98 protein-coding genes (2 of these 98 cut by a window edge) are annotated in these 113816 nt (G+C 72.4%); 52 read left to right on the top strand and 46 right to left on the bottom strand.

The genetic code is table 11. The features are described 5' to 3' along the window. On the top strand, positions 1-573 hold the 3' end of the coding sequence (locus tag ACF1CT_RS17140; RefSeq protein WP_391784759.1) for an exopolysaccharide biosynthesis polyprenyl glycosylphosphotransferase. 975 nt of this gene lie to the left of the window's left edge; the window shows 573 of its 1548 coding nt (coding positions 976-1548); its start codon lies off the left edge, out of view; its stop codon occupies positions 571-573. Between the two features lie 90 nt (positions 574-663). Here ACF1CT_RS17140 and ACF1CT_RS17145 read toward each other — a convergent pair whose 3' ends face one another. Next, a complete protein-coding gene (locus ACF1CT_RS17145; RefSeq protein WP_391784653.1) occupies positions 664-1650 on the bottom strand; it encodes a GDP-L-fucose synthase family protein in 987 nt (328 codons plus the stop codon). Between the two features lie 118 nt (positions 1651-1768). On the opposite strand from ACF1CT_RS17145, the gene gmd reads away from it, so the two are divergent. The 4 genes from gmd (at position 1769) to ACF1CT_RS17165 (ending at position 6774) form a co-directional block, all read left to right on the top strand. Continuing rightward, a complete protein-coding gene (gene gmd / locus ACF1CT_RS17150; RefSeq protein WP_391784654.1) occupies positions 1769-2782 on the top strand; it encodes a GDP-mannose 4,6-dehydratase in 1014 nt (337 codons plus the stop codon). Between the two features lie 199 nt (positions 2783-2981). Further along, positions 2982-5237: a LamG-like jellyroll fold domain-containing protein gene (locus ACF1CT_RS17155; protein WP_391784655.1), complete on the top strand. Its 2256-nt coding sequence runs from the start codon at positions 2982-2984 to the stop codon at positions 5235-5237. Then, positions 5237-5950, top strand: a complete 714-nt coding sequence (locus ACF1CT_RS17160) for a hypothetical protein (protein ID WP_391784656.1) — start codon at positions 5237-5239, stop codon at positions 5948-5950. The genes ACF1CT_RS17155 and ACF1CT_RS17160 overlap by 1 nt, the downstream gene beginning before the upstream one ends. Then, positions 5947-6774: a glycosyltransferase family 2 protein gene (locus ACF1CT_RS17165; RefSeq protein WP_391784657.1), complete on the top strand. Its 828-nt coding sequence runs from the start codon at positions 5947-5949 to the stop codon at positions 6772-6774. Before ACF1CT_RS17160 ends, ACF1CT_RS17165 begins: the two co-directional genes overlap by 4 nt. Here ACF1CT_RS17165 and ACF1CT_RS17170 read toward each other — a convergent pair. Then, positions 6746-7936, bottom strand: coding sequence for a glycosyltransferase (locus ACF1CT_RS17170; protein ID WP_391784658.1), 1191 nt, complete (start codon positions 7934-7936; stop codon positions 6746-6748). The genes ACF1CT_RS17165 and ACF1CT_RS17170 overlap by 29 nt on opposite strands. Positions 7937-8039: 103 nt before the next feature. On the opposite strand from ACF1CT_RS17170, the gene ACF1CT_RS17175 reads away from it, so the two are divergent. Further along, the gene (locus tag ACF1CT_RS17175; RefSeq protein WP_391784659.1) at positions 8040-9554 is read left to right on the top strand and encodes a hypothetical protein; all 1515 of its coding nucleotides are present in this window, start codon (positions 8040-8042) and stop codon (positions 9552-9554) included. Here ACF1CT_RS17175 and ACF1CT_RS17180 read toward each other — a convergent pair. The 3 genes from ACF1CT_RS17180 to ACF1CT_RS17190 are packed head-to-tail and all read right to left on the bottom strand — an operon-like array spanning position 9523 to position 13702. After that, positions 9523-10764 (bottom strand): hypothetical protein, encoded by a 1242-nt coding sequence (locus ACF1CT_RS17180; protein WP_391784660.1) that lies wholly within the window; start codon positions 10762-10764, stop codon positions 9523-9525. The genes ACF1CT_RS17175 and ACF1CT_RS17180 overlap by 32 nt on opposite strands. Continuing rightward, positions 10761-12440 (bottom strand): lipopolysaccharide biosynthesis protein, encoded by a 1680-nt coding sequence (locus ACF1CT_RS17185; RefSeq protein ID WP_391784661.1) that lies wholly within the window; start codon positions 12438-12440, stop codon positions 10761-10763. Before ACF1CT_RS17185 ends, ACF1CT_RS17180 begins: the two co-directional genes overlap by 4 nt. Beyond that, complete coding sequence (locus ACF1CT_RS17190) at positions 12437-13702, bottom strand: glycosyltransferase (protein ID WP_391784662.1); 1266 nt, start codon at positions 13700-13702, stop codon at positions 12437-12439. The genes ACF1CT_RS17185 and ACF1CT_RS17190 overlap by 4 nt, the downstream gene beginning before the upstream one ends. Before the next feature lie 187 nt (positions 13703-13889). On the opposite strand from ACF1CT_RS17190, the gene ACF1CT_RS17195 reads away from it, so the two are divergent. Next, positions 13890-14339 (top strand): adenylyltransferase/cytidyltransferase family protein, encoded by a 450-nt coding sequence (locus ACF1CT_RS17195; RefSeq protein ID WP_391784663.1) that lies wholly within the window; start codon positions 13890-13892, stop codon positions 14337-14339. On the opposite strand, the gene ACF1CT_RS17200 is transcribed toward ACF1CT_RS17195, so the two are convergent. Next, entirely contained in the window at positions 14305-15039 is a 735-nt protein-coding gene (locus tag ACF1CT_RS17200) for a CDP-alcohol phosphatidyltransferase family protein (protein WP_391784664.1), read from the bottom strand. The two genes, ACF1CT_RS17195 and ACF1CT_RS17200, sit on opposite strands and share 35 nt — an antisense overlap. Before the next feature lie 224 nt (positions 15040-15263). Then, positions 15264-15956, bottom strand: a complete 693-nt coding sequence (locus ACF1CT_RS17205) for a ribonuclease H (RefSeq protein WP_391784665.1) — start codon at positions 15954-15956, stop codon at positions 15264-15266. A 132-nt stretch (positions 15957-16088) separates the two neighbouring features. Between ACF1CT_RS17205 and ACF1CT_RS17210 the strand changes: the two genes are divergently transcribed. The 11 genes from ACF1CT_RS17210 (at position 16089) to ACF1CT_RS17260 (ending at position 30772) form a co-directional block, all read left to right on the top strand. Further along, positions 16089-16280, top strand: coding sequence for a DUF6381 family protein (locus ACF1CT_RS17210; RefSeq protein WP_391784666.1), 192 nt, complete (start codon positions 16089-16091; stop codon positions 16278-16280). A 269-nt stretch (positions 16281-16549) separates the two neighbouring features. After that, positions 16550-17506 carry a PmoA family protein gene (locus ACF1CT_RS17215; protein WP_391784667.1) on the top strand — a complete coding sequence of 319 codons (957 nt, stop codon included), beginning with the start codon at positions 16550-16552 and terminating at the stop codon, positions 17504-17506. Next, a complete protein-coding gene (locus ACF1CT_RS17220; RefSeq protein ID WP_391784668.1) occupies positions 17503-18465 on the top strand; it encodes a D-2-hydroxyacid dehydrogenase in 963 nt (320 codons plus the stop codon). Before ACF1CT_RS17215 ends, ACF1CT_RS17220 begins: the two co-directional genes overlap by 4 nt. 12 nt (positions 18466-18477) lie before the next feature. Then, a complete protein-coding gene (locus ACF1CT_RS17225) occupies positions 18478-19713 on the top strand; it encodes a mandelate racemase/muconate lactonizing enzyme family protein (RefSeq protein WP_391784669.1) in 1236 nt (411 codons plus the stop codon). A gap of 121 nt (positions 19714-19834) precedes the next feature. Continuing rightward, entirely contained in the window at positions 19835-20842 is a 1008-nt protein-coding gene (locus ACF1CT_RS17230; RefSeq protein WP_391784670.1) for a LacI family DNA-binding transcriptional regulator, read from the top strand. A 263-nt stretch (positions 20843-21105) separates the two neighbouring features. After that, positions 21106-22278, top strand: a complete 1173-nt coding sequence (locus ACF1CT_RS17235) for a LacI family DNA-binding transcriptional regulator (RefSeq protein ID WP_391784671.1) — start codon at positions 21106-21108, stop codon at positions 22276-22278. Between the two features lie 14 nt (positions 22279-22292). Further along, entirely contained in the window at positions 22293-23927 is a 1635-nt protein-coding gene (locus tag ACF1CT_RS17240; protein ID WP_391784672.1) for an FAD-dependent oxidoreductase, read from the top strand. Between the two features lie 97 nt (positions 23928-24024). Beyond that, a complete protein-coding gene (locus tag ACF1CT_RS17245; RefSeq protein WP_391784673.1) occupies positions 24025-25134 on the top strand; it encodes a Gfo/Idh/MocA family protein in 1110 nt (369 codons plus the stop codon). Next, on the top strand, positions 25131-25856 hold the full coding sequence (locus ACF1CT_RS17250; protein WP_391784674.1) for a polysaccharide deacetylase family protein: 726 nt from the start codon (positions 25131-25133) through the stop codon (positions 25854-25856). The genes ACF1CT_RS17245 and ACF1CT_RS17250 overlap by 4 nt, the downstream gene beginning before the upstream one ends. Before the next feature lie 100 nt (positions 25857-25956). Then, positions 25957-28965: an alpha-mannosidase gene (locus ACF1CT_RS17255; RefSeq protein WP_391784675.1), complete on the top strand. Its 3009-nt coding sequence runs from the start codon at positions 25957-25959 to the stop codon at positions 28963-28965. A 52-nt stretch (positions 28966-29017) separates the two neighbouring features. After that, positions 29018-30772 (top strand): protein kinase, encoded by a 1755-nt coding sequence (locus ACF1CT_RS17260; RefSeq protein WP_391784676.1) that lies wholly within the window; start codon positions 29018-29020, stop codon positions 30770-30772. Between the two features lie 52 nt (positions 30773-30824). Here the strand turns inward: ACF1CT_RS17260 and ACF1CT_RS17265 are convergent, their stop codons facing one another. The 7 genes from ACF1CT_RS17265 to ACF1CT_RS17295 form a co-directional block, all read right to left on the bottom strand. Then, entirely contained in the window at positions 30825-31454 is a 630-nt protein-coding gene (locus ACF1CT_RS17265; RefSeq protein WP_391784677.1) for a hypothetical protein, read from the bottom strand. Beyond that, a complete protein-coding gene (locus tag ACF1CT_RS17270; RefSeq protein WP_391784678.1) occupies positions 31451-32185 on the bottom strand; it encodes a hypothetical protein in 735 nt (244 codons plus the stop codon). Before ACF1CT_RS17270 ends, ACF1CT_RS17265 begins: the two co-directional genes overlap by 4 nt. Before the next feature lie 224 nt (positions 32186-32409). Continuing rightward, positions 32410-33384: an acetylxylan esterase gene (locus tag ACF1CT_RS17275; protein WP_391784760.1), complete on the bottom strand. Its 975-nt coding sequence runs from the start codon at positions 33382-33384 to the stop codon at positions 32410-32412. A 138-nt stretch (positions 33385-33522) separates the two neighbouring features. After that, complete coding sequence (locus ACF1CT_RS17280; protein WP_391784679.1) at positions 33523-36318, bottom strand: hypothetical protein; 2796 nt, start codon at positions 36316-36318, stop codon at positions 33523-33525. Positions 36319-36487: 169 nt separating this feature from the next. Next, positions 36488-37414, bottom strand: a complete 927-nt coding sequence (locus ACF1CT_RS17285; RefSeq protein WP_391784680.1) for a carbohydrate ABC transporter permease — start codon at positions 37412-37414, stop codon at positions 36488-36490. After that, positions 37414-38442 carry a carbohydrate ABC transporter permease gene (locus tag ACF1CT_RS17290; RefSeq protein ID WP_391784681.1) on the bottom strand — a complete coding sequence of 343 codons (1029 nt, stop codon included), beginning with the start codon at positions 38440-38442 and terminating at the stop codon, positions 37414-37416. The genes ACF1CT_RS17285 and ACF1CT_RS17290 overlap by 1 nt, the downstream gene beginning before the upstream one ends. A 220-nt stretch (positions 38443-38662) precedes the next feature. Next, positions 38663-40042: an ABC transporter substrate-binding protein gene (locus ACF1CT_RS17295; RefSeq protein ID WP_391784682.1), complete on the bottom strand. Its 1380-nt coding sequence runs from the start codon at positions 40040-40042 to the stop codon at positions 38663-38665. Between the two features lie 228 nt (positions 40043-40270). Here ACF1CT_RS17295 and ACF1CT_RS17300 point away from each other — a divergent pair, with 228 nt between their 5' ends. Then, a complete protein-coding gene (locus ACF1CT_RS17300) occupies positions 40271-42076 on the top strand; it encodes a hypothetical protein (protein ID WP_391784683.1) in 1806 nt (601 codons plus the stop codon). A 138-nt stretch (positions 42077-42214) separates the two neighbouring features. Next, entirely contained in the window at positions 42215-44452 is a 2238-nt protein-coding gene (locus ACF1CT_RS17305) for an FAD-dependent oxidoreductase (RefSeq protein WP_391784684.1), read from the top strand. Positions 44453-44554: 102 nt separating this feature from the next. On the opposite strand, the gene ACF1CT_RS17310 is transcribed toward ACF1CT_RS17305, so the two are convergent. The 4 genes from ACF1CT_RS17310 to ACF1CT_RS17325 all read right to left on the bottom strand — a co-directional run bounded on the left by ACF1CT_RS17310 (position 44555) and on the right by ACF1CT_RS17325 (position 49392). Further along, the gene (locus ACF1CT_RS17310; RefSeq protein WP_391784685.1) at positions 44555-45565 is read right to left on the bottom strand and encodes an alpha/beta fold hydrolase; all 1011 of its coding nucleotides are present in this window, start codon (positions 45563-45565) and stop codon (positions 44555-44557) included. A 237-nt stretch (positions 45566-45802) separates the two neighbouring features. Then, positions 45803-47008 carry an aromatic acid exporter family protein gene (locus ACF1CT_RS17315; RefSeq protein WP_391784686.1) on the bottom strand — a complete coding sequence of 402 codons (1206 nt, stop codon included), beginning with the start codon at positions 47006-47008 and terminating at the stop codon, positions 45803-45805. Between the two features lie 104 nt (positions 47009-47112). Further along, the gene (locus ACF1CT_RS17320) at positions 47113-48264 is read right to left on the bottom strand and encodes a glycosyltransferase (protein WP_391784687.1); all 1152 of its coding nucleotides are present in this window, start codon (positions 48262-48264) and stop codon (positions 47113-47115) included. Between the two features lie 156 nt (positions 48265-48420). Then, entirely contained in the window at positions 48421-49392 is a 972-nt protein-coding gene (locus ACF1CT_RS17325; protein WP_391784688.1) for a hypothetical protein, read from the bottom strand. A 150-nt stretch (positions 49393-49542) separates the two neighbouring features. Between ACF1CT_RS17325 and ACF1CT_RS17330 the strand changes: the two genes are divergently transcribed. From ACF1CT_RS17330 to ACF1CT_RS17350, 5 genes are read left to right on the top strand one after another with little or no spacing between them, the layout of a single operon-like run. Next, entirely contained in the window at positions 49543-50430 is an 888-nt protein-coding gene (locus tag ACF1CT_RS17330; RefSeq protein WP_391784689.1) for an ABC transporter substrate-binding protein, read from the top strand. Beyond that, positions 50427-51395 carry an amino acid ABC transporter permease gene (locus ACF1CT_RS17335; protein WP_391784690.1) on the top strand — a complete coding sequence of 323 codons (969 nt, stop codon included), beginning with the start codon at positions 50427-50429 and terminating at the stop codon, positions 51393-51395. The genes ACF1CT_RS17330 and ACF1CT_RS17335 overlap by 4 nt, the downstream gene beginning before the upstream one ends. After that, positions 51392-52162, top strand: coding sequence for an amino acid ABC transporter ATP-binding protein (locus tag ACF1CT_RS17340; protein WP_391784691.1), 771 nt, complete (start codon positions 51392-51394; stop codon positions 52160-52162). The genes ACF1CT_RS17335 and ACF1CT_RS17340 overlap by 4 nt, the downstream gene beginning before the upstream one ends. Next, positions 52162-53775, top strand: coding sequence for an amidohydrolase family protein (locus ACF1CT_RS17345; protein WP_391784692.1), 1614 nt, complete (start codon positions 52162-52164; stop codon positions 53773-53775). Before ACF1CT_RS17340 ends, ACF1CT_RS17345 begins: the two co-directional genes overlap by 1 nt. Then, positions 53772-54647 (top strand): serine hydrolase, encoded by an 876-nt coding sequence (locus tag ACF1CT_RS17350; protein WP_391784693.1) that lies wholly within the window; start codon positions 53772-53774, stop codon positions 54645-54647. The genes ACF1CT_RS17345 and ACF1CT_RS17350 overlap by 4 nt, the downstream gene beginning before the upstream one ends. Before the next feature lie 6 nt (positions 54648-54653). Here the strand turns inward: ACF1CT_RS17350 and ACF1CT_RS17355 are convergent, their stop codons facing one another. The 4 genes from ACF1CT_RS17355 to ACF1CT_RS17370 all read right to left on the bottom strand — a co-directional run bounded on the left by ACF1CT_RS17355 (position 54654) and on the right by ACF1CT_RS17370 (position 59951). Continuing rightward, positions 54654-55577: a LysR family transcriptional regulator gene (locus ACF1CT_RS17355; protein WP_391784694.1), complete on the bottom strand. Its 924-nt coding sequence runs from the start codon at positions 55575-55577 to the stop codon at positions 54654-54656. A gap of 38 nt (positions 55578-55615) precedes the next feature. Further along, complete coding sequence (lysA, locus tag ACF1CT_RS17360) at positions 55616-56956, bottom strand: diaminopimelate decarboxylase (protein ID WP_391784695.1); 1341 nt, start codon at positions 56954-56956, stop codon at positions 55616-55618. Positions 56957-57155: 199 nt separating this feature from the next. Then, positions 57156-58688 carry a glutamate synthase subunit beta gene (locus ACF1CT_RS17365; protein ID WP_391784696.1) on the bottom strand — a complete coding sequence of 511 codons (1533 nt, stop codon included), beginning with the start codon at positions 58686-58688 and terminating at the stop codon, positions 57156-57158. 123 nt (positions 58689-58811) lie between these two features. Next, entirely contained in the window at positions 58812-59951 is a 1140-nt protein-coding gene (locus ACF1CT_RS17370) for a PP2C family protein-serine/threonine phosphatase (protein WP_391784761.1), read from the bottom strand. 272 nt (positions 59952-60223) lie between these two features. Here ACF1CT_RS17370 and ACF1CT_RS17375 point away from each other — a divergent pair, with 272 nt between their 5' ends. Next, entirely contained in the window at positions 60224-60379 is a 156-nt protein-coding gene (locus tag ACF1CT_RS17375; protein ID WP_391784697.1) for a hypothetical protein, read from the top strand. 45 nt (positions 60380-60424) lie between these two features. Here the strand turns inward: ACF1CT_RS17375 and ACF1CT_RS17380 are convergent, their stop codons facing one another. Further along, entirely contained in the window at positions 60425-60934 is a 510-nt protein-coding gene (locus ACF1CT_RS17380) for a transglycosylase SLT domain-containing protein (protein ID WP_391784698.1), read from the bottom strand. A gap of 522 nt (positions 60935-61456) precedes the next feature. On the opposite strand from ACF1CT_RS17380, the gene ACF1CT_RS17385 reads away from it, so the two are divergent. After that, positions 61457-63169: a SpoIIE family protein phosphatase gene (locus ACF1CT_RS17385; protein ID WP_391784762.1), complete on the top strand. Its 1713-nt coding sequence runs from the start codon at positions 61457-61459 to the stop codon at positions 63167-63169. A 7-nt stretch (positions 63170-63176) separates the two neighbouring features. On the opposite strand, the gene ACF1CT_RS17390 is transcribed toward ACF1CT_RS17385, so the two are convergent. Beyond that, complete coding sequence (locus ACF1CT_RS17390; RefSeq protein WP_391784699.1) at positions 63177-63821, bottom strand: GntR family transcriptional regulator; 645 nt, start codon at positions 63819-63821, stop codon at positions 63177-63179. A gap of 4 nt (positions 63822-63825) precedes the next feature. After that, complete coding sequence (gene cynR / locus ACF1CT_RS17395) at positions 63826-64764, bottom strand: transcriptional regulator CynR (protein ID WP_391784700.1); 939 nt, start codon at positions 64762-64764, stop codon at positions 63826-63828. A 212-nt stretch (positions 64765-64976) separates the two neighbouring features. On the opposite strand from cynR, the gene ACF1CT_RS17400 reads away from it, so the two are divergent. From ACF1CT_RS17400 to ACF1CT_RS17410, 3 genes are all read left to right on the top strand, one after another. Next, positions 64977-65576, top strand: coding sequence for a carbonic anhydrase (locus ACF1CT_RS17400; RefSeq protein WP_391784701.1), 600 nt, complete (start codon positions 64977-64979; stop codon positions 65574-65576). A 58-nt stretch (positions 65577-65634) separates the two neighbouring features. After that, on the top strand, positions 65635-66105 hold the full coding sequence (gene cynS, locus ACF1CT_RS17405) for a cyanase (protein ID WP_391784702.1): 471 nt from the start codon (positions 65635-65637) through the stop codon (positions 66103-66105). A 144-nt stretch (positions 66106-66249) separates the two neighbouring features. After that, on the top strand, positions 66250-66756 hold the full coding sequence (locus ACF1CT_RS17410; protein WP_391784703.1) for a nucleoside deaminase: 507 nt from the start codon (positions 66250-66252) through the stop codon (positions 66754-66756). 116 nt (positions 66757-66872) lie between these two features. Here ACF1CT_RS17410 and ACF1CT_RS17415 read toward each other — a convergent pair whose 3' ends face one another. Next, positions 66873-67499 carry a ScbR family autoregulator-binding transcription factor gene (locus ACF1CT_RS17415; RefSeq protein ID WP_391784704.1) on the bottom strand — a complete coding sequence of 209 codons (627 nt, stop codon included), beginning with the start codon at positions 67497-67499 and terminating at the stop codon, positions 66873-66875. A gap of 572 nt (positions 67500-68071) precedes the next feature. On the opposite strand from ACF1CT_RS17415, the gene ACF1CT_RS17420 reads away from it, so the two are divergent. The 7 genes from ACF1CT_RS17420 (at position 68072) to ACF1CT_RS17450 (ending at position 74746) form a co-directional block, all read left to right on the top strand. Then, positions 68072-68770, top strand: coding sequence for an HAD family hydrolase (locus tag ACF1CT_RS17420; protein WP_391784705.1), 699 nt, complete (start codon positions 68072-68074; stop codon positions 68768-68770). Between the two features lie 229 nt (positions 68771-68999). Beyond that, positions 69000-69740 (top strand): DUF1684 domain-containing protein, encoded by a 741-nt coding sequence (locus ACF1CT_RS17425; RefSeq protein ID WP_391784706.1) that lies wholly within the window; start codon positions 69000-69002, stop codon positions 69738-69740. A 63-nt stretch (positions 69741-69803) separates the two neighbouring features. Beyond that, positions 69804-71321 (top strand): ABC transporter substrate-binding protein, encoded by a 1518-nt coding sequence (locus tag ACF1CT_RS17430; RefSeq protein WP_391784707.1) that lies wholly within the window; start codon positions 69804-69806, stop codon positions 71319-71321. Continuing rightward, complete coding sequence (locus tag ACF1CT_RS17435; protein ID WP_391784708.1) at positions 71321-72286, top strand: ABC transporter permease; 966 nt, start codon at positions 71321-71323, stop codon at positions 72284-72286. The genes ACF1CT_RS17430 and ACF1CT_RS17435 overlap by 1 nt, the downstream gene beginning before the upstream one ends. Positions 72287-72327: 41 nt before the next feature. Then, positions 72328-73188 (top strand): ABC transporter permease, encoded by an 861-nt coding sequence (locus ACF1CT_RS17440; protein ID WP_391784709.1) that lies wholly within the window; start codon positions 72328-72330, stop codon positions 73186-73188. Further along, positions 73185-73982 carry an ATP-binding cassette domain-containing protein gene (locus ACF1CT_RS17445; protein WP_391784710.1) on the top strand — a complete coding sequence of 266 codons (798 nt, stop codon included), beginning with the start codon at positions 73185-73187 and terminating at the stop codon, positions 73980-73982. The genes ACF1CT_RS17440 and ACF1CT_RS17445 overlap by 4 nt, the downstream gene beginning before the upstream one ends. Then, a complete protein-coding gene (locus ACF1CT_RS17450; RefSeq protein WP_391784711.1) occupies positions 73982-74746 on the top strand; it encodes an ABC transporter ATP-binding protein in 765 nt (254 codons plus the stop codon). The genes ACF1CT_RS17445 and ACF1CT_RS17450 overlap by 1 nt, the downstream gene beginning before the upstream one ends. A 96-nt stretch (positions 74747-74842) precedes the next feature. On the opposite strand, the gene ACF1CT_RS17455 is transcribed toward ACF1CT_RS17450, so the two are convergent. The 4 genes from ACF1CT_RS17455 to ACF1CT_RS17470 form a co-directional block, all read right to left on the bottom strand. Continuing rightward, positions 74843-75880, bottom strand: a complete 1038-nt coding sequence (locus ACF1CT_RS17455; RefSeq protein WP_391784712.1) for a carbon-nitrogen hydrolase family protein — start codon at positions 75878-75880, stop codon at positions 74843-74845. 175 nt (positions 75881-76055) lie between these two features. Then, positions 76056-77354, bottom strand: coding sequence for an MFS transporter (locus ACF1CT_RS17460; RefSeq protein ID WP_391784713.1), 1299 nt, complete (start codon positions 77352-77354; stop codon positions 76056-76058). A gap of 1 nt (position 77355) precedes the next feature. Beyond that, positions 77356-78162 (bottom strand): GntR family transcriptional regulator, encoded by an 807-nt coding sequence (locus ACF1CT_RS17465; protein ID WP_391784714.1) that lies wholly within the window; start codon positions 78160-78162, stop codon positions 77356-77358. A 332-nt stretch (positions 78163-78494) separates the two neighbouring features. After that, on the bottom strand, positions 78495-79955 hold the full coding sequence (locus ACF1CT_RS17470) for a ricin-type beta-trefoil lectin domain protein (protein WP_391784715.1): 1461 nt from the start codon (positions 79953-79955) through the stop codon (positions 78495-78497). Positions 79956-80232: 277 nt separating this feature from the next. Between ACF1CT_RS17470 and ACF1CT_RS17475 the strand changes: the two genes are divergently transcribed. Beyond that, complete coding sequence (locus tag ACF1CT_RS17475) at positions 80233-80847, top strand: fasciclin domain-containing protein (RefSeq protein ID WP_391784716.1); 615 nt, start codon at positions 80233-80235, stop codon at positions 80845-80847. Between the two features lie 69 nt (positions 80848-80916). On the opposite strand, the gene ACF1CT_RS17480 is transcribed toward ACF1CT_RS17475, so the two are convergent. The 4 genes from ACF1CT_RS17480 to ACF1CT_RS17495 all read right to left on the bottom strand — a co-directional run bounded on the left by ACF1CT_RS17480 (position 80917) and on the right by ACF1CT_RS17495 (position 84588). Then, positions 80917-81396, bottom strand: coding sequence for an NUDIX domain-containing protein (locus ACF1CT_RS17480; protein ID WP_391784717.1), 480 nt, complete (start codon positions 81394-81396; stop codon positions 80917-80919). Positions 81397-81436: 40 nt separating this feature from the next. Beyond that, a complete protein-coding gene (gene lnt / locus ACF1CT_RS17485) occupies positions 81437-83038 on the bottom strand; it encodes an apolipoprotein N-acyltransferase (RefSeq protein ID WP_391784718.1) in 1602 nt (533 codons plus the stop codon). Positions 83039-83178: 140 nt separating this feature from the next. Next, positions 83179-83742, bottom strand: a complete 564-nt coding sequence (locus tag ACF1CT_RS17490; protein ID WP_391784719.1) for a hypothetical protein — start codon at positions 83740-83742, stop codon at positions 83179-83181. A gap of 60 nt (positions 83743-83802) precedes the next feature. Then, entirely contained in the window at positions 83803-84588 is a 786-nt protein-coding gene (locus ACF1CT_RS17495; protein ID WP_391784720.1) for a glutamate racemase, read from the bottom strand. 58 nt (positions 84589-84646) lie between these two features. Between ACF1CT_RS17495 and ACF1CT_RS17500 the strand changes: the two genes are divergently transcribed. After that, positions 84647-85819, top strand: coding sequence for a glycosyltransferase (locus ACF1CT_RS17500; protein ID WP_391784721.1), 1173 nt, complete (start codon positions 84647-84649; stop codon positions 85817-85819). A 51-nt stretch (positions 85820-85870) separates the two neighbouring features. Here the strand turns inward: ACF1CT_RS17500 and ACF1CT_RS17505 are convergent, their stop codons facing one another. Then, a complete protein-coding gene (locus ACF1CT_RS17505) occupies positions 85871-87196 on the bottom strand; it encodes a TerD family protein (protein ID WP_391784722.1) in 1326 nt (441 codons plus the stop codon). 249 nt (positions 87197-87445) lie between these two features. On the opposite strand from ACF1CT_RS17505, the gene ACF1CT_RS17510 reads away from it, so the two are divergent. From ACF1CT_RS17510 to ACF1CT_RS17520, 3 genes are all read left to right on the top strand, one after another. Further along, a complete protein-coding gene (locus tag ACF1CT_RS17510) occupies positions 87446-87919 on the top strand; it encodes a DUF6643 family protein (protein ID WP_391784723.1) in 474 nt (157 codons plus the stop codon). Positions 87920-88107: 188 nt separating this feature from the next. Next, positions 88108-88767 (top strand): hypothetical protein, encoded by a 660-nt coding sequence (locus tag ACF1CT_RS17515; RefSeq protein WP_391784724.1) that lies wholly within the window; start codon positions 88108-88110, stop codon positions 88765-88767. 154 nt (positions 88768-88921) lie between these two features. Further along, positions 88922-91366, top strand: a complete 2445-nt coding sequence (locus ACF1CT_RS17520; protein ID WP_391784725.1) for a right-handed parallel beta-helix repeat-containing protein — start codon at positions 88922-88924, stop codon at positions 91364-91366. Positions 91367-91406: 40 nt separating this feature from the next. Here ACF1CT_RS17520 and ACF1CT_RS17525 read toward each other — a convergent pair whose 3' ends face one another. Continuing rightward, a complete protein-coding gene (locus tag ACF1CT_RS17525; RefSeq protein WP_391784726.1) occupies positions 91407-93791 on the bottom strand; it encodes a hypothetical protein in 2385 nt (794 codons plus the stop codon). 181 nt (positions 93792-93972) lie between these two features. Between ACF1CT_RS17525 and ACF1CT_RS17530 the strand changes: the two genes are divergently transcribed. From ACF1CT_RS17530 to ACF1CT_RS17545, 4 genes are all read left to right on the top strand, one after another. After that, positions 93973-94809, top strand: coding sequence for a DeoR/GlpR family DNA-binding transcription regulator (locus ACF1CT_RS17530; protein WP_391784727.1), 837 nt, complete (start codon positions 93973-93975; stop codon positions 94807-94809). A gap of 114 nt (positions 94810-94923) precedes the next feature. After that, complete coding sequence (locus ACF1CT_RS17535; protein ID WP_391784728.1) at positions 94924-95376, top strand: SRPBCC family protein; 453 nt, start codon at positions 94924-94926, stop codon at positions 95374-95376. A 135-nt stretch (positions 95377-95511) separates the two neighbouring features. Continuing rightward, entirely contained in the window at positions 95512-97023 is a 1512-nt protein-coding gene (locus tag ACF1CT_RS17540) for an SDR family oxidoreductase (RefSeq protein WP_391784729.1), read from the top strand. A gap of 85 nt (positions 97024-97108) precedes the next feature. Next, entirely contained in the window at positions 97109-97588 is a 480-nt protein-coding gene (locus ACF1CT_RS17545; RefSeq protein ID WP_391784730.1) for an SRPBCC family protein, read from the top strand. 56 nt (positions 97589-97644) lie between these two features. On the opposite strand, the gene ACF1CT_RS17550 is transcribed toward ACF1CT_RS17545, so the two are convergent. After that, a complete protein-coding gene (locus tag ACF1CT_RS17550; protein WP_391784731.1) occupies positions 97645-98778 on the bottom strand; it encodes a PLP-dependent cysteine synthase family protein in 1134 nt (377 codons plus the stop codon). 205 nt (positions 98779-98983) lie between these two features. On the opposite strand from ACF1CT_RS17550, the gene ACF1CT_RS17555 reads away from it, so the two are divergent. Further along, a complete protein-coding gene (locus ACF1CT_RS17555) occupies positions 98984-99301 on the top strand; it encodes a hypothetical protein (protein WP_391784732.1) in 318 nt (105 codons plus the stop codon). A gap of 353 nt (positions 99302-99654) precedes the next feature. Continuing rightward, on the top strand, positions 99655-100176 hold the full coding sequence (locus ACF1CT_RS17560) for an ATP-binding protein (protein WP_391784733.1): 522 nt from the start codon (positions 99655-99657) through the stop codon (positions 100174-100176). Positions 100177-100241: 65 nt separating this feature from the next. On the opposite strand, the gene ACF1CT_RS17565 is transcribed toward ACF1CT_RS17560, so the two are convergent. Both ACF1CT_RS17565 and ACF1CT_RS17570 read right to left on the bottom strand, forming a co-directional pair. Beyond that, positions 100242-100532 (bottom strand): SHOCT domain-containing protein, encoded by a 291-nt coding sequence (locus ACF1CT_RS17565; protein ID WP_391784734.1) that lies wholly within the window; start codon positions 100530-100532, stop codon positions 100242-100244. Positions 100533-100781: 249 nt separating this feature from the next. Beyond that, the gene (locus ACF1CT_RS17570) at positions 100782-102002 is read right to left on the bottom strand and encodes an ROK family protein (protein ID WP_391784735.1); all 1221 of its coding nucleotides are present in this window, start codon (positions 102000-102002) and stop codon (positions 100782-100784) included. A 121-nt stretch (positions 102003-102123) separates the two neighbouring features. Between ACF1CT_RS17570 and ACF1CT_RS17575 the strand changes: the two genes are divergently transcribed. Then, positions 102124-103338 carry an MFS transporter gene (locus tag ACF1CT_RS17575; protein WP_391784736.1) on the top strand — a complete coding sequence of 405 codons (1215 nt, stop codon included), beginning with the start codon at positions 102124-102126 and terminating at the stop codon, positions 103336-103338. A 145-nt stretch (positions 103339-103483) separates the two neighbouring features. Here ACF1CT_RS17575 and ACF1CT_RS17580 read toward each other — a convergent pair whose 3' ends face one another. The 3 genes from ACF1CT_RS17580 to ACF1CT_RS17590 form a co-directional block, all read right to left on the bottom strand. Continuing rightward, complete coding sequence (locus tag ACF1CT_RS17580) at positions 103484-104146, bottom strand: response regulator (RefSeq protein WP_391784737.1); 663 nt, start codon at positions 104144-104146, stop codon at positions 103484-103486. Beyond that, positions 104143-105384, bottom strand: coding sequence for a sensor histidine kinase (locus ACF1CT_RS17585; protein WP_391784738.1), 1242 nt, complete (start codon positions 105382-105384; stop codon positions 104143-104145). Before ACF1CT_RS17585 ends, ACF1CT_RS17580 begins: the two co-directional genes overlap by 4 nt. A gap of 275 nt (positions 105385-105659) precedes the next feature. Continuing rightward, positions 105660-106370 (bottom strand): TetR/AcrR family transcriptional regulator, encoded by a 711-nt coding sequence (locus tag ACF1CT_RS17590; RefSeq protein WP_391784739.1) that lies wholly within the window; start codon positions 106368-106370, stop codon positions 105660-105662. Positions 106371-106497: 127 nt separating this feature from the next. Between ACF1CT_RS17590 and ACF1CT_RS17595 the strand changes: the two genes are divergently transcribed. After that, positions 106498-106959, top strand: a complete 462-nt coding sequence (locus ACF1CT_RS17595) for a nitroreductase family deazaflavin-dependent oxidoreductase (protein WP_391784740.1) — start codon at positions 106498-106500, stop codon at positions 106957-106959. Between the two features lie 291 nt (positions 106960-107250). Here ACF1CT_RS17595 and ACF1CT_RS17600 read toward each other — a convergent pair whose 3' ends face one another. After that, positions 107251-108465, bottom strand: a complete 1215-nt coding sequence (locus ACF1CT_RS17600) for a geranylgeranyl reductase family protein (RefSeq protein WP_391784741.1) — start codon at positions 108463-108465, stop codon at positions 107251-107253. Positions 108466-108646: 181 nt separating this feature from the next. On the opposite strand from ACF1CT_RS17600, the gene ACF1CT_RS17605 reads away from it, so the two are divergent. Beyond that, positions 108647-110011: a dipeptidase gene (locus tag ACF1CT_RS17605; protein ID WP_391784742.1), complete on the top strand. Its 1365-nt coding sequence runs from the start codon at positions 108647-108649 to the stop codon at positions 110009-110011. A 118-nt stretch (positions 110012-110129) separates the two neighbouring features. Here the strand turns inward: ACF1CT_RS17605 and ACF1CT_RS17610 are convergent, their stop codons facing one another. Then, positions 110130-111167, bottom strand: a complete 1038-nt coding sequence (locus tag ACF1CT_RS17610; protein ID WP_391784743.1) for an NUDIX domain-containing protein — start codon at positions 111165-111167, stop codon at positions 110130-110132. A gap of 397 nt (positions 111168-111564) precedes the next feature. Here ACF1CT_RS17610 and ACF1CT_RS17615 point away from each other — a divergent pair, with 397 nt between their 5' ends. After that, positions 111565-112092 carry an excalibur calcium-binding domain-containing protein gene (locus tag ACF1CT_RS17615; RefSeq protein WP_391784744.1) on the top strand — a complete coding sequence of 176 codons (528 nt, stop codon included), beginning with the start codon at positions 111565-111567 and terminating at the stop codon, positions 112090-112092. 90 nt (positions 112093-112182) lie between these two features. On the opposite strand, the gene ACF1CT_RS17620 is transcribed toward ACF1CT_RS17615, so the two are convergent. Both ACF1CT_RS17620 and ACF1CT_RS17625 read right to left on the bottom strand, forming a co-directional pair. Next, positions 112183-113100, bottom strand: coding sequence for a carbohydrate ABC transporter permease (locus ACF1CT_RS17620; protein WP_391784745.1), 918 nt, complete (start codon positions 113098-113100; stop codon positions 112183-112185). Then, a protein-coding gene (locus ACF1CT_RS17625) for a carbohydrate ABC transporter permease (protein ID WP_391784746.1) crosses the window boundary here: on the bottom strand, positions 113097-113816 show its 3' portion. The gene runs 198 nt beyond the window's last position; only the last 720 of its 918 coding nucleotides appear in the window; its start codon lies beyond the right edge, outside the window; it ends in the stop codon at positions 113097-113099. Before ACF1CT_RS17625 ends, ACF1CT_RS17620 begins: the two co-directional genes overlap by 4 nt.

The raw sequence follows: 113816 nt of genomic DNA on the forward strand, positions 1-113816 counted from the left end.
GACCGCGTCGGCGCGGCGCTCGGACTGCTGGTCCTCGCGCCGCTGCTGCTCCTGATAGCGACGGCGGTGCGGGTCGGCTCCGACGGGCCGGCCTTCCACCGCCAGATCCGCCAGGGGTTGCACAACCGCCCGTTCACCATGTGGAAGTTCCGCACGATGGTGGTGGACGCCGAGCGCCTGCGGCACCGGCTGACCGCGGCGAACGAGAGCGACGGCCCGATGTTCAAGATGCGCCGCGATCCGCGGGTGACCGCGGTGGGCCGCCTGTTGCGCCGCACCTCCCTCGACGAACTGCCACAACTCGTCAATGTGCTGCGCGGCGACATGTCGTTGGTCGGCCCCCGGCCCCCGTTGCCGGACGAGGTGTCGCGGTACGACGAACGCGAGCTGAGACGCCTCGCGGTCCGGCCCGGCCTGACCGGTCTGTGGCAGGTCAGCGGGCGCTCGGACCTGTCGTGGCAGGAGACCGTCTCGCTCGATCTGTGGTACGTCGACAACTGGTCCGTCGCCACCGACCTCGGACTCATGGCCCGTACGCTGCGCGCCGTCGCCGACGGTCGCGGGGCGTACTGAGAACGGCGGCCGGCGATGTACGACGGCCCGGTCCGCCGGACGGCCGGGGACACCGGCCGGACACTCGGCCGCCGGACACGTCGGCTCAGGTCACGTCCGGGCGGTGGGCGTCCGCTCCAGCCACCACGCGTACGTGGCGGCGATGCCGTCGCGCAGGGAGATCCGCGGGGTGAAGCCCAGGGCGGCGAGCCGGGTGGTGTCGAGCAGTTTGCGCGGAGCGCCGTCGGGCTTCGACGCGTCCCACTCGACCCGGCCCCGATAGCCGGTCACCTCTCCCACCGTCGCGGCGAGTTCGCTGATCGACAGGTCGTGTCCGCACCCGACGTTCACGGGGTCCTCGCCGTCGTAGCGCTCCAGCAGCAGCAGGCAGGCGGCGGCCAGATCGTCGACGTGCAGGAACTCGCGACGCGGCCGGCCGGTGCCCCAGAGCGTGACCGAGGGCGCCCCGTCCCGCCGCGCCTCGTGGAAGCGGCGGATCAGCGCGGGCAGGACGTGCGAGGTCTCCAGATCGAAGTTGTCGCCGGGCCCGTAGAGGTTGGTGGGCATGGCGCTGATGTACGAGGCACCGTACTGGCGGCGGTAGGACCGGATCTGCACGAGCCCGGCGATCTTGGCAAGCGCGTACGCCTCGTTGGTGGGCTCCAACGGGCCGGTGAGCAGGGCGCTCTCGGGAATCGGCTGCGGGGCGCGGCGGGGGTAGATGCAGGACGAGCCGAGGAAGAGGAGCCGCTCGGCCCCCGCGGCGTGCGCCCCCGCGACGACGCTCAGCTGGATGCGCAGATTGTCCTCCAGGAACTGCACCGGTTGGGTGTCGTTGGCCATGATTCCGCCGACCCTGGCGGCGGCCAGCACCACGGCGTCCGGGCGGACCTCCCGGAGGAAGGCCACGGTCCGCCCGGCGTCGCGCAGGTCGAGGCGGTCACGGCCCCGGGTGATCACCTCGTGCCCGGCGGCGGTGAGGGCGCGCGCCACCGCGGATCCGACCAGACCGCGGTGGCCGGCGACGAACACGCGCGCTCCGGCACGCAGCAGGGGGCGGACGGCTTCCCGGGAAGGACCGGTGAGGTCAGGCGTCATGGCTCGGATTGTGCCAGCAGCGGCGGGACGCCGTGCCGCGGACCGGCCGGTTCCGGAATCGGCGGGAGACATCGGTGTGGACCAACAGCCCTTCGGGCGGAAGACAGTGGGGGGAAGCATGGCGAAGACCGCGCTCATCACCGGCGTGACCGGTCAGGACGGCTCGTACCTGTCCGAGTTGCTGCTGGACAAGGGGTACACGGTCCATGGACTGATACGCCGGTCGTCGAGCTTCAACACGGAGCGGATCGATCACATCTACCAGGGCCCCGAGGAGGAGAACAGGTCGTTCGTGCTGCACCACGCGGATCTGGCCGACGGCGTCGCGCTGGTCAATCTGCTGCGCGACATCCGGCCGGACGAGGTGTACAACCTCGGCGCGCAGTCGCATGTGCGCGTCTCCTTCGAGGCCCCGCTGTACACCGGTGACATCACCGGCCTGGGCACCATGCGGCTGCTGGAGGCCGTCCGCGCGAGCGGTGTCGACACCCGGATCTACCAGGCGTCGTCGTCCGAGATGTTCGGCGCCAGTCCGCCGCCGCAGAACGAGCACACGCCGTTCCACCCGCGCAGCCCGTACAGCGTCGCGAAGGTCTATTCGTACTGGGCTACCGTCAACTACCGTGAGGCCTATGGCATGTTCGCCGTCAACGGGATCCTCTTCAACCACGAGTCCCCCCGTCGCGGCGAGACTTTCGTGACCCGGAAGATCACGCGCGCGGTGGCCAGGATCAGGGCGGGCCTGCAGACCCGGCTGCATCTGGGCAATCTCGACGCCGTGCGCGACTGGGGCTACGCGCCCGAGTACGTGGACGCGATGTGGCGGATGCTTCAGCGCGACACCCCGGACGACTACGTGGTGGCGACCGGGGAGGGGGTCAGTGTCCGGCAGTTCCTGGAACACGCCTTCGCGCACGCGGGCCTGGACTGGCGCGAGCATGTGCGGTACGACGCCAAGTACGAGCGCCCCAGCGAGGTGGACGCCCTGATCGGCGACGCCGCCAAGGCCGGGGAACTCCTCGGCTGGAAACCCGCCGTGCGGGCGCGGGAGCTCGCCGCGATCATGGTCGACGCCGACATCCGCGGGCTCGCCGCCCAACTCGCCGGTACTGCCGTGCGGGTGGACCGATGAGCCGCCCCGGGCCCTCCACCGGACCGCTCGGGACGCCGGTGGGTCCACGTACGCCCGGGCGGGCCGGGCCCGCGGCCCGCCGACACCACCCGTCCGCCCGCACCCGTGCGCCGGAACGACGCCCGGTCGTCGCCCCGGCGCACGGCACAGGAACCGCGGTCTCCCGGCCGCGGCTCGTCCTCACCCACGGAGCTGAACGATGAACACACCCAGGGGGCGCAGGCCCGCCGGACGCGGCAGGTTCCGTGCCGCGGCGGCGGCGTTGTGCCTGTTCGCGGGGACACTCGCCACGACGGTGTCCGGGGCGTCCCCGGCCTCGGCGCTGACCCCGCCGGTCTCCCTGACCGCGGACGACCTCACCACCTGGCAGACCAACGGCATCGTCTGGTCGATGGCGGCGTCGGACGACGGCGTCGTGTACGCCGGAGGCACGTTCTCCACCCTCCGGCCGCCGGGCGCGGCCGCCGGGACCTCGGAGCAACCGGCCCTGAACTTTGCCGCGTTCGACGCCGCGACCGGCTCGCCGACCGACTGCGCGCTGTCGTTCACGATGTCCTCGGGCACGGCGACCGTCCGGGCGCTCGCGCTCTCCCCGGACGGGAAGACCCTTTACGCCGGGGGCCAGTTCGGGTCCGTGAACGGGGTCGGGGTCAGCAATATCGCGGCGATCGACACGGCGAGCTGCACGCCGCGCCAGGACTTCAAGGTGTCCGTCTCCGCGACGGTACGGGCCCTGGCCGTGACGGCGGACACCGTCTATCTGGGCGGCGACTTCAACACGGTCGCCGGGCAGACCAGGAACAAGTTCGCCGCGGTCACCACCGGTGCCGTGCTCAAGCCGTGGACGGCCAACGCCGACGAGGTGGGCCGGGCACTGGAACTCACCCCGGACGGCGGGCGCGTGCTGCTCGGCGGCGACTTCTTCAAGGTCAACGGCACCGCCTCGCACGCGCTGGCCGTGGTGGACGCCACCTCCGGCGCCCTCGTCAAGGCCTACCCCGCCGGTTTCATCCCCAACACCTCCACGGTCCAGGACCTGACCACCGACGCGACGGGCTTCTACACCGCCAACGAGGGCACCGGAGCGGGTGTCTTCGACGGCCGGATCGCGCTGAACCTCAGCAACTTCGAGCAGCGCTGGCGCGACACCTGCCTGGGCGCCACCCAGGCCGTCCTGGTCCACGACGGCGTGCTGTACAGCGGGAGCCACGCGCACGACTGCTCCAGCATGGGCGAGTTCGCGGACCAGCCGCGCAAGCATCTGCTGGCCCAGTCCGTGAACGATCCGAAGCTGCTCCCCTGGTTCCCGGACACGAACGACGGCATCGGCGAGCCGGTCGGGCCGCGAGTGATGGCGCAGACCGACAGCGGCGGGCACCACTACCTGTGGGTGGGAGGAGAGTTCACCACCGTCAACGGCGTCCGGCAGCAGGGGCTGACCCGCTTCGCCGACGGCCCCGACACCGGGGCGCCGTGGGTGCCCAACGTCAGCCTGTCCACGATCGCCCCCGGGAAGATCGAGGTGAACTGGCAGGCGAGTTTCGACACCGACGACGGACGGCTCACCTACCGGATCTACAAGGACGGGGCCACCACCCCGGTGTTCACGGGCGCGGCGACCTCGGTGTTCTGGGACCGTCCGCAACTGAGGTGGACGGACACCGCCGTCGCCCCGGGCGAGACCCACTCGTACCGGATCGACGCGAGCGACGGCACCAACACCAGCGCCAAGTCGCCCGCCGTGTCGGCGACCGTGGCGTCCGCCGCGGAGAAGTACCCGGCCAGGGTGCTGGCCGACGGCGCCTCGCAGTACTGGCGGTACGACGAGGGGACGTCGACGTTCGCCGCGGACAGCGGCGGCAAGCAGCACGGCGGCTTCCTGCGCAACTCCCCCGCCTACCGCCAGAAGCCCGCGGCGGTCGCCGGGCCGTCGACCGCGATCGGTTTCGACGGGACGGACCAGTACGCGTACACCAACGACCGCCAGGCGCGGCCGGCCAGGTTCTCGGTGGAGACCTGGTTCAAGACCACGACGACGCGCGGCGGGAAGATCATCGGCTTCGGCAACGCGACCATGCAGAACAGCAGCCAGTTCGACAAGCACGTGTACATGCGCAACGACGGCAAGCTGGTCTTCGGCGTCTACAACAGCGGTGCCAAGACCATCGCCACACCCGCCGCCTACAACAACGGCGCCTGGCACCATGTCGTCGCCACCCAGGGCACCGGTGGCATGGCCCTGTACGTGGACGGGCAGCTCCGCGCGTCCAACAGCTCGTTCACGGTGAACCAGGACTACACCGGCTACTGGCGGGTGGGCGGGGACGCCCTGACCAACTGGCCGGGCCAGCCGACGAGCAACTTCTTCGCCGGACAGATCGACGAGACAGCCGTCTACCCGAGCGCCCTGAGCAGTGCGCAGGTCGCCGCCCACTACGCCCTGAGGACGGGCTGATGACACATCCGCTCCGTGCCGGTGCCGTCGCCGTCGTGCTGACGGCGGCACTGGCGGCCTGCGGCTCGTCGGCCGACGGTCGTGCGACGGCCGACGGGCCCCGGACGTCGGCGCCCGCGTCGGTCCCGGTGTCCGCGCCCCCCGCCGTCGCCCCGTCGGCCGGCCCGGGCACCGCACCGGCCCGCCCTCCGACGGCCGCGGCCTCCGACGAGCAGCCGAAGCTGCCCGTCGGCGAACTCACCCCGGCCGCCGGCTCGTTCACCGAGAAGGAGAAGGAGTACCTGGTCGACCGGGTGCCCCGCGGCATGGATCCGGCGGCCGTGCTCCAGACCGGTCAGGAGACCTGTGACCGGCTCACGTTCCTGGTGAAGGCGGACCGGGACACCGCGGTCGGCGCCATCGTGACGGGCGAGATCGCCGACGCGGAAGCGGCGGTCGAGCACCTGTGCGTCCGCCACCGCGACCTGCTGCGCGAAGCGGCACAGGGGTATCCGGACGGCACGTACGAGGGCGCCCGGGTCCGGCCCGGCCGCTACCGCGCCGCCACCCCCACCGACTCCTGCGCCTGGCGGATCACCGGGTCCAACGGCCAGGTGTCGGCATCGGGGTCCACCACCGCCGGGAAGCGGGCCGTGATCACCGTCCCGGGGGCGGCCCGCGCCTTCACCTCCACGGGCTGCTACGCCTGGCTTCCCGAAGGAGGGACCGGATGAGGAAGCTGCCGATAGCCGTGGCGATCCCCACGAAGAACGAGGCACTCAACATCGCGGAGGCGGTGGGGTCGGTCCTCGACCACTTCGAGGCGGTCGTCGTCGTCGACTCGCACAGCACCGACGACACGGCGAAGATCGCCGAAAGGTGCGGGGCCGAGGTGGTCACGTACACGTGGGACGGCGGCCATCCGCGCAAGAAGCAGTGGTGCCTGGACCACGTCCGCACCGACCTGGACTGGATCCTGCTGCTGGACGGCGACGAGCGGATCGGCCCCGGTCTGCTGGCCGAACTGCGGGCGGAGTTCGCCGATCCCGGTGCGCCGAGACCGGCGGCCTACGACATACCGCTGGGCTACTGGTTCTCCGGGAAGCGGCTGCGGCACGGCTACACCATCCGCAAGCGGTCGCTGACCGATCGCACCCGCTGCCGGTACCCGGAGGTGGGGGATCTCGACGCGCCGGGCATCGGCGAGGTGGAGGGCCACTACCAGCCGGTCGCCGCATCGGTGGGGGCGCTCCGCAACCCGATCGAGCACCAGGACCTCGACCCGGTCACCGCCTGGTTCGAGCGGCACAACCGGTACTCCGACTGGGAGGCGTGGCTGGAGCACCACCCCGACGTCAAGGAGCAGGTGCGCAGGGTGAAGTCCCGTCAGGGGCAGCTGTTCCACAAGGCACCGTTCAAGCCGCTGGTGTCGTTCGCCTACATGTACGTGTACCGGCGGGGGTTCCTCGACGGACGGGCAGGTTTCGACTTCGCGCTGGCGATGAGCTTCTACCGCTGGCAGATCGGGCTCAAGTCCCGGGAGGGCAGGACCCACTGACCCGGCGCGCCCTGCGGCGGATCACGTCCTGGTAGGTCCGCCGCAGGGCACGGTTCACGCTCTCGATCGTGAAGTGCTCGTCCACCAGCTCCCAGGCCGCCCGGCCCGCCTTCTCCGCGGCCTCGGGTTCGAGGAGTTCCAGGACGGCGCGGGCGACCCTGCGGGCGTTCTCGCCGTCCTCGCCGACCCGGCTGTCGATCACCCTCCCGGCACCGGCCCGCGCCACGTCGGGGCCCAGCCCGCAGGTGCGGGTGATGACCACGGGCGTGCCCACGGACATCGCTTCGAGCACGGAGACGCCCAGCGGTTCCTCGATCGACGGCAGCACGTACACGTCGGCCCGCCTGCCCGCCGCGAGGACCTCGTCGTGGTCGAGGGGACCGACATGGTCCAGGGAGCCCGTCACGCCCAGGGAACGGGCGAGCGCCAGTGTCGGGCCCAGCGCCCCGGTGTCGGGGCCGGCCAGGACGAACCGGGCGTCGGGATGCTCGGCCAGGACCGTCGGCATCGCGGCCACGAAGTCCTCCGGTCGCTTGCGCCGCTGGATCCGGGCCAGGAAGAGGACCGTCGGCGGCCTGCCCGGCTCCCGGGCGGGCTTGCGCTCCTGCGGCCGCACCCCGTTGACCAGTCGCACCGTGCGGGTCAGCGGCACGGGTGCGGCGACCGCGTTCACGTCGACGCGTTCCGTCTCGGTGAGGTGGAGCACCGCGTCGGCGCCGCGCAGCACCCTGCGCACCCCGAGCAGATCGGTCAGCTGCGCGAACCGGTTCCCGGTCGGGTCGACCATGCCGTGCGTCTGGACGACCAGCGGGGTGCCGGAGGCCAGCGCGAGCAGGGCGGCGGGAAGGGTCACCAGGTCGCGCATCAGGTGCACATGGACGAGATCGGCACCGCGCATCATGCGACGGGCGGCGTGCAGCAGCGCACCGGAGGTGATGCCACTGACCTCGAACACCGGAAGCACGTGGCGGGCTCGGAAGAGGTGCGCCGGCACGCCCTCCACCATGCGCGGCGGCTCGCCCGCGAAGCCGTCTGCCAGGGCCATGACCCGGGCGTCGTCGCCCTCGGCCCGCTGGGCCTTCGACAGATTGAGCGCCACCCTGGTCGGGCCGCCGAACGCGTGGTCCGGCGTGTGCAGTGTGACGACGTGCAGGATCTTCACCAGGACTCCCCCACCTCGGCCGGCTCCCCACAGGCTAGCCGCACGGAATTCCCAAGTGCCTTGATTCGTTAGAGTGTTCACAGATCCGTGGAACGGGGAGCCCATGACGTCCGTGCACGAGGCGGAGCCGTCCGCCCCCGTACCGGAGCGCGGTCCGCGGGACCGGGACCTGCCGCCGACGAAGCCCATGTCATGGGCCATGCTCTCGCGTGCCCTGGCCGTCCCCCTCACCCTCGCCCTCGTCTGCTTCCTGCCCGCGGTGATCGCCGCGCAGCCCGGCTCCGGCGTGCGGGACACCGCGTACTGGTTGCAGCTCGTCCTCACCTGCTATGCGGGGGCCCGGCTCGCGACCATGATCCTGTCCACCCGGCGGCGCCTTCTGCAGGGCGTGTTCTGGATGTTCGTGTACATCGCGATGGGTGTGGCGCCGTTCGCGCAGGCGGTCATCGGACAGACGCCCACGCCGCTGGTCGGACCGCGCTCCGATCTGATGACGGCCGTGGCCCTGGTGCTGGTGGGCTGCGCCGCGTTCGACCTCGGTGCGCTGCTGGCGTCCCGGCGCCCGCTGCGCGACCGCGCCACCGCCCGCTCCGCGAACGGCCCGGCCACCGCGCACCGGGTGCGGCTCAGGCTGCTGGTCCTGCTCGCCCTCGTGGCGAGCGGCTACTACGTGCTGAAGCTCGGCGGACCGGCGATCTTCTTCACCAGCAGGCAGGAGATCAGCGACTCGGTCGCCGTCAGCGGGGTCGCGTCCGGCCAGTCGAACGTGGGGTCGGCGTTCCTGAAGGGGTTCGGCACCGTGCCTGCGCTGCTCGCCCTGCTCTTCTACACCCGTCGTCTGGTGACCTCGCGCCGGGCCCGGCGCTCCCCCTCGACGGTGCTGGTGTGGTGTGTGCTGGCGGCCCTCAACGTGATCGTCAACAACCCCGTTTCCAATGCCCGTTACTGGTTCCTGACGGTGCTGGTGTCGTTGTTGTTCACCGCGTTCCCGAGCAGCGCCGCGATGTACCGGTCGGTGCTGGCCCTGGGGGTGGTCGGGGCGCTGGTGCTGTTCCCGTACGCGGACCGGTTCCGCTACGACGGCGCGGGGTACCGGCCGGTCGATTCGTCGTCGGTCTTCGAGCCGCTGGCCACCAAGGACTACGACCAGACGGTGATGTTCGCCAACACCCTCGCCTGGGTCGACACCCGCGGCCACACCTACGGGCGTCAGCTGGCGGGGTCCGCGCTCTTCTTCGTGCCCCGGTCGGTATGGAGCGGCAAACCCGAGGACACGGGGGTGCGGGTCGGCCAGTGGATGGGGATGAACATGACCAACCTGTCGGCACCGCTGTGGACCGAACTCTGGGTGGACTTCGGCGCGGTGGGCATGACCGGGGCGTTCGCGCTGGTCGGGTACCTCGCCGCGCGCGCCGACCGGCGCTACGCGCGGGCGGTCTCGCGGGCCGGGCCCGGCCCGGGCAGCGTCACGGCCGTCGTCGTGCCGTTGATCGCGGGCTACACCTTCATCCTGTTGCGCGGTCCGTTGCTCCAGGCCATGGGCAAACCGGCGATCGCCCTGCTCTGTCTGCTGCTGGTCACCAGCTTCAGGAGGCGGGACGGACGGAATCCGTACTGACCGGCGCCGGTGCCCCGGCACCGCCGCGGCGCAGCCGCGCCACCCGGATCCAGGTGGCGACGGCCTTGCAGACCGACCCCAGGCACAGGCCCCAGGCCGCTCCCGGCACCCCGGCGAGCGCGTGGCCCCCGACGAGGAACGCGACGGCGGCGAGCGAGAAGACCACCTGGATGGGGAGGGTGGTGCGGGGGTCGAGCATCCGCAGGGCCAGCAGTCCGCTGGTCCCGACGGCCATCGCCGCGTACTGACTTCCGGTCGCCGGGAGCAGTGCCGCCGCCGTGGGCCAGGTGTCGCCGAGCAGGTGACGGCCGATCCGGTCGGGCAACAGGGCGAGTGCGGTGGCCCAGAGCACGGCCGCGGCGGCCAGGACGGCGGCGAGCATCGCCGTGGCACGTACCCGCCGCCGCGGGGGGAGCCGTCCGAGCAGTGGCGGGCCGAAGCCGGTGGCGGAGGTGAACAGCACGTTCAGCGGTCCGAAGAGGGTGGTCGCACCGCGCAGGGCCCCGACGACCAGCGAGTTTCCCACCGTGCCGAGTGCGAGCACGGACAGTTGGCTCGTGGCGTTGCCCACCCCGAACTCCACGACGAAGCGCCGCCCGAGGTGGCCCCGGCGCAGCGGTGCCCCGGGCCGCAGCGGTGCCCCGGCCGTCCGGCGGTGCAGCAGGACGGCGGAGAGGAGCAGCGCGGGCAGTGCGGACAGGCCCCAGAGCATGACGAGCCGGGCGGCCGTCGTGCCGTGTTGCTGTGTGCCCAGCGCTCCCAGCGCGCAGGCCAGCCGGAGGCTGTCGCCCGCGAGCGCGAGGTGTGGCAGGTGCAGGGCGGAGAAGGCGTAACGCACGACGTCCTGCCCGAGGACGACCGGCAGGACGAGACCCAGCGCCGTCAGGGCGTCGGCCGTGGCCCCGGGTAGGGGCAGGCCGGCGGCGGCGAGCAGGGCGCCGAGCGCGGCGGCGGCGAGCAGGGTGAAGGCGACCGCCGACCGGCATGCGCCGCGCACCTCGTCGTCCGCGCCGCGCCGCAGCACGAGCGGCTGCCCGGTGTGGGCGCCGGACACCCCCAGCAGCACGGTGAAGACGAGGTAGACCGTCGAGAACCGGGCGAAGTCGGCCACGGTGGAGAGCCGGGCGGCCACCACCAGCACCAGGATGTTGGTGAGCGCCGCCACGCCCTGGTCCGCGACCGAGCAGGCGATGGCGGTGCGTGCTCTCATCCGTGTCGCGCGGTGGGGTCGAAGGCACGCAGGCCGAGTGTCTCGGCCGGGTCACCGGTGTGTTCCGGGCCGCCGCCGTGTCGGCCGCCCCGGCCGGGCACGGCGTGTTCGGGGGCCGCGCGGCGCCGGGCGGCCCGGGTACGGGCGCGGCGTTCGTGGCGGCTGGGGGCGGGGTGCAGCAGGGCTCCGAGGACACTGCCGCCCGCCGCTTCGACGATTTCGTGGATCCGTTCCAGGTCGCTGCGGTGCACCTCGCGCGGTTCGCAGACCACCATGACGCCTTCCACCCGGTCGATCAGCGCGACGGCGTCGGCGTACGACAGCACGGGTGGGGCCAGCACGATGACGACGGTGTCCGGCCGGTCGGCCTCGTCGGCGATCCGGCTCACCGGCGCGGAGGTCAGGGCGCGCGCCACGTTGTCCGTGCGTCGCCCCACGATCAGGGTGAAGGCGCCCGCACCCGGCACGTCCACGTTCATCCGGCTGTCCGACGGCCAGACGCGTCGGCCCTGCGCCGGTGGGCCGAGGACGGCGTACCCGGCCGGTACGAGGTCCGCGGCCAGCGCGGGGGTGCGCAGGTCGGCTTCGAGCAGGACGACGTCCCGCCCCATCTCGGCGAAGGCCGCGGCCAGGTTGGCCGCGGCGGCGCCCGCGGCGGCGTTGTCCCCGCGCGGCGCCGTGACCAGGAGCCTGCGGCGGCTCGCGAACGACGGGTCGTAGGCGAGCCGGAAGGCGACGGCCCGGTACTCCTCGGCGAGCCGGCTGCCGCCGCGTCCGATGGCGAGCAGGCGGCCGGCGGACGCCCGTTCCCTGGGCAGCGTGCCGAGGACGGGGGCGCCGAGCGAGCGGACCAGTTCCCGGGTGGAACGCACGGCCGGGTCGAAGACCAGGCGCACCCAGGACAGCAGCAGTCCGAGCGCGAGCCCGACGACGGAGCCGAGCCCCAGCAGCAGGAGCAGCCCCGGACCGGTGGGCTCGGTCGGAGCGGCGGGCTTCTTGGTCAAGTAGCCCGGGGTGGTGTCCAGGGCGCGCAACTCGGAGATCTTGCGGTTGAGTTCGGAGATCGCGACCACGAGGTTGGCCCGGGCGCCCGCCGCGTCGTTGCTCCCCGTGGCCTGCTCCGCCAGTTGGTCGCGCTGCTCGGTGAGCGGCTCCAGCTGGGCCCGGTAGCCGTCGACCATGTTGGCGATGCTGTTCTCGCTGCGCTGTCTGCGGATCTCCAGATAGGCGTCGGCGAGCGCCTGGGCCCGTGCACGTGCCAGGGCCGGTGTCCGGCCGGTGTAGGCGAAGCGGAGCACCAGGGTGTTCGGCGGGCTGGTGACCTGGAGGCCGGAGAGCAGGGGGCCGACCTCCACCGGGTCGCCGTTCCGGGCGAGGACACCGGCGGCGAGCGTGCCCACGGTGTCGCTGACGGCGGTCTGCCGCTCGGAACCGATGTTGATCCCCTTGTCGGCGGAGGCGCCCGCGGCGAAGGGGTCCGAGACGGCGGAGCGCACGACCACCTCGCCGGTCGACGTGTAGCTCTTCTCGCCGCTGAGGGCGAGCCAGCCTCCGCCGAGCAGCCCGAGGGCCACGCCTGCGGCGAGCAGGGCCCGGTACCGCAGCAGCTGACGGAACTGGTCCCGCAGCAGGGCCGGTTCGTCCTGGTCGTCAAGCGCCCGGATCGGGTGGGTCATCGGTGTGGTCTCCCTTGTGCGTCCGCGAGGGCCTCGGTGAGCAGGGCGTCGAAGCGGGCCAGGGCCGCTTCCCGGCCGAGATGTCGTGCGACGTAGCGCGGGCCGTTGGCGCCGAGCGCGTCGGCCGCCTCCGGTGCCTCGACGAGCGTGCGTACCGCCGACAGCAGTGCGGCGGGGTCCTCGGGGCCGACGAGCACCCCGGCCGCGGAGCGGTGGATCTCCTGGGCGGTGCCCCCCGCCTCGGCGACGGAGGCGACGACCGGGCGGCCGGTGACGAAGTAGGAGGTGAGTTTCGACGGGACGCTCATGTCGAGCACGGACGCGCGTTGGGTCACGGCGAGGACGTCGGCGGCGGCGAGGACGTCGGTGAACGTGCGGGCGTCGGCCGGCGGCAGGAAGTCGAGGTTGTGCAGGCCGGCCGCGCGCCCGCGCAGCACGTCGCGCTGGTTGCCGTCGCCCATGAGCACGACGCGCACGTCCGGGGCGAGCCGGGCGGCGTCGACGAGGACCTCCAGGCCCTGTTTGAGCCCCATGTTCCCGGAGTGCAGGACGACGGGGGTGCCCTCGTCCCATCCGAGGCGTGCCCGGGTGGCGGCGCGGTCGGCCGAAGGTGCTCGTACGTGCGACCAGTTGGGGACGACACGGATGCGACCGGGGTCCACTCCGTACGCGGCGACGTGTGGCACGAAGCTCTCGTGGATGACACCGACGAGCGCCGCGCTGCGCAACGCGTGGCGCTCCGCCGCCGAGGCGAGCGCCGCGGCCCGGCCCCCGCCCCTGATCCCGCTCTGCGCGGCGGCGGCACCCATCAGGTCCTGCACGACCGGCAGGTACGGGACGCGGTGACGGCGGGCGAGCCGGGCCCCGAGAACCCCGCCCGCGAGGCTGGGGATCTGGGAGACCACCGCGTCGGGCGGCCTCGCCCCGGGCGGCGACACCACGCCGTGGGCGAGCACCGTCGCCTCGAACGCGGCTCTGCGCAGAGCCGTCTGACGGGTCGGTACGTAGTGCCTCCGCCGATGGACGAGGACCCCGGCCCGCCGCTCGGTGATCCGCCACGCACCGCGGTAGTCGTCCTCGGTCCGCCACGACGGGTAGTGCGGCATCCCGGCCAGTACGTGGGTCTCGGCCCCGGACGCCGCCCAGTGTTCGGCGAGCTGCGCGGCGTACGGGCCGATGCCGGTCAGTTCCGGTGCGTAGTTCGTCGAGACGACGAGCAGCGCACGGCCCTCGAACGGACGGTGACGGCCGGTTTCGGACATGGGCACCCGCCTTCCCCCACGGAACAGTCCCAAAGTGAGCTTATCCGTTCACGGGATGCGCAACTGGACCTCGCAGTAAGGTCGTTGCACCACCAACACCGATACCGGTGCCCCGTTTCGCCGGACGGCGCGTCCGGACGGCGCCGCGGGACACGGGCGTCGCGTTCACCGTGGGGGGAGAGTACGGATGGTGTACAGGGTCGGCTACGCCCCGGGGGTCTACGACCTCTTTCACATCGGGCACCTCAACATCCTGCGGCACGCCCGCAGCCGGTGCGACTACCTCGTCGCGGGCGTCGTCTCGGACGAGATGGCCGCGCTCGCCAAGGGGCACGCCCCGGTGATCCCGCTGCCGGAGCGGCTGGAGATCGTGCGCAGTGTCCGTTACGTGGACGCGGCGTTCGTCGAGACCGTGCCCGACAAGGTCGAGACCTGGCAGCAGGTCAGGTTCGACGTCATCTTCAAGGGGGACGACTGGCGGGACACCGAGAGGGGCAGGCGGCTGGAGCGCGACTTCGCCGAGGTCGGCGTCGAGGTGGTCTACTTCCCGTACACCGTGCACACGTCCAGCACCCAGTTGCGCCGGGTGCTGGACGCGCTGGTCAGCCGGGATTCCGGATCGCTCTCAGCTCCCTGAACCACTTGCCGAGGAACACGACGAGGAACAGCGCGTGCACGACGCCGAGCGCCGCGTAGCCGACTCGGAACGCGGCCTCGTCGCCGAGCAGCAGGAACACCAGGCAGAACACGCCGTAGTCGGCGGGCAGCAGGGCCGCGGCCCGCAGCCGCGAGGCCCGGGCCGGTCCACCGCCGTCCGGGGCGGTCCCGGCCGCCGCCGCGCGGCCGAGCTGTTCGCGCAGCAGCCCGGCGCAGAAGGTCAGCACGGCGGCGAACAGGAACCCCAGGGGCAGGAGCAGCCAGCCCTCGGAGGGCAGGTCGAAGAACCTGCGGAACGAGATGAGCACCGCGCCATGGACCAGGATCAGCTTGGCGCAGTCCACCACGTGGTCCAGCCACTCGCCGTCCGGCCCTCCCCGCCCGGTCAGCCGGGCCAGCTGTCCGTCGGCCGAATCCAGGGCGAAGCCGATCGCGAGGCCCGCGTACACCATGACCGCGAGCCCCCAGGACGGCCGGAGGAGCGCCACCGAGGCGATCGCTGCGAAGGTGAACAGGGCGCTGATGGAGGTGACCTGATTGGGTGTCATCCCCATCCGGTGCGCGCCCGCCGCGAACAGCCGGCCGACCGGGCGGTTCACGTGGCGCGAGTACAGGGACACCCCCTTGGCCGTCTTCTGCGCACCGCGCAGCTCCCGCAGCACCGTGGTCGTGCTCCCCATTCGCCCCCCAGCGTGTCGCCGTCCCCGGCGGGGGGGGCGGGGGCCCCCCCGCCCCCCCCCCCGCCCCCCCGCCCCCCCCCCGGGGCCCCCCCCCCGGGGGGGGGCCCGGGGGCGGGCGGCCACCCCGCCGCCGGAGCCGCATCATGGCACGCGGGGCACCTCCCGCGCGGGCGGTCGCCCGGCTTCGGCCGGTGGCCGTGCCCGGCGGCCGTCGCACCGGCGGGTCAGGACCCGGCGCGGCACTCCGGGTGGCCCCAGCCGGTCGGGGACTTGGCGATCATCTCCTGTGCCGCGTAGGGCCTCCCGCAGTGGCAACGGCCCGCGTACCGGGCCCGGATGGTGCCCCCGGACCGCGTGGAACGGGCCGCGCCGCCCGCCTTCTTCGCCGGTGCGCGCCCGCTCCGGCCCTCGGTCGCCCGCGCGGGAGCGGGGGTCGGCAGCCGGGTCGTCCCGTGCGCCGTCCCGGCCGGCCGCTGCGTCGTCGCGGCCTCGCTGGCCGCCTGGTCGGCGAGGGCGTTCAGCGGATCCCCGTCCACCTGGTGCGCGGGAACGTACACGAACGTCACGGACCGCCCGGTGAGCAGGTCGTCGATGCCCATGACCAGCTCGCGGTTGGCTACCGGCTTGCCCGCGGACGTCTTCCAGCCGTTGCGCTTCCATCCCGGCAGCCACTTCGTCACCGCGTTCATCGCGTACTGCGAGTCCATCCGCACCTCGACCGGCGCGGCCGGGTCGGTGGACTCCAACAGCTCCCGCAGTGCGGTGAGTTCGGCGACGTTGTTGGTGGCGGTCCCCAACGGTCCGGCCTCCCAGCGCCGCGGCCGGCCCTGCGCATCCGCCACGACCCACGCCCAGGCCGCGGGTCCCGGATTGCCCTTCGATGCGCCGTCACACGCGGCGATGATGCTCTCGTCCATGCTCTCGATCATGCCAGCGCCGGACCGGCCCTCCGGCACGCCGTCACGCTGAGTGATCCTTCGAGGTGCGGTGGCCGGGTACCGCTGGTTCTCTGAGGGGGCCCGCTCTTCCCGATCACACAAGGAGTGATGATGAGCGTTGCACGTGAATCCGGTGACCGTGCGCAGCAGCTGCGTGAGAAGGCCCGGCACATGACCGAGGCCGCGGAGCGCACCACCGACCCCGATCAGCGGCGGCGGCTCCAGGACAAGGCCCAGAAACTCCGGGAGCAGAGCGAGCAGCAGGGCACCACGGGCGCCGGCGGCATGCGCCCGCCGAAGTAACGACCTGCCGAAGCAACAACCTGGGGAGCAACACGTCTCCCCCCTGTCTCAGGGCCCTCGCCTGTCTCGGGGCCCGTGCGAACGGCCGACCGCCCCGCCGCTCCTCCGAGCGAGCGCCCGGCGTCGGCCGCTTCGCCGTCCCCCGACGGCCGGCCCCGCCCTCGTTCGATGCCCGTTCCCCGTCGGCGCGCCTGCCCGGTTGACGTGCGTCCGCAACAGGCCCTAGGTTGCGGTAAGCGCTTTCCAGACGCACTCGGGAGACTCGGGACATGAGCGGTCCACTGCGCATCACACACACCCCCGGAGACCGGATCACGGTGACGGAGGAGTCCGGCGGCATCGACCTGATCAGTTACGTCTACCGCCCGGAAGCGGCCTGGGAGGCCCCGAAGCCCTACATCCACCCCATGCGCACACTGGCAGACAACGTTGTCACCGACTACCGGCCCCACGACCACCGGTGGCACAAGGGCCTCCAGATGACGGCCTCCCACCTGTCCGGCCAGAACCTGTGGGGCGGCAACACCTACGTGCACGGGCAGGACTACCTGCGGCTGCCCGAACGTGTGGGGTCGATGGCGCACCTGGGGTTCGACGAGGTGACCGCGGAGGGGGGCCGCGCGGTCGTGGTGGAGCGGCTGAGCTGGCGCCACCACGACGGCACCCACTGGGCGGACGAGCTGCGCCGGGTGGAGATCCACGACGTGGAGCGCTCCGGGCGCGGCGGGGTGGCCGCGAACGGCGCGGGCAGCTGGACGCTGACCTGGTCGAGTGCGATCACCAACCGGCGCTCCGAGCCGCTGCGGTTCGGCAGTCCCACCACGCACGGCCGCGAGGCGGCCGGCTACACCGGCCTCTTCTGGCGCGGACCGCGCGCCTTCCGGGGCGGCCGGATCCTCGGGCCGGACGGGGAGGGCCCGGGGCTGATGGGGACGCAGGCACCCTGGCTCGCCTACGGGGGTGAACTCGACGGCGTCGACGGACACGCCACACTTGTCTTCCGGCACGCCCCGGAGAACGACCACACGGGGGCGGGCGGTGCCCATCCGGCGCACTGGTTCGTCCGCGACGAGCCGTTCGCTGCCGTCGCCCCCTCCTTCGCGTTCCACGAGGAACTCGTGCTGGCCCCGGGCGACACCCTGTCCCGCCGTTATCGGGTCACCGTCGCGGACGGCGCCTGGGACCGGGACCGGATCACCGCCCACCTCGCCGAGCACCCGTGGTGAACACCGGCCACCGCCGCACCGACCTGTACGTGGAACTCCCGCTCGACGAGGACGGCCGGGCCCGTCTGCGCGCACTCGCGTGCGGGCCCGTGTGGTTCGCCGAGCCGGGAGCGGCCTCCCCGGCCGACGCCCGCGCCCTCGCCGAGGCCCGCATCGCGCTCGGCAACCCCGGGGCGGCCCGGGTGGCCGAGTCGCCCCGGCTCCGGTGGCTCCAGCTCGCCTCGGTCGGGATCGACGCCTATCTCGGTCTGGACTGGCCGGTCCTCGGCCGCCGGCTGACCGTGACCAACCTGGGGGGTGCCTTCGCCGACCCGGTGGCCGAGTCCTGTCTGGCGGGCGTACTCGCGCTGTACCGCGGCATCGACGAACTGTCCGGGCTGCGTTCCCGCGGCACCTGGGCCAAGTCCGCCGTCCGGCCGCGGCTGCGGCTGCTGGCCGGGGCCCGGGTCCTGGTCCTGGGCCGGGGGGCCGTCGCCCGGCGGTTCGCCGAACTCCTCGGGCCGTTCGGCTGCCGGGTCTCGTACTTCGCGCGGGCCTCGGGCGACCTCCGCACCCCCGCCGACCTCGATGCGCGGCTGCCGGACTTCGACGTGGTGGTGGGGCTGCTGCCCGGCACCCCCGGGACGAGCGGGTTGCTCGACGCGCGGCGGCTGGCCCGGATGCGGCCCGGGGCCGTCCTGGTGAACGCGGGGCGCGGGTCGCTGGTGGACGAGCGGGCGCTGGTGTCCGAGCTGTCCTCCGGGCGGCTCGGCGGTGCGGTGCTGGACGTCACCGAGGAGGAACCCCTGCCCGCCGGACATCCCTTGTGGACCTGCCCGAACGTCCTCCTCACCCAGCACACCGCGGGGGGCTCGACGGACGAGAGCGCGCGGGTGATCGACCTGTTCGCCGACAACCTGCGCCGGTTCGCGGCGGGCGCCCCGCTGCGCAACCCCGTGCAGTGGGCCCGAGGATACTGAGGACGCGACGACATGCACGACGACACGGACACGCGCTTCGGCGCGCTCGTCGACGACGGAGCACGGATCGCGGCGATCCGTCCGGTGCTGCTCAGCGCCCCGTACGCCGACCCGGAGAATCTGGAGGTGCGCGTGGCGCTGCCCACGGGGTGGCGCACGACGGGACTCGTCGAGGTGACCCTCGACGACGGCACGACCGGTCTGGGCGAGGCGTACCTCGCCGTGTTCGCACCGCACGTCTTCGTGTCGACGGTCGAGCTGCTGGCCCCGTACCTGATCGGGCACCCGGCCGGTGAACTGGCGGAGAGATACCGGGACATGGTGCGCGTCACGGGGTACTGGAGCCTCCAGGGGGCGGCCCGGCACGTCGTCTCCGCGGTGGAGGCGGCCCTGCTCGACGCCCTGGGGAAGCGGGCCGGTGTGCCCGCGTACGAGTTGCTGGGCGGCCTCCGCACGGACAGCGTCCCGCTCTACGCCAGCGGGGGCGACTCGACCTCCCCGTCGGCGATGGGCGCCGAGATCGCCGCCGTCGCCGCGCTCGGGATCGGCACCTTCAAGATCAGGGCACGGGGCAACGAGGCGGAGAAGGCGGTGTGGACCCTGGAGCATGCCGCCCCGCACGGGATCGGCGTGGCCGTCGACATGGCGCAGAACCTCGACGACCCCGGCCAGTCGGTGCAGGAGGCGCTCGTGTTCCTCGACGCGGTCAGGGCGGGTACCCGGCATCCGGTGCGCTTCCTCGAAGAACCGCTGGGGCCCGCTCGTGCCCACGAGTACCCCGCCCTGCGGCGGGCGGCGGACTGCGCGGTGGCGGGCGGGGAGACCGTGACCACCGCGCGGGAACTGCTGGACCGCGTGGCCGCGGGGTACTACGACCTCGTCCAGCCGGACGCCACGGTCGTCGGCGGGCCGCGGCAGACCCTCGCCGTCTTCGCCGGGGCCGCGGAACACGGCGTCGCCGCGGTGGTCCACTGCTGGGGCAGTGCGGTGTGCCAGGCGGCCAACTACCACGCCGCGTTCGCCGGCGGCGGGCGGCTGGCCGAGTGGCCGCTGCCCGCCTACGCCCTGCGCTCCGAACTGCTGGTCGAGCCGTTCCGCATCGAGTCGGGCCGCCTGCTCGCTCCCCGGGCACCGGGACTCGGCGTCCGGCTCACCGCGGAGACCGAACGGCGGTTCGCCTTCCGTGGTGATGCCGTCTACCGCTGCCTGGCCACGATGCCACCCGCCGAACCGGGCCGGTGGAGGTAGGCTCCGCCGAGCGCCGCATCCGCTTGCGCACGCAATGGGAAAACGCTTTCAGTGCGGCTATCGTAGCCCTATGCCGAGCCAGGTCAATCGACGTTCAGCCCGTCCCCGCCCACCGTCCGCCGTGACGCTCCAGCAGGTCGCGCAGGACGCGGGGGTGTCTCTCGCCACGGCTTCGCGCGTCCTCGGCGACAGCGACCGCAACGTCACCCAGGAGCTCCAGGAGCGCGTCCTGGAGGCGGCCGCCCGGCTCCGTTACGTGTCCAACGCACCGGCCCGCGCACTGGTGCAGTCCACGACGTCGCTCGTCGGCCTGGTCGTGCACGACGTGAACGACGCCTACTACGCGGCGATCGCGGCCGGTGTCATGGAGGTGGCCCGGGACCACAAGCTCCTGGTGATGCTGGCGGGCACCTTCCACGAACCCGCCCTGCAGACGGAATACGTGGCGCGGCTGCGCGCGCAGCGGGCCCGTGCGGTGGTCCTGGCCGGTTCGGGCTTCACCGACGCGAGCCCCGCACTCGCGCAGGAGCTGGAGGCGTTCGCGGCGCAGGGCGGCCGGGTGACCGCCGTCGCGCACCGGGACCTGCCGGTGGACACGATCGTGCCGGGGAACCGCGAGGGGGGCCGGGCGGTCGCCGAACACCTCGCCCGGCTGGGGCACACGGAGATCGGTGTCATCTGCGGACCGCTGGGGCTGGTCTCGGTGCAGGAACGGCTGCACGGCTTCCTGGAGCGGGCGGCCGAGCTGGGCATCGCGGTGCGGGAGCGCCACCGCGTCGAGGCGGACTTCACCCGGGACGGCGGGCGGGCCGCCGCCGCCCTGCTGTTCCGCAGGTCCCCCGGGATCACCGCGCTGTTCGCGCTCAACGACGCCATGGCGCTCGGAGCGCTCGTGGCGCTCCGCGACGATCTCGGCCGGAGCGTGCCCGCCGACGTGTCGGTGGTCGGCTTCGACGACCTGCCGGTGGCCTGCGACGTCACACCCGCGCTGACCACCGTCCGGCTGCCGTTGGAGGAGATCGGCCGGCGGGCGCTGCTGCTGGCCCTCGGGGACGCGACGCCGTCGCCGCGCACGCTCGCCGTGCCCTCGCGCCTGGTGGTGCGGGCCAGCACGGCACCGCCGCCCTGACCCGCTTGACCCGCCACCGCCGTCGGCCCGTCCGCCACCGCCGTCGGCCCGTCCGCCACCGCCGTCGGCCCGGCGGTACCGCGCTCACCGGCCGACGGCCCGTTCCCCGCCTCCGATTTGACGCGTAGAACGACCAGGTCACGCGCTTGACGCACTAAGTCGCCCATTATTTCGCGGTAACCCTCTTGAAATAACGCGTTAACCACGACCACACTGCTCTCAACGCAGATTGACGCGTCAAATTTCGGGAGGGTGGTGTCTGGATGAGTGCGTCCGGACCCAAGTACCAGCGCATCAAGGACCAGTTGCGGGCCGAGGTGGCACGCGACGAGTACGAGGCGGGCGCTCCGTTCATCACGCAGAACCAGCTGCGTGAGCGCTTCGGGGTGAGTTCCACGACCGCGGTCAGGGCGCTCAACGACCTCGTCGCGGAGGGTCTGCTGGTGCGCCGCCGCGGCCGCGGCACCTTCGTCGCCGATCCGGCGGAGCGGGCCGCGGAGCCTCTCGCCGCCCACCGGTCCGGGGTGATCGCGTGCGTGATCAGCGGCCAGGGCCCGTACCAGTCCGAGGTGTTGCGCGGGATCGAGTCGGGGTGTTCGGAGCGCGGGCTGCGGCTCTTCTTCGCCGACTCGGCGGTCCAGATGACGGACACCGGCCACGCCGACCACGCCGCGTCGCTGGCCCGCCAGGAGCAGGCACTGCGGCAGGCCGTGGAGGACAGGGTCGACGGGATCATCCTGTACCCCGTCCAGGGCCTGCCCGCGATGGATGTGCTGGACGAGATCAGGGCGCTGCGCATCCCCATGGTGCTGGTCGACCGGTACTTCCCCGGCCTCGCCATCGACGCGGTCACCGCCGACAACTACGACGTCGGCTACCGGCTCACCGAGCATCTGCTCGCCGACGGCCACGAGCGCATCGCGACGCTGTGGGGCGAGACCCAGTGCACCAGCGTCCACGACCGGATGACCGGGCACAAGCAGGCGTTGCGCGCCCACGGACAGCCCCTGCTCCCCCAGTTGACGGCGCTGCGCTCCTACACGGCGCTGTCCGAGGACGACCGCCGGCGGGTGCTCTCCGAACTGCTCGGCGCCCCCGAACCACCGACCGCGCTGCTGTGCGCCCACGGTTTCGCCGTCGCCACCGCCGCCTCCGACCTGGCCGCGCTCGGCATCGCTGTGCCCGACGAGATCGTGCTGGCCGGGATGGACGACGAGGGCCCCTACGACCTGCTGCCGCTCACCAGTTTCGCCGCCCGGCTGCCCGCCCGGGAGATCGGCGGCCGCGCGGTCGAGCAACTGGTCACCCGGATCGCGGAGCGCACGGAGGGCGAGGACCCGTACCGCAGCGCCGAGCAGATCGTGCTCCCCGTCCGGATCAGGACGAGCGAGTCCGTGCCGGTCCGGCTCCGTACCGTCGCCGCCCGCCGGCCCTGAGGGAGGAGACTCCTGTGTCCGCCGCCCCCGCACCCCATACCCGCGAGCTCCGAACCGACGTCCTGGTGGCCGGTTCCGGGCCCGGTGGCCTCGCCGCCGCCCTGACGGCCGTCCGGTTCGGCCACCGCGTCGTGCTCACCGAGGCGGCCGACTGGCCCGGCGGGCTGCTCACCGCGCAGGCGGTACCACTCGCCGACGGCCACCGCGTCGAACTCGACCCGGTCTCCCCCGGCTACCGCGACCTGCGGGAACGCATACGGGACTTCTACCGCCGCAACTACCCCCTGTGCCCGGAGCCCTACGCGGACCCGCTGCTGGACCCGGGCCTCAGCACCACCGGCCACCTCAGCCACGAGCCGCGCGCCGCGCTCGCCGTGGTCCGCGAACTCCTCGCCCCGCACCTCGCGTCGGGGCGGCTCACCGTGCTCCTCGGGCACCGGCCGGTCGCGGCCGGGACGGACGGGGACCGGGTGAGCGCGGTCACCCTGGAGGCGGCGGACGGCTCCCGGCTGACGGTGGGCGCCGCGTACGTGGTCGACGCCACCGACCTGGGCGACCTGCTCGACCTGGCAGGGGTCGAGCACGTCACGGGCGCGGAGTCCCGCGAGGAGACCGGCGAGCCGCACGCCGCCGACGCCGCCGACCCGCTCGACCAGCAGCCGTTCTCCTGGGTCTTCGCCCTCGACCACCGGCCCGGCGAGGACCACACCGTCGACCGGCCCGCGGGATACGGGCGTTGGGCCGACGCCTTCTCCTGGGAGACCGCGGAGCCCGGTGGCGGCCCGGCCCGCCCGGTGCCCCTCTTCCTGCACAAGCCCGACGAGGTCCCACCGTGGGGCGCGCCGCCCAACGACCGCTGGCACCAGCGCCGGGTGCTGGCCCGCAGCCGTCATCTGCCCGGCACCTTCGACAGCGACATCACCCTGGTCGACTGGGAGCAGACCGCCTACGCGCGGCTGCCGCTCGTCGGGGGCGGGGACGGCGCGCGGGCGCGGGCCGAACGGGAGGCACGCGAGCAGGCCCTGTCCTTCCTGTACTGGATGCAGACGAGAGCTCCCCGGCACGACGGCGGCCGGGGCTACCCCGAACTGCGCCTGCGGCCCGATGTGACGGGGACGGCCGACGGGTTCGCCATGGTCCCGCACATCCGCGAATCCCGGCGCATCCGGGCCGAGTTCACGCTGCTGGAACAGCATCTGACCGCGGAGGCGCGGGCCGGGGCGCGGGGCGCGGAGACCTTCGCGGACAGCGTGGGCACCCTGCGTTCGCGGATCACCCTGCACCCCGGGACCGGCGGCGGGCCAGGACTCGACCTGGAGTGCCTGCCGTTCCAGCTGCCGCTGGGCGCGTTGCTGCCGGTGCGAGTGGAGAACCTGCTCCCGGCCGGGCGCAACGCGGGCGCCACGCATGTCAGCGCGCCCGCGCTCGGCGGGCACGCCGGGCAGTGGGGCATCGGCGAGGCCGTCGGCGCCCTCGTCTCGTACTGCCTGGAGCACCGGCTGCCGCCCCGGGCGGTCCGCGGATCCGAACGGCGGCTCACCTCGTTCCAGAACAGGCTGAGCGACTCGCTCGGCCTCGCCCTCGACTGGCCGGACCGGCTCCGTACGGGGCCCGTCACCAGCGCCGGGCCGCTGTACGCCACGCTCTGACCACCCTCTGCCCTTCCCCCGGAAGGGCACTCCCCCGCGCTGCCGGAAAGCGCTATCCGCTTCCGGTGGCCACCGCACTCAGCCTGGACGGCCCTCTGTGACTGCGACTCCCTACCGTGTCCTGCTCGTCGGCGCGGGCAACATCGCCCGTGCCGTCCACATGCCGGCGTTCCTCGAACTCGCCTCGGACTTCCACGTGGTCGGCGCGGTCGACGCCGATCCGGCCGCGGCCCGCTCGTTCGCCGCCGACTTCTCGCTCCCGCACCACTCCACCGACCTCGCGGCCTCGCTCGACGGGACCGGGCCCGACCTCGTCGTCGTCGCCTCGCCGCCCGTCGCCCACCGGGAGCAGGTCGTCGCCGCCCTGCGGGCCGGTGCCTGGGTCTGGTGCGAGAAGCCGCCCGCGCTCAGCCTCGCCGAGTACGACGCCATGACCGCGGCGGAGGGCGAACAGGGGCCGTTCGCGCCGATCGTCTTCCAGCACCGGTTCGGATCGGGCGCCGAGCACGCGAAGGCGCTGATCGCCTCCGGCGAGCTGGGGCCCCCGCTGGTCGCGCACTGCCAGACGACGTGGTATCGCGACGACGCCTACTACGCGGTGCCGTGGCGGGGGAAGTGGGCGACGGAGGGCGCGGGTCCCGCCATGGGTCTCGGCATCCACCAGATCGACCTGCTCCTGGAACTGCTCGGGGACTGGGCAGAGATCCGGGCCATGGCGGGGAGGCTGGCCCGCGACGTGGAGACCGACGACGTCACCACCGCCACCGTCCGGTTCGCCTCGGGCGCCCTGGCCACCGTGGTCAACAGCGCCCTCTCGCCGCGCCAGCTGAGCCATCTGCGAATCGATCTGCGGGACGCGACCATCGAGTTGAACCATCTGTACGGGTACGGGAACGGCGACTGGACCTACACCCCGGCACCGGGTGTCGAGCCCGCCCGGGCCGCCGGCTGGACCGCTCCCACCGAGGACGTCCCCAGTTCGCACGCCGCCCAGCTCCGCTCGCTGCTCGCCGACATGCGGGCCGGGCGCCGCCCCCGGGCGAGCGCCGGGGACGGCCGCCGCTCCCTGGAGCTGATCACCTCCATGTACAAGGCGGCGCTGACCGGACGTACCGTCCTGGCCGGGGAGATCGGCCCCGGCGATCCCTTCTACACGGCCCTGCACGGCTCCGTGCCCGGCTGGGCACCCGAGGGGTCCGCGCGATGAACGAGGGGAGCTACCGGCGGGTCGACCGCGCCCTGCTGCTCACCTTCGACGACCGGCACGTGCGCGAGTGGGCCGCGGTCGCCCCGCTGTTCGCACGATACGGAGCACGTGTCACCTTCTTCGTCTGCGAGCCGGACCGGCTCGACGGGGACGAGGCGCGCATGTTGCGCCGACTCGCGGACGACGGCCACACCATCGGCTGCCACGGTATGCGGCACGAGCGGGCGACCGACTTCGTCGCCGCGCACGGCGCGGGTGCCTATCTCGACCGGGAGGTGGTGCCCGCCCTGGAGTCGCTGCGCCGCCTCGGCTTCCCGGCGCGCGGTTTCGCCTATCCGTGCAGTGCCCGCGACGAGAGCACCGACCGGCTGCTGCTCACGCTCTTCGAGCGGCTGCGCGGCGGCGTGCCTGCCGAGCGCCGCGCCGATCCCTCGCTCGCCGACGAACTGCGCGTCCCCGCCGCCGAGCTTCCCTCCCGGCGGGTCCTGCCCGGCTGCTCGGTGGACTCCGGACGTGGCGCCGTCGTCTTCGACGACGACCTGACCGGTGTCGAGGCGGCGTTGCGCCGGACCTCGGACGAGGGCGGCGTCACCACGCTCTACGCCCACGGCGTCGCCGACGCCCAGGAGACCAACCACATCACGCCGGCCCGGCTGGAGAAGCTCCTCGCCCTCGCCGACGACCTGTCACTGCCCTGCGTGGGCTTCGACGAACTCCCCTGACCGCCCCTCTCCTCCCGTCACCCGTCCCGTGCCGCTCCCGGCCGGATCGGCACCGCCCCGCCTGCCCACCGCCTCCCTCCACCAGAGAGACCCCGCACCCATGCATGACGACCGCACACTGACCGAGGAACGTCTCGACCGCGCCCTGCGCGAACGCATCCGCCCCGCCGTCCACCCCCGCAGCGTCCCCCTGGAGTTCGAGGTCTGGCACGCCCCCGGCGAGCCGGTGCCGTTCGACGAGGCGATGGCGGCCTCCTTCGAGCCCGGGGCGGTCGGCGACGCCTGGGGACCTGCCTGGGGCACCAGCTGGTTCCGGGTGACCGGCCGCGTCCCGGAGGAATGGGCGGGTGAGACCGTCGAGGCCGTCATCGACCTCGGCTTCGCCCGGGACCGGCCGGGCTTCTCCGCCGAGGCACTGGCCCACCGGCCGGACGGCAGCGTCGTCAAGGCCCTCAACCCGCTCAACACCTGGCTGCGGGTCGGCGACCCGGTGGCGGGGGGCGAGCAGTGCGCGTACTACCTGGAGGCAGCCGCCAACCCGGAGATCCTGGACGGGGTCAGTGCCCTCGGCGACCAGGAGACCGCGGGCGACGAGCCGCTGTACCGGGTCGAGCGGATGGATCTCGCGGTCTTCGACCGGCAGGTCTGGGAACTGGTCCAGGACCTGGAGGTGCTCGACCAGCTGATGCGTCAGCTGCCGGTCGGTTCGGCGCGCCGCTGGGAGATCCTGCGCGCGGTGGAGAGCGCCCTGGACGCGCTCGACCTCGACGACGTGGGCGCGAGCGCGACCGCCGCCCGGGAGGCGCTGCGTCCGGCGCTCTCCTCCCCCGCGCACGCCTCGGCGCACCGGTTGTCCGCGGTGGGTCACGCCCACATCGACTCGGCGTGGCTGTGGCCGCTGCGCGAGACGGTCCGCAAGGTGGCCCGCACCACGTCCAACGTGCTGGCGCTGATGGACGACCGGCCGGAGTTCGTCTTCGCGATGTCGCAGGCGCAGCAGCTGGACTGGCTGCGGGAGCACCGTCCGGAGCTGTACGCACGGGTGAAGGAGAAGGTCGCGGCCGGGCAGTTCGTCCCGGTGGGCGGGATGTGGGTGGAGTCGGACACCAACATGCCGGGGTCGGAGGCGCTGGCCCGGCAGTTCGTGTACGGCAAGCGGTTCTTCCTGGAGGAGTTCGGGGTCGAGACGGAGGAGGTGTGGCTGCCGGACTCGTTCGGCTACTCGGCGGCGCTGCCGCAGTTGGTGGCGCTCTCGGGTTCGCGCTGGTTCCTCACGCAGAAGATCTCGTGGAACACCACGAACCCGTTCCCCCATCACTCGTTCCTGTGGGAGGGGCTGGACGGCACCCGGGTGTTCACGCACTTCCCGCCGGTGGACACGTATGTGGCGGAGCTGTCCGGCCAGGAGCTGGCGCACGCCGAGCGCAATTTCCGGGACAAGGGGCACGCGACGCGCTCGCTGGTGCCGTTCGGCTGGGGCGACGGGGGCGGCGGGCCCACCCGGGAGATGCTGGCGCGGGCGGAGCGGCTCGCGGACCTGGAGGGGTCGCCCCGGGTGGCGATCGAGCGGCCCGCGGACTTCTTCGCCGCCGCCGAGGCCGAGTACGAGCGGCCGCCGGTGTGGCTGGGTGAGCTGTACCTGGAGCTGCACCGGGGCACGTACACCTCGCAGGCGCGGACCAAGCAGGGCAACCGGCGCAGCGAGCACCTGTTGCGGGAGGCGGAGCTGTGGGCCGCGACGGCGGCGGTCCGGGCCGGGTTCGCCTACCCGTACGAGGTGCTGGACCGGGTCTGGAAGACCGTGCTGCTGCACCAGTTCCACGACATCCTGCCGGGTTCGTCGATCGCCTGGGTGCACCGTGAGGCGGAGGCCACGTACGCCCGGGTCGCCGAGGAGCTGGAGGCGGTCATCGGGGCGGCGCAGCGGGCGCTGGCGGGCGACGCCGACGGCGGGGTCGTCGTCTTCAACGCGGCCCCGCACGCCTGGGCCGGGGTTCCCGCGGGAGGCGCCTCCCACGCCGCCGGGCGGCCGGAGCGGCCGGTGGCGGCCGAGGCGGTCGGCGACGGTTTCCGGCTGGACAACGGACTGCTCCGGGTGACGGTGGACGCGCGGGGCCTGGTGGTCTCGGTGGTCGACCTGGTGGCGGGGCGGGAGACGGTCGCGTCGGGCCGCGCGGCGAACCTGCTCCAGGTCCACCCCGATCTGCCCAACCACTGGGACGCGTGGGACGTCGACGCGTTCTACCGCAACACCGTGACCGACCTGACCGAGGTGGACGCGGTGCGCCCGCACGACGACGGGGTCGAGGTGGTCCGCACCTTCGGTTCGTCGCGCATCACCCAGGTGCTGTCGCTGCTGCCGGGGGCCCGGCGGCTGGACATCGCCACCGAGGTCGACTGGCACGAGCGGGAGAAGTTCCTCAAGGCGGCGTTCCCGATCGACGTGCGCGCCGACCACTCCACGGCGGAGACCCAGTTCGGGCACGTTCAGCGGCCGACGCACACCAACACCAGTTGGGAGGCGGCGAAGTTCGAGATCTGCGCCCACCGGTTCCTGCACGTCGGCGAGCCCGGCTGGGGTGCGGCGCTGATCAACGACTCGACGTACGGGCACGATGTGACGCGCACCGTCGGCGAGGACGGTTCCACCACGACGACGGTGCGGTTGTCGCTGCTGCGGGCTCCTCGCTACCCCGACCCGGAGACCGACCAGGGCGTGCACCGCCTGCGGTACGCGCTGCTGCCGGGGGCGACGGTCGGGGACGCGGTGCGGGAGGGCTGGCGGCTCGGCCTGCCCGAGCGCCGGGTGCCGGGGAGCGCCGAGGTCGCGCCGCTGATCTCGGTCGACGACGACGCGGTGGTCGTGACGGCGGTCAAGCTGGCGGACGACGGGAGCGGGGACGTGGTGGTACGGCTCCACGAGGCACACGGCGGACGTGCCTCGGCGCGGTTGACGGCGGGCTTCGCGCCGGCCGGTGCGAGCGTCGTGGATCTGCTGGAGCGTCCCCTCGCCGCCGCGTCCGTCGAGTGGGAGGGGGATGTGGTGCGGTTGCGGCTGCGCCCGTTCCAGATCGTGACGCTGCGGCTCGCGCGGGGGGACGGCGCGTGAGTGTACGGGGTGGGTGCGCACCGGCGCGGATCTGCCCCGTACCCTCTTTTCCATGAATGCTGGGGGGCCTGTGCGCCGTGTGATCGACGACCGTTTCGAGCTGGTGAACAGGCTCGGCAGCGGCGGTATGGGCATGGTGTGGCGGGCCCGCGACCTCGCGCTGCACCGCGATGTGGCGCTCAAGGAGGTCCGGCCGCCGGACCCGGCGCTCGCGGAGAACGACCCTGAGTCGGCGCGGGTGCTGCGCGAGCGGGTGCTGCGCGAGGCCCGGGCGCTGGCCCGGCTCGACCATCCGGGCGTCGTCACGGTGCACCACATCGTCGACGGCGGCGAGCACGCGTACCCGTGGATCGTGATGGAGCTGGTGCCCGGCGTGTCGCTCGCGGAGCGTCTCGCCGAGGGCACCCTGACCCCGGTGGAGGCGGCCGAGCTGGGCCGCGGGGTGCTGTCCGCGCTGCGTGCCGCCCATGCCGCCGGTATCCACCACCGCGACGTCAAGCCGGCCAACGTCCTGCTGCGGCCCGACGGCAGTCCGGTGCTCACGGACTTCGGCATCGCCGCGATCCGTGAGTCCACCAGTCTGACGGCGACCGGCTCGATCATCGGTTCGCCCGACTACATGGCGCCGGAGCGCATCCGCGGCGCGGAGGGCGAGCCGTCGTCGGACCTGTGGTCGCTCGGCATGATGCTGTACGTGGCCGTGGAGGGCCGGCATCCGCTGCGCAGGGCGACGACGCTGGCCACGCTGGCGGCCGTGCTCGACGACGAGGTCCCCCCGCCGGTGCAGGCCGGTCCGCTGGCCCCGGTCCTTACCGCGTTGCTGACCCGGGACACGGCCGCCCGGCCCGGTCCGGAGGAGCTGGACCGGATGCTGGCGGCGGTCGTCGCGGCGCCGAACGCCGCCGCGCCCGGGCCCCGTGCCTCCGCGACGCCTCAGGACGCCGTGCCGCCGCGCCCCGGACCGGCGGCTCCGCGGGACTCGGTGTCGCCCGGTCACGCGCCGGTCGGTCCGACGACGGTGCTGCCGACCGGCCCGGTCCGCCCGCGCGTCGTGATACCCGAGCCCCCGCGGCCCGCGCCGCTGACCGATCAGGAGATCCGCCGACGGGTGCGCCGCGGCCGGGCCGTCGCGATCTCGTCGGCTCTCGCGGGGACCGCTCTCACCGGCGCCCTGGTGTGGGCGCTGCTGCCCACCCCGGACACGAAGGCGTCCGGGACGGCACCGTCGGCCTCGGGTCCGCCCACCGGCGGCCCGTCGTCCGCCGCGACGCCGAAGGCCCGGGACGCGGGGGACCCGAAGGAATCGGCCGGGGCGACAGCGACGGACGGGACGACGGAGACGGACGGGGCCGCGAAGGGGAATCTGCTGACGCCGGACGGGGCGCGGACCGTCATCGCCGCGCTCAAGCCGGTGACGGGCGGCAGCCGGGTCACCTCGTTCACGCTGTACGAGGATTTCGCGCGGATCGAGGCCCCGGTCAAGAACGACAAGAACCTGTACGACGTGTACACGTACCAGGACGGCGGGGTCACCCGCGACCGTGCGGGCGGCACGCTCACGTCGAACGACAAGGCGGTGGACCTGGAGAAGTTCGACTGGGACGTCCTGCCCGCCCTGATCCGCCGGGCGGACAAGGAGCTGGGGGTGTCCAAGCCCACCACCCACTACGTGGACATCGATCCGGCCTCCCCGTTCGAGGGATACCGGCCGACGCTCAGCGTGTACGTCTCCGACGAGTACGGCGGGGCCTATCTGCGGGCCGATGTCAAGGGCAAGGTGCTCAAGCAGTACCCGCGCGGCGACTGACCGGCGCCGGTCCCGGCCCACGGGCCGCACGACGGTCCGCGCGGCGACGGCCTCAGGCGAGCACGCGCACCAGCACCAGCAGGACGGCGGCGAACACCGCGCTCGCCGCGAAGATGCGCAGGCCGGCCGGTGCCCTGCCGACTTCCCCCTTCACCACGGCGGGCGGGGTGACGCCGTTCGCGCGGGCCAGCCACTCGCGCGGCGGGTTGTCGGGAATGACGACCCGCCAGGGCTGCTCGGGGTCGTACTCGACGACTCCCCTGGTCCGTTGCAGCAGCCCCTGCACGTCGAGCGGGTGACGGACCTGCACCCGGTACGCGGGCAGCCCCTCGGGCACCACGGTCAGGTCGAAGGCGAACACCGAGTCCAGCGAACGCCCGTCGGTCATCGGGCGACCGGTCTCCTTGTTCACCGCCCTCACCCGGTGGACCACGGCGGGGGCGAAGGCACGCGGGCCGCCGGAACGCAGGCCGCGGGCGGCGACGTCCGACTGCGAGGACTCATCCACCTTGCCGAACACCACCAGGGCCAGGACACTCGTGGGCAGGCCGGTCATCAGGAGCCAACGGGGGCCGAAGACGGCTCCGTACACGAGCGCGGTGAACGCGAGCCCCGCGGCGGCGACGGACAGCAGCCCGAGCGCGGTGAAGTACCTGCGCAGGGAGGAGAGCTGCCGGTTCATACGAGGCTCAGCCCCTTTCGGCGGACGGCGACCCGGGTGCGGGCGGGGTCGTCGGGGCGGTCGGGGTCGTACACGGCGCGGACGTCACGCCGCAGCGCGAGGCGTTCCACCACGGCCGGGACCCGGTGGCGCACCCCGGCGGCGTCGTCGAACACCACCGTGACCTCTCCGTACGTGCCGCCCACCGACCGCCAGCCCTCCAGCGTCGCGTCGGCGGTGGTGTAGCGGCGGGAGAGGCGGCGCAGCCCCGCGGTGCGGCGCAGGCTCACGGCGGCGCCCCACCAGGCGGCGAGGCAACCGGCACCGGCGACCGACCAGAGGAAGGTCAGCCACGTGGAGACGGTGAACTCGCCGAACGGGAAGATGAGGAAGAAGCTGGTGGTGGACTCGCGGCCGAGCTGTCCCTCGGCCAGCGCGTCGTACCAGCCCGCGATGGTGCCGAGGGCGCTGAGCGTGATCATCGCGCCGGGTGTGGCGCGGTGCAGATAGCGGGCGGAGAGCAGACCGAGGACGATGGCCGATCCGATGCCGGCGAACGGGGCCATGGAGGCGAACTGGTCACTGGCGCAGGAGCCGGTCCCGTCGCAGGTCCACTCCACACCCGAGGCCTCGTGACTGGAGATGTACCACACCATCCACACCTGCCATGCCATCAGCAGGCAGGCGGTGGCCCGCATCACCTGCCCGTAGGCGCTCCGCCACACTGTCCGCCCCTGATCCTCGCCGGTCACGGGCCACGACGGGCCCCGGTGGACGATACACGCGCGGTCCCCCGCCTGTCCGTGATCCGTACCACCCCGACGGCACCGCGCGGGGACGGAGAAATCCCTGGTCGGCGCCTGTCGGGGTGGTGTGCCGTCCTCGTCGGGGCCGCCGTCGACCGCGGCGGCGGGCCTCCCGCCCCGGTGACGGCGCAGGACCTTCCCGTCGGGGTGTCCCGCCGGGTGGTCCGCCCTCAGCGGACCCTTCGGAGCGTCTGCGGCACCCACCGCAGCTGGGCGGCCTCCTGGAACATGGCACCGCCCTCGTGTCCGTTGAACGGGTAGACCTCGATCTCCTTCTCGCCGCCGTACGCGTTGTGCGCGGCGAAGACCGTGGAGGGCGGGCAGGTCTGGTCCTGGAGTGCCACCGAGAACAGCGCGGGCGCGGTGCCGCGGGCGGCGAAGGACACGCCGTCGAAGTAGGACAGGGTACGGAAGACGGTGTCCTCCTTGCCGCGGTGCATCTTGAGGTAACCGGCTATCTCCGCGTACGGGTTGGCGTCGGTGAAGGTGACGGCCCGGCCGAAGTGGCAGAGGAACGGCACGTCGACGGCGACGGCCGCCACGTCCGGGACCAGCGCCGCCATCGCCAGGCCGATGCCGCCGCCCTGGCTGCCGCCGAGCACGACCGTGCGGGCCGGGTCGGCGAGCGGGTGGCTGCGGGCCGTCTCCACGGCACGCACCGCGTCGGCGTGGACCCTGCGGTAGTAGTACTGCTCCGGGTCCTCGATGCCGCGGGTCATGAAGCCGGCGTGGGAGGGTCCGGAGCCGACCGGGTCGGGGGTGTCGCCGACGTTGCCGCCGCTGCCCTGGCCGCGCACGTCCATGATGAAGTGGGCGAACCCGGCCAGCGGCCACAGGCCCCAGCAGTGCGGGAGGCTGCGCCCGCCGTTGTAGCCGTGGAACTGGACGATCAGCGGCAGCGGGCCCTCGGCGTGCGCGGGCGCGCTGAACCAGCCCCTGACCGGGTGACCGCCGAAGCCCGCGAAGGTGGTGTCCCAGGTGCGCATCCCGGGCAGTCCGGTCTCGACCGGCTCGAAGGAGACCGCCGGATCGTGTGCGCGGGTCTCGGCCAGGGTCGTCGACCAGAAGGTGTCGAAGTCGTCCGGTTCGTCGATCGTCGGCCGGTAGTCGCGCAGTTCGGACAGCGGCAGGTCGAACAGGGCCATGGGGCGGTTCTCCTCGCGGTGCGTGGTGGAGCCGTGGCCGTCACCGGTGACGGCCGGGGAACGTGGAGCGGCGGGGCCGGGTGCTGTCAGGTGCACCCGGCCCCGCCCGTTCACGGGTGGGATCGTACGGTCAGTCGGTCAGTCGGTCAGTTGGACGGCGCGCAGGCCGCCCGCGCTCTTGGAGTTGTTGGCGATGGACCCGCCCCACTCGGTCCAGCCGCGGGCCCGGCCGTCGTTGTCGCTGTCGTTGACGACGAAGCCGAGCCCGATGGACGCGGTCGGCTTGCCCGCGAGGCCGAGCGAGGCCCACGGCACCGTCACCGTGTAGCGGGTGGTGGTGCCGTCACGGGTGATCCGGGCCGTGGCCCCCGGGGTCGGGCCGGCGGACTGCCCGGCCGGTGCGCGCCAGGTGTACACCTTCGGCTCGCCGCCGACGAGCGAGGCGCCGATCTCGACATACTGCTTGCTGCGGCCCGGTGCCTCGGGGGTGACGGCGAACTGGATGCTGTCGCCCTGCCACATGTTCTCGGCGGTGGTGGCGGGCTGGGCGAGGACGTTGTCGGTGATCGCGCCCTCGATCACGAGTCCGGCGTCGGTGTACTGCGGCCGGACGGTGCCCGACAGGTCGTCGGCGCCCTTGTAGCCGCCGCTGTAGTTCACCGAGCCGTCGGCGATGATGTCGATCGGGGTGGTGGTGCCGGTGCCGGACGGCTGCACGGCGCCCCATCCGTTCCAGGCGCCCACGGCGTTCCTCGCGCCGTCGGGGGTGTTGACGTAGGCGGCCGTCCAGTAGCGCTTCCACTGCTTGATGTTGCGCGCGTCCACCGTGTAGGAGGCGCTGTCCTCGGCGCCGACGCGGATCGGGCCGTCGATGGTGCCGCGGTCCAGGAAGGCGGTGCCCTCGTTGACCTGCCACTCCAGTTTGGTGAGGTCGAGCGGGCCGCGGACGCGGTTGTTGGTGACGGTGACCTTCAGGGCGGCGGCGAACGGGGCCGCCTGCTTCACCACCGGGTCGAAGAGGACCTGGGTCGGCGGCACCACTTCGGTGTCGGTGGTGATCCGGCCGAGGTTGAGCGGTCCGAGTCCGACCGTGCCGCTGACCGAGCGGGTGCCGGTCAGGTCCGAGGTGGGCAGTTCGACCGTCCGGCGGGTCACCTCGCCGGGCTTCGCGGTCACCCGGTACGTCTTCCCGGCGATCCGGAAGTCGTAGCCCACCGGCAGCAGTGTCCGGCTCCTGGTGCCGTCGACCTGGAGCACCGCGTCGACGGTCTCCTCCGTGTTGGTGCGCTGCGGCAGCCGGAGGGAGAAGACGGGGCCGGTCACGGCCTTGACCCCGCTCACCGCGCCCTTGACGTACAGGACCTTGTCGTCGATGCCGAGCTGCACCTTGCCGCCGACCGGCAGGTACGTCCTGGCGTGGCCCATCTGGTCGGTGACGGTGACCGGCCCGGAGGCGATCAGCTCCGCGGTTCCCGGGGTGGAGGCCGTCGTGTACAGGGTCCGGACGGTGTCGTTGCCGGTGCCGAAGCGGTACGAGCGGACGGCCTCGGACCCGGCGTCGTCACGGCCCGTGTAGGCGCGGCCGGCGAGCTGGCGGATCAGGACGCCCTCGGTGACGACGGACGGCTTGGGCTGCCAGGCCTTGACGTCGGCGGTGGGCCGCTTGAAGGCGCCGAAGTTGTGTTCCTTGTTGTTGGCGTCGGTGCCGTCGTTGGTGAGGTCGTACCAGTAGTAGCGGTTGACGCCCGAGGCGAACGAGAAGATCTGGGCGCGCGGCAGGTAGGCGGCCTGCGTCGCGAGGGAGACGCCGTCGTTGTGGGTGGGGTAGCCGTTCTCGGTGATCCAGAGCGGGAAGTCCTTGCCGCCGGCCGCGTCCAGGTCGGCGCGTACCTGCGGCAGTGTCGCCAGTGCCGTCTCCGGCGGGTTCGGGTAGCCGTAGTGGTGGACGCTCAGCGCGTCCATGTAGTCCAGGCCGCCGATCGCGTACAGGCGCTTGAGCCAGTCGGTCTGGAGTCCGGCCAGGCCGCCGCCGACGACGGTGGCGTCCGGGACCTTGGCGTGCACCTTGCCGAAGCTCGCCTTGAGCAGCTTGAGGTAGCAGTCTGCGGTGATGCCGCAGGTGCCGTTGTTGAAGCCGGTCGAATTGTACTCGTTGTAGATCTCGATCTCTTTGCTGGACTGCTGGTACTTCTCCACCACGGCCGCGGTGTACTTGCCGTAGGCCTCCAGCGCGGTGTCGGAGGCCGGGGTCCGGTTGCTGTCGTAGTTGGGGTTGCGGTAGCCGGAGATGGGCAGGGCGGTCAGCCCCTGCGACTTGGCGTACGGGATGTGCTGGTCGGTGGAGTAGCTGCTCCAGGCGTACTCGCCGGGGGTCTTCTCGATGGCGCTCCAGTTGATGTCGGAGCGGATGCCGTGCATGCCCATCGTCCTGACCGAGCGCAGCAGCTTCTGGTCGTCGCCGTCGTTCCACCCGTAGTGGATGCCGGTGCCGAAGCGCTCGTCCTGCTGTTCCTTGCCGGTCAGCGCGGTGAGCACACCGAAGTTGGCGGTGCGGGTGGTGGTTCCGGCGGTGGCCTGAAGTGTGTAGTAGCCGCTGCCGAGTTCCGTGGCGTCGACGGTGGCGGTGCCGCCCGAGACCGGTACGGTGCCCGAGGCGACGGTCAGGCCCTGGTCGTCGAGTGCCTTCCAGGCCACCGACGTCTGGTCGGAGGTGAGGGTGATCTTCGCCTGTCCCTGGATGAACAGCAGGTCGGGCGAGGTGACGGTGAGGGTGCCGGCCGCCTGGGCGGCCGGGGCCGTGCCGGGCAGGGGTGAGGCCGCCAGGAGGCAGCCGAGCAGGGCCGCCGCGGCGCCCCGTGCGACGAGGCGCCGGGAGCGACCCCTTACTCTGGCCGGTGCCAGGGGGCCTGGCCGGATCGTGCCGTTCTGTTCCATCGAGGCGTCCTCTCGATCGGATCGGCGCGGTGCCTTCTCGGTGGTCCCGGGCGGTGGTGTGCTCCGTCGGCTGTACCCCGGCGGAGCACACCGGTCCTGTGCCGTCGGCGTGCACCGCTGCCGCCGCCGGCCCGCGCGGACCGGGTCCGCGTCCGTGCCCGGGTGGTACTCATCCCTTGAGGCCGGTGAAGCCTCCCCCGCCGCGTACGATCTGCCGCTGGAAGATCAGGAACAGCGCGACCGGGGGCAGGATGGCGAGCAGCATCCCGGCGATGAGCAGCGACTGTTCCGCCGTTTCCGCGAGGCGCGGCAGGGCGGCGGAGATCGGCTGCTTCTCGGTGTCCGAGATGACGATCATCGGCCAGAGGAAGTCCTTCCAGGAGTTCATGACCGTCAGCAGGGTCACCACCGCGAGGATCGGGCGCGACATGGGCAGCACGATCCGGCGGAAGATGACGAACGGGCCCGCGCCGTCGACCTTGGCGGCCTCGAAGAGTTCGCGCGGGATGCCGTCGAAGAACTTCATCACGATCAGCACGGTGAAGGCGCTGGCGGCGTGCGGCAGCCAGACCCCCCATGGGCTGTTGGCGAGCGAGATACCGAGGCCCGGCAGGTCGAGCACGGTGAGGTAGAGCGCGACCAGGGAGATGGATCCGGGGATGAAGAGGGTGGCGAGCACCATCCAGCGCACGGGCGCCGCCCATCCGGGGCGCAGCACGGACAGCACGTAGCCGCCGGTGGTGGCGACGAGGAGGTGCGCGAGGACGGAGCCGGTCACCAGGACCACGGTGTTCCACAGGTACTGGCCGACCTGGAGTTCGTTCCAGGCGCGGGAGAGGTTCTCCCACTGCGCGTGGTCGGGCCACAGCGCCAGGGGGTCGCGCAGCAGTTCCTGGGTCGGTGAGACGGCTCCCTTGAAGGTCCAGTACAGCGGTGCCGCGCCGAAGGCGAGCAGCAGCAGGAGTGTGAGGCCCTGGACGGAGCGGAGCGAGACCCGTACGGAGGTCCGCCGCCGGTCGGCGGGGGAGATGAGTCCGCGCCCGCTCGCCTCGGGGCGGTTGCGGCGACGGATGCGCGGGGGTGTCGTTGCGGCCATCAGTTGCTCCAGCTCCTCGTCGCCCGCAGATAGATCGCCGAGAGCGCGCCGAGCACGAGGGCCAGCATCACGCTGAGCGCGGTCGCGGCCCCGAAGTCGCCGTTCTGGAAGGCGTAGTTGTAGATGAGCATCAGGATGGTGACGGTGGAGTCCTCCGGGCCGCCGTCCGTCATCACGAAGGGTTCGGTGAAGACCTGGAGGGTGCCGATGATCTGGAGCAGCAGCATGATCAGGACGACACCGCGCAGTGAGGGCAGGGTGATGTGCCAGACCCGGCGCCAGATGCCCGCTCCGTCGATCTCGGCGGCCTCGTAGAGTTCGGTCGGTACGGAGCCGAGCGCGGCCAGGTAGATGATCACCGTGGAGCCGAAGCCCGCCCAGGTGGCTTCCAGGACGATCGACAGCATCGCGGTGTCGGTGGACTGGAGCCAGGGGTACGGGCCGAGCCCCACCTGGGCCAGCAACTGGTTGAACAGGCCGCCGTCCGGGTCGTAGAACACCTTCCAGAGCAGGACGGAGACCACCGGCGGGATCGCCACCGGAAGGTAGGCGAGGATGCGGAACAGCGTTCCGCCGCGCCGCAGTTCGGCGATGAGCACGGCGAGGAAGAGCGGCAGCGGGAAGCCGATCACGAGGGCGAGCACCGCGAACAGCGCGGTGTTCTCGACGGCCGTCCACAGCAGCGGGTCCTCCAGCACGTGCCGGAAGTTGTCAAGGCCCACCCAGGTGGCCGGTCCGACCAGGTTGGTCTGCTCGAAGCTGAGCCGGACGCTCTGGACGATCGGCCACCAGGAGAAGTAGGCGAAGCACAACACCATGGGCAGGCCGAACAGGATGGTGGTGATCCCGCCCTGCCTGACCCAGCGGACGAGGCGTTCCGCCGGACCGCCGCGCCGCGGGGAGGCGTTGCGCGGCGGCCCCTGCGGCGTCCGGGGCGCCTCGGGTTCGTCGTCCGGACGGTGTTCGCGCGTCCGGTCCTTGCGGGTGCGGTTCCCGGCGGGCGCCGCAGGCGCGTGCGACCTGCTCATGACGTCTCCTCGCCTCTCCTCGTGCTGTGCTCGGTTCCGACGTGCCGGGCACGTCTCGGAGCCTGTCGGGTGGGCTTCGACCGGAAGGCGGACGCGGCGTGGCGCGTGCGACTCCGGTACGCCGGGACGGCCCGGTGGCGGAGCTGCCCCTCATCCCGGCAACACCGGGAACGTGCGTGCCGGGACGTGGCCGCCCGGTCGCAGGCCGCCCGACGGGCGCTCAGTGCTGCGACCGTTCCACCTGGGACTTGACCTGTGCGGCGGCCTTCCTCAGCTGCTCGGCCGGGTCCGCGTCCTTGCGGGTCAGCACCGCCTGCACGGCGCTGTCGAGGGCCTTGTACACGTTCTGTGCCTCCACCGACGGCTCGACGACGAGTTCCGACGCGTCGAGGGCCTCGCTGTACACGGCGAAGTGCTCGACCGGGACGTTGGCCTGTCCGGCGACCGCTTCCCTGACCGGACCGGCGACGGCGGGCTCGTAGAACGGCACGGTCGGCACCCCGATCACGGCGCCGTCCTTCTTCTTGGCCGCGGCGTCCTTCTCGGCGAGGGCGGGGTCGTACTTGGTGGAGAGGTAGTAGAAGTCGATGAACTTCGCGGCGGCCTCGCGCTGCTCCGGGGTGGCTCGGGGGCTGATGACGGCGATGGTGCCGCCGGCCAGGGTCCGCCTGGCGCCGCCGCCGGTGGGCATGGCGGCGAGTCCGACGGTCTTCGGGTCGCCCTTGTACTGCTGGACGTAGTGGTTGACGGTGCTCGGTCCGGCGATCGTCATGCCGATCTTCCCGGCGGAGAAGTCCTTCTCCACGTCGGTCATGTTGCGCAGTTGGTTCCTGCCCATCGAGTCGTCGGCCCAGCGCATCAGCTTGAGCGCGTCGAGGGACTTCTCGGCGCCGCTGCCGGAACGGTCGAAGGTGTTGACCCACTTTCCGCCGGACTCCTCCTGCATGGAGTCGCCGAAGGAGTAGGCCATGGCCGTGAGCATCCAGCCGCCGGTGTTCTCCTTGGTCATCTGGGCGTAGCCGGTGGCGCCGGTCTTCCCGGAGATCGCCCTGGCAGCGGCGCGGACCTCGGTCCAGGTGGTCGGCGGCCTGTCGGGGTCGAGCCCGGCCTTCTGGAACAGGTCCCGGTTGTAGAGCAGTCCGAGGGCGTACTCCTCGGTGGGGATTCCGTAGATCTTGCCGTCCAGGCCCTTCGCGGCGCCGAGTGCCACCTGGTTGAAGGCCTCACTGTGCTTCAGCTTCTTGAAGTCCTCGGTGAGATCGGCGATCTGCCGGCGCTTGATCAGGCCCGACATCTCGGTCAGCGGCACCCGGACGATCGTCTCCAGGCTGCCGCCGCCGACCTTGGTCTGGAAGCTCTGCTGGTCGTACTGGTACTCGTTCGTCCTGATCTTGATCTTGGGGTTGGCCTTCTCGAACTCCGCCACCCGCGCTTCGAACGTCTTGACGGAGGCCGCGTCGGTGGCCGGCGGGCGCCCGGAGACGGTGATGGTCACCGTGCCGTCGGCGGTATCGCTTCCGGAGCCGGAACACGAGGCGAGCGCACAGACGAGCGCACCCGCGGTGACGCCCGTCATTCCGATGCGCAGGGAGGGTCTCATCGGGGACTCCATTCAGGACAGACCGGAACTGGCCGGAAAGCGTTTTCCAGCCGGGGTCACCTTGCACCGCGCGATATCGCCGCGTCAATGGGTGAGAGGAGGACTTCTCGCCGAGTGTTCAGCGCTTGCCCCTTGCCGGGCGGTGGACCTCGGCTTAGCCTCTGGAAAACGTTTCCCAAGCGTTTCCGGAGATCGTCGAACGGACGATCGCGAGCTGGAGGACATCCCGTGCACCCTGCCTGGTCGGCCGCCGAGTACGACCGCGCCCTGCTGCGAGCGACCCTTTCCGAGGGTGATCGCCGCTGGGACCCCGAGGCGAACCTGTTGCAGGTCGAAGCCCCCTACAACCCCATCCACACCCACATCAAGGGCGGTCTCGCGCACCCCACCCGCAACTCCCTTCAGTACGCGCTGCTCCTGCTGGAGCGGGACGCGGAGGGCGACGCCGAGCGCGCCCACGCCGCGATCCTGCGGGTCGCGGAGCTCCAGGACCGGTCCGAGGAGAGCCCGACCTACGGCATCTGGGGCTACTACGCCGAGGAGCCCGCCTCGCGGATGGATCCGCCGGACTGGAACTGGGCCGACTTCCTCGGCATCCACATGCTGCTGATCCACGCCCGCCACGGCGACCGGCTGCCGCCGCCCGTGCTGGACGAACTGCGCGCGTCGGTGCGGCACGCGGCGGCGTCGATCGTCCGCCGGAACGTCCCCATGTCGTACACCAACGTCGCCGTGATGGGCACGTTCGTCGCGCTCGCCGCCGGAAGGCTCCTTGACGACGAGGCGCTGTTCGCGTACGGCAGGGACCGCATGACGCGGCTGTGCGAGGCGATCGACGTCACCGGAAGCTTCACCGAGTTCAACAGCCCGTCCTACTGGGGTGTCGTGCTCCAGACCCTGACGCTGATCCGGGAGCACGTGTCCGACGCGCGGGTGCTGGAACTCAACGACCGGCTGCACGACCGGCTCTGGCTGCACTTCCTGGCCCGCTGGCACCCGCCCACCCGCCAGCTCTCCGGCCCGATGGCCCGCTGCTACAGCAACGACCTGGGGGTGCCGCCGTTCCTGGTGAAGGCGGTGCGCGGGGCGCTGGGCACGCCGGAGATCGGCCCGGTCGGCGGGGAGATGTCGGTCGGGGTGCACGCCTGTGTCGACTACCGCATGCCCCCGTGGGCGGCGGCACGGCTGGCGGCCCTGGAGGGCGAGCACGAGCACCGGGAGCTCTTCGCCGAGTCGCCCCACCCGGAGACCGGGACGACCTGGCTGGACGCGGTCACCACGCTGGGCAGCGTCAATCACCAGGACACCTGGCTGCAGCGGCGGGCCCTGTTCGGTCACTGGGTCAGGCCCGACGGCTCCCCCGGGCATCTGCACGTCCATCTGGTGAAGGACGACGGCGCGGAGGACTTCGACTTCGCTTCGGGTGTCCTGTCGACCGTGCAGAGCGGTCCGCATGTGGCCTGGCTGGCGGGGTTCGCCTGCCCGGCGGGCGACCGGCACCACCACCTGGACATGATCGAGCCGGGCGACCGGTTCCGGGCCCGGTCGCTGCGACTCGTGGTGGACGTGATCGGCGCGCCGTCGGTGCCGAAGGCGATCGAGCTGGAGGGCGGCGTCGAACTCGACCTGGGAACGGTGCGGTTGGACCTCCGACTGGCCGGGGGCACCTTCGGCGGTCGCGCCCCCTCGGTCCGGCTGGTGCCGCACGAGGGCGGGGCCCGGCTCGAAATCGTCCTCTTCGAGAGCCCGGTCCCGGCCGAACTGGACTGGGCGGCGGTGGGCGACGCCTTCGCCGCGGGTTCGCTGTCCCTGGTGCCGTCCGGCACGGAACACGGCCGGGAGCCGGGCCCCGAGGTGGTCACGGCAGGCGATCACGCCGAGGTGCGCTGGACGACTCCGCGCGGGAACCGGCTCACGGTGCGCGGCGGCCGGTCGGTGGTGTCCCGCGAGGAGCACGCCGCGCTGTACTCGGCGACGCTGGACGGGGCGGCGCCGCCCTCGCCGCGTCTGTCGGATTCGAGGCTGGTGCCGTGAGCGAGCTCGTTCCCCAAGACCGGTTCCGCGCCGGAGCCCCGTGCCCGTCCGCGGATCCGTGTCCGGTCGCAGATCCGTGCCCGTCCGGCCGCGCGACGGTCCGCGGGCGCGCCCGTCCGGGAGGGGGCCCGACACGTCATGCGTGAGGAAACCGTCACGAGCGACGTCACCGTCATCGGCGGGGGGCTCGCCGGCGTCTGTGCCGCCATCGCCGCCGCCCGGCTGGGCCGACGGGTCTCCCTCGTCCACAACCGTCCGGTGCCGGGCGGGAATTCGAGCAGCGAGGTACGGGTGTGGGTGTGCGGGGCGACCGCGCACGGCACCCAGCGATGGGCCCGGGAGACGGGCATCATGGGCGAGCTGTACCTGGAGAACCAGTACCGCAATCCGGAAGGCAACCCATACTACTGGGACCAGGTGGTGCTGGACGCGCTGCTCGCCGAACCGAACCTGACGCTGTTCCTCAACACGGACGTGCGCGAGGTGGCCGCCGAAGGACCCGCCGAGGAGCGCACGATCACCTCGGTCACCGGCTGGACGATGGGGTCGGAACGGCTGATCACCTTCACCGGCCCGGTCTTCCTGGACTGCACGGGCGACGGCCTGGTCGGCCATCTCGCGGGCGCCGACCACCGGATCGGCCGGGAGTCCCGCGCCGAATTCGGCGAGACCTGGGCGCCGAAGACGCCCGACCGGGAACTCCTCGGTTCCACGATCCTCTTCTACACGAAGGACGCCGGGCACCCGGTGAAGTACGTGGCGCCGTCGTTCGCCAGGAACGTCCTCGACACCCCGATCCCCGAACACCGGCTGATCCGCACCGGTGACAACGGCTGCGACTACTGGTGGATCGAGTGGGGCGGCGAACTCGACGTCGTCCACGACAACGAACGCATCCGCGACGAGCTGTGGGCCGTGATCCACGGCATCTGGGACCACATCAAGAACTCGGGGAAGTTCGACGCCGACCGGCTGACCCTGGAGTGGGTCGGGTCCGTGCCCGGCAAGCGCGAGTACCGGCGCTTTCTCGGTGACCACGTGCTGACCCAGACCGACATCATGGGGCAGGAGCCCTTCGGCGACCGGGTCGCGTTCGGCGGCTGGTCGATCGACCTGCACCCCGTGGAGGGCATGTACGCGACCCGTCCGGGCGCCCACCAGACGTACTCCGACGGCGTGTACCACATTCCGTTCCGCAGCCTCTACTCACGCAATGTCCGCAATCTCCTCTTCGCGGGCCGCAACATCTCCGCGACCCACATCGCCTTCGGCACGACCCGGGTAATGGCGACCTGCGCGACGATCGGCGAGGCGGCGGGCACCGGTGCCGCGCTGTGCGTGCGGGACGGGGTCACCCCGCGTGAACTGGCGGCGGACCGGCGTCTGCAGCAGACCCTGATCCTCCAGGACGCCTCGCTGATCGGGGTGCGCAACACCGACCCCGACGACCTGGCGCGAGCCGCCCGGGTGAGCGCGTCGAGCACCCTGGCCGAGCTGGCCGTCGAACCGGGCCCCGGTACCGAGAGCGTTCCGCTCGACAGCGATCTGGGGGTCGTCCTGCCGGTGGATCCGTGCCTGGACGGCTTCGAGCTGCTCGTCGACGCCGAGACGGCGACGGCGCTGCGGGTGGAGCTGTGGGACACGGTGCGGGGCGAGAACGCCGTGCCGGTACGCCTGCTGGACACCCGCACGGTCGACGTCACGGCCGGGAAGCTGCAGTGGATCGAGGTGCCCCTCGCCTGGCGCCCCGAGGAGCCGCGGAACGCCGTCGTCGTGGTGCGGGCGGCCGAGGGGGTCGCTCTGCACCTCGCCGACGAGCGGCGCACGGGCGTGCTCGCCCTGGCCCGCGACCCGCGCGAAGAAAGCGAGTCCGACGACGGCCTCCCCGGTATCGAAAGGCAGTTGGTGACCGAATGGGCGGCGCGCGGGCTGCGGCGGCGCAGCTTCTGCTTCCGGGCGGGCGCCACCGACGCGTACCGGCCGGGGAAGGCCGTCGGCGGTTTCCAACGCCCTTACGGCGGCCCCCAGCTGTGGCAGGCCGAACACGAGGGGCCCGGCTGGCTGCGGCTCGACTGGGACTCCCCCGTCGAGATCGGCACCGTGCGGCTGGTGTTCGACGACGACGTCGACGAGTACCTCAACAACCTGCACCTGCACCGCACCCCGTTCGAGATCATGCCGGAGCTGGTGCGCGACTACCACGTCGAGGTACTGGAGGACGGCCGCTGGCACCGGGTCGCCGAGGAGACGGGCAATCGCCGGCGCCACCGCGTCCATCGTTTCGGGCCGCGGACCGTCTCCGCCCTGCGGGTGGGGGTGGACGCGACGAACGGCGCGCGGCATCCGCGGATCGTGGCGGTGCGCGCCCATTCCTGAGCCGGGCGGCCACCCTGCGACGTCCGTTCCACGGATACGGCCCGGTCCCGGTCCCGGGGCCGGGCCGTGTCCGGCCGGGTGCGTGAACCGGGCCGGTGCGGGTCAGAGCAGCCGGCCGGTTCCGCTTCCGGTGATGCGCCGTCGCTGGGCCGCGGCGAGGATTCCCGCGCCGGTCAGGACGGTGAGCACCGCGAGGCCTCCGAGGCCTGCCAGGATGAGGGTGCTGATGCCGGTCGAGGCCATCGACGACGTGTCGGACGTCCCGCCCCCGGCGGCCTGCCGGACGAGGTCGGCGACCGCGTCGGGGTGCGCTGCCGGTACGGCGTGCGAGGAGTCGATCTCGACGGTGTGCGACTTGGCGCGCTTCGCCTCGAAGCGTTCCAGGTCCGGGGCTATCGCCTTGTCCCGGGTGGCGACCAGCGCCCAGGACGGGATGGTCCGCCAGGCCGCCGCGGTCGCCCGGTCCATGAACGCGGCGCCTCCGAGGGGCCGTTGGGCTGCTGCCGTCGGTGCGTCGGCACCCGCCGGAAGGTCTGCCGCGAAGACCTCGCGGAACCGTTCGGGACGGATGTACAGGTCGGTTCCCTCGGTGCCGTCGGCGTTCTTGACCGGCATCGGCTTCAGGGCCGCGTTCAGTTCGGCACCGGTGAACCGCGTCCCCAGGTCGCTGAGCGACTCCCCCTTGTCGGGCATGAACGCCGACACGAACGCCAGGGCCTTCACCCGGGGGTTCGCCGCGGCGGCGTTGCTGATCACCGCGCCGCCGTAGGAGTGGCCGGCCAGCACGATCGGCCCCTTGACGCCCTTCAGCACCGCGGCCAGGTGCGCGGAGTCCGCGGCGAGCCCGCGCAACGGGTTGTCCGGGGTCATGACCTCGTAGCCGTCGCCCCGGAGACGTTCCGCCACCGCCTTCCAGCCGGAGGCGTCGGCGAACGCGCCGTGCACCAGCACCACGGTGGGCCGGGTGACGGCCGGATCGGCGTCGGCGTCGGTGTCGGCCGCGGCGGGGGCAGCGGCCGCGGCGAGCGCGGCGGCGGTGACCGCGGCGGCGACGGTCCGCGCGCGGCGCCCGGCTATCCGTGTCCGCGGGGCGGGGAGGGGTGAGGAGGGCATGCTGGTCTCTCTTCGTCGGGGGCGGTGGATGGGCCCGGGCCGTGTCGTCGAACCGCCGGCTGCCGTTCGACGGCACGGCCCCCAGCGTTCCCGGGCACCGGCCGGGTCGGCGCGGCACGGGGAGCAGCGGAGTGAAAGGGGACGACCGTCCGGGTGAGCGCTGGTGACGGTGAGTGACGGATTCGGTGGTGTGCGCGTTCTCGCCCCGGTCCGTGCCGGGGACACGGCGGCGTCGTCTCAGTCCCGGTCGCCCCGCAGTCTCCGGGACACGGCGCGCAGCCAGGGGTGGCGTTCGTGCAGCTGGGCCGAGCGCCGGTCGAGTTCCCTGCCGAGCCGTTCGGTGCGCTTGTCGATGTCCAGTTCGTCCAGGATCCGGTCGATCTCGGCGAGCAGGGCTCCGTGCAGTTGCCACTGCCGGGGGTGCTCCTGGACGTTCTCCAGGAGCTGGTCGGCCACCCGGTCCCGGGTCGCCCGCCCGACGGCGAGCGCGCGGGCCAGGCGGTCCTCCGCCTCCTCGGCGTTCTCCGCGAGGGGGGTGGTGATCAGGGCCGAGAACGCCTCGACGGCGTCGGCCATCTGTCCGAACAGCTCCCGCAGGGAGTCGGCGACGTCGGCGGGGAACAGCGCCTCGTCGGTCCGGGCCTTGGCCAGGTCGGTCAGGGTGCGCGCGAGCACCCGCAGCACCACCGCGCAGATCTCCAGGGTGTCCAGACCGGTGCGGAGCACGACCCGGTAGAGCAGTCCCTGCCGGACGCGCGGGTTGAGCGTGAGTCCTTCCTCGGCCTGCCGCAGGGAGGCGTCGACCTCGACGATGTCGTGGTCCAGCCGTCGGGCCTCGTGCAGGCGGTCGGCCGCCCGGGGGACGGAGACGCGGCCGTGCACGTCCTCGCCGATGGCGCGGAACATCGTCCCCATCGACCGGGCCAGGCTGTCGATGGAGGCGCCCGCGGTCTGCGCCCACACGGGCGGCGCGAGGAGCAGGTTGAACAGCAGTCCCACACCCGCGCCGATCAGGGTCTCCAGTACCCGGTCCAGCGCCGTGGAGGTGACCTGGGTGACGCCGAGGACGAGCATGGCGCTGATCGCCACCTCGGGCACGAACTCGTCGACGCGCACCAGTCGCCCGATGATCAGCGAGACGAAGATCGTCAGTCCGAGGCTCCACCAGTTGAGGCCGACCAGGGAGCTGAACGCGCTGGCGATGACCACTCCGACGACGACCGAGTTCACCCGGCGGATCCCGGTGGTGAGGGTGGCGTAGAGGGTGACCTGGACGACGAGGAGCGCGGTGAGCGGCGCCGTGAGGGGGGCGGGGTGGGGAAGGGTCCACACCGCCACGACGTAGGCGATGACGGCTGCCGCCGTGGAGCGCAGGGTCTGTGCCCCGACGGGCTCGGTGGTACGCCGGACGAGGTTGATCACGGGCTCGGATACTGCTGGCACCCTCTTCCCATGCCCGCTGGTGCGTCGCGGCAGTGCCCGCGTGCCGCAACCCCCACCGTACGGACGTGCCGGGTCCCGGCGGGGTGGGGCCCGGCACGTCCGGTTCAGGTGGTGGGATCGAGGGTGGCGATCGTCTCCGCGCAGTCGGCGGCGGACCGCATCTCGGCGGCGAGGTGCCCGGCCCGCGCCCGGTACGACGCGTCCTTGAGCAGCAGTTCGACGGCGGACCGGATGTCGCGGACGTCATCGGTGCCGAGCACCGCGGCCTCGTCGGCCGGGGCTCCGGTCGGGGTGACGGCGAGCCCCGCGCCCGCCGCGGCCACCAGCCGCGCGTTGACCGGCTGGTCGGCGAAGAGGGGGACGCAGACAAGGGGGACGCCGGCCGCCAGGGCGCCGAACACCGTTCCCGACCCGCCGTGGCAGACCACGAGGGAGGCGCTGCGCAGGACGTCGTCCTGCGGTACCCAGGACTCCACCCGGACGTTGCGCGGAATCGGTCCCAGGGCCGCCGCGTCGGTGCCGTGTCCCACCGTGAGCAGGACGCGCACCGGCAGTCCGCGCACGGCGTCCAGCAGGGCCCGGTAGAGTTCGGCGGCCGTCGGCAGGGTGCCCGCCTCGGTGCCGAGGGTGGCGTAGACCAGCGGTTCCTCGCCGTCGTCCCACCGGTCCGACGGGGAGCCGGGTCGCGCGGGCTCGCGGTAGCGATGGGTCTCGGTGTACGGCGAGGGGTCCAGGGAGGCCGGCAGGCGCGTGAGGTACGGGGACGTCCGGAGCCGGTCCGCGAGGCCGCGGCCGTGGGGCTCGAACACGGCCTCCAGTTGTGCCTCGGTGAAGTCCGTGAATCCCGCGGCCGAGATCGCGACCCGGGCGTGCGGGATTCCGTGGCGTTCGGCGGCGACCACCGAGGCGAACTCGCAGGCCTCGTGCAGCACGAGGTCGGGACGCCAGGTGCGGCACGCCTCGTCGAGCTCCGGCAGCATCGCGTCCAGGAGCAGCCCGCCGAACACCTCCCGGATCATCAGGCGGACGCCGTCGTCCGGGGGCAGGCTCAGCACCCTGGCCAGGGTCGCGGACAGTTCGTCGTCCGGCGGCTTCGCCCCGATGCGGTACGGCTGCTGACGGGACGCCAGCAGTGGTTCGAGGGCGGGCGGGGCGACGACGAGGACGTCGTCGCCCCGTGCGGTGCACAGGTCGATGAGGGGGACGAGGGGCTGGAAGTGGCCCGATCCGCGGGTCGAGGCGAAGAGTACGCGCATGGTCCGAGCCTACGAGCGGGTCGGGTGCGGGCCTCGTCATCGGACCGTCCGTCACTCCTGGGGTGCCGGTCCCGCACACGGGTCCGGTACGGCCGGGGCGGGACGGTGAGTGCCGCGCCGGGCGCGGGAGGGGGCGCCCGGGCCGCGCCGGCGGTGTCAGCCGGCGAACCCCACGTGCACGTGGTCGTGGTGGGTGTCGTCGGTGAAGAACTGGTTGGGAGTGGCGCCTCCGGAGGGCCGCAACGGCCCGCCGACGTTGTACGAACCGGCCGCCGCCGCGTCCCGCATGAACGACTCGATCAGCCTGCGCGAGGTCGCCCGGTCGACGACCGGGTGCCCGTCGATCCGCCACACGTCGAAGGCCCGGCCCGGCGGGTGATCGCTGAGCCTGTCGGTGCCGAACACGTACAGCGGGTGCCCGGAGCTGAACACGGTGACGTCGATCCGGTACGTGCCCGCCAGCTCCAGCAGGGTGTGCAGCGCGGCCGGACGGATGTGCCCGCTGCGGATGTCCGCCGCCGCCGCGGGAGGCAGCCCGATCCGCGCGTGGTCGAGCACCTGCCGCGCCGTCGGGGGGATGTGGGCCGCGGCGGGGCCCGGGCGGCCGGGACGGAGTCCGGTGACGTCCCAGCGGGGCCGCGCCCGGTCGAGCAGGACCTCGACGGTGGTGCCGCCGTCATGACCGGGCGTCCACTGCCGGTACGCCACCATCACGCTGGCCCGGTCCGCCAGGATCCCGCCGTACTGGGCTTCGATCACCTGGAGCGCGGCCTCGGGCGCGGCGGGCCGCATCGGGCCCGCCCGGTCCAGCAGCGAGGGAGCGGCGCCGAGCGCGGCCAGCCGCCGTTTCGCCGCGTCGGCGCCACCCTGTCCGGCGGGCCAGGCTCCGATCGCCTCCACCACCTGGACGGCGCGCAGCTTCACGTCGGGGTCGACGTCGTCGCGGTTCGGGCGCCAGGCGGTGGTCGCGGGGAGCGACGCGTGCGGGGACGCGGATGCCGGGGCGTGCGGGGACGCGGATGCCGAGGGCTCCGACGACGTTCGGGAGGCGGCGGTGCAGCCCGCGGCGCCGGCGAGCAGCGGGCCGGCCGACAGCAGCAGGGCTCGGCGGTCGAGAGGTCGTGGCATGCGGTGCCCCGTTCCCGTACCGGTTCCGGCCGCGCGGCACGGACCCGTACAGATTTCGATGGTCAGGCATGAATGGCTTCATCATCTTCCATTCCCCGGGGCCCGGCTGCCAGCATCGGCGCACCGCCACCCCGCTGAGGGAGAAATCAGATGAAACGTCCTCGTTCCCTGCGCTGTCTGGCAGCCCTGGCCGTGGTCGCCCTCGCGGCCACCGCGTGCGGGCGTTCCGGCCAGGGCGACGCCCCGTCCGCCAGTTCCCCCCGGGCCGCCGACGGCCGGCCGGCGGCCGAGCTGCTCCCCGACCCGTACCGGAAGAAGGGGGTGCTGAGGGTGGCCACCGCGGTGGGGTACCCGCCGATGGAGATGTACGCGGAGGGAACCACCCGGCTCACCGGTGTCGACCCCGATCTCGCCGAGGCTCTCGCCGGCCGGCTGAAGCTGCGGCTGGAGCTCACCAATGCCGCGTTCGACGGGCTGATACCCGGTCTGGAGTCCGGCCGCTTCGACCTGGTCATGTCGTCCATGACGGACAGTCCGCAGCGGCGGCAGGCGGTCGACTTCGTCGACTACTTCCGGACCGGCGGCGTCATCATGACGAAGAAGGGCAACCCGCAGAACATCGCGTCCCTCGCGGATCTGTGCGGCAAGAGCGTCGTCCTCGCCAAGGGCAGCTCCAACCTCCGCATCGGCGAGGAGCAGAACGCCAAGTGCGGGGAGAAGATGCGGATCTCGCAGAGCGAGGACGCGCCGACGGGTCTGCTGCAGATCGACAGCGGGCGTGCGGTCGCCACCCTCGTCGACTATCCGGTCGCCCGGATGTTCACCGAGAAGAAGAGCGGCGCGTACGAGGTGCTGCCGACGCAGTACGGCACCGCCCCGTGGGGCATCGCGGTCTCGAAGGACCAGGCCGGACTGCGCGACGCGGTGCACCGGGCCCTGCAGGAGCTGATCGACAGCGGCGAGTACCGCAAGATCCTCGACACCTGGGGCGTCGGCGACAGCGCCGTCACCGCGGCGACCGTCAACGACGGGCGGTGAGCGCGGACATGGCCCACCCGAAGGCGTCCGCCGTCGCACCGGCCGACGGCGCGGCGGCACCGGACGACGACCTCGCGCTCCGGCTGAGCCGCCGCCCCCGGCCGGGACGCTGGCTGGCGGTCCTCGCCGCCGCGCTGTTCGCGGTGTGGATCGCGTACACCGTCATCGTCAATCCCCATCTGCACTGGGACATCGTCGCGCAGTACCAGTTCGACGGGGTCATCCTGCGGGGCCTGTGGGTGACGGTCCAGCTCACCCTCGTCTCGATGGCCCTCGGTGTCGTCATCGGCGTCGTCGTCGCGGTGATGCAGCTGTCCGACAGCCCGGTGCTGCGTTTCACGGCCGGCGCGTACACCTGGTTCTTCCGGGGCACCCCGCTGCTGGTCCAGCTCATCTTCTGGTTCAACCTGGCGCTGCTGTTCCCGGTCATCAGCATCGGGGTGCCCTTCGACGGGCCGAAGCTGATCAGCTGGCAGTCGAACCAGGTCATCACCGGGTTCGTGGCGGCGCTGCTCGGGCTCTCCATCAACGAGGGCGCCTACATGGCGGAGATCGTCCGGGCGGGCATCGGGAGTGTGGATCCCGGCCAGCGGGAGGCCGGGGCGTCCCTCGGCATGTCGAACCGTCAGATCCTGTTCCGGGTGGTGCTTCCGCAGGCGATGCGGGTCATCGTCCCGCCGTTCGGCAACCAGTTCATCTCCATGCTCAAGACGACCTCGCTGGTGTCGGTCATCGCCGGATCGGATCTGATGACCGTGTCCCAGCACCTCTATCTCGCCAACTTCGAGGTGGTGGCGCTGCTGCTGGTGGCGTCGCTCTGGTACCTGGTCCTCACGACGATCGCCAGCATCGGGCAGCACGCGGTGGAACGCCGGTACAGCCCGGGGGCCGCCCCGCCCCTGCGGCGCAGGATCCTTGCCGATCTGAGGCCCGGGCGTGCGGAACGGAAGGGAGCGACGGCATGAACGACGTGATCCTCGGGGCCCGAGGGGTCCGCAAGCGGTTCGGTGAGACCGAGGTGCTGAAGGGCATCGATCTCGATGTCCGCAGTGGTGAGGTGCTGTGCGTCATCGGCCCCTCCGGCTCCGGCAAGTCGACGTTGCTGCGCTGCTTCAACCATCTCGAACGGATCGACGCGGGACGGGTGTGGATGAACGGCGAACTGATCGGCTACGAACAGCACGGCACGTCCGGCCACCTGCGCGAGCGGAGCCCGCGCGACGTACGGCGCCAGCGCGAGCGGATCGGCATGGTGTTCCAGCGGTTCCACCTGTTCCCGCACCGCACCGCGGTCCAGAACGTGATGGAGGGACCGGTCGCCGTACGGGGCCGGTCCCGCGCACAGGCCCGGAAGCAGGCCCTGGAGCTGCTGTCCGAGGTCGGTCTCGCGGACCGGGCGGACCACTACCCGGCGCAGTTGTCGGGCGGTCAGCAGCAGCGCGTGGCGATCGCCCGCGCGCTGGCCATGGAGCCCGCCCTGATGCTCTTCGACGAACCCACCTCCGCCCTCGATCCCGAACTCGTCGGCGAGGTCCTCGGCGTCATGCGTGATCTGGCCCGCCGGGGCACCACGATGGTCGTGGTCACGCACGAGATGGGGTTCGCCCGCGAGGTCGCCGACCGCGTCGTGTTCATGGACCGGGGCGCCGTCGTCGAGTCCGGGAGCCCGGAACTCCTGTTCACCGCCCCGCGCCACGCGCGCACGCGGGCCTTCCTGTCGACGGTGCTGTGATGGGCCGCCCGCTCGACCTGCTGCTGCGCGGCGGAACACTCGTCGACGGCACCGGAGCACCGGCCCGGGAGGCGGACGTCGGCGTCGCGGACGGACGGATCGCGGTGCTCCCGGCCGGCACACGGGCCGCGGCGACCGAGATCCTCGACGTGTCCGGTCGCGTCGTGGCACCCGGCTTCATCGACGTGCACACCCATTCCGACGCCCTGGCCGCGCCCCGTGACGCCGCCGCGGAACCGGTCGACGACCTGCGCCTCGCCCCGTTGCTCCAGGGCGTCACCACGGAGATCTGCGGCAACTGCGGGACCAGTCTGTTCCCGTCGCTCCCGGAGCGGCTGCCGGACCTCGCCGAACACCTCCGGGTGACGTTCGGCCTCGGTCCGGTCCGTCCGGCAGTGGACTTCGACGCGTTCGCCGCCGGTCAGGATCCGGCGTCGCGGCACAACCACATCGCCTCGCTCGTGGGTCACGGCACCCTGCGCGCCGGGGTGATGGGCTTCGAGGACCGGCCGCCCCGCCCCGACGAGTTGGACGCCATGTGCGCGCTGCTCGACCGGGCGCTGCGGCAGGGCGCGGCGGGCCTGTCCACCGGGCTGATCTACCCGCCCGGCACCTACGCAGCCACCGAGGAGATCGTCGCGCTGGCCCGGGTCGCCGCCCGCCGCGGCAAGCCCTACGTCACCCATCTGCGCGACGAGATGTCGCAGGTGGAGTCGGCTCTGGAGGAGGCGCTGGAGATCGCGGCACGTTCCGGTGCCGCGCTCCAGGTCTCCCACCACAAGACGGCGGGCCGGCATGCCTGGGGTGCCACCCTGCGTACGCTGCCCCGGCTGGAACGGGCAAGGGCCGAGGGCCTGGACGTGTGGTGCGACGTCTACCCGTACACCGCGGGCAGCACCGTGCTGCACGCGATGCTGCCGCCGTGGGCGAGCGAGGGCGGTGTCGGCGCGCTGCTGGAACGACTGCGCCGGACCGAGGTCCGCGACCGGATCCGGGCGGACATCGTCACGGGCGTCGCGGGGTGGGAGAACACCGTGGGCAACGGCGGCTGGGACCTGATCGCGGTGGCCGCCGCGCGGTCCCGCCCGGACACCGAGGGCCGCCGGGTCGCCGACCTCGCCGCCGAGAGGGGCGTCCACCCGGTCGACTACGTGTGCGATCTGCTGTTGGCCGAGCGGGGCGAGGTGACCATCATCAGCCACTCCATGCGCGAGGACGACGTCCGGCGGGTGCTGGCCGGCCCGCTGTCGATGATCGGCTCGGACGGTGTGCCCAAACCGGGCCGTCCGCATCCCCGTTGGGCGGGAAGCTTCGCCCGCGTGCTCGGTCACTACGCCCGCGATCAGGGGCTGCTGCCGCTGGAACGGGCGGTGCACAAGATGTCGGGGCTGCCGGCCCGGCGGTTCGGGCTCGCCGGTCGCGGCCGGGTGCGCGACGGCGCGGTCGCGGACCTCGTGGTGTTCGACCCGGACACGGTGCTCGACCGGGCCACGTTCGACCGTCCGCTGCTGGCGCCCGAGGGCGTCGGTACGGTGGTGGTGGCCGGACGGGTCGCGGTCAGGGACGGCCGTCCGACGCGCGTGCGGGCGGGGGAAGTGGTGAGGGTCCGATGAGTCTGTCCCAGGTGGCGGCGGCGGCACGGCGGTCGGCCGCGCTGCCGCTCACGCTGGCCGTGGCCGCCGTCGACGTCGACGGCGGGGGCACGGTGGGCGTCGACGAGGACGTGGTCCTGCCCGTCGCGTCCGCCTCGAAGCTGCTGCTGCTCGCCGAGGTGGCCCGCCGGCTGGACGGCGGGGAGCTGTCGCCCGGCCAGGCCGTCGGGGTGCTCGACGAGGACCGTGCGGACGGCACCGGTCTGCTGCGCCGGATGAGCAGGGCCGGCTGGAGTGTCGAGGACCTGGCCTGGCTGACCGCCTCGGTCAGCGACAACACCGCCACCAACGTCCTGCTGCGCCTGGTGGGGCGGGAGTCCACGGACCTGCTGGCGCGGCGGCTCGGGCTCGGCCGCCTCGCGCTCCACGACAAGGTCCGTGACACCCGGGGCCCGGACGTACCACCCGTCTTCGCCACCGGCACCGCGCGGGACCTGGCGGGGCTGGTGACGCACGCGGCGCGCGGCACGATGGTCTCCCCCGCGGCCTCCGCGCGGCTGCTCGGCTGGATGCGCGCCAACACCGACCACGGTCTGGTCCCGGCCCTGGTGGATCACGACCCGTACGCGCCGGGGTTCCCCGAACCGCTGCCCGGCCGGCTGCTGGTGGCCAACAAGACCGGTACCGACACCGGGGTCCGCGCCGACGCCGGTGTCATCGTCGGGGCCCGCAGGATCGCGTACGCGGTGCTGGCGCACTGGGACACCGGGCTCGGGCCGGGCGCCGAGCGGGCCGCCGTGCACGCCGTGCGGGACGTCGGTCGCACCCTCGCGGCCTGTGCCCGGCGGGGCGGGGACGGCCCCGTGCCGGATCCACCGCGTCCGCGGCGGTGACCCGTGTCAGGACCACTGCATCTCCAGCAGTGAACTGATCTCCCCGGCCGCCGACCGCAGTTCCGCGAGGAAGATCTCCAGCAGCGGGTTGCGGTTGGTGGGCCGGGTGGCGACCCCGATGCGCCGGTGCAGCCGGGGATGGTCGAGCCTGCAGACGTGGACGCCCGTGCTGTCCCCGAGCCCGAGGGCCGGGACGAGGGCGATGCCCATTCCGGCCCGGGCGAGGTTGACCGTGACCTGGTAGTGGTCGGTGCGGCAGCGGATCCGGGGGCGGAATCCCTCGGTCGCGCACGCGCGTTCCAGCACGGGTTCGCCGGTGCGCCCGCCGTGCGTCCCGATCCAGCTCTCCCCCTCCAGGGCGGCGAGCCGGACCGTCGTGCGCCGCCCGAAGCGGTGTCCCAGCGGGAGGACCACCAGCTGCGGTTCGTCGAAGAACATCTCGACGTCGACGCCCGCGTGTCGGCACCAGGGGTCCAGCGGGTGTTCGAAGACGACCGCCGCGTCGAGCCGGCCGGCCTCCAGATCGGGCACCGTCTCGTGCGGCTGCCCCAGGATCAGCTCCAGTTCGACCTGTGGCCGCTCGGCAGCGAAGGCGGACAGGGCCCGCGGCAGCAGCTCCAGGCCCGACGAGGCGAAGAAGCCCACCCGCAGCACGCCTGCCTCGCCCTCGGAGTGCGCGCGCAGATCGTCCCGCGCGACGGCCATCAGGTCGGCGACGGCCTGCGCGTGCTCGGCGAGTCGCGCACCGGCCGCCGTCAGCCGCAGGCTCTGCGGCTGACGTTCCACCAGCGCGGTCCCGACCTCCTGCTCCAGCCGGGCGAGTTGGTGCGAGACCGCGGACGGGCTCAGGTGCAGGGCCCGGCCCGCGGCCACGATGGTGCCCGTGCGGGCTATCTCCAGCAGGACGAGGAGTCGGGCGCTGTTCAGCATCGGGTCAGACTAGGTCCTTTCGTCCGGATCGGGCCAGATCAGGGCGCGATTCCGGCGTGATCCGGACGAGAGGGCACGGTGGGTTCCAGGGGCTCCGCGGGTTCGTCGACGTCCAGCCGGAGCAGGTCCTCCTCGGTCTCGCGGCGCACCGCGGTGCGCGCACCGCCGTCGCGGACGAAGACGACCGCCGGGCGCGGCAGCTTGTTGTAGTTGGACGCCATGGCGTATCCGTAGGCGCCGGTGACCGGTGTGGCCAGGACGTCCCCCACGGCGGTCCCGGCGGGCAGGGCGGCGTCGTCGACGATCACGTCGCCGCTCTCGCAGTGCTTCCCGACCAGTCGCGCGCGCCACGGCCGCGGCGCGTGCGGGCTGCGCGGCAGGAACACCTCGTAGCGGCTCCCGTACAGGGCGGGGCGCGGGTTGTCGCTCATCCCGCCGTCGACACCGACGTAGGTCCGCACGCCCTCGATCCGTTTGATCGTGCCGACCCGGTACAGGGTCAGTCCGGCGCGTGCGGCTATGGACCTGCCCGGTTCCACCGCGACCTCGCCGTTCCAGCCCGCCTCCCGGACGGCGGACCGCACCCCGGCGGCCCAGTCGGCGAACGACGGCGGGCTCTGCCCGGCCTCGTAGGCGACGCCGAGGCCGCCGCCGACGGTCAGCCGGTGGGTGCCCGTCCGCGCCGCGAACCGTGCGACGGCGGCGGCGCCGGCCGCGAGTTCGGCGGTGTCCAGCACCTGGGAGCCCACATGCGCGTGGATGCCCTCCAGGAGCATCGCCGGGGACCCGGCGGCCCGTCGTACGGCGTGCTCGGCGGCGCCGTCCGCCAGGCCGAAGCCGAACTTGGAGTCGTGGCCGCCGGTCCGGATCGCCTCGTGCGCGCCCGCGGCGACGCCCGGGGCCACCCGCAACTGGACGGGGGCGGGCGGCAGTCCCTCCTCGGCGTGCAGCCGCTCGATGCGGTCCATCTCGTCGAGGCTGTCGACCACGACGTGCCGCAACCCGGCCGCCATGGCGGTGCGCAGCTCCGTCTCGTCCTTGTTGTTGCCGTGCAGCACGATCCGGTCGGCCGGTACTCCCGCGTGCAGGGCCACCCGCAGCTCGCCGCCGGAGGCGACGTCGAGCAGCATCCCCTCCTCGTGGGCGAGCCGTGCCATGGCCGTGCACAGGAACGCCTTGGACGCGTAGGCGACGTTGTCCGCCCCGAAGGCGGCGACCGCCTCCCGGCAGCGCAGACGCAGGTGCTCCTCGTCGTAGACGAACAGCGGGGTCCCGAAGCGCTCCGCGAGGTCGAGGAGCGGGACACCTCCGACGGCGAGGCCGCCGGGGCGGGCCTCGGCCGTGAGGGGCAGCAGACCCGATTCGATGGCTGACGTCATGATTCCTCCCCGTGGGCCGGTTCCCGGCCATCCTGCGGCCTGCACGAGGGGACGCAAAAGCGCATTCTTCCGTGGCTGAGCATCGGGTTCTTCGATGGTCCGTGCCCCGGCCGCGCCAGTGCCCGCGCCGGCCGGTGCGTGGGCGCCAGCGGGGCCGCCCGGCCAGAGGGATCCCGGCCAGAGTGCGTCCGGCAGGCTCTCAGGCGGCCAGGGGCCGGTCGTCCGGCGCGACGGGCGCCGGAAGGACCGTGGCACCGCGCAGATATCGGTCGGTCGCGGCGGCGGCCGACCGCCCCTCCGCGATGGCCCACACGACGAGTGACTGGCCGCGTCCCGCGTCGCCCGCGACGAACACACCGCTCGTCCCGGTCCGGGGACCGGCCGGACCGGTCACGGGTCCGGGGGGATCGGCGGGAGCGGAGGTCACGGCCTCGAAGCCGTCGGTCCGCGCGTAGGTGCCCCGGTCGTCGAGCACGAGTCCGAGCTGTCGCACCAGACCGCCGCCCCGCTCCGGGCCGAAGAAGCCGAGGGCGAGCAGGACCAGATCGGCCGGGATCACGTGTTCCGTCCCGGACACCGGGTTCCTGTTCCCGGGCTCCGTCTCCGCCAGACGCAGCGCGCGCACGTGTCCCGTCCGGTCGCCGTCGAAGCCGAGCGTGGCGGAGGCGAAGCTCCTCGGGTCCGCGCCGTCGCGTTCCCGGGCCTCCTCGTGGGCGTGGGAGACGCGGTAGACCTTCGGGTACACGGGCCAGGGTTCGCCGTCCCGGCGCGCGGCACCGGGCTCGGGGTTGATGTCGAGCTGCACCACCGAGGCGGCCCCCTGGCGCAGCACGGTGCCCAGGCAGTCCGACCCGGTGTCGCCACCGCCGATGATCACTACGTGCCGGCCCTCGGCGGTGAGCACGGGGACGTCCCGGTCCCCCTGGGCGACCCGGTTGGCCGCGGTGAGGTAGTCCATGGCCTGGTGGATGCCGTGCAGGGTCCGGCCCGGGACGGGGAGTTCCCGCCGCCCCGTGGCGCCCACGGCGACGACGAGGGCGTCGTGTCCCTCCACGAGCCGGCGGGCGTCGAGGTCGACGCCGACGTCCACGCCGGTGCGAAACCGCGTGCCCTCCGCCCCCATCTGGTCGATGCGGCGGTCCAGATGGCGCTTGTCCAGCTTGAACGCGGGAATGCCGTAGCGCAGCAGTCCCCCGGGGCGGTCGGCGCGTTCGTAGACGGTGACCGTGTGACCGGCGCGGGTGAGCTGTTGTGCCGCCGCGAGTCCCGCGGGTCCGGATCCGATGACGGCGACGGCCTTGCCGCTGAGTCGCCCGGCCGGTAGCGGCTCCGCGTATCCGCGCGCCCAGATCTGGTCGGCGATGGCCTGCTCGACGTTCTTGATCGTCACCGGGTCGGCGTTGATGGACAGCACGCAGGCGTCCTCGCACGGTGCCGGACAGAGCCGGCCGGTGAACTCCGGGAAGTTGTTGGTCGCGTGCAACCGCTCGGCCGCCGCCCGCCAGTCGCCCTTCCTCGCATAGGCGTTCCACTCGGGGATCAGGTTTCCCAGGGGGCAGCCGCTGTGGCAGAAGGGGATGCCGCAGTCCATGCAGCGCCCGGCCTGTTCGGAGACGAGCGGCAGCTCGGCCTGCCCCGCGTGGACCTCGTTCCAGTCGTCCAGGCGTTCCTGGACGGGCCGGGCCGGAACGGGCCGGCGGGGGGTTCTGAGGAAGCCGTGGGGGTCGGTCATGCCGCCGCCTTCGTCGCCACTCGCGGTGCGTGGGCACTACGGCCAGGCTACGCCCGCCCGTGTGTGCGTCCACCGTGCCGGGCCCCGGCCGGTGGTCCTTCCCGGGGCGGCGCGCACCGTGGGTCAGGCCCGGCGGTCGGCCCTCCCCGGGCCGTGGCGGCTTCCTCCGGGGCGGGCCGTGCCGGGGCGGACGCTCTTCACCAGTTGGTGTGCCGCGGCCGCGACGGGCTGGTGCGCCGCGGCGGTCACGGGCTGGCGGCGGATCGCGATGACGGCGGCGTCGTCGCCCAGTCGTCCGCCGGCGTGGGCGAGCAGATCGTGTCGCAGGTGGTGCAGGAGTACGTCCGGCGCGCATTCGGTCCATCGGGAGGCCCGTTCCGCGAACGGGTAGAACGCTCCGTCCCGGTCCCGTGCCTCGATGACACCGTCGGTGTAGAGGAGCAGGGTGTCCCCGTCCTCGAAGGCGACCACGTCGACGCTGTGGCAGGTCGGTGCCAGGCCGCCGACCCCCAGCGGGGGTGCGGGATGCAGGTCCGGCACGGCGACGGAGTGTCCCGGTCCGAGCAACAGCGGGGGCGGGTGGCCGCAACTGGTCATCCGGCCGACGCGGCCCTCGTCGGGGATCTCCAGCAGCAGGGCGGTGACGAAGGGTTCGCCCGCCTCGCCCTCCGTCTCGAAGTCGTCCTGGTAGCGGCTGACGCTCCGTTCCAGGGCCGCGGCCAGCTCGGGCAGGCCGGTCTGCTGATGGGATGCCTCGCGGAAGGCGCCGAGGAGCACGGCCGCCTCCCCGACGGCGGCCAGGCCCTTTCCCCTCACGTCGCCGATCAGCATCCGGGTGCCGCCCTCGACGCGGGTGGCCGCGTACAGGTCCCCGCCGATCAGTGCCTCGTCCTCGGCGGCCAGGTACAGGGACGCGACCCGCAGGGGGCCGATCCGCTCCGGGAGCGGCCACAGCAGCACGTGCTGCGCGGCCTCCGCCACCGACCGCACCTGGGCGAGCTGTCGTCCGCGCCGCTCACGGATCAGGCAGAAGAACACGACAAGTACGGTGAGCACCGCGAGGGCGGTGATCTGTACGAAGGCGTTGCGGGTGTCCAGCACCCCGAGGCGTTCGACGATGAACGCCTGGGCCGCCACCGCCAGCACCCCGATCGCTCCCGTCAGCACCGGGCCCGCGAAGGACGCGGTGAGCGCGGGCGCGATGACGAGCAGCGGTCCGAGCTGGATGTCCTCCGGGGCGAGAATGTCCAGAACGGTGATCATGACGACGAGGGCGACGGGGATCACGAGCAACCCGTGGCCCGGTCGCCAGGACTCCCGCAGCACCGCGAAGCGCTCACCGATACTCACGTCTTCCACACTGCACCGCCCCCGGGCGCCTGACGACTCGGCCGGGGACGAGGCCGACGGGCTCCCCGGGCCGGTGCGCCCGGGGACGGGCCGCCCGTCCGGTACCCGCGTTACGCTCGTTCTGTAGGCGTTCATCCGTGCGTTGTACGGATGCGCACGGGCGCGGCACGACCGCGGAGGCGGCCATGAGCGAGAACGAGGAGTACCCGACTCCGTCGCAGGCCGAGGGCGAGCGGCTGGAGGAGGACATGAACCCGGCCGAGGAGCGGCACCCGGCCACGACACGCACCCAGCCGTCCCAGGCGGAGGGCGAGCGCGGCGGCGACGACGCGGGGAGCTGATCCTCCCCCGGCGGCCGGTCGCCGCCGGGACGGTGGAACCCCGGCTCAGTAGGCGGAGTTGACGTTGTCGATCGACCCGTAGCGGTCCGCGGCGTAGTTGGCCGCCGCGGTGATGTTGGCGACGGGGTCGGTGAGGTCGTGCGCGGTGCCGCCGACGTGGTACGCGTTGAAGGTCGGCTGGATGACCTGGAGCAGCCCCTTGGACGGGGTGCCCTGCCGCGCGTTGACGTCCCAGTCGTTCTGGGCACTCGGGTTGCCGCCCGACTCCCGCATGATGTTGCGGTGCAGCCCCTCGTAGGTCCCGGGGATGCCCTTGGCCTTCATGATGGCCAGCGACTCCTTGATCCAGCCGTCGAGGTTGTCGGTGTGCGCCCGGTCGCCGCCCGCCTGAACCGCGGTCGCGGACGCGCCCACCGATGTCACCTCGGCCGCCTGCGCCGACGTCGACGTCAGTGTGAGGGCGGCCGCCGCGGCGCCCAGGGTGGCGACACCGGCGACGGACAGGGCGCGGAGGCGGGCGGTGCGGCTGGTGCGGGTCTGCGTCTGCGTGGTCATACGGAAGGCACTCTCCTGGTGAGGTCGGGGTGGCCGGCCGGCCACCGGTCGCGGCGGCCTGCGGGACGGAACCCGCGGGCGGCATGGAGGGGAGCCGGCGGGATCCACCGGGTCCGGTCGCGGATTCCCGCGACGACAGCCATGGTGGGCGGGGCTTCGGCGCGAACGCAAGGATGTGACGTACTAACCACCTTCGGAGCAATGTCCGTTATTTACCTTTTCTTATGATTTTTTGGCGTTTGTGGCGCTGTGGGTTCTACGAATCTCCTTCGTATGTGACGTGGCTCCTATGGGTGGCATCACACGCGGGAGGCCGTTCGGTCACGCAACGGCACCTCGGCGTCACACGAACGGCGGCAAAACGGCCGGGTGTCCCCGTCCCCCGTGGGTGCGCGCCTCCGCGGCCGGCGGCGCCGGACGGACCGGGCCGGCCGTGACCGGTGCGGATGCGCGCCGGGGGCGCCGGACCGACGATTGAGGACCGGGCAGCGGGTGGTCCGTGCCCCGCCCCAGGAGGTGGACGTGGAGGCCGATGCCCACGACGGACGCCCGCTGCCGTTCGACACCGCGGTCCTCTCCGTCCTGTTCGACGGTGCGCCCGCCGGGATCGCCCTGTACGACATGGACCTGCGGTATCTGTACGTGAACCCCGCGCAGGCCCGGATCAACGGGCTGTCACCCGCGGAGCACCGGGGGCGGCACATCGTCGACGTACTGCCCGAGTTCGACGAACGGCAGCACGTGCTGCGCGCGGTACTCCGGGACGGGCACCCGCGCGACACGACGTTCAGCGGCCTCACCCGCGAGCTGGCCGACAAGGACAGGCGGTACTGGCGCGGCAGCTACTACCGCGTCGAGGCCGACGGCGTCCGCCTGGGGCTCGCCGGGATCGTGATGGAGATCAGCGCCTCCCGCCACCAGCAGGAGGAACTGCATCGCGCCCGGCGCTACCTGACCCTGCTCGACAGCGCGTCCACGAGCATCGGCACCACTCTCGACATGGACACCACCTGCCAGGAACTGGCGGAGTTCATGGTGCCCGCGCTCGCCGACATCGCGTCCGTCGAGGTCTTCCCCGCGGAGATCGGTCACACCATGCGCCGTCCGCCGCCGGGGGTGGTCAGGCTGCGCCGTGCCGCCCTGGCCATGACGCCCGAGGTCCGCGACGCCGCCGCCGGGAGTTTCCGGGGGCCCGGCGAGTACATCGACTACCAGGAGGACTCCGTCGTCCAGCGTTCCCTGGCGAACGACCAGCCGGTACTGGAGAACCGGTCCACGGACGAGCGGCTCAGCCGTTCCGGCCCGGACCCGGGGCAGGCCGCCGCGTACCGGGCCATGGGCCTGCACTCGATGTGCGTGGTGCCGCTCTCGGCCCGCGGGATCCCGCAGGGTGTGCTCGGACTCGGCAGGGTGGGCGCGTCCCCGTCGTTCAACGCGGAGGTGGACGTGATCGTCGCCCGTGAACTCGCCGGCCGGGTGGCCATCGACGTCGACCACGCCCGCAGGTACGCGCGCGAGCACGGGATCGCCCTGGAGCTCCAGCGTTCGCTCCTGTCCGAGCCGCGCGGCCAGCACCCGCACATCGAGATCGCGACCCGCTACCTGCCGGCCGAGCGCGGTGTGCTCGTCGGCGGCGACTGGTTCGACGTCATCCCGTTGAAGAACGGACGGCACCTCAAGGCCATGGGCGACGTGATGGGGCACGGGGTCGAGGCTGCCGTCGCCATGAGCCACTACCGCTCCCTGCTGAGGCTGCTGGCCGCGGACGAACTGCCACCGCACCGCATCCTGGAGCGCCTGGACGCCATGGTGGAACGTTCGGGACTCGACCGGGCGGCGACCTGTCTGATCGCGGTGGTGGACCGGCTCTCGGAGGTGTGCGAGGTGGCCAGCGCGGGCCATCTGCCCCCCGTCCTCATCGACCCGGGCCACGGCACGGCCCGCATCCCCGAACTGCCCGTCGGTCCGCCCCTGGGCACCGGGTACGGAAGGTACGAGAGCCTGGTGCTCCCGTGCGGCCCCGGGACCGTGCTGTTCATGTACACCGACGGGCTCGTGGAGCGCCGGGACGAGGCCATCGACGTGTCCGTCGGACGACTGGCGCACCTGCGCATGCCCGCGGGCGGAGGACTGGAGGACCTCCTGGACGAGGTGCTCAACCGCTACGGCGAGGGCGCGGAGGACGACATCGCGGTACTGGCCTCCCGCATCCGCGCGGACGAACCGGCCCGGTGAACGGCCCTCAGTCCCGGGGCCGCTTCCGGCGGACGGCGGAACGGCTCGTCGCCAGGTGCTTCGTCACCAGCGCCTCGACCCGCGAGACGTCCCGCTCGGCGATCGCCTCGTACAGTTCCGCGTGCTCCTCGGCGACTGCCACCAGGTCGTCGTGCTGCCCCAGCAGCCAGCGCATCCTGCTGCGCAGCGTGCCCCCCAGCTCGTCGAGGAGCGCGTTGTCCGCCAGCGTCGCCACCGTCTCGTGGAAGTCGGCCGCGGCCCGCCGCGCCCGCACGGCGTCGCCCTCGCGCGCCGCCGCCAGTTCGGCGTCGAGATCCGCCCGGAGCTTCGCCAGTCCGGCACGGGTACGCCGCTGCGCGGCGAGCCGGAACGTCAGGGTCTCCAGGCCCGACCGGACCTCGTCGAGGTCCGCGATGTCGGTCGGCGTGAACTCCCGCACCACGGCCCAGGTCCGTGGCCGCGGAGTCACCAGCCCCTCGGTCACCAACGCCCTCAGCGCCTCCCGGACGGGCAGTCGGCTCACCCCGAGTTCCGCGGCGAGTTCGCGCTCGACGAGCTTGCTGCCCGGCGCGCGCACCCCGTCGACGATCTCGTCGCGCAACTGTCGTGTGACCCGCTCCGATTCGGGCTCGAAGGCGTCAGGGGATGTCATGCCGTCATTCTCCCACCAGTCGGCCGCGCCGCGGACCGGCCGGGGCGTAGCCGCGTTCCCGGACCAGGTCGTGCGCCAGCCGGGTGAAGGCGCGTGCGGCGGCACTCTCGTAGCCGCTCTCCCTGCGCAGCAGTTCGACGACGCGGGTGGGCAGCGGGGGGTCGACCGGAACGGGGACGAGATGGGGATGGTCGTCCGTGATCGCGCCGGGCAGCACGGTCGCCAGCGGGCCGGTGCGCTGCACGATCTCCGTGAGCGCCTGGACGCTGTTGGCCTCCACGACGATCGGCGGACTGACGCGATGGCGCGCGAAGTAGTCGTCGATGTGGCCGCGGGTGGCGAAGTCGCTGCTGAGAAGGGCGAGTTGCTGCCGGGAAAGCTCACGCACCGGAACCGGCCGCCCGGCTCTCGCCTCGGAGCCGTGGGCGCTGACGACCAGGCCGAGGCTCTCGGTGAACAGCGGCGCCGACGCGATGCCGGACAGGTGGTCCCCCTCGAAGGCGATGCCGATGTCCAGCTCGTCGGCGAGGAGACCTGCCTCGATGCGGTCCTGCGTCATCTCCCGCACCTCCAGGGTGACCCCCGGGTGACGGGTGTGGAGTTCCCGCGCGAGCGGGCCGACGAGGTAGGCGACGAAGGTCGGCGTCATCGCCAGGCGCAGGTGTCCGCGCGAGAGGTCGGCGACATCGAGCACGGCGCGGTCGGCCGCCGCCAGCTCGCCGAGCGCGCGCCGCGCGTGGCGCACGTAGACCTCGCCCGCGTCGGTCGGGCGGACGCCCCGTCCGCTCCGGTCGAGCAACTGGGCGCCGACCACCCGCTCCAGCTGCTTGATCTGCTGCGACAGCGTCGGCTGCGAGATGCGCAGTTCATCGGCGGCCCGCGTGAAGCTGCCGTGCTCGGCCACGGCGATGAGGTAGCGGAGGTGACGCAGTTCCGGGCCCATGCCCGCAGCATAGATCCTGCCGATCGCTCCTCGCGCGAACACCCTCCGCCGCCTATGCCCGCCGGTCGCGTCCGGGCGCGGACGTCACGCGATCCACCTATAGGTGACATCAATGTGATCTATGGATAACAAGACTTGGACTCTATAGCTCCAGCTCATGCATGGTGGAACACGTCAGCCCGCCGGGCCGACGAACACCGAAGGGAGTGGCCGTGCACGACATCACCGACGGCCCCGAGCGTTTCCGACGCGATGTCTTTCCCGCCAGGGCCGAGCTGTTCGCCCGCCTGGCCACGACGCACCGGCCGAGGACCCTGTTCATCGGCTGCTCCGACGCCCGCGTGGTGCCGGAGATGATCACGCAGAGCGAACCGGGCGAGCTGTTCGTCGTCCGGACCGCCGGCAATCTGGTCCCCGCCCACGGCTCGGGGCCCGACGGCGTCGCGGCGAGCATCGAGTACGCCGTCGCCGTGCTGGGCGTCCGTGACGTCGTCGTCTGCGGCCACTCCGGCTGCGGCGCCATGACCGCCCTGGTCGAGGAGCACGATCTCAGCGCCGCACCGGTGGTCGCCGGCTGGCTGCGGCACGCGGACGCAGCCCGCGCCCGCGCGTCGGCCGTCCCCGTGCCCCCGGGCTCCTCCGAACTGGCGAACCTGGTGCGCGCCAATGTGGCCGCGCAGGTACGGAACCTGACCACTCATCCCTCGATCGCCCGCGCCCTGGCCCGCCGGACGCTCGCCCTGCGCGGCTGGGTGTTCGACATCGCGACCGGATCCATCGACACGGTCCACCCGGCCGCGGCCGCGGCCTGACGTCCGCCGAAGAACTCACCGGACCCTCCCGTCCGGTGCCACCGAAAGGAACCCCTCCATGCCGCACGCCCAGTTCGACCCCACCGCCCGTGAGACCCTCGCCGTCGCGGCCGTCGAGGCCAAGATCCGCAAGGACCTGACCTGGCAGCAGATCGCCGACGCGGCCGGACTGTCGGTGGCGTTCGTCACCGCCGCCGTCCTCGGCCAGCACGCGCTGCCGGAGAAGTCCGCCGAGGCGGTCGCCGAACTGCTGGGCCTGGACGACGAGGCGGCGATGCTGCTCCGGACCATCCCGACCCGCGGTTCGATTCCCGGCGGCGTCCCCACCGACCCGACGATCTACCGCTTCTACGAGATGCTCCAGGTCTACGGCACCACCCTCAAGGCCCTCGTCCACGAACAGTTCGGCGACGGCATCATCAGCGCGATCAACTTCAGGCTGGACGTGAAGAAGGTCGCCGACCCCGAGGGCGGCGAGCGCGCGATCATCACCCTGGACGGCAAGTACCTGCCGACCAAGCCTTTCTGACGGTACGTCCGACCCGTTGCGGCGGGCCGGAACCACCACGGCCGCCTCCGGCCCGCCGCGGTGGTTCCGGTCGCCCGCACCCGCGACGCCGTACGGATCGCGGCCGGGACGCGGGCCCGGCCCCGCACACGTGAGGAGAGACCCTTGTCATCCGTCGAACTTACCGACACGGAACACCGGTACCTGGAGAGGGCCGTGGAACTGGCGGAGGAGGCGCTGCGGGCGGGGGACGAGCCCTTCGGCTCCGTCCTGGTGAGCGGCGACGGCCGGCTGCTCGCCGAGGACCGCAACCGGGTGCGCGGCCTCGGGGACAGCACCCGGCACCCGGAGTTCGAACTGGCGCGCTGGGCCGCGGCCCGGCTCACGGCGTCGCAGCGGGCCGCGGCGACGGTCTTCACCTCCGGTGAACACTGCCCCATGTGCGCGGCCGCCCACGGCTGGGTCGGTCTCGGCCGCATCGTCTACGCCCACTCCGCCGACCAGCTGACGCAGTGGCTGGCCGAGATGGGACTCCCGTCGTCCCCGGTGCGTCCGCTGCCGGTCCGCGAGGTGGTGCCGGACCTCGTCGTCCGGGGGCCCGTACCGGCCCTGGCCGACCGCCTGCGGGAGATGCATCGCGCCGCCCACGCGCCGACCCGCGGAACGCCCTGACCCAGGGGCGGCACCCGCACGGACGCCGGAGCGGGCCCGGACCTCACGGGGGTGCGCCGCGCAACGCCCGGTCCGCCCCCTCCCCGTCGGGGACGGTGGGCGAAGCCCCCGCGCGCTCACCGGATCCGGGCCCGCGCCCGTGCGATCAGGGCCGCCGGGTCCGGTCGCGCCTGGAGCGCGTTCAGAACGAGACGCCACCACTGGTCGAGCCGCACCGCGAATTCCGTCTCCCCCGCCGTCTCGCAGGTGAGGCTGTACAGACCGAAGAAGGCACCCACCAGTGCCGGGGCGGTGCCCGACGGCTCGACACCCGCGGCGAGTTCCCCCCGGGTCCGGGCATCGGCGAGCAGCCGGGTGGCCGCCGTCGTCCATGCCGCGAACGGCGTGGGAACGACCGCGTCGATGCTGCGGCGCTCTGCCCACAGGCGGGCGCCCGCGCGGGCCGTGACGTCCTGGCACAGGACCCTGGCGATCTCGAAGCTCAGGGCGACGAGCCTTTCGAGCGGCGGAACGTCCGACGCCGTGTAGCGCGGGGTCAGTTGCGGCCACGCGGCGAACTGCTCGCGCACCACCGCGAGGGCGAGCTTCTCCTTGCTGGAGTAGTGGAAATAGATGGCCCCACTTGTCTTCCCCGAGCGGGCGCTTATGTCGTTGACGCTCGTTCCCACGTATCCCCGTTCGACGAAGAGATGCGCCGCGGCTTCCAGGAGATTTCTCCGTGTCGTTCGCGCCCTGTCCTGCACGTATGTTCCACCTTCGATATCTCATGCGACGCACAGGGCGCAAAGCGGTAGTGCACCCGCGCATGACGGTGCCATCAAGCCGTACCGTGCAGCGATTTTATGATTCTTCGACCGCGTGCGCGTGAGTGCATCGGGGAATTCCGCCGTCGTTTCGAGCGGCGTCGCACACAAGTCCGCCACACCGCCACCTGGAAACGCTCACCATCTCTCGGCACACCGGCCAAAGAACCAGGCTGGACAGCCGGTCGACGCCGCATGCCCGCGCCCCGGCCCACTCCGTGGTTCACGCCCGGAGTGCGACCGCGCTGCCGCAAAACACTCGAAGTAGTGATTGCCCCTCGCTCCGCCGCGAAATTAACGTAGTCGGCACGATGTTTCCGGCCCGTCGCCGATGAGGCGGACGATTTCCGCGTCGACGGGCCCCGCGGAGGCAAATCGACCACCTCCGCACGCGGCCGCCGAAGGCCGCCGGAATCCCATTCCCGACAGTTCAGCGCGCCTCCCCCGGAGTCCGGGACATCAGCGATGCGCCATCGGCCCGGGACGGCACGCTCTTCGAGAACGGCAGAGAAATGACAGATCATTCCATTCTCACCTGGTCCCCCGCCGCCATCGTCTTCGATTGCGACGGAACCCTGATGGACACCGAACGCCACTGGCAGGACGCCCGCAACCATGTGTTCCGCGAGTTCGGCCTCAGGCCGCCGCTCGGTTTCGCGGCGCGCGCCCAGGGCGTGCACTACACCGAGTGCGGGAGTCTCATGGCTCGGGAGACCGGGAAACCCGAGCTCACCTACGACATGACCCACGCGCTCCTGAGGCACTTCATGGCACTCGTCGACGCGGATCCCGTCACCATGCCGGGCGCGGCGGCGCTGGTCGGGATGACGACGCGCCACCTGCCGCTCGCCGTCGCCAGCAACTGCCCGCTGGAAGTCGTGGAGTCCTGCCTGCGGCGGGCCGGGCTGCTGGGCCACTTCGATCACATCGTCGTCGCCGGCGGCTCCTTGCGCCCCAAGCCCCGGCCGGATGTCTACGCGGCCGCGGCGAAGCTCTGCGGGGTCCGGCCCCGGGAGGCGCTGGCGGTCGAGGACTCCCTCACTGGCATCGAGTCGGCGCGCGGCGCCGGCCTGCGCGTACTGGGCGTCGGCCCGCACCCCACCGGACGGACGGCGGAACGGGCCGACCTGTGGGTCGACACCCTGAGCGACCGGAAGCTGACGTCATGGGCCCGCTCCTGGGTCGCCGAGGCCGGACCACCGCTCGGATGACGTTTCGGGCACGCTCACCGAGATCTCCGAGGACGACCGCTCCCGCGGTGCCGCCCCGGTCCGGGCCGGGGCGGCCCGGACCGGGGCGTCCCCCGCCGCCGTCCGCCCGGTCTCACTATGCAGTCAAATTTGACATTAGCGCTCCTTATGGAAGATAAAGAAGACCCTTTGGGCTTAAGCTCACGCATCGTGACATTCGAGGCGTGGCAGCCGATGAACACCTAGGTGAATGAGTCGAACCGTGTCGCACGCCGCCGAAGTCCCCGAACAGCCCGCCGAGCCCGCCGCGGCCTGGGAGGCGTGGCGTGCCGAGCGGCGACGCTCGGTCACCTCGGCCACCGGGAACCTCGCGCTCGTCGAGACCCGCTGGGCCCCGCCCGGTGAGCGCCCCGACCCCGCGGCGGCCGCGGCGGGACAGCCGGACTCCGTCACCGTCACCGCGGTCGAGCGCACCGACGCCGTCACCGGCGCACCCGAATACGGACTGCGCTTCTGGGACGCGCGGTCCGCCGCCGTCCGGCACTTCGACCGTACGGACGTCTTCCCGTACGACCCGGCCTGGGTGCTGGAGGCCACGTACACGCCGGTGCCGGGCGCCAGGCGGGTCGGATTCGAGCACATCCGGGACAACGGCGGCACCCGTGACCTCGTCGTGCCGGGAGACATCGAGCTGACCCTCGGCGGCCGGGACTACACACTGAGCGCCTTCGACGACGACGGCACCCTGTTGCTCGTCTTCGGGGATCCGACCAACGGCGACACCACCTACGGCGCCGGACGCTTCCTCTTCGTCACCCGCACCGGCGAAGGCCGGGTCCTTCTCGACTTCAACCGGTCCTTCGTCCCGCCCTGCGGCTTCTCCGACCAGTACAACTGTCCGATGCCGCCGCAGCAGAATCGTTTCCACCTGCCCGTGACGGCAGGCGAGAAGCGGCCTGTCTTCCGCGACGGCTTCCCCGCACAGCACTGATCCGCCCGGGTACCGAATCGTCCCCGCGTTCCCGCCCCCGCAGCACGAAAGCACGCACTTGCCATGAGCATCAAGAAGACCTCCCTCTACGGCGGAGCGACCGCCGCCGTCCTCGCCCTGACCCTCACGGCCTGCGGCGGCGGCTCCGGCAGCGGCGGCACGTCCGCGGGCGGCAGCGGCAAGGACGCCACGGTCAACATCGGCTCGCTCTACGAGCCGCAGAACCTCGACAACACCGCGGGCGGCGGCCAGGGCGTCACCGAGGCGCTCAACGGCAACGTCTACGAGGGGCTCTTCCGGCTCACCGACGAGGGCAAGGTCGAGAAGCTGCTCGCCCAGGACTACAAGGTGTCCGGCGACGGACTCACGTACACCTTCACCCTGCGCGACGGAGTGAAGTTCCACAGCGGCAAGGCGCTCACCGGCCAGGACGTCAAGTACAGCCTGGAGCGGGTGATCGCGAAGGACTCCCAGTCCGCGCGCAAGAGCAACCTCGAAGTCATCAAGTCCGTGACGGCGCCCGACGCGCACACGGTCGAGGTCCGGCTCTCCAAGAAGTCGATCTCCTTCGTCTACAACCTCTCCTACGTGTGGATCATCAACTCCGGGGCGAAGGACCTCAGGACGACCGAGGACGGCACCGGGCCGTACAAGCTGAACAAGTGGACCCGCGGGTCGGCCCTGGGGCTGACCCGGTTCGACGGCTACTGGGGCGACGCCGCCGCCAACAAGCAGGTCGTCTTCCACTACTACAAGGACGCCACGGCGCTCAACAACGCCCTGCTGACCAACGCGGTGGACGTCGTCACCAGCGAGCAGTCGCCCGACTCCCTCGAACAGTTCAAGAACAACGCGAACTACAAGGTCACCGACGGCAACTCGACGACCAAGCTGCTCCTGGCGTTCAACGACCGGGCCAAGCCGTTCACCGACGTCAAGGTCCGGCAGGCGGTCTCCGCCGCCATCGACGACAAGAAGCTGCTGGAATCCGTCTGGGGCGGCTACGGCAAGCCCATCGGCTCCATGGTCCCGCCCACCGACCCGTGGTACGAGGACCTCACCGGCGTCAACGCGTACGACACCGCGCGCGCCAAGAAGCTGCTCGCCGAGGCCGGATACGCGAAGGGCTTCTCCTTCACGCTCGACACCCCGAACTACGACCCGCACCCGACCGCGGCGACCTTCATCAAGTCCGAGCTGGCCAAGGTCGGCGTCACCGTGAAGATCAACACCATCACTCCGGACGAGTGGTACACGAAGGTCTACAAGAACCACGACTTCACGGCCACGCTCCAGGAACACGTCAACGACCGCGACCTCGTCTGGTACGGCAACCCCGACTTCTACTGGGGTTACGACGACAAGCAGGTCTCCCGGTGGGTCGAGGAGGCCGAGCAGGCGTCCAGCACCGCCGAGCAGACCGAACTCCTCAAGAAGGTCAACCGCAAGACCGCCGAGGACGCCGCCAGCGACTGGCTGTACCTCTACCCGCAGATCGTCGTGGCGAACAGCAAGCTGTCCGGCTACCCGGTCAACGGCCTGAACTCCCAGTTCTTCGCCTACGACATCAAGAAGGGCTGATGGGCCGGTACCTGCTGCGCCGCCTCGCCTTCCTTCTGGTGTCGTTGGCGCTGGCGAGCGTGGTCCTGTTCGCGCTGCTGCGGATGCTGCCGGGCGACCCGGCCAACGCGCTCACCTCGGTGGGCGCCGACGCCGAACAGATCGCCGCTGCACGGCACTCCATCGGTTCCGACCGGCCGCTGCCCGAACAGTTCACGCACTGGATCGGACAGCTTGCCAGTGGTGACCTCGGTGCGTCGTTCGTCAGCTCGCTGCCGGTCGGGCCCGAGATCACCTCCCGGCTGAACGTCACGGTCCCGCTCACGCTGGCCTCGTTCGTCCTGGCGGTGCTCATCGCCGTCCCGGTCGGGTTCGTCGCCGCGCACCGGCGCCGGACCTGGTACGGCTCACTGCTCAACGGGGTGTCCCAACTCGGCATCGCCGTACCGGTGTTCTGGCTCGGGATGATCCTCATCGCCGTCTTCGCCCTGAACGCCGGCTGGCTGCCGGCGGGCGGCTTCCCACCGGACGGCTGGGCACAACCCGCCGAGGCGATCCGTTCGCTGGCCCTGCCCGTGATCACCATCGCGCTCGTGATGAGTGCCTCACTGACCCGTTACGTCAGATCGGCCGTGCTCGACGTGCTGGGCAGCGACTACCTGCGCACCGCGCGGGCCATGGGCGCTTCGTTCGGACAGGCCATGTGGCGGCACGGACTGCGCAACGCCTCCGTGCCGGTGATCTCGATCCTCGGCATCGAACTGGCGTCCACACTGCTGGGGGCCGTGGTCGTGGAGTCCGTGTACGCCCTGCCGGGGCTCGGCTCCCTGCTGGCCACCGGCATCGCGCAGCACGACTACCCGGTGATCCAGGGCGTGCTGTTCGTCTCCACCCTCTCGGTGCTGGTCATCGGCTTCGTCGCCGACCTCGTCCAGCGGATCGTCGATCCCCGGCTGCGCGGCAGGCTCTCCGGAGGTGCCCGGTGACGTCCCCGGTACCGGCCCCGTCCACGAACGCGACGGAGCACATGAACCCGACCGAGCACCCGACAGGAACGAGGTCCGCGAGGCGGCCGAGGCGTTCGTACACGCTGGTGACCGGCTGCGCGCTGACCGGTCTGATCGCCGTGGTCGCCCTGGTCTCGCTGTTCTGGCTCCCGTACGCCACCGACGACACGTCCGGCGGACGGCTCACGAGCCCGGGCGCCGATCACCTGCTCGGCACCGACAAGCTCGGCCGCGATCTGCTCACCCAGCTCATGACCGGCTCCCGCATCGCCTTCGAGGCCGGTCTGGGCTCGGTGCTCATCGCGGCCGCGCTCGGCGGCGTCCTGGGCGTCCTCGCCGCGTTCGCGCAGGGCTGGCTCGACGACACGGTCTCCGCGTTCCTGGACATCCTGATCGCCTTCCCGACGCTGTTGCTGGCGATGCTGATCGTCGCCGCCCGTTCGGCCACGCTGGGCTCCGCCGTGCTGGCGATCGGCCTCGCGCAGAGCGCGGTCGTGGCCCGGCTGGTGCGCATCCTGGTCAAACGGGTCCTGGCGCAGGACTACATCACGGCGGCCCGCACCTCGGGGACGTCGTGGCCCAGGACCGTGGTCGGCCACGTGCTGCCCAACATCTGGCCGACGCTCGTGGTGAACCTCGCGCTCCAGTTCGGGCTCGCGGTACTCGCCGAGGCAGGCCTGTCCTACCTGGGCCTGGGGGCGCCGCCGCCGAACGCCTCGTGGGGCCGCATGCTCCAGGAGGCACAGGCCACCTTCACCACGGCACCGGCGGGCGCCCTGGCCCCCGGCATCCTGCTCGTCCTGCTCGTCATCGGCGTGAACCTCGTCGCCGACGGGCTGCGCGACACCCTCGATCCCGCGACCCGGCGGAGGCGCGCGTGAACATCCTCGACGTACGCGACCTCACGGTCCGCACCGCACAGGGTCGGGTCCTCGTCGACGGCCTCTCACTGACCATGGCCCCCGGTGAACGACTCGGTCTCATCGGGGAATCGGGTTCCGGGAAGTCGCTGACCACCCTCGCCGTGCTCGGTCTGCTGCCCGAGGGCATGACGGCCACCGGCGGTGTCGAGCTCGCCGGCACCCAGATCGTGGGCGCGGACGAGAGGCGGCTCACGAAGGTGCGCGGCCGGGACGCCTCCATCGTCTTCCAGGAGCCGCTCACCGCGCTCGACCCGCTGATGCGCGTCGGCCGGCAGATCGCCGAACCCCTGGGCAGGCGGCGCGGCCTGAGGGGCGCCGCGCTGAAACGGGCCGTCGTGGACGCCCTGGAGCGGGTGCGGCTGCCCGAACCCGACCGCATCGCCCGTGCCTTCCCGCACGAGATCTCCGGTGGACAGCGCCAGCGCGTCGCGCTCGCCATGGCGCTGGCCTGCGATCCGCAGCTGCTCATCGCGGACGAGCCGACCACCGCGCTCGACGTGACCGTGCAGTCCGACATGCTCGACCTCCTTGACTCACTGGTGCGGGAACGCGACATGGCGATCCTCTTCGTCAGCCACGACCTCGCGGTCGTCGCGAAGGTCGCCGATCGTGTGCTCGTCATGAAGGACGGCCGGGCCGTGGAGGAGGGCGACGTCCGCGGGATCGTGCGCACCCCGCGCGAGGAGTACACCCGGACGCTGGTGACGAGCGCGCGACAGCTGGAATCGGCCCTGGACCTGAGGAGCGCGTGATGACGCCCGTACTGGAGCTGGACGGAGTCTCCTTCGGCTACGGGGGACGCACCTCGCCGGTCGTCGAGGACATCTCCCTGGCCGTCGGGGCCGGGCGGAGCCTCGCCCTCGTCGGCGAGTCGGGGGCGGGCAAGACCACGCTGCTGCGCCTGCTGCTCGGACTCGCCCGGCCGGTCGCCGGTGCCGTCCGGTTCGACGGCGAGGAGCTGAGGACACGCGACCGCGAGCAGATGCGGCGCTTCAGGCGCGGTGTGCAGTGCGTCTTCCAGGACCCGTACTCGTCGCTGGACCCGCGTCGGCGCGTCGGCGCCATCGTGTCCGAACCGTTGCGCTCCCTCGGCCTCGACACCCGGGCCACCGCCGCTCCGAAGGTGGCGCGGGCCCTGGAAGGGGTCGGTCTCCCGGCCGACGCCGCGGGGCGCTATCCGCACGAGTTCTCCGGCGGGCAGCGCCAGCGCATCGCCATCGCCCGGGCGACGGTGTGCGATCCGCGGGTGCTGCTCGCCGACGAGCCGGTCAGCGCCCTCGACGTCACGACCCGGGTGAAGGTCGTCGATCTGATCGAGGAGTTGAAGGAGGAGCGCGGTCTGACGCTCGTCATGGTCTCCCACGACCTGTCGGTGGTCGCCTCGCTGTGCGAGCACACGGCGGTACTGGAGCGTGGCCGCCTGGTCGAGCAGGGCCGGACCGCACAGGTACTGGGTGCTCCCGCGCACCCGTACACCCGTCGGCTCGTCGAGAGCGTGCCGCGCCTGCCGGTCTGACCCTCCGCCCGCCGCCCGCCGCCGGCCGGCGGACGGCGGACGGCGGACGGCGGACGGCGGACGGACGGTCCCCGGGGTGCCGCCCGTGCTCCGCGTTCAGTCGGTTCCGCTCACGGGCGGGTCGATGTCGTGGTCCGGGACGGCGGGCCACGCCCGGTGGCCCTCGTCGTGCCAGAGCGGGCGGCGGTCGACGCGCAGGCCGAGGATCTCCGGTCGTGCGTAGTGGCCGCGGGAGTCGACCCAGACCTTGACGGCGTCGAGATCGGCGAGGTCGACGCGGGCGGTGACGAGCCTCTCCTCCGGGCCGGTGTGCGGTCCGGCCAGATACTGGTTGAAGGGGTGGATCACGGCCGACCAGCCACCGCCTTCGGCGATGTGCTTCTGGGGACCGATGGCCGACTCCATCCAGCGCAGGCACGTCGCGTCCACCGGATTGCCCGCGGCGACGACGAAGGTCTGCGCGGTGAGTGCGTGGGTCTTCATCATGGCGTCGATCTGGATGTCGGCGACGGCCTCGAAACCGGCCATGGTGGACAGTCCGGGCCAGGCCGCCGCATGGATCTCCTGGCCCTGGGCGATCAGGGCCTGCCGGGCCAGGTTCATGGTGTGCTCCCAGCAGGCGAGGCCGCCGATCCGGCCCAGCGCGCTGTCGAAAACGCTGAGCGTCGAGCCGCCGCCCTGGGCCCACACGATCCGCTCGGCGTAGGTGGGCTGGAGCTTGCGGTGCACCCCGAGCAGGCTGCCGTCGGGGTCGATGAAGACCTGGCTGTTGAAACAGGTGCGGGTCCCCGGGAGCCGTTCGCTGACCCCGAGGACCGTACCGACTCCGGCACGGCGGCACGCGGACCGGACCCGGGCGACCTCCGGTCCCGCCACCTCGACGGAGGCGCCGGCGTAGGCGGCGTTGGCGCCCTGCTGGTCCAACGGGGCGTACGCCTCGATCCAGTACGGGTAGCCCGGTACGAAGGTCTCGGGGAACACCAGGAGGTCGATGCCCTCCCGGCCTGCCTGTTCGACGAAACCGACGACCTTGTCGACGGTCGCCCCGGTGTCCATGAACACCGGGGCGGCGTGCACGGCGGCGACGGTCCGCTGTGTGGAGGCGGTCCGTGGCGCGGACGGGGAAGGTGGCATCAGGCCCTCCTTGATGACGTGACGGTGCGCCGAGGGGGATCGGCGACGGATGAGCGACCGCTGCGTGGTCCTGACGCAGATGGTCCCGCACGCTCACGGTCGCATGCCCGCCCACCGGCGGATCGGACGCGTCGTACCCCGTACCCGCGCCCCGGCTCGCCGCGGACGACGGGCGTCAGACCGGGCCCGCCTCGCCCGTCGGCACTTCCGGGGACCTCGGTGTGCGCGTCGGGGTGCGTTCCGGGGGCAATGCGCGCATGGTTCGAAGGGGCGAGAAGAAGTTGGGCAGGAAGCTCAGTGTCATACCGATCGCGCCGGCCCACAGCGTGGCCGCCGTCCCGAACACGGAGCCCGAGACCCCGCCCAGCAGCCCGCCGAGGGGGATTCCGCCCCAGGACACGAATCGGGTGGTCGCGCTCATCCGGCCCAGCAGCCGATCCGGTGTGAGGGCCTGTTGAAGACTCGCCTGGGTCACGACACGGACGACCCCGCCCAGTGAGAGTGCCGCGAGTCCGGCCGCGGCCACGTACACGCCCCACCCCGGTCGCGCCATCGGCATCAGAACGGTCGCCGGACAGGTGACCAGTGTCGCGAGCCAGATGGCGGGCCCCTGCCCGATCCGCTTCGAGACCGCGGTCGCCGACAGCGCGCCCAGCAGCGCGCCGCACCCCATCCCCGACAGGATGAGGCCGATCCCGAGGGACAGGATGCCCAGTTCCCGTTCCAGGAAGACCAGCAACACGGCCTGATACATGGCCAGGAAGAGATTGAACAGCGCGTCGCCCATCATGATCGCGCGCAGTACGGGGTGCTGGAGAACGAACCTCAGCCCCTCCTTGATCTCCCGCCCCAGCCGCCGGTGCTCGTTCGGCCCGGGCTTCGGTTCGCGTGTGCGCATGGTGGCCGCGAGCAGCCCCGACACGGCCATCCCGGCCGAACCCACCCACAGTGTCACCGGGGCTCCGGCCAGACCGATCAAGGGCCCCGCCAGCGCCGGGCCACTGATACTGGTCACCGAACGCACCGCCGAGAGTCTCGCGTTGCCCTCGACCAGTCGGCCGCGTCCCACGACGTGCGGCAGGCAGCTGACGTGGGCGACGTCGAAGAAGACGGTCAGCACTCCATGGACGAGCGCGACCGCGTAGAGCCAGCGGATGGTGAGCAGGTCCGCCCACCACGCCATGGGTATCGTCGCCAGCATCAGGGCACGAGCGAGATCGGTGCCGATCATCATCGTTCGTTTCCGCGCGCGATCCACCCACGCGCCCGCCGGCAGCCCGACCAGGAGTGAACCCGCCGTCGTCGCCGCGGCCAGGAGTCCGACCTGCAACTCGTCGGCGTTCAGGGCCACGATGGCGACCAGGGGCAACGCCAGGAAGGTGATGCGGTCGCCCAGCTGGCCGAAGGCGGTGGCGGCGAACAGCCGCCCGAAGTCCCGGTCACGCAGAAGTCCGGTGCGGGAGACCTTTGACACGTCAGTCCTCTGTGGTCGGTGCGGAAACATCGCTCTCATGTCCCGACGGCCGCGGCCGGTCGGCTCCGAACTCGTAGACCACTTCGCGACAGGCGTCCGGAATGACCATGTCGGCCGTTTCCACCGGACGTCCGTCGGTGTCGAGGATGGTCCGCTCGATCCGCAGCACGAGATCCCCCACCCCGATGCCCAGCAGGTTCGCCTGGGCCGGGGTCGCACGGGCCGGACGCGGCACCTCGACCACGGTCTCGACGACCACACCGATGGAGCGCATGCGCTCGACCACCCCCTTTCCCGCCAGGGGGCCCCTCTCGGGCAGCACGACCGGTGTTCCGTCCGTGACGGCCATCGGCTCCCAGGACTCGGAGAGTTGGACGGGCCGCCCCTCGGCCAGGAACTCGTAGTGCGTGTAGACGCAGAGGTCCCCGGGGCCGATGGCCAGCCGCTCGGCGATCGCCTCGGGCGCGGGGACGCGGACCCGGCTGTGCGCGTCCCAGGCGTCGGCTCTTCCCCGCTCCCCCGTACCGGACAACGGGGAGGTGCCGCCCGGGCGTTCGCGGTGGCGCGAGCGGACCAGCCGCAGGCGCTCGCGCGGTGTGCGGACGTAGGTGCCCGAACCCACGCGTCCTTCGAGGAGACCGTCGACGATCAGACGGTCCACGGCCCTCCGCACGACGTTGCGTCCGACCGCGTACTCCTCGGCGAGGCGTGCCCGAGCGGGCAGACGTTCCCCGATCTCCCACTCCCCCGCGAGAATGCGTGTACGCAGCACGTCGGCCACTGCGAGGTACGGCGCCTCTCGGGGCATGGGAGTTCCTCCGGTCGTTCCGCTGCGCGACAGTTCGTGTTCCAGGGGGCCTTGGCAAGCTACTGCACCGGGGGAAAGCTGCTGGAGCAGAAATACGCTGGGCACCCGCCCGCCGACGTCCGACGTCCGGGCCATGCCCTCGAACGCGCCCGTTCCGCCCACGCGGGGCGGGGGCCGGATCCCGTGGAGTGTGCGGTTCATCTGCCCGGGCGGACTCGCCGGGGGCTCCGGGGCGCTCCGGCGTCGCGCGGGGCACATACACGCCGGCGGCGTGGCGGCCACCCCTTCCCGGGGGAGGCGCCGCGCGCACGCCCCCGCTCACGCGTGGTTCGTCACTCGCCCCACTGCCAGTACTGTTCCGGCCTGGCCGGCCCGGAACAGTCGGCGAGCGTCAGCCGGGGGCTGGGGCGGTCCCGGTCGTTCCAGTGGGCCGGGAGTTCACGGTCGTCCTGGTAGAGGCACCGGTTTCCGCTGCCCTCGATCCGCCATGCCGCCCGCTTCCAGGTGGGGCTCTGCCACGGCACCCGGGTCCATCGTTGGTCCGCGGCGCCGCCGCGGCAGGGTGTGAGCCCGACTCCGGTGCCGATGGCGGTGAGGCAGGAACGCTGTTCGTTCCGCGGCCCGATCGTGCCGTCACCGCCCGTCCGCCACCGCTGTGCGGCGGATCCGTCGCAGGGACGGATGCGGACCTTCCCGGTCCCCGACGAACCGCTCGCCGCGTCGAGGCAGCGGGCCGGGTCCGGTCCGGTGGCGTATGTGGTGCGGCCGATGTCCCCGAGCACCTCACCGGGTCGCGGCGCGCGGTGGACCTGCACGTACTGGCGATGGAGCCACAGCTTCCAGTCCTCCTGGAGCGGACCGGTGTAGGGCGGGACGTTGGCGCACCAGCCGGTGGCACGGCAGCGGCGTCTGGCGACGTACCAACGTGCCACCCGTTCCTTCTCGGCAGCCTCACCGGACGTGAGATTCGCCTTCATCGGCGACATCGTGTACGCGAGGTAGGCCGTCACGGGGATCCCGAGGGCGTAGCCCACCCTCCTGAAGTAGCGGGCCGTGATGCCGTGGTCGCTGTGGTCGACGCCGCCGCCGAGGCCGAACGCGAACGAGGCGTTGTCGTGGTCCATGGTCAGGATGCGTTCCGCGCGACCGCTGCGCACCAGGGCGGAGAGCGTGGCGAGCAGCCGTTCCTCGTCGTAGGTCACGCCCCCGAGGAACCCGTGGACGCTCCGTCTGCTTCCGTCGAAGAGCCTGAGCACGCTGTCGGCCTCCTGGCCGTGCGGAAGCCCGTCGTGCAGGTCGAGGAAGGTCAGCCGGACCTCGGCGCCCCGTGGCCGGCCGGCCAGCAGGAACGATCTGACCCGGATCCCGTCGGCCCGCACATCCGAGTGCTTCCAGTCGCCGTCGGCGGCACCCGCCATGAACGCGTAGGCCGACCGGACCCCGTACTCCCTGCGGTCCACGTACTCCAGGGCCTTCACCCGGTTCTGGATGGCGTCGTCCCCCGCGGTCAGGTAGACGGTGTGGAGCGGGCAGTTCCCCCGAATGGTCCGCATGATCTCCGGATTCAGGAAGAACAGGTCGTCGTCGGGGTGCGCGACACCCACCACGGTGCTACGGCAACGGGAGGGTTCCTTCCGCAACGTGCCCGCCGTGCCGGGGCCGGAAGGCGGATCGGGCTCGGAGGAACAGCCGGTGGTCGACAGCGCGCAGAGAATCATGGCCGCTGCCAGGACACGATACGCGCGGCCCGTGCGGCGGCGGATGCCGCCGTCCCGCGGCCTCGCCCCGTCCATGTCCGGCCCCTCTCCCGCGTCGTGTGCCCCGCAACGGATGATCACCGCGCGGACGCCCGGAACCAACCGACACGCCGCACCGCGCACCCGGTCGGACGACGGAGCCGTCCGTCACCGGATGCAGATCCCGCCCGCTGCTGCCAGGCTTGACCAGGTGGCCCGGACGAGCACGACCGAGCGGTGCGGACGTCCCGCCGGGTGGCCGGCCACCGTCCTCGGCCCGTGGGTTTCCGGTGGAAGCCACGCGGACCTCCATCCCGAGGGAAGAGGAACCGACATGCAGACACTCCGTGCACGCGCCGTCATCGCCTCCGTCGCCGCCGCGACGGTCCTTCCCCTGTCGTTGGGCGCTCTCGCCCCACAGGCACTCGCCGATGACACGACGCCCGTCTCCACGAACGCGTCGGGAACCCCGAGCCCGTTCGGGCCCGGCTGCTCCTCGCTCCCGAAGAACGGCAAGGGCAGCATCGACGCGATGTCCAAGGAGCGGGTGGCGAGGGCCGCAGCGACCAACCCGAAACTGACCAAGCTGGCGCTGGCGCTGAAGGACGCGGGCCTCACCACCAAGCTCGACGACGCGAAGCACATCACGGTGTTCGCACCGACCAACGAGGCCTTCGACAAGGTCCCCAAGGAGAAGCTCGCCACCCTGATGAAGGACAAGGCGCAGCTCAAGAAGGTCCTGACGTACCACGTCGTGGACAAGACCGTCACCTCCAGTGAGCTTCCGAACGGAAGCTTCAAGACGATGGAGGGGTCGACGCTCAAGACCTCCGGGTCGGGTACGTCGTTCAAGGTCAACGACAAGGCGAACATCGTCTGCGGAGACATCCGGACGGCGAACGCCACCGTGTACCTCGTCGACACCGTGCTGATGCCCCCGAGCAGCTGAGGTGCGTCCCGCGGGGCACGCCGAATCCGCGCGGTGCCCGTCGCCCGGTGCGGGCGACGGGCACCGCGGTCACGGGCGGGCGGTGGGTTCGAACCAGGTGGGCTCGTCGGTCAGGGCCTGCTTGATCCTGAAGACCGAGAACTCGTTGAGCGGCGGCAACGCGTCCACCGGGTACCAGCCCACCTCCAGTGACTCGTCGTCGTTGACGCACGCCTCACCGCCCGTCGCCCGGCAACGGAACGTGACGTCCAGGTACTGGCAGTGGTCACCGTTGGCGTACTGGACCGGTGCCAGGGCCTGGGTGAGCACCACGCGTTCGGCCACGCAGTGCACGCCGGTCTCCTCGTACACCTCTCGCTCCGCGGTGGTCGCCGGCTGCTCGCCCGGCTCGCAGATGCCACCGATGAGGGCCCACTTGCCGGTGTCGGAACGCCGGCCCAGAAGCACTCTTCCCCCGTCGTCGAAGACCACTGCGGTCACGCCCGGCAGCAGGAGCAGCTGGTTGCCCGCCGTGGCGCGGATCCGGCGGATGAATTCAGGAGTTGCCATGCGTCCGACCCTATGTGCTGTCCGGGCCGCGACACGACGGTCAACGGGCGCGCCGCAGCCGTACCGAACGGACGGTGACCCAGCCGAGCCCCGCCACGGCGATCAGCGCGAGCACGCCCTCGGGAAGCGTGCCCAGGCGGGTCGCGGGGGTCAGTGAGGACCGCAGCGGCACCTTGTCGACGAGCACGTCCGGGGTGAAGAGCTTCGTCTGCTGTACGACGGTCCCGTCGGGCCGGATGATCGCGCTGACCCCGCTGGTGACGGGGACGACGACGGACCGGCTGTGCTCGACGGCCCGCACCCGGGACATGGCGAGCTGCTGGTAGGTCATCTCGCTGCGCCCGAAGGTGGCGTTGTTGCTGGGTACGGCGATCAGTTGGGCGCCGTGCCCGACGGTGTCCCGCACCGCGTCGTCGAACGCCGCCTCGTAGCAGGTCACCAGACCGACGTAGGTGCCGGCCAGGTCGAAGACGCCGACCTTGTGCCCCGGTCCGAAGTCCTTCCGCACCCGGTCCACGTCCGAGCTGAAGAGCCGGGCGAAGGACCGCATCGGGATGTACTCGCCGAACGGCTGGATGTGACGCTTGTCGTAGGTTTCGACGGGGCCCTTCCCCGGCTCCCACCGGATGAGGGAGTTGCGGAGTTTGCCGGTGTCGGGTTCGAGCACCGACCCGACCACCGTGGGGACGCCGATCGCCTTCACCGCCTCGTCGATCACGATCCGGGCATCGGCGTTCCGGTAGGGGTCGAGATCGGAGGAGTTCTCCGGCCACAGCACGAAGTCGGGCCGGGGCTTCCTGCCCGCCTCCACGTCCCGGGCCAGTTCCTCGGTGCGGCGGGCGTGGTTGTCGAGGACGGCGCGGCGCTGGGCGTTGAAGTCGAGTCCGAGGCGCGGCACGTTGCCCTGGACGGCGGCGACGGTCGCGGTGCCGTCCTCGGCCGAATCGTCCACGAGCGGCAGCGCGGCGAACGCGCCCACGACGGGAACGAGGACGGTCGCCGCGGCGGCGGCCACGGCCGCCCGGGGCACTTCGCGGGTGGAGCGGCGGGCGCGGACCAGGCGCACCACCTCGTGGAGGCCGAAGCCGCACAGCACCACGGCGAAGGAGAGCAGCGGCGTACCTCCCACGGCCGCGAGCGGCAGGAACACGCTGTCCGCCTGGCCGAAGGCGATCTTTCCCCAGGGGAAGCCGCCGAACGGGATCCGGGCCCGGATTCCCTCGTCCAGGGCCCAGATCGCCGCGGCCCACACCGGCCCGAACGCGAGTCGCGACACGGCGGCGATCCCGAGGCAGCCGACCGCGATGAACAGCGCCTCGGCCGTGGCGAGTGCCAGCCACGGCACCGGGCCGACCTCCTCGCCCGTCCAGTGCAGCAGCGGCAGCATGAATCCCAGCCCGGCGAGCAGGCCGAGGCCGAATCCGGCACGCAGGCGGCGCTGGTGCAGCACCCAGCCGAGAAGCGCGAAACCGGGGAGAACCAGCCACCACAGGGGCCGTGGCGGAAAGCTCAGGTACAGCAGCACTCCCGAGACGACGGCGGCGGCGGGCCGCAGGAGTCGCGGGACGAGCCGTCTTCCCCTGGACAGGGGGGCGGGTGCGGGCTGCTGCGGTTCGTCGACCGGGGTGATGGTGGCGCTCACCCGGCGGAGTCTACGGTCATCGGCTGTGTACCGGGCGGCCCCCGTCCGGATGGCGAGGAATACGCGCCGGGCCGATCACCGCTTTTCCCCGCGGATCCGGACCTGTCGTGTCCCCGGCCCGCCGTCCGCCGTGCCCCGTGTCAGGCCCCGGCCGCCGCGCCGCTCCTCGACAGGTGCAGGCGCTCGCGGATGAACCGCACGCCGGTCTCGGCGTCGTCGACCGTGATGGTGAACGTCCGGCCGTCGCCGAGCCGGAGCACCAGGCCCTCGCCCCGGCGGACCACCACGGCGGTGCCCTGTTCCGGGCGCCAGCGGTAGCCCCAGCCGCCCCACTGGCGCGGGGTGACCCGCGGCGCGAACTCCGCGCCCACCACCTGGGTCAGCAGGATCCGGCGGCGGGGCAGGCCCATGTGGCCGCAGCGCACTTCGAGGGCGTCGCCGTCGACCCTGACGGCCACGTTCACGAAGGCGAGGGTGCCGAAGAGCATGAGCAGTCCGGCGGCCACGCAGCCGATCACGGACATCAGCAGCGGGACGGTCCCGGAGGTCCAGTTGGAGGTGACGGCAAGCTGGACGCCGAGCGCCAGGCAGGCGGCGCCCATGGCGGCGAGCACCCACTGGGCCCTGTTGGTGGCCCTGCCGATCCAGACGTCGGAGTGGAGATCGGCTCCGGGGTGCCTCGGTTTTCGGGGGTGGTCCCTCATGTCAAGCAGCGTACTCAGAAGACCGCACGCCGGGGACGCGTCGGACGGGTCGCGCCCGGGTCAGCGGGCGGGGGTGACGGCCGCCAGCAGGCGGCCCTCGGCGTAGCCCAGGGCGGCCCGCGGCAGGTCGGCGACGCGTCCGCCGAGGAGCACCGTGAGACTTCCGGCCGGTTGGGCCGACGGAGCGGGTGCCACCCCGATTCGGCGCAGTGCCTGGGCGGCGACGGCTCCGGCGGATCCGTGCAGGGCGACGGGGGGCAGACCGTGCTGCCGCAGGGCGGCGCGGACGCGCTCGGCGACCAGTTCGTAGTGGGTGCAGCCCAGGACCACGGACCGTACGTCGCGCGGGGTGCGCGCGGCGGCGACGGCGACGGCCCGGTCGATGGCCGCCTCGTCCGCGTGTTCGATGGCGTCGGCGAGTCCCGGGCACGGGATCTCGGTGACGGGGACGGCGCCCGCGAATTCCCGGATGAGTCCGCGCTGGTAGGGGCTGCCGGTGGTGGCGGGCGTGGCCCAGATGGCGACCGGACCGCCACCCGCGGCGGACGGCTTGATGGCGGGAACGGTGCCGACGACCGGCAGCGCGGGTTCCAGCGCGGCGCGGAGCGTCGGCAGGGCGTGCACGGAGGCCGTGTTGCAGGCGACGATCAGCGCGTCGGGCTCCTGGGCGGCGGCCGCGCGGGCCACGTCCAGCGCGCGGCCGGTCACGTCCTCGGGGGTGCGTGGCCCCCAGGGCATGCTGCCGGGGTCGGAGGAGAGCACCAGATCGGCGTCGGGCCTCAGCCGGCGTACCGCGGCGGCGGCCGCGAGCAGGCCGATTCCGGAGTCCATGAGCGCGATCTTCACCCGGTCACCATAGTCGACCGCCCTTGCGATTCCTCCGCAGTGGTGCAGACTGCGGCGAATGAGTGCCGTTGCCTGGATCGCCGTGGCTTCGCTGGCCGCGTGGGTGTGGTTGCTGCTGGGACAGGGGTTCTTCTGGCGGACCGACCAGAGACTGCCGCGCCGCGGGGCGCCGGAGCGCTGGCCGTCGGTCGCGATCGTCGTGCCCGCGCGTGACGAAGCAGACATGCTGCCGGTGAGTCTGCCGTCGCTGCTGGCGCAGGACTATCCGGGAACCGCGGAGATATTCCTCGTCGACGACTGCAGCAAGGACGGGACGGGGGACGTCGCCCGCGCGCTGTCCGTACGGTACGGCGGTCTGCCGGTGACGGTGGTGTCGCCGGGCGAGCCGGAACCGGGCTGGACCGGCAAGCTCTGGGCCGTGCGGCACGGGATGGCGCTCGCCCGGGCCCGGTCCCCGGAGTACCTGCTGCTGACGGACGCCGACATCGCCCACGAGCCGGACAGCCTGCGGGAGCTGGTCGCCGCCGCCGTGTCGGGCGGGTTCGACCTGGTGTCGCAGATGGCCCGGCTGCGGGTGTCGAGCGGGTGGGAGCGGCTGGTGGTCCCCGCCTTCGTGTACTTCTTCTCGCAGCTCTATCCGTTCCGGTGGGTGAACCGGAAGGGGGCGCGCACGGCAGCGGCGGCCGGTGGCTGCGTACTGCTGCGGACCGGGGCCGCGGTCCGGGCGCGGGTGCCCGAGTCGATCCGGCACGCGGTGATCGACGACGTGTCGCTGGCACGGGTGGTCCGGCGCGGCGGCGGACGGATCTGGCTGGGGCTCGCGGAACGGGTGGACAGTGTGCGGCCGTACCCGTGCCTGGCGGACCTGTGGCGGATGGTGTCACGGAGCGCGTACGCCCAGCTTCGGCACAGCCCGCCGCTGCTCCTGGGGACGGTGCTGGGGCTCGCCCTGGTGTACCTGGCGCCGCCGGTCGCGCTCGTCGCCGGGCTGCTGGGCGGTGATCCGGTGGCCGCGTGGGCGGGCGGGGCGGCGTGGGCGGTGATGGCCGGGACGTACATGCCGATGCTGAGCCACTACCGGCAGTCGCTGTGGTGGGCGCCGCTGCTGCCGTTCACCGCCGCGCTGTACCTGCTGATGACGGTCGACTCGGCGGTGCGGCACCACCGGGGCCGGGGAGCGGCCTGGAAGGGGCGGACGTACGCCCGTCCCGAGGCCGCGCCGGACCGGTGAGCGGACCGGCCGTGGGCCGGGACCGGTGGCACCGGCCGGACGTCCGGGGGGTCATTTGCGGCCGGGAGTCCAGTTCATCCCCCACCCGTATGCGTAGTCGACGGTGCGCTGCGGGCTGACCCCGCGCTCCGGCACCAGGTAGCGGGCCTCGCGCTGCACGGTCAGGTCCCCGCCGTTGTTGGTGAGGAGCGCGAGGGCGCAGACGGTGGACGGGACGGTGCATTCGTCGAGCGAGAAGTCGATCGGGGCGCCGTGCTGGGGCTGGAGGGTGACGGTCGCGTGGAGGTCGGCGAAGCTCCGGGCGCCCTCGTAGATGGTGACGAAGATCAGGATGCGACGGAACCTGTCCCTCTGGTCGAGGTTGACCGTGAGGTTCTCGCCCGTGGCGACGGCTCCGGTCCGGTCGTCGCCGTCGAGGTGGATGTACGGGGGCTGCCCGAGCGCGCCGAACGCGTTCCCGAGCGCCTGCACGACCCCCTTGCGGCCGTCGGCGAGTTCGTAGAGTGCGCAGAGATCGAGGTCGAGATCGGCGTGATTGGCGACCGCCCTGCCGAGTTTGCGGCCCCAGCCCGTGAACTGTTTGCGGACTTGCCAGTTGAGATTCACCCGGAGGTCTCCGGAAGTGCCTCCCTGTTTGGCGAGCGAGACCGACGGAGCCTGCTTGGTCAGGGTCACCTTGGTCAGACGCACGGGAGCGGCGGCGGGCGGCGCGGAAGGTGTCGGAGGTGTCACCGGGAGTGCGGGCGGAAGTACCGGCGGAGGCGGGGGAAGCTGGTCAAAGCGCGTTGTCCGCCGGGCCTGTCGAGGTGATTGGGGTTGTTGATTCGGCTGGGGCCGCTGCGGTTCATCGACGGAAATACCGAAGTCCGTCGCGAGACCTTCGAGACCGGTGCCGTATCCCTGACCGACCGCACGGAATTTCCAGGCTCCTTGGCGACGGTAGAGCTCCCCGAGGATGAACGCGGTCTCGACGGTCGCGTCGGTGCTGTCGAAGCGGGCGATCTCCGAGCCGTCCGCCGCATCGGTGATCCGCACGTACAACCCTGTGACCTGCCCGAAGGTACCGCCGTCCGCGGAGGCCGCGAGGACCACGCGGTCGATGTCCGGCTCGACGCCTGCCAGGTCGACCGCGAGCCGGTCCGTCGCCCTGTCGCCGACGGCCCGCTTGCCCTCGTGGCGCACCGCGCCGGAGGCGTGGACGGGCTGGTTGTAAAAGACGAAGTCGGCGTCGCCGCGCACCTTTCCCGATACGAGCAGCAGCGCCGAGCCGTCCACATCCGGGGCCGCCGGAGAGGTGCGCCACCCCAATTCGACCCCCACCGCCCGGGCCGTCACCGGAACATTGGCGCCTTTTAGCATGGTCATGCTCGTCCCCATCGCGAGTCCGGCTGCCCGAAGGCCTTTCTCCGCCAACCTAATGCCCCGGCAGCCGTACAACGGAGTCGAGGGCATCCGGTGATCTTCCGGTAACCCCCGGAACACGTTCCTTTACATGATCCCAACACTCCTCGATGCCCCTTTTTGCCAAGTTCGCTCGCATTGGGGAACGAGGTTCACCCAGAACACGCAAAACAACCCTCATACCGGGCTCCCCAACCAGCGCGTCGTGGGCTTAACTTAGGTGGCATGACCTCCCCCCGCTCCACCTTCGGCAGCGGCTACTACGCCGCGTCGTCCTTCCCCGACACTCCGATCTACGACTCCCTGGTCGCGGAGCGGGGCACCCCTCAGATCGCTCCGATCCGAGTGCCTGCCGCCTACGACACGGGCCACAGTCATCTGCCGGCCCTCCCGGCGGCGCTGCCCGCTCTCCCGGCGGCCCCCTCCCAGCCCGGTCCGCCGTACGGCTACCAGCAGCCGGCCCCGCAGGGATACACGCCGATGCAGCCCACCCCGTTGCACAACGCCCCGGCTCCGTACATCCCGCAGCAGCCGGCCGCGCCCCGGGGCGGGTACCAGGCGCCCTACCCGCCGCAGCAGCAGCGGCCCGCGCCCGCCACCGGGTACGAGGCGATGCGCCCGGCGGCCCCGCGCCCCGCTCCGGCGCCCTCGCCCTACGAGGATCCGTACAACCGCCCGTACCAGGGCCGGGGGTACTGACCCGTCAGAAGTACCGAGCGGGAGTCGCACGGTAGTACCGAGGTCGTCGTCGAGCCATGGGGACTCGTCGGCGACTTCGGCGTTCCGGGTACCCGACGGGCCGTCAACCCCGTTCGTCGGCGGGAACCCGCACGGGTGCTCACGCCTCGTACCGGGCGGGGGTCGCGCCCTCTTCGCCGCTTCGGCGCATGAACCGTGCCGTACCGGGCCAGGACGGATACGGAAGGGGGTACGTGACGGTGCGAGCGGCTGCGGGAGTGTGGCGTTGGCGGCGCAACGCGCTGTGCCGCGCCACCGACCGGCGCGAGGCGTGGACGGCTCTCGTCGCGCTGCTCCTCATGCTGTCGGCGGCACCGGCCCTGGGCTGGCTGTGCGACTCGCTCACCGACGAGTCCCTGCAGCGGACGGTCCGGGCCGAGCGGGCGGAACGGCGTGCCACGACGGCGATCGTGCTGCGCGCCGCGCCGGCGGCGCCACGGCTCGCCACCGACCCCGAGGTGTCCTCGGAGCACACCTCGCGGACGTCGGTGACGGCCCGTTGGAAGGCCCCGGACGGGACGGAGCGCAGTTCCACGGTGACCACCCTGTCCCGGAGGACCGCCCCGGGTTCCGCGGTGGAGATCTGGACGGATCGTTCGGGCCGCCCCGTACCACGCCCCATGGACGCGCCGACGGCCCGCACGCACGCGGCGCTGGCCGGCGTCGGGGTGACGCTGCTCGCCGTCGGAGCGGTCGAGGGCTGCCGTCGCCTGATCGTCCGGCGCATGGTCCGCGGGCGGTACGAACGGATCGACCGGGACTGGGCCGCGGCCGGTCCGGACTGGGGCAGGACCGGGACCGGCGGCTGATCGACCGCCGATCGGGTCAACTCCCGGTCTCCGCGCGCGCTACGGTGGACCGGCCCGCTCGCTTCCCCGGGAGGGGCGGAACCGAGGTCCGTCGCTGCCCGCAGGCCGGTGGCGCGGGCATCACACACGCACGAGGTGGGGGCACAGCAGCGCCATGGCACAGGGCACGGTCCAGGTGACGCACACCGGCACATCGCGGTGGCGGCGCCGCACAGGCGAGTACGCCTCCCTCACCGCAGCTCTGGAGGCCGCGGCGGACGGCGACGTCCTCACCGTCGCGCCGGGCACCTACCGGGAGAATCTGGTCCTGCACCGCGCGGTGACGCTGCGCGGGCCCGAGGGCTCGGTCGGCTCGGTGCGGATCGCGCCGGCCGACGGCGTCCCGTTGACCGTCCGCGCCTCCGCCGTCGTGACCGACCTGCACGTGGAGGGCCAGGACTCGACAGCCCCGGCGCTGCTGGTCGAGGACGGGGCACCGGAGCTCGCGGACCTGCGGATCGTCACGCGTTCGGCCGCCGGGATCGAGGTGCGCGGCGCGGCGCGGCCGACGGTGCGCCGCTGCACGGTCGACAACCCGGCAGGGGCCGGGATCGCCGTGCTCGACGGCGCGGGCGGGGTGTTCGAGCAGTGCGAGGTCGTCTCGGCCGGGCAGTCCGGGATCTCGGTGCGCGACGGCGCCCATCCGCGGCTGGAGCGCTGCCGGGTCCACCACGCGTCGGGCGCGGGGCTGAGCGTCACCGGCGAGGGCAGCGGGCTGGAGGCCGTCGGCTGCGAGGTGTACGAGATCAAGGGCAGCGGGATACAGGTGTCCGCCCGCGCGGCGGCCCATCTCACCGACTGCACGGTGCACCGCACCTCGGCGGACGGGATCACGCTCGACACCGACGCCGTGCTGACCCTGGCCGACTGCGACATCCACGACATTCCCGAGAACGCGGTGGACCTGCGCTCGCGCTCGGTGCTCACCCTGACCCGCTCCGCGGTGCGCCGGTTCGGCCGCAACGGCCTCTCGGTCTGGGACCCGGGCACCCGCGTCGACGCCAACCAGTGCGAGATCCACGACAGTACGGGCGACTATCCGGCGGTCTGGGTGAGCGACGGGGCCACGGTGATACTGGACTCCTGCCGGGTCCACGACGTGCCCGACGCCATCTTCGTGCTCGACCGGGGTTCGCGCGCCGACGTGGTCGACAGCGATCTCTCGCAGATCCGCAACACCGCGGTGTCGGTGAGCGACGGGGCGACCGCCCAGCTCGACGACTGCCGGGTCCGCGAGGCGTCGACCGGCGCCTGGTTCCGCGACCACGGCAGCGGCGGCACGCTGAACAACTGCACCGTCGACACGGTGCAGACCGGGGTCATCGTCACCAAGGGGGCCGACCCGGTCATCGAACGCTGCACGGTCACCTCGCCCACCGAGGCAGGCTTCTACGTCTCCGCCGAGGGCCGCGGCACCTTCCGCGGCTGCCGGGTCACCGGCAGCGACGGCTACGGCTTCCACGTGATGGACGGGTGCCGTACGACGCTGTCCCGTTGCCGCACCGAGCGGTGCGCCCGCGGCGGCTACGAGTTCGCCGAGGGCGGCGCGCACGGCGACGGCCAGAACGCGGGGCCGGTCGTGGAGGACTGCACGAGCGACGAGAGCGCGCTGCACTCCCCCGCCCCGTCGTCGCCCGCCGTGCTCACCGCGACGCAGCCCGCCGCCCCCGGCCTGCTCGGGGCGGTTCCCGCACCACGCGCGGCGGACCAGGCGCCCGCCGGGGCCGGGGGGCCTGCCGCCGCCCCGGCCCGCGACTCGGACACCGTCCTCGGGGAGCTGGACGCCCTGGTGGGCCTGGACAGCGTCAAGCGGGAGGTACGTGCCCTCACCGACATGATCGAGGTCGGCCGCCGGCGCCGGGAGGCGGGACTCAAGGCGGCCTCGGTCCGGCGCCACCTCGTCTTCACCGGCTCCCCCGGCACCGGCAAGACCACCGTGGCCCGGCTGTACGGCGAGATCCTCGCCTCGCTCGGGGTACTGGAGCGGGGGCACCTGGTCGAGGTGTCCCGTGTCGATCTGGTCGGGGAGCACATCGGGTCGACCGCCATCCGGACCCAGGAGGCCTTCGACCGGGCGCGCGGCGGGGTGCTGTTCGTGGACGAGGCGTACGCCCTGTCCCCCGAGGACTCCGGCCGCGACTTCGGCCGGGAGGCGATCGACACGCTCGTGAAGCTGATGGAGGACCACCGGGACGCGGTGGTCGTCATCGTCGCCGGGTACACCCACGAGATGGAGCGGTTCCTCACCGTCAACCCGGGTGTGGCGTCCCGGTTCTCGCGGACCATCACCTTCGGCGACTACGAGCCCGCCGAACTGCTCCGGATCGTCGAGCAGCAGGCCGACGAACACGAGTACAGCCTGGCCCCCGGAACCGGTGAGGCCCTGCTGAAGTACTTCGCCGAACTTCCCAAGGGCCCGGCGTTCGGCAACGGCCGCACCGCGCGCCAGACCTTCGAGGCGATGGTGGAGCGGCACGCGGGCCGGGTCGCCCAGCTCTCCGAACCGAGCACGGACGACCTCAGCCTGCTCCACCCCGAGGATCTGCCGGAACTCCCCTGAGGGCCCGCCGGGGTGGCCCTCGATCACCGCGTCCGCCCGGTCAGCGGTCGCCCGAGAGCCTCGGGGACGGCGCGGGCCCGGGGGTCTCCGTGGTCGCCTGGTGGGGCAGGGCCGGGTCGAGCCGGTCCAGCAGCGCGGCCCGCTCCTCGGCGAAGCCGGGGTCGGCCTGGTAGTCGAAATGCCCCAGAACGGGTTCGGGCAGCGGGTGTTCGGGCGTACGTCCGTAGACCAGGGGGTCCTTCAGCGGCCCCCGGTCCACCGCGGTCCCCGGCACCTCGTCGAACCCGACCCGGCCACCGATCGGATCGGTGGCCCGCCAGAGGTTGCGCCAGCAGCGCACGGTGCGGTGGAGGCCATTCAGCGGTCCGGGACCGAAGTAGGCAGGGAACCAGCGACCGTACAGCCGCTCGATCGGCGAGCCGTAGGTGAGCAGGGCGACCCGGCCGCGCGTCCGTGCCGGCAACTGCCACACCGCGGAGGCGGCGAGGACGCTGCCCTGGGAATGGCCGGAGATGACGAGGCGGCCACCGGTGCGCCCGGTCCAGCCGGACATCCGTGACACCAGATCGGGAACGGCGCGCTCGGCGTAGCAGGGTGGCGCGAAGGGGTGCGCGGCGCGCGGCCAGAAGGTGCCGACGTCCCAGAGGATGCCGATCGTGCGCCGTGCGGAGGCGTCCCGGTAGGCACGCCGCCCCCAGGTGACGAACAGGACGAAGCCGAATCCGATCATCCAGGAACCGGTGGACTGGGCGGCTTCGGCCACGGCCTCGGCGAACGGACCGTTCCCCTTCATCGCCTCGCCGGGCACCTCGCCGCTCGCCCAGGCACCGCCGACCGCCGCCGCGCCGAGCAGCAGGGCGGCGCCGGAGACCGGGCCGATGATCCACGGTGCGGAGTCGGTGAGGGCCGCGGTGGCACGGATCCGGGCGATCTGCCGTGTGCGGGCGGGGTCCGGCAGTTTCGGTGCGTACTCCCGGTCGACCTCCGGTTCCAGGGCGCGGGCCTTGAGCCAGGTGCGCACGAGGAGCAGGACGCCCGGGAGCACCAGCAGGATCAGCAGGACCGGGATGACCGCCGCCTGCCAACTGAGCAGCACTGGCGGGCCCTTGATGGTCTCACCTGCCATGCCCGGGGTGCCGGGACCGTCGAGCCAGTCCGCGACCCATTGGGCGACCCCGCCGGTCATGACGCCGCCGAGCGCGCAGGCGAGCATGGCCACCACCGGGCCGCCGAGTCCGTACAGCACCGTACGGGGTTCGGGTGTGCGGCGGTACAGGCCGAGGGAGACCGCGGCGAGGAGGGCGACGAGCAGTACCTGGACGAGCGTGACGACGCTGAAGGCCAGGTGACCGGGCAGGGCCCCGTCCGACACCCAGCCCGGACGCGACCAGGCGGCGTAGATCCCGGTGAGGACGAGCAGCGTCAGGGAGGCGCCCGGCAGGTAGGTGATGAGGGCGCGGTCGAGCCGGTTGTCGAGGCGCTGCTCGCTGCGGCCCCGTCGGCAGACGACCCACAGCACGACGAGCGCGCCCAGGACCAGCGTCGTCTCGATGAGCCGGCCGAGGACGCCCGGCACGGGGCCGGTGACGGCGCGGTCGTGGTGGGTCGCGGCGCCCGCGACCGATGCCGCGACCGTCAGGAATCCCGCGGCCGTGTGGGCGGCGCGCAATCGGGCGACCAGCCGGCGGCCGTACCAGAATCCCGGCCTGCCGAGGGCCGGGTCGCTCGCGGTCGTGGCGGCGGTGCCGTCCGGGCCGTGTCCGGTCCCCGGATCGGCGTCGTCCGGCACGGCGCCGGTGAGCGGGCGCTGCGACTCGTACGCGCTCCACGTCCGGTTGGACAGGAACCAGAGCAACCCCACCAGTGCGGTGGGCACCAGCGCGGCGACGGCGAGTCTGCGGCCCGGCTGGGACCACCAGCCTCCCTGCGCCGAGGACAGGAAGCCGAGCCAGGACCGTCGGCCCGAACAGGCCTGCACGCCCGCGCACTGCCAGGCCGTCAGGTCGAGTGCGACCTCGCAGGCCGCCGCGGTCAGCAGGACCGTGAGGCTGAGCGCGACGAGCCGGACCAGGACGCCGTACAGGCGTACCGCGCGGGTGCGGGCCCGCGCGGTGGGGCGCATCCAGTGGGCGAGGTTGACGACCATGAAGGGGAGCAGCAGCAGCCACAGGGCCCGGGAGCCGTTGCCGGAGGTGAGGTTGGACCAGCAGTAGGCCTCCTCGATGGGCCGGTCGCGGTACCGGTCCGGGTGCTGTTCGGCGTCCGTGTCCTCGGGGCGCCGGTAGATGGCCGCGGTGGCGTCGCCGGTGATCCGGACGACCTGCGGGTCGTCGAGCATCTCCTGGGGGGTGGCGCCGCCCACGCCGTGGACCAGCAGCTCCAGCGCGGGCCCCGGGGGTGGTGGGGCCTGGGTGGCAGGTGGCACTGGGGTGACTCACTCTCGTTCGTGTGGGGGAAAATACTGATGGGAAGTCACCAGGATTGTGGCGGAGCGGTACGGTCCGCGCCGCTCTCACGGAATCTCCCCACTGCGGGGGTCGACGACACCGCGTGGCAGGATGATCCCGTTCCGGCACAGGCGACCGGCGGGAAGGAGCACCGGGGCGTTGAGCGACCATCAGAATCTGCTCGCGGAGCAGCGACGTGCCCTGATCCTCGACGAGGTGCGCAGGCGTGGCGGGGTACGGGTCAATGAACTCACCCGCAGGCTGAACGTCTCCGACATGACCGTGCGCCGGGATCTGGACGCGCTGGCCCGCCAGGGCGTGATCGAGAAGGTGCACGGCGGTGCCGTTCCGGTGGTCGAGGCGAGTACCCACGAGCCCGGGTTCGAGGCCAAGTCGGTCCTGGAACTGACGGCCAAGGAGGACATCGCGCGGGCCGCCGCGGCGATCGCCGTTCCCGGCAGTGCCATCGCCCTGTCCGGCGGCACGACGACGTACGCGCTCGCCCAGCGGCTGGTGGACGTGCCGGATCTGACGGTGGTGACCAATTCGGTGCGGGTCTCGGACGTGTTCCACTCCGCGCAGCGTGCGGGTGGCACGGGCGGTACGCGCGCCGGGGCCGCGACGGTGGTGCTCACGGGCGGGGCGCGCACCCCCTCCGACTCCCTGGTGGGGCCGGTCGCCGATCGGGCGATCGACTCGCTCCACTTCGACGTGCTGTTCCTCGGGGTGCACGGGATCTCGGTGGAGGCCGGTCTCTCGACGCCGAATCTGGCGGAGGCCGAGACCAACCGGCGTCTCGTCCGGTCGGCGCGGCGTGTGGTGGTGGTCGCGGACCACACCAAGTGGGGCACGGTGGGGCTGAGTTCGTTCGCCGGTCTGGAGCAGGTGGACACCTTCGTGACGGATGCGGGTCTGACGGCGGCCGACCGCGAGGAGATCGAGGAGTATCTTCCGGGTCTGCTGGTGGCGGGCCGGACCGTGGAGGACGACGGCTGAGGGCCTGTCGGGCGGCGTCCGCCCGGTCGGAGGTCACCCGGCAGGCCCTGAGGGCGGGGCGCCGGTCGGCGCGGGCATCACGACGACGCGCGGCGGATGCGGCAGGATCGGATGATGGCCCTGTTCCGGATCGAGCGCTTCACGTCCCTGCCGCCGGCCGAGTCCTGGCGCCGCCTGACGGACTGGGAGCGGCACGCCGAGCGGGTGCCGCTGACCCGGATCACCGTTCCTGCCGGAGTGCCGGCCGGGAGGGGGACGGTGTTCGTGGCGCGGACCGGGGTGGGGCCGCTGGGGTTCGACGACCCGATGGAAGTGGTGCGGTGGGCGCCGCCCGTCGCCGGGCGCGCGGGGCTGTGCCTGCTGGAGAAGCGCGGTTCGCCGGTGCTGGGCAGGGCCTCGATCGGCGTGTGTCCCACGGAGACCGGTTCCCACGTGGTGTGGGTGGAGGAGCTGTGTGTGCGGGGGCTGCCCCGGTGGGCCGATCCGTTGATCGCCGCGGCGGGACGCCGGGTGTTCGGCCGGGTCATCGACGGTTTGCTCGATCGTCCGGAGCGGTCCGGTCCGTAGCGTGCGGGGACGACGGTGTCCGCATCACGCGCACCGTTGGGTCCGTGGCGTGCGGGGGCGGCACGGGCGGCCGGTGCCGCCGTTCGGAGCCCTTCGCCGGGTCCGGTGCGGCACTCCGGTGGAAGACTCGGGCAGGTGACCGAAACCTCGGATGATGCGGGACCGCGCTCTCTCGTGACCGGCGCCACCGGATACATCGGCGGCAGGCTGGTGCCCGCGCTGCTCGACGCCGGGCACCGGGTGCGCGCGATGGCGCGGACCCCTCGCAAGCTGCGGGACTACCCGTGGGTGGACCGGGTCGAGGTGGTGGCGGGCGATGTCCGCGACGCCGCTTCGGTGCGGGAGGCCATGCGGGGCGTGGATGTGGCGTACTACCTGGTGCACGCGCTCGGCTCCGGACCGGGGTTCGAGGAGACGGACCGCGAGGCGGCCCGGATCTTCGGCGAGCAGGCGCGGGCGGCGGGGGTCGGGCGGATCGTCTACCTCGGTGGGCTGACCCCTGCCGGGGTCCCCGAGCGGGAGCTGTCGCCGCATCTGCGGTCGCGGGCCGAGGTGGGCCGCGTACTGCTCGACTCCGGGGTGCCGACGGCCGTCCTGCGCGCGGCGGTCGTCATCGGTTCGGGTTCGGCCTCGTTCGAGATCCTGCGCCATCTCACGGAGCGGCTGCCGGTGATGATCACACCGAGCTGGGTGCGCACGTCGATCCAGCCGATCGCGGTGCGGGACGTGGTGCGGTATCTCGTCGGCTGCGCCGCCCTGCCCGCCGAGGTGAACCGCACGTTCGACATCGGGGGTCCGGACGTCATGACGTACCGGGACATGATGCGGCGGTACGCCGAGGTCGCCGGGCTGCCGCACCGGGTGATCCTGCCCGTGCCGGTGCTGACGCCCAGGCTGTCCGGTCTGTGGATCGGCCTGGTGACGCCGGTGCCGCACGCGATCGCCCGTCCGCTCGCCGAATCACTGCGGCACGAGGTGGTCTGCCGTGAGCACGACATCACCCGGTACGTGCCCGATCCGCCCGGCGGCCCCATCGGCTTCGACCGGGCGCTGCGGCTGGCGCTCCAGCGGATCAAGGACGCCCGGGTCGACACCCGTTGGTCCTCCGCCTCGGTCCCGGGGGCGCCCAGCGATCCGCTGCCCACCGACCCCGACTGGTCAGGCGGCACGCTCTACCGTGATGAACGCGAGCAGGTGGTGCCGGTGGCCCCGGACGCGCTCTGGCGGGTGATCGAGGGCATCGGCGGCGAGAACGGCTGGTATTCGTTCCCGCTCGCCTGGGCCGTGCGGGGTTGGCTCGACCGGATCGTCGGCGGCGTCGGGCTGCGGCGCGGTCGTCGGGACCGGCAGCGGCTGCGGGTGGGCGACTCGCTGGACTTCTGGCGCGTGGAGGAGATCGTTCCGGGTGAGCTGCTGCGACTGCGGGCGGAAATGAGGCTGCCCGGCCCGGCCTGGCTCGAACTCTCGGTCAGCCGCGACGACCGGGGCCGGACGGTCTACCGGCAGCGCGCGCTGTTCCATCCGCGCGGGCTGCTCGGCCATGCCTACTGGTGGAGCGTGTGGCCGTTCCACTCGGTGGTGTTCGGCGGCATGGCGCGCAACATCACCGCCGCCGCACGCCCGGCCCCGAGACATCCCGCGGTCTGAACTTCCTGCGGGCGAAGACATGTGACGGAGCGTCAGTTAAGGTGTGCGCCGTGCCGTACGCCCTCGACCGCACGGAGGTGCACCCGTGTCACGCCCGCTCCGTCCCGTCGGAATCGATTTCGTCGAGTCCGCTCCCCTGCGCCTGGTGTACGCCGCCGAGCTGTCCGCGTCCCCCGAGGACGTGTACCGCGCCCTCGCCGACGACGTCCCGGGCTGGCCGCTCTGGTTCACCGCGGTGACCGCGGCCCGGCCCCTCGAAGAGGGCACGGGCCGCGAGGTCCGGCTCAGGGGCGGCACGGTGATGCGCGAGACGATCCTCGCGGCGCAGCCCTGCGAGCGCTACGCCTACCGGGGCGACGAGGTCAACGCCCCGGGCCTCCGGGCGCTGGCGGAGGAGTGGCTGATCACCCCGGTCGGGGCCGGGACGCGCTTGCGCTGGACCTTCGCCGCGGACGGCTCCGGCCCGTTCCGGTTCGCGCTGCGGCTGGGCCGCGCCGGAGTGGGCCGCGCCTTCCGGGACGCGGCCCGCCGGCTCGACGGGCGGCTGACCGGGTCCGCGGGCTGAGCGCGACCGCTGATCCGCTCACCGCGTCGCGCGTCGGACCACCCGTCGGGGCCGGGTCATGCGGGCCATTCGCCGCTGCTCAGGAAGGTGTCGATGGTCCGGGCGTACGGGGCGATGTCCAGTCCCTGGCCGGCGAGCCAGCCGTCGGAGTAGTACTTGTCGAGGTAGCGGTCGCCCGGGTCGCAGATCAGGGTGACGACGCTGCCGGTGGCACCCTCCGCGACCATCTCGGCGACCAGTTTGAAGGCGCTCCACAGTCCGGTGCCGGTGGAGCCGCCCGCTTTGCGGCCGATGGCGCGGTCGAGGGCGCGCACGGCGGCGACGCTGGCCGCGTCCGGGACCTTCATCATCCGGTCGATCGCCCCGGGCACGAAGCTCGGCTCCATCCGGGGCCTGCCGATGCCCTCGATCCGGGAGCCGCAGTCACTGGTGGCCAGCGGGTCGTGCCGGGTCCAGCCGTCGAAGAAGCAGGAGTTCTCCGGGTCGGGCACGCAGATCAGGGTGTCGAACTGCATGTAGTGCACATAGCGCGCGATGGTCGCCGAGGTGCCACCCGTCCCGGCGGTGGCGACGATCCACGTCGGCTCCGGATAGCGTTCCAGCCGGAGCTGCTGGTAGATCGACTCGGCGATGTTGTTGTTGCCGCGCCAGTCGGTGGCCCGTTCGGCGTAGGTGAACTGGTCCATGTAATGCCCACCGGTCTCGGCGGCGAGCCTGGCCGACTCCTCGTACATCCTGCGGGAATCGTCGACGAAGTGGCAGCGTCCGCCGTGGAATTCGATCAGCCGGCATTTCTCCGGACTGGTGGTGCGGGGCATCACCGCGATGAACGGCACGCCGATCAGCTTGGCGAAGTACGCCTCGGAGACCGCCGTCGAGCCGCTGGACGCCTCGATCACCGGCTTGCCCGGCCTGACCCAGCCGTTGCACAGCCCGTAGAGGAAGAGCGAGCGGGCCAGCCGGTGCTTGAGACTGCCGGTGGGGTGCGTCGACTCGTCCTTGAGGTAGAGGTCGATGCCCCACGCCTCGGGCAGCGGGAAGCGCAGCAGATGGGTGTCGGCGGAACGGTTCGCGTCGGCCTGGACCTTGCGCACGGCTTCCTTGAGCCAGGCCCGGTACTCGGGGTCGGAACGGTCGATGTCGACGGTCTCCGCGACCGGGCCCTCGTGTCCTTGCTGAACCGTGCCCATGGGCGCGCTCCTCCTCGTGTGACCGGACTCTCCGCGCCCACGATATTCCCCCCACCTGCACAAACGTTTCCTTTGACTGTCCATAGCCCTGGCTTGGCGTCGCGCGCGGCACGGGCGCGCCTGTGCGCCGGAACGCGACCTGGCGCGTCGGTCCGCACTTGTGCAGACTGCCCATCAGAAGCATTGCGAAGGGGGCGAGACAACCATGCAGGAATCGGAGTTCAGTGCGACGGGCGTGCGGATCGAGCGGTGGGACCGGTCGCTCACGAGGGCCGGACAGGTGGTCGTCAAGGACGGCAGGCTGGCCCTGCTGACCAGCTACGGGAGGGAGATCGACAGTGCCCCGTTGGGGGCGGTGAGCGCGGGCAGGCCGTGGTTCGCCGGAGCCGGCGCGGCCGTGGCACGGCTCAACGGGACGCGCTACCGGCTGACGATGGGGCAGCGCGACCGCGGGCCCGACCGGACCGGACCCGCCCGAAGGTTCCTCGAAACACTGCACAGCGCGGGCGACCGGATGCTCTGAGAGCCTGCCGGGTGGCCTTCGGCCGGAAAGCGGACGGGGCAAATGGCGCGTGCGATTCCAGGGCGCCGGGAGGGCCCGGTGGCGGAGCCGCCCGGTCATCCCGGCGACACCCGGAAGCGTGCGTGCCAGGACGTGGCCGCCCGGTCGGAGGTCATCCGACAGGCTCCGAGGGGGCGGCGGCGCCGGTCGGCGCGAGTTGCGGAGGCATGCGCCCTGGGCGACATTGGTCATACGTCACTCATGGTTTACCGGCGGTGACACTTTGTCTCGCCGCCGGGCTGGAATCAGCAGCCGGCCGTCTGCTGGATCCGTTCCTCCGTCTTCTTCCGGACCTATTTCGGGGAGTCGCAGCCGTGATCAGCGAGCCAAGCAGGCACTGCACGGTGGAGCTCCAGGCCCTGCCGTCGCGGATCGGTCAGGTCCGCAGAATCATTTCGGCGCAACTGCGCTACTGGCATCTCGATCCCTTGATCGACCATGCGGCGCTCGGCGTCACCGAGTTGCTGACCAACGTCCACCGGCACGCCCAGCCGGACAAGTCGTGCACCGTCGAGATCGAATTGCTGCTCGAACGGCTGACGGTGTCCGTCCACGACCACGACCCGAGGCTGCCGACGGTGCGCGAGGCCAGTGCCTCCAGTACGTCGGGGCGGGGGCTCGCGCTGATCGCCGCGGTCAGCGAGAGCTGGGGGGTCCGCCCGAGGGGCGGGGCCGGGAAGATCGTCTGGTTCACCCTGCCGACGCCCCCGCGGTGCGCCGCGCTTCCGCCCCGTCCGGTGTACGGGGCTACCACGGACGGGCCGTTCGCGCCGGATGCCTTCATCTACCTGGAGAGCCGCACCCCTTCCATCGCCCGGTCGATGGTGGTCGGTTAGCCGGGAGGCAGGGGCACCGCACGGCGCCCGGAACGCGGATCCGGGACGGTGCCGGGCGACCGCGGTCATGCCGCTCCGCCCCGGCCGCCCCGGCCGAACTCCTCGCCGAGGACGGAGAGGCGCCGCCAGTACTCGTCCTCATCGATCTCTCCGGCGGCGAAGCGACGGCCGAGCAGGGGGATCGGCGAGGGCTCGACGGCGGTCTCCCCCTGGGCACCCGTGCTCCGGGGCCCGCGTCGGCCGGGCGGGGCGGTGCGTCGCAGCAGGGTGACGCCGCCGATGACGACGGTCCCCCAGAGGAGCGGGAGGAGCAGGATCCAGGGCCCGGGTCCGCCGCTGTGCGCAAGGGTGTTCATCTCGGTCGGCTCCCTCGGTTCGGGGTTCGAGGTCAGGTCTTCCTGACGTCGTCGAGCCTGGCCCCGGAGAGGCCCCGAGTCGTCGTACCGTCGGGGGCCGTCCGCGTACCTCCCGAGGAGTACGCGGCGGCGCGGATCCCGACGGCCGGCGTGACACCGGCGGCGTCCGCCGGTGGCCTCGTCCGCCGGGTCCGGTGCGCCCCGCACCGCCCTCTCGGAGCTGCGTGACGGACCGTCCGCGACGGGTGGTCAGGGTCGGACGAGCGCGGCGAGCGGGTCGTCGAGCACCGGCTGCCAGGCAAGTTCGGCAGCGCCCACCAGACTGTTGTAGTCGAGCGTGCAGGGCAGGATCGGCACGCTGCCGCTGCGTCCCCACAGACTGCGGTCGGCCACCACCGCGCGCAGCCGCTCGGGGTCCGCGTCGAGCAGGGCGCGGTGCAGTCCGCCGAGGATGATGCGGTCCGGGTTGAGGATGTTGACCAGCCCGGCGAGCCCGAGACCGAGCCGGTCGATCAGTTCCTCGGCCGCCCCGCGCACCGCCGCGTCGTCGTACTCCGTGCGCAGCAGATCACCGGACTGCTTGAGCAGGGACTCCTCCGGGCCCGGTTCGCGACGGGCGGCGATCAGGAAGGCGAGCGGGTCGGTCTCGACGTCCAGGCAGCCCCGTCCGCCGCAGTGGCAGGGCCGGCCGTCGGGGTTCACCGTGAGGTGACCGACCTCCAGGGCGAGCCCCGAACTCCCGGAGTGCAGGCGGCCGTCGAGGACCAGGGCACCCCCCACGCCGCGGTGGCCCGTGGCCACGCAGAGCAGGTGCTGGGCGCCGCGCCCGGCCCCGTGCCGGTGTTCGGCGAGGGCGGCGAGGTTGACGTCGTTCCCGGTGAACGCCGGTCCGGGGATACCGGCCGCACGGACGTGGGCGGCGAAGATCTCGCGCACCGGGGCGCCCGCCGGCCAGGCGATGTGCAGCGGGTTGAGCGCGGTGCCCTCGGGTTCGGCGACCGCGGACGGCACCGCGAGTCCCGCGCCGACACAACGCAGACCGCCGTCCCGCAACAGGCGGGCGCAGTCCTCGACCACCTCGCCGATGACCTGCGCCGGGTCCGCCGTGACGGTCACGCAGCCGGGGGCGGTGGCGACGATCCGCCCGCCGAGTCCGACGAGGGCGGCCCGGAATCCGTCCGCGTGCACCTGCGCGGCGACGGCGACCGGCCCGGACTCCCGGACGGCCAGCCGGTGCGAGGGGCGGCCCTGGGAACCGGCGGCGGAGCCCGGCCGGGAGTCGACCCGGATCAGGCCGAGCGCCTCCAGCTCGGAGGCGACCGCACCGGCCGTCGCCCGGGTGACCCCGAGCTCGGAGGTGAGGACGGCGCGGGTGGGCGCGCGTCCGGTGTGGATCAGTTCCAGCGCGGGTCCGAGCGCGCTGCGGCCCCTCTCCAACTTCGTCCGGGCGGTGGTCACCTTGCCGTTCATGGGGGCGAGTCTCCCACGATCCACGAGGGCTCCGATGCCCCGGTGGCACACATGCGCCTCATACGGCCACGACGGCGCGAACGGCTTGCACCCGCTGTCCGGGCGCCTCTATGCTGAGTTTGTGCCGCAACTAAACAAACTGCGGACGGCTCTGCCGGGGGGATCGGGCGGAAACACCGCCCCGCCCGCGTCGGATCGCCTCCGTACCGCGCTGACCGTGTTCTTCGCCCTCGACGGATTCCTCTTCGCCGGCTGGGTCGTCCGCATCCCGGCCATCAAGCACCAGACCGGTGCGTCGGCCGCCGCCCTGGGGCTCGCCCTGCTCGGTGTGTCCGCCGGAGCCGTGGTGACGATGATGCTGACCGGTCGGCTGTGCCGCCGCTTCGGCAGCCATCCGCTGACGGTGGTCTGCGCGGGGCTCCTCTCCGTGAGCATCGCCCTGCCCGCGCAGACGCGTTCGCCCCTCGCGCTCGGCCTGGTGCTGCTGGTCTTCGGCGCCGCGTACGGCGGAATGAACGTGGCGATGAACAGCGCGGCGGTCGAGCTGGTGGCCGCCTTGCGGCGCCCCGTGATGCCGGGCTTCCACGCGGCGTTCAGCCTGGGCGCGATGGTGGGCGCCGGGCTCGGCGGACTGGTCGCGGGCGGCCTCTCCCCCTCCGCGCATCTCTTCGCCCTCACCGGGATCGGGCTCCTGGTCACCGCGGCGGCCGGCCCCGTACTGCTGCGCCGTCCGGCTCCGCGGCCCGCCGCCGCGGGCGACGGTTCCGGAGCGTCGCCGCGCCCCACCGCCCGCGCCCGCCGGACGGTGCTGCTGTTCGGGGTGATCGCCCTGTGCACCGCGTACGGCGAGGGCGCGCTGGCCGACTGGGGCGCCCTCCATCTGGAACAGGATCTGCGCGCCCACCCGGGTGTCGCCGCCGCCGGATACTCCGTCTTCGCCCTGACCATGACCGCCGGCCGGCTGAGCGGCACGGCACTGCTGGAACGACTCGGCCAGACCCGCACCCTCGTCCTGGGCGGCGCCACGGCCGCGGCCGGGATGCTGCTCGGCGCCCTCGCCCCCGGCGTCTGGGCGGCGCTCCTCGGATTCGCCGTCACGGGCCTCGGCCTTGCCAACATCTTCCCCGTGGCGGTGGGCCGGGCCGGGGAACTCGCCGGTTCCGGCGGAGTGGCCGCCGCCTCGACCCTCGGCTACGGCGGGATGCTGCTCGGACCGCCCACGATCGGCTTCCTGGCCGAATGGCTCTCCCTCCCGGTGGCTCTCACCACGGTGGCCCTGCTGGCCGCGACCGCCGCCGTTCTGGGGTACGGGGCGCGCGACGCCGCACGGGCATGAGGCGTCGGGGACGCCCGAAACGGCCGGGGTCCGTCCCGACGGGATCCGGAACCGCCGGGAGGGTCGCCCCGGGGAGATCATGAGCCGGACCGGTCCCCCGGCCGCCGGGGGCGCCTGCCGGGGCGCGGCGACCGCCCGCCCCGGTTCAGCCGAGCCAGCCGGGGCGCACGAGCCCCGACTCGTAGGCGAGCACCACGAGTTGGGCCCGGTCGCGGGCGCCGAGTTTCACCATGGTGCGGCTGACGTGGGTCTTCGCGGTGAGCGGGCTGACGACGAGCCGCCGGGCGATCTCCTCGTTGCTGAGTCCCATGCCGACGAGCGCCATCACCTCCCGCTCCCGTTCGGTGAGTTCGTGCAGCCGCGCAGCGGCAGGTTCCTTGGACCGGGCGGCGAACTCGGCGATCAGCCGACGGGTGACCCCCGGCGAGAGGAGGGCGTCACCGCCGACCACGGCGTGGACCGCCCGCAGCAGTTCCTCCGGTTCGGTGTCCTTGACGAGGAAGCCGGAGGCACCGGAACGGATCGCCTCGAAGACGTACTCGTCGAGTTCGAAGGTGGTGAGCATGACCACCTTGACGTCGCTCAGTGCGGCGTCCCCGGTGATGGCCCGGGTGGCGGCGAGGCCGTCGAGGCGCGGCATGCGGATGTCCATCAGCACGATGTCGGGCCGCAGTTCGCGCACCATGCGCACGGCCGCCGCGCCGTCGGCGGCCTCTCCCACCACCTCGATGCCGGGCCGGGCGTCGAGCAGGGCCCGGAATCCGGCCCGGACCAGCATCTGGTCGTCGGCGAGCAGTACCCGGATCACGTCGTCCCCTCCCCGCGCACCGCCGGTCCCGGCGGGCCGGACGGCAGCGGAAGCTCGGCCCGCACCCGGAATCCGCCGTCGGTCCGGGGTCCGGCCTCGATCGTGCCGCCGAGCACCGCCGCCCGCTCCCGCATTCCGGCGAGTCCGTTGCCGCTGCCGCCGGCGTCGTCACCGGTCGCGGGCCCCTCGTCGTCGACACGGAGCCGGATCCGGCCGGGGCCGTGGCCGATCCGGACCCGGGCGGTGCGCGATCCGGAGTGCCGGACGACGTTGGTCAGCGCCTCCTGCACGATCCGGAAGGCGGCGAGATCGATGCCGGGCGGTACGGTGCCGCGCACACCGTCGTCCTCGACGGTGACCGTCAGCCCGGCGCCCGCCGCCTGCTCGACGAGTTCGGGGAGCCGGTCCAGGCCGGGGGCCGGCGCCCTGGGAGCGTCCCCGGGCGTGCGCAGGGCGTCCAGGACCTGACGGACCTCGCCCAGCGCCTCCTTGCTGGCGTTCCTGATGGTGGTGAGCGCGTCGCGGGCCTGCTCGGGGTAGGAGTCCAGCAACGCGAGACCGACGTTCGACTGGACGTTGATGACGGAAATGCTGTGGGCCAGGATGTCGTGGAGTTCGCGTGCCATGCGCAGCCGCTCCTCGTCGGCCCGCCGCCGTTCCGCGGCCGCCCGCTCCGCACGCCGGTCGGCCCACTGCTCGCGGCGTACGCGTACGAACTCGGCGGTGGCGATGATCGCCACCGCCCAGGCGGCGATGCCCAGTTCCTGCCCCCACGAGGCGGCACGGCCGTCGGAGAGGGGCAGCCATCGGTAGAGCCAGTGGGCCACCAGGACGTGGCCCAGCCATACCGTTCCGACCGCGGTCCAGGCGGCCCGCCGGTGCCCGGAGACCACCGCGCCGAAGCAGCCCACGGCGACGGTCAGGAAGACCGGCCCGTACGGGTAGCCGGCCGTCAGATAGGTCATCGCGGCGGCCGAGCTGCCGAACACCGCGGCCACCGGGTGGCGGTGACGGAGCAGGAGCGCGGCGACGGCCAGAAGGAGCAGCAGCCGCGCGAAGAGATTCAGCGGCGCCCGCTCGTCCATCTGGCCCCGGGCCGCGACGGTCGACCCGATCATGACGACGGCACCGATCAGGACCGTCGAGGGCCAGGGCAGCCGGGACGCGGAGCTCTCCGGGGCCTGCGCCAGCCATCGCGGCGGCCCGCCGCGCCCCCGAAACGGGTGTCGCTCTTCCATGTCGGCCACGCTAGACGGCGGGCGGGTGCGGGGCATCGGCCGGGCGTGGCGATCCTCCGTACTCCCCGGGGAGTACGTCGCACGTGCGGAGCCGCGGCGGGGGGGGCTCGTGGCGGACGGGGCCGACTCGGGCGGAACCGTGACGGAGCGGCTCGTGACGGAGCGGCTCGTGACGGACGAGAAGCGGTGGCCGGACCCGGAACGGGCAGCGGCCCCAAGGCCCCATGCGGGACCGGGAAAGACGCGACGGGGCGGGCCGCTCCTCGGGGCAGACCTCAGGTCGCGTTCCGCGGGCCGAGCAGTCCCACCGAGCGGGCCAGCTCGGTGACGGCCGCCGAGAAGAACTGGTCCCTCGCCTCCACCACCCGGTTGAACTGGCCGAAGACCTCGAAGGAGATCAGCCCGAACAGCTGCGACCAGGCCGCGATCAGCGGGACCGCGGCTCCGGGCGGAAGGCCGGGGGCGAAATCCGCCGCCATCCGCGCGGACTCGGCACACAGTTCGCGGGAGAGGGACGGCACGGCAAGACCGTCCTCACGGTAGGCGTCCGCGACGACGGAGATGAGCACGAGGCCGACCCGGGACGCCGGACCGGTCGTCGTCCGCGGCGCGGTGTAGCCGGGCACCGGGGAGCCGTAGATCAGGGCGTACTCGTGGGGGTGGGCCAGCGCCCACTCGCGTACGGCACCGGCCGCCGCGGTCCAGCGCGCGAGGTGCGGGGCGGCCTCGGCCCGGGCGGCCCGGTGAGCGGCCTCCGCGCTCTCCCCGACGGCGTCGTACGCGTCGACGATCAGGGCGGTGAGCAGCTCGTCGCGGCTCGGGAAGTAGCGGTAGAGGGCGGAGGACGCCATGCCGAGCTCCCTGGCGACGGCGCGCAGCGAGAGCTTCGCGGCGCCCTCGGCGGCGAGCTGCTTCCTCGCCTCGTCCTTGATCGCGGCGGTGACCTCGATGCGGGCCCGTTCCCTGGCTCCTCGGACAGTGCTCATGGCCTCAGTCTGCCACGCGCAAAGAGCAGTGAACACTGTCGAGAGCACTGCTCTTGCTTTTGAGCACCGGTTCCGGGCACACTGATCTCAAGCGAGAGCACCGCTCTCATTTCGGTGGGGAGTCACCATGTCGCAGCCGTACTACCTTCAGGGCAGCCCGCTCAACGTCCGGATGAACGGGATCGTGGGCTGGCTCGCACGACGCGGTATCAGCCTCGGCGGTTCCGCCGAGCTCTCGGTGCGCGGCCGCAGGAGCGGGCAGTTGCAGCGCATCCCCGTGAACCCCCACAGCTACGAGGGCGAGCAGTACCTGGTCTCCGCGCGGGGGCACTCGCAGTGGGTGCGGAACATGCGCGCGGCCGGTGGCGGTGAGCTGCGGGTGGGCCGCCGGGTCCGTTCCTTCGCCGCCGTGGAGATCGCGGACGACGCGCAGAAGGCGACGGTGATCCGCGCGTACCTGGAGCGGTGGGGCTGGCAGGTCGACCAGTTCTTCCAGGGCGTCACGGCGAAGTCCACGGACGCGGAACTCCTGGCCGCCTGCCCGGACCACCCCGTCTTCCGGATCACCGTCGGGGCCGAGGCCGCATGACGACCGTGGATCCATCCGCGCGGTCCGCCGTGGGTGCCGGCGGGGACGCCCGGTGGCCGGCGCCCGCTCTCCCTTCCGGCCCGGCGGACCGGGTACGCCACCACGGCCGCACTCCGAGCCGCGCCGGAAGCCGTGACCGGCTCCGTGGACCAGTTCGTGATCCGGGTCCGCGCTCCGGCCCGGCCCGTGATCCGGGCCGTGGTGCACCGGCCCCGTCCCGCCGGTGACATCCGGAGCCGGACCGTATCGGCGGCCTCCGCGCGGTTCTGTCGCTCCGTCCGGACCGGTCCCCTATCGGTCCATCGCCGAGAGCGCCCGCTGCGCCAGCGGATGCGTGCGGACCAGTTCGGCCAGCGACGTCGTCCCCCTGGTCACTCCGGCGAACGCGTTCCAGGCCGGACGGAAACCCGTCAGCACCGCGTGCAGCACCCCGGGCCTCCGCTCGAACAGCTTCAGCATGCGGCGGCCGACGCCCATCTCGACGCCCAGACCGGCCTTGATGGCGAAGGCGTAGTTGAGCGCCTGGCGCCGGGCGTCCACCGCGTCGTGCGACTCGGCGACCCGCACGGCCCACTCACCGGCGAGCCTGCCCGAGCGCAGGGCGAAGGAGATGCCCTCGCGGGTCCACGGCTCCAGCAGGCCCGCCGCGTCACCGCACACCAGCACCCGACCGCGCGACAGCGGGGAGTCCTCGCTGCGGCAACGTGTCAGATGCCCGGAGGAGATCTTCGGCTCGAACCCGGCGAGACCGAGACGGGCGATGAAGTCCTCCAGGTACTTCTTGGTCCCCGCGCCGTCGCCGCGCGCCGAGATCACGCCGACGGTGAGGGTGTCGCCCTTGGGGAACACCCAGCCGTAACTGCCGGGCAGGGGGCCCCAGTCGATCAGCACCCGGCCCGCCCAGTCCTCGGCGACCGTTTCCGGAACCGGGATCTCCGCCTCCAGGCCGAGGTCCACCTGATCGAGCTTCACCCCGACGTGGGCTCCTATGCGCCCCGCGCTGCCGTCGGCACCGACGACCGCACGGGCCAGGACCGTCTCCCCGCCGGACAGCACCACGGCGACCGTGCGCCGGTCCGGCACGGCGGCACCGTGCTGCTCCACCCTCGTCACGGTGGCGCCGGTGCGGAGTTCGGCGCCCGCCTTCTGCGCCTCCTCGACCAGCCCCGCGTCGAACTCGGGGCGGTTGATGAGCCCGAAGAGCATCCGCTTCGAGCGACGGGTCCGCGCCAGTCTGCCGTTGAGCGAGAACGTGACCGCGTGGATCCGGTCCCGCAACGGCAGCTCGAATCCGGGCGGCAGCGAATCCCGTGAGAACCCGATAATTCCGCCACCACACGTTTTGTAGCGGGGCAGTTCCGCCTTTTCGAGGAGCAGGACCCGTCGGCCCGCGACCGCCGCCGCGTAGGCCGCGGAGGCTCCGGCCGGTCCACCACCGACTACGACCACGTCCCACACGGTCGACTCTTCGCGCTCACGTCCGGCGTCTGCTTTCTCGCTGCTCACGATGTGCTTCTGCTCCCGATCCCACCAATGGCCCATGCTGCTCACGGCATCCTACGGCTCGCCCGGCCCGACTCCCCCTGTGGGAGGATCGACCGAGCGTTCGCTCTGCGTGCACCTCGCGTTCCGAAGCGCACGCACCCGGATTCGTCCCTATAACGTCGCACCCACGAGGAGCGTGCCCATGACCGCCCGTCCGATCTCCGAGACCATCGCCTCGCTGATGCCCCGTGCCAAGGCGGAGCTGACCGAGCTGGTGGCCTTCCAGTCGGTGGCGGATCCCGCGCAGTTCCCGAGGAGCGAGTGCGAGGCTGCCGCGAACTGGGTCGCCGACGCGCTGCGCGCCGAGGGATTCCAGGACGTCGCCCTGCTCGACACCCCCGACGGAACGCAGTCGGTGTACGGCTTCCTTCCCGGCCCCGTCGGCGCCCCGACCGTGCTGCTCTACGCGCACTACGACGTGCAGCCGCCGCTCGACGAGTCCGCCTGGCTCTCCCCGCCGTTCGAGCTGACCGAGCGGGACGGCCGCTGGTTCGGGCGCGGCGCCGCCGACTGCAAGGGCGGCTTCATCATGCACCTCCTCGCGCTGCGCGCCCTCCGCGCCGACGGCGGTGTCCCGGTCTCGGTCAAGGTGATCGCGGAAGGCTCCGAGGAACAGGGCACCGGCGGACTGGAGCGGTACGCCGAGGCACACCCCGAACTGCTGGCGGCGGACACGATCGTCATCGGCGACACCGGCAACTTCCGAGTCGGCCTGCCGACGGTCACCGCGACGCTGCGCGGCATGACGATGCTGCGGGTCACCCTCGACACCCTTGAGGGGAACCTGCATTCCGGCCAGTTCGGAGGCGCAGCACCGGACGCGCTGGCCGCGATGATCCAGCTGCTGGCATCGCTGCGCGCCGAGGACGGCTCGACGACCGTCGACGGTCTCACCGCGGATGCCGAATGGGAGGGCCTGCGGTATCCCGAGGAGGACTTCCGCAAGGACGCGAAGGTCCTCGACGGGGTCGAACTGATCGGCACGGGCACGGTCGCCGACCGCATCTGGGCCCGGCCCGCCGTCACCGTCATCGGGATCGACTGCCCGCCGGTGGTCGGTGCGACCCCCTCGCTCCAGGCGAGCGCGCGGGCCCAGATCAGCCTGCGGGTGCCGCCCGGCCAGGACGCCGCGGCGGCGACCGAGCTGCTGACCGCGCACCTGCGGGCACATGCCCCGTGGGGGGCCGAGGTGTCGGTGGAACAGGTAGGCCAGGGCCAGCCGTTCCGCGCGGACACCTCCAGCCCGGCGTACACGTCGATGGCGCGGGCCATGGAGACCGCGTACCCGGGCGAGAAGATGCAGACGTCCGGAATGGGGGGCTCGATCCCGCTCTGCAACACGCTCGCCGCCCTCTGTCCCGAGGCCGAGATCCTGCTGATCGGTCTGAGCGAGCCGGAGGCGCAGATCCACGCGGTGAACGAGAGCGTGTCGCCCGGGGAACTGGAGCGGCTGTCACTCGCCGAAGCGCTGTTCCTGCGCAATTACGCGGAGTCCAAGCAGTCCTGACCGGTCCGGGGAACGGATTCGGCCCCGCGGGCCCGGATTGGCGGGCCCCGGGGCCCGTTCACGCCGCGGTGTCGGCTGCCGCCCGTGCCCGGAGCCGCCGGCGCGTCCCGGCGCGCTCTCAGCCGACCGGTACCCCGGCCTCCAGGTTGAGCACGGTCGACCGTTCCCGGGCCCGCAGCGCCCAGCGCAGCCGTGCGTACCGGGTGGGAGGCAGCATCGTCGCGGCCTCCTCCTCGGTGACGAATCGCCAGCCGCGCAGCTCCGAGCCGGGCAGCAGGAGCCGCTGGGCGTCCGCGCCGGGCAGCAGACCGCCGTCGAAGATCAGTCTGAGCCCGCCGAAGCCGGGCGGCTCGGGCGCCTCCCAGTCGATGACGAGGAGCTTGGGCACCCGGTCGAGCTGGATGCCTATCTCCTCCGCCACCTCACGGATCCCGGCCTGCGCCGGTGCCTCGCCCGCCTCGACCACCCCGCCCGGGAATTCCCAGCCCGGCTTGTACGTCGGGTCGACGAGCAGCACCCTGCCGTGTTCGTCGAAGAGCAGCACCCCGGCCGCGACGGTCTCCGCGGTCGGGGCGGGGGTCTGCACGATCTCGCAGACGGACGCCGCTCCGCTGCGCACGGCCTCGGCTATCCGCTCGGCCGTCTCGTACGGGGTGAGCGCGCTGGTGTCGATGGTGTGGGCATCACGGCTGAGCCAGCCGAGCGCCGCCCGGTACGGGCCGATGTGCTCGTAGGCCCACTGCCGGACCCGCTCATCGTGTTCCATGTCGTCCGCGGACTTCACCCGGTCGGCGATACGTTGACGCAGGATCGTTTCCTCAGGTGAGAGCAGTACATGGCGCACCGGTATGCGCCGGGAGGCGAGACCTCCGAATATCTCGTCCCGGTATTCCTGTCGCAGCAACGTCATCGGCACCACCAGTACGCCGGAGACCTCTGCAAGCAGCGCCGCGGCCGTGTCCACCACCAGCCGCCGCCAGATCGGCAGGTCCTGGAAGTCCGTCACGTCGGCGAGCCTCTTCTGGGGCAGCAGTTGGCGCAGACCCGCGCCGATCAGCTCGGGGTCGTAGAAGGTGCTGTTCGGGATCAGATCGACCAGCTCGCGTGCGGCGCTCGTCTTCCCCGCGCCGAAAGCACCGTTGACCCAGACGATCACGGTTCCCCCTCTTCCGTAGCCCCCTGTGGCTTGCCCGCAACACCCTGCCGCGGAAACCCGGCTGTGGCGATGCTGTTACCCCGAAGGAGCCGTCGAATTCCCATGAACCGCGAGCCTCTGGGGGAATCGCCCCGGGCATCGCTCCGGGCATCGTCGCCCCGCGTGGACGACGGCGCACCAGAACGCTGCGGAAACGCGGGCGCCGAGGACGGCATCCGCCTTGCCGGCGTCGGCCGCCTCTTTGCCGCCGCGCGTGCGGTCTCCGCTCCCCCGCACCGAAAAGTGAATCGTCACTCACCTCATTGTCACAACTCCATCACCAACGGAATATGTTGCTCCCTCACTGGTACCGGTGCGGATACGTTCATGCAGCCATGAACCGCACGTGGGGGGACAGATGTCTCAGAATCACCAGCCGCCCTGGGGCCAGCCGCCCCAGCCGTCCGGCAACAGCCCGTACACGATCCCGGCCTCCCCGGCCGCACGCCCGAAATGGACGCGCAAGCGCGTCCTGATTCCTGCCGCCGTCGTCCTGTTCCTCACCGGAGTGGGAATCGGCGGGTCGGCGGAGCCCGCGCAGGCGGGGAAGCCGACGGACGCGAAGGCCGCACCGTCGGCGACCGTGACCGCCACGATGACGCCCGCGCCCGCGCCCGCCGTCACCGAGACGGTCACGGCGAGCCCGGAACCGGCGCCCACCGTCACGGTGACGAAGACCGTCAAGGTGACCGTCGCGCCCCGGGACGAGAACGACGGCACGTCCGGCGGCTCGGGGTCCGCGGGGAGCGGGGGCGGCGGAGGCGGATCCGTCCACTACGCCAATTGCGCCGCCGCACGCGCGGCCGGTGCGGCGCCCGTCCACGTCGGGGAGCCGGGCTACGGCCGCCACCTCGACCGGGACGGCGACGGCGTCGGCTGCGAGTAGCCGCCCCGCGGAGCGCCGCGCCGCTCGGTGGTGACCGGTCGGTGGTGTGCGGCACGCCGCACACCACCTCGCCGCGGCGCCCCTGCCGCCCTATCCCTTGCCTGCCCCCAGGGTGAGCCCGGCGATGAAGTGGCGCTGGAGCAGCAGGAAGACCACCAGGGTCGGCAGGGCGACGATCACCGATCCGGCGGCGAGCAGGTTGTAGTCCGTGAAGAACTGGCCCCGCAGGTTGTTGAGCGCCGAGGTGATGGGCAGCTTGTCGCCGTCGGAGACGAAGACCAGGGCCCACAGGAAGTCGTTGTACATCCAGGTGAACTGGAGCGTGCCGAGCGCGGCCAGGGCGGGCCGGCACAGGGGCAGGGTGATCCGCCGGTAGCGGGTCCAGACGCCCGCGCCGTCGACGACCGCGGCTTCCAGGATCTCGCGCGGAAGAGTACGCATGAAGTGGGCGAGGACGAAGACGCAGAACCCGATCTGGAACCCGATCTGGACGACGACGACGGCCCAGTACGAGTCGAACATCGTCATCGAGTCGGACATCCAGTAGGGCAACGGGATGCGGTTGAACAGGACGTACAGGGGCGTGACGATCACCTGTTGAGGCAGCAGGTTCCCGGCCGTGAAGAGCATGAGCAGGACGATGCCGCCGCGCAGTTCGAGGCGGGCCAGCGCGAAGGCGACGAACGAGGCGAGGAAGAGGGTGACGAGCACTCCGGGCACCGCGATGAGCAGGGTGTTGACGAAGTACTTCGTCATGCCGGAGTCGGAGAACGCCTGCCGGTAGTGGTCCAGGGAGAGGTGGCGCGGCAGCGAGAAGTAGCCGTGCGCCGAGGTCTCCTCGTAGGGGCGCAGCGAGGCGTACACCGCGAGCAGCAGCGGGGCGAGGAAGGCGAGGGAGACCGCCATGAGGAAGACGTGGACGCCGACCCCGCCGGCGCGGCGCCGCGCCCGGGCGGAACGGGCCGCCGGGCGGGCGGAGGCCGGGGAGGGGTTGGCTCGTACGGTCATCGGTTCTTCTCCCCTCGGAGCTCCTGGACCAGATACGTCACGACGAATCCCAGGGAGACGGTCAGCAGGACGACTGCGATGGCGGACCCGAACCCGATCCGGGCGGCCTCGCCGATGATGTTGTCGGTGACGAGCACCGAGAGCAGTTCGAGTCCGTTGCGGCCGTGGTTGACGGCGTACACGATGTCGAAGGCGCGCAGGGACTCGATGACGGTGATGACGCCGACGACGACGTTGACCGGTCGCAGGGTGGGCAGGACGATGCGGAAGAAGGTCTGGGCCTCGCCCGCCCCGTCGATCGCGGCGGCCTCCTTCAGTGAGGGGTCGACGGCCTTGAGCCCGGCGAGGTAGAGGATCATCACGTAACCGGTGTGCCGCCAGGCGGCGGCGAGCAGGACCACCCAGATGTTGAGGTCCGGATCGCCGAGCCAGTCCGTGGGCGACGCCGTGTCCCCCAGTATCGCGTTGAGCGCGCCCTGGTCGCGGGAGAAGATCAGTTGGGTGATGAAGCCCACCACGGCGAGGGACAGCACGACGGGCATGTACAGGGTCGACTGGTAGAAGCGGCTGAAGCGCACGCCCCGGTCGACGAGTACCGCGAGCAGCAGTCCGAACGGCGCCGCGACCAGGCCGAGGAAGGCGAGCCAGAGCAGGTTGTGCCGGGCGGCGGGCCAGAACGGCGGGTACGCGGTGAAGAGGTTCTCGTAGTTGCGCGT

It is taken from the genome of Streptomyces sp. NPDC014734, assembly GCF_043083325.1.
Taxonomy (GTDB): Bacteria; Actinomycetota; Actinomycetes; order Streptomycetales; family Streptomycetaceae; genus Streptomyces.

Coding starts and splice junctions, on each gene's coding strand:
- ACF1CT_RS17285 (WP_391784680.1), bottom strand. CDS start 37,414: ATGGCCGCAACGACACCCCCGCGCATCCGTCGCCGCAACCGCCCCGAG.
- ACF1CT_RS17520 (WP_391784725.1), top strand. CDS start 88,922: ATGGCACAGGGCACGGTCCAGGTGACGCACACCGGCACATCGCGGTGG.
- ACF1CT_RS17590 (WP_391784739.1), bottom strand. CDS start 106,370: ATGAGCACTGTCCGAGGAGCCAGGGAACGGGCCCGCATCGAGGTCACC.
- ACF1CT_RS17165 (WP_391784657.1), top strand. CDS start 5,947: ATGAGGAAGCTGCCGATAGCCGTGGCGATCCCCACGAAGAACGAGGCA.
- ACF1CT_RS17210 (WP_391784666.1), top strand. CDS start 16,089: ATGAGCGTTGCACGTGAATCCGGTGACCGTGCGCAGCAGCTGCGTGAG.
- ACF1CT_RS17145 (WP_391784653.1), bottom strand. CDS start 1,650: ATGACGCCTGACCTCACCGGTCCTTCCCGGGAAGCCGTCCGCCCCCTG.
- ACF1CT_RS17570 (WP_391784735.1), bottom strand. CDS start 102,002: ATGAACGGCAAGGTGACCACCGCCCGGACGAAGTTGGAGAGGGGCCGC.
- ACF1CT_RS17620 (WP_391784745.1), bottom strand. CDS start 113,100: ATGACCGTACGAGCCAACCCCTCCCCGGCCTCCGCCCGCCCGGCGGCC.
- ACF1CT_RS17185 (WP_391784661.1), bottom strand. CDS start 12,440: ATGACCCACCCGATCCGGGCGCTTGACGACCAGGACGAACCGGCCCTG.
- ACF1CT_RS17370 (WP_391784761.1), bottom strand. CDS start 59,951: ATGATCACCGTTCTGGACATTCTCGCCCCGGAGGACATCCAGCTCGGA.
- ACF1CT_RS17510 (WP_391784723.1), top strand. CDS start 87,446: ATGACCTCCCCCCGCTCCACCTTCGGCAGCGGCTACTACGCCGCGTCG.
- ACF1CT_RS17215 (WP_391784667.1), top strand. CDS start 16,550: ATGAGCGGTCCACTGCGCATCACACACACCCCCGGAGACCGGATCACG.
- ACF1CT_RS17435 (WP_391784708.1), top strand. CDS start 71,321: ATGGGCCGGTACCTGCTGCGCCGCCTCGCCTTCCTTCTGGTGTCGTTG.
- ACF1CT_RS17355 (WP_391784694.1), bottom strand. CDS start 55,577: ATGCTGAACAGCGCCCGACTCCTCGTCCTGCTGGAGATAGCCCGCACG.
- ACF1CT_RS17310 (WP_391784685.1), bottom strand. CDS start 45,565: ATGCCCTCCTCACCCCTCCCCGCCCCGCGGACACGGATAGCCGGGCGC.
- ACF1CT_RS17470 (WP_391784715.1), bottom strand. CDS start 79,955: ATGGACGGGGCGAGGCCGCGGGACGGCGGCATCCGCCGCCGCACGGGC.
- ACF1CT_RS17345 (WP_391784692.1), top strand. CDS start 52,162: ATGGGCCGCCCGCTCGACCTGCTGCTGCGCGGCGGAACACTCGTCGAC.
- ACF1CT_RS17480 (WP_391784717.1), bottom strand. CDS start 81,396: ATGGCAACTCCTGAATTCATCCGCCGGATCCGCGCCACGGCGGGCAAC.
- ACF1CT_RS17615 (WP_391784744.1), top strand. CDS start 111,565: ATGTCTCAGAATCACCAGCCGCCCTGGGGCCAGCCGCCCCAGCCGTCC.
- ACF1CT_RS17290 (WP_391784681.1), bottom strand. CDS start 38,442: ATGAGCAGGTCGCACGCGCCTGCGGCGCCCGCCGGGAACCGCACCCGC.
- ACF1CT_RS17430 (WP_391784707.1), top strand. CDS start 69,804: ATGAGCATCAAGAAGACCTCCCTCTACGGCGGAGCGACCGCCGCCGTC.
- ACF1CT_RS17605 (WP_391784742.1), top strand. CDS start 108,647: ATGACCGCCCGTCCGATCTCCGAGACCATCGCCTCGCTGATGCCCCGT.
- ACF1CT_RS17155 (WP_391784655.1), top strand. CDS start 2,982: ATGAACACACCCAGGGGGCGCAGGCCCGCCGGACGCGGCAGGTTCCGT.
- ACF1CT_RS17330 (WP_391784689.1), top strand. CDS start 49,543: ATGAAACGTCCTCGTTCCCTGCGCTGTCTGGCAGCCCTGGCCGTGGTC.
- ACF1CT_RS17390 (WP_391784699.1), bottom strand. CDS start 63,821: ATGACATCCCCTGACGCCTTCGAGCCCGAATCGGAGCGGGTCACACGA.
- ACF1CT_RS17565 (WP_391784734.1), bottom strand. CDS start 100,532: ATGAACACCCTTGCGCACAGCGGCGGACCCGGGCCCTGGATCCTGCTC.
- ACF1CT_RS17585 (WP_391784738.1), bottom strand. CDS start 105,384: ATGGAAGAGCGACACCCGTTTCGGGGGCGCGGCGGGCCGCCGCGATGG.
- ACF1CT_RS17275 (WP_391784760.1), bottom strand. CDS start 33,384: ATGGCCCTGTTCGACCTGCCGCTGTCCGAACTGCGCGACTACCGGCCG.
- cynS (WP_391784702.1), top strand. CDS start 65,635: ATGCCGCACGCCCAGTTCGACCCCACCGCCCGTGAGACCCTCGCCGTC.
- cynR (WP_391784700.1), bottom strand. CDS start 64,764: ATGGGCCCGGAACTGCGTCACCTCCGCTACCTCATCGCCGTGGCCGAG.
- ACF1CT_RS17255 (WP_391784675.1), top strand. CDS start 25,957: ATGCATGACGACCGCACACTGACCGAGGAACGTCTCGACCGCGCCCTG.
- ACF1CT_RS17505 (WP_391784722.1), bottom strand. CDS start 87,196: ATGGGGACGAGCATGACCATGCTAAAAGGCGCCAATGTTCCGGTGACG.
- ACF1CT_RS17425 (WP_391784706.1), top strand. CDS start 69,000: ATGAGTCGAACCGTGTCGCACGCCGCCGAAGTCCCCGAACAGCCCGCC.
- ACF1CT_RS17295 (WP_391784682.1), bottom strand. CDS start 40,042: ATGAGACCCTCCCTGCGCATCGGAATGACGGGCGTCACCGCGGGTGCG.
- ACF1CT_RS17375 (WP_391784697.1), top strand. CDS start 60,224: ATGAGCGAGAACGAGGAGTACCCGACTCCGTCGCAGGCCGAGGGCGAG.
- ACF1CT_RS17595 (WP_391784740.1), top strand. CDS start 106,498: ATGTCGCAGCCGTACTACCTTCAGGGCAGCCCGCTCAACGTCCGGATG.
- ACF1CT_RS17535 (WP_391784728.1), top strand. CDS start 94,924: ATGGCCCTGTTCCGGATCGAGCGCTTCACGTCCCTGCCGCCGGCCGAG.
- ACF1CT_RS17440 (WP_391784709.1), top strand. CDS start 72,328: ATGAACCCGACCGAGCACCCGACAGGAACGAGGTCCGCGAGGCGGCCG.
- ACF1CT_RS17340 (WP_391784691.1), top strand. CDS start 51,392: ATGAACGACGTGATCCTCGGGGCCCGAGGGGTCCGCAAGCGGTTCGGT.
- ACF1CT_RS17490 (WP_391784719.1), bottom strand. CDS start 83,742: ATGAGGGACCACCCCCGAAAACCGAGGCACCCCGGAGCCGATCTCCAC.
- ACF1CT_RS17475 (WP_391784716.1), top strand. CDS start 80,233: ATGCAGACACTCCGTGCACGCGCCGTCATCGCCTCCGTCGCCGCCGCG.
- ACF1CT_RS17420 (WP_391784705.1), top strand. CDS start 68,072: ATGACAGATCATTCCATTCTCACCTGGTCCCCCGCCGCCATCGTCTTC.
- ACF1CT_RS17500 (WP_391784721.1), top strand. CDS start 84,647: ATGAGTGCCGTTGCCTGGATCGCCGTGGCTTCGCTGGCCGCGTGGGTG.
- ACF1CT_RS17195 (WP_391784663.1), top strand. CDS start 13,890: ATGGTGTACAGGGTCGGCTACGCCCCGGGGGTCTACGACCTCTTTCAC.
- ACF1CT_RS17465 (WP_391784714.1), bottom strand. CDS start 78,162: ATGCCCCGAGAGGCGCCGTACCTCGCAGTGGCCGACGTGCTGCGTACA.
- ACF1CT_RS17380 (WP_391784698.1), bottom strand. CDS start 60,934: ATGACCACGCAGACGCAGACCCGCACCAGCCGCACCGCCCGCCTCCGC.
- ACF1CT_RS17175 (WP_391784659.1), top strand. CDS start 8,040: ATGACGTCCGTGCACGAGGCGGAGCCGTCCGCCCCCGTACCGGAGCGC.
- lysA (WP_391784695.1), bottom strand. CDS start 56,956: ATGACGTCAGCCATCGAATCGGGTCTGCTGCCCCTCACGGCCGAGGCC.
- ACF1CT_RS17250 (WP_391784674.1), top strand. CDS start 25,131: ATGAACGAGGGGAGCTACCGGCGGGTCGACCGCGCCCTGCTGCTCACC.
- gmd (WP_391784654.1), top strand. CDS start 1,769: ATGGCGAAGACCGCGCTCATCACCGGCGTGACCGGTCAGGACGGCTCG.
- ACF1CT_RS17225 (WP_391784669.1), top strand. CDS start 18,478: ATGCACGACGACACGGACACGCGCTTCGGCGCGCTCGTCGACGACGGA.
- ACF1CT_RS17305 (WP_391784684.1), top strand. CDS start 42,215: ATGCGTGAGGAAACCGTCACGAGCGACGTCACCGTCATCGGCGGGGGG.
- ACF1CT_RS17160 (WP_391784656.1), top strand. CDS start 5,237: ATGACACATCCGCTCCGTGCCGGTGCCGTCGCCGTCGTGCTGACGGCG.
- ACF1CT_RS17350 (WP_391784693.1), top strand. CDS start 53,772: ATGAGTCTGTCCCAGGTGGCGGCGGCGGCACGGCGGTCGGCCGCGCTG.
- ACF1CT_RS17555 (WP_391784732.1), top strand. CDS start 98,984: ATGCAGGAATCGGAGTTCAGTGCGACGGGCGTGCGGATCGAGCGGTGG.
- ACF1CT_RS17455 (WP_391784712.1), bottom strand. CDS start 75,880: ATGCCACCTTCCCCGTCCGCGCCACGGACCGCCTCCACACAGCGGACC.
- ACF1CT_RS17260 (WP_391784676.1), top strand. CDS start 29,018: ATGAATGCTGGGGGGCCTGTGCGCCGTGTGATCGACGACCGTTTCGAG.
- ACF1CT_RS17235 (WP_391784671.1), top strand. CDS start 21,106: ATGAGTGCGTCCGGACCCAAGTACCAGCGCATCAAGGACCAGTTGCGG.
- ACF1CT_RS17280 (WP_391784679.1), bottom strand. CDS start 36,318: ATGGAACAGAACGGCACGATCCGGCCAGGCCCCCTGGCACCGGCCAGA.
- ACF1CT_RS17550 (WP_391784731.1), bottom strand. CDS start 98,778: ATGGGCACGGTTCAGCAAGGACACGAGGGCCCGGTCGCGGAGACCGTC.
- ACF1CT_RS17200 (WP_391784664.1), bottom strand. CDS start 15,039: ATGGGGAGCACGACCACGGTGCTGCGGGAGCTGCGCGGTGCGCAGAAG.
- ACF1CT_RS17320 (WP_391784687.1), bottom strand. CDS start 48,264: ATGCGCGTACTCTTCGCCTCGACCCGCGGATCGGGCCACTTCCAGCCC.
- ACF1CT_RS17180 (WP_391784660.1), bottom strand. CDS start 10,764: ATGAGAGCACGCACCGCCATCGCCTGCTCGGTCGCGGACCAGGGCGTG.
- ACF1CT_RS17515 (WP_391784724.1), top strand. CDS start 88,108: ATGAACCGTGCCGTACCGGGCCAGGACGGATACGGAAGGGGGTACGTG.
- ACF1CT_RS17450 (WP_391784711.1), top strand. CDS start 73,982: ATGACGCCCGTACTGGAGCTGGACGGAGTCTCCTTCGGCTACGGGGGA.
- ACF1CT_RS17205 (WP_391784665.1), bottom strand. CDS start 15,956: ATGGACGAGAGCATCATCGCCGCGTGTGACGGCGCATCGAAGGGCAAT.
- ACF1CT_RS17365 (WP_391784696.1), bottom strand. CDS start 58,688: ATGACCGACCCCCACGGCTTCCTCAGAACCCCCCGCCGGCCCGTTCCG.
- ACF1CT_RS17190 (WP_391784662.1), bottom strand. CDS start 13,702: ATGTCCGAAACCGGCCGTCACCGTCCGTTCGAGGGCCGTGCGCTGCTC.
- ACF1CT_RS17265 (WP_391784677.1), bottom strand. CDS start 31,454: ATGAACCGGCAGCTCTCCTCCCTGCGCAGGTACTTCACCGCGCTCGGG.
- ACF1CT_RS17325 (WP_391784688.1), bottom strand. CDS start 49,392: ATGCCACGACCTCTCGACCGCCGAGCCCTGCTGCTGTCGGCCGGCCCG.